105 protein-coding genes, 2 tRNA genes and 8 pseudogenes (2 of these 115 running past the window's edge) are annotated in these 113178 nt (G+C 66.7%); 58 read left to right on the top strand and 57 right to left on the bottom strand.

Annotation, left to right across the window (positions count from 1 at the left end; translation table 11 throughout):
- Together ACFQDH_RS01645 and ACFQDH_RS01640 are read right to left on the bottom strand one after the other, a co-directional pair.
- On the bottom strand, positions 1 to 1086 hold the 5' portion of the coding sequence (locus ACFQDH_RS01645; protein WP_382397851.1) for a bifunctional phosphatase PAP2/diacylglycerol kinase family protein. Its footprint begins 336 nt before the window's first position; 1086 of the gene's 1422 nt are visible here — the first part of the coding sequence; it begins with the start codon at positions 1084 to 1086; the stop codon falls past the left edge of the window.
- A complete protein-coding gene (locus ACFQDH_RS01640) occupies positions 1047 to 2858 on the bottom strand; it encodes a GTP-binding protein (protein ID WP_382397849.1) in 1812 nt (603 codons plus the stop codon). Before ACFQDH_RS01640 ends, ACFQDH_RS01645 begins: the two co-directional genes overlap by 40 nt.
- Before the next feature lie 198 nt (positions 2859 to 3056).
- On the opposite strand from ACFQDH_RS01640, the gene ACFQDH_RS01635 reads away from it, so the two are divergent.
- Both ACFQDH_RS01635 and ACFQDH_RS01630 read left to right on the top strand, forming a co-directional pair.
- Positions 3057 to 3380 (top strand): hypothetical protein, encoded by a 324-nt coding sequence (locus ACFQDH_RS01635; RefSeq protein ID WP_382397847.1) that lies wholly within the window; start codon positions 3057 to 3059, stop codon positions 3378 to 3380.
- Positions 3320 to 3724 (top strand): Pr6Pr family membrane protein, encoded by a 405-nt coding sequence (locus ACFQDH_RS01630; protein ID WP_382397845.1) that lies wholly within the window; start codon positions 3320 to 3322, stop codon positions 3722 to 3724. Before ACFQDH_RS01635 ends, ACFQDH_RS01630 begins: the two co-directional genes overlap by 61 nt.
- Before the next feature lie 233 nt (positions 3725 to 3957).
- On the opposite strand, the gene ACFQDH_RS01625 is transcribed toward ACFQDH_RS01630, so the two are convergent.
- From ACFQDH_RS01625 to ACFQDH_RS01615, 3 genes are all read right to left on the bottom strand, one after another.
- Positions 3958 to 4254: a hypothetical protein gene (locus ACFQDH_RS01625; RefSeq protein ID WP_382397843.1), complete on the bottom strand. Its 297-nt coding sequence runs from the start codon at positions 4252 to 4254 to the stop codon at positions 3958 to 3960.
- A 54-nt stretch (positions 4255 to 4308) separates the two neighbouring features.
- Positions 4309 to 5760 carry a glycosyltransferase family 39 protein gene (locus ACFQDH_RS01620; protein WP_382397841.1) on the bottom strand — a complete coding sequence of 484 codons (1452 nt, stop codon included), beginning with the start codon at positions 5758 to 5760 and terminating at the stop codon, positions 4309 to 4311.
- 133 nt (positions 5761 to 5893) lie between these two features.
- Positions 5894 to 6346, bottom strand: a complete 453-nt coding sequence (locus ACFQDH_RS01615; protein ID WP_382397839.1) for a pyridoxamine 5'-phosphate oxidase family protein — start codon at positions 6344 to 6346, stop codon at positions 5894 to 5896.
- 90 nt (positions 6347 to 6436) lie between these two features.
- Between ACFQDH_RS01615 and ACFQDH_RS01610 the strand changes: the two genes are divergently transcribed.
- Positions 6437 to 6862, top strand: coding sequence for a VOC family protein (locus tag ACFQDH_RS01610; RefSeq protein WP_382397837.1), 426 nt, complete (start codon positions 6437 to 6439; stop codon positions 6860 to 6862).
- A gap of 74 nt (positions 6863 to 6936) precedes the next feature.
- Positions 6937 to 7167 (top strand): type II toxin-antitoxin system Phd/YefM family antitoxin, encoded by a 231-nt coding sequence (locus tag ACFQDH_RS01605; RefSeq protein ID WP_382397835.1) that lies wholly within the window; start codon positions 6937 to 6939, stop codon positions 7165 to 7167.
- A 15-nt stretch (positions 7168 to 7182) separates the two neighbouring features.
- Here ACFQDH_RS01605 and ACFQDH_RS01600 read toward each other — a convergent pair whose 3' ends face one another.
- Positions 7183 to 7665 carry a hypothetical protein gene (locus ACFQDH_RS01600; RefSeq protein ID WP_382397833.1) on the bottom strand — a complete coding sequence of 161 codons (483 nt, stop codon included), beginning with the start codon at positions 7663 to 7665 and terminating at the stop codon, positions 7183 to 7185.
- 122 nt (positions 7666 to 7787) lie between these two features.
- Here ACFQDH_RS01600 and ACFQDH_RS01595 point away from each other — a divergent pair, with 122 nt between their 5' ends.
- Complete coding sequence (locus ACFQDH_RS01595; RefSeq protein ID WP_382397831.1) at positions 7788 to 8405, top strand: hypothetical protein; 618 nt, start codon at positions 7788 to 7790, stop codon at positions 8403 to 8405.
- A 55-nt stretch (positions 8406 to 8460) separates the two neighbouring features.
- Here ACFQDH_RS01595 and ACFQDH_RS01590 read toward each other — a convergent pair whose 3' ends face one another.
- Together ACFQDH_RS01590 and ACFQDH_RS01585 are read right to left on the bottom strand one after the other, a co-directional pair.
- Positions 8461 to 8940: an SRPBCC family protein gene (locus tag ACFQDH_RS01590; RefSeq protein ID WP_382397829.1), complete on the bottom strand. Its 480-nt coding sequence runs from the start codon at positions 8938 to 8940 to the stop codon at positions 8461 to 8463.
- A gap of 38 nt (positions 8941 to 8978) precedes the next feature.
- Complete coding sequence (locus ACFQDH_RS01585) at positions 8979 to 9584, bottom strand: TetR/AcrR family transcriptional regulator (RefSeq protein ID WP_382397827.1); 606 nt, start codon at positions 9582 to 9584, stop codon at positions 8979 to 8981.
- Between the two features lie 50 nt (positions 9585 to 9634).
- On the opposite strand from ACFQDH_RS01585, the gene ACFQDH_RS01580 reads away from it, so the two are divergent.
- Genes ACFQDH_RS01580 through ACFQDH_RS01570 form a run of 3 tightly spaced genes read left to right on the top strand, consistent with a single transcriptional unit; the run spans position 9635 to position 12632 of the window.
- Positions 9635 to 10282, top strand: a complete 648-nt coding sequence (locus ACFQDH_RS01580) for a UbiX family flavin prenyltransferase (RefSeq protein ID WP_382397825.1) — start codon at positions 9635 to 9637, stop codon at positions 10280 to 10282.
- On the top strand, positions 10279 to 11784 hold the full coding sequence (locus tag ACFQDH_RS01575) for a UbiD family decarboxylase (RefSeq protein ID WP_382397823.1): 1506 nt from the start codon (positions 10279 to 10281) through the stop codon (positions 11782 to 11784). The genes ACFQDH_RS01580 and ACFQDH_RS01575 overlap by 4 nt, the downstream gene beginning before the upstream one ends.
- Complete coding sequence (locus ACFQDH_RS01570) at positions 11781 to 12632, top strand: SDR family oxidoreductase (RefSeq protein ID WP_382397821.1); 852 nt, start codon at positions 11781 to 11783, stop codon at positions 12630 to 12632. Before ACFQDH_RS01575 ends, ACFQDH_RS01570 begins: the two co-directional genes overlap by 4 nt.
- Positions 12633 to 12636: 4 nt before the next feature.
- On the opposite strand, the gene ACFQDH_RS01565 is transcribed toward ACFQDH_RS01570, so the two are convergent.
- A complete protein-coding gene (locus tag ACFQDH_RS01565; protein WP_382397819.1) occupies positions 12637 to 13314 on the bottom strand; it encodes a phosphotransferase in 678 nt (225 codons plus the stop codon).
- Positions 13315 to 13385: 71 nt separating this feature from the next.
- A tRNA-Lys gene (locus ACFQDH_RS01560) sits at positions 13386 to 13461 on the bottom strand.
- Positions 13462 to 13673: 212 nt separating this feature from the next.
- On the opposite strand from ACFQDH_RS01560, the gene ACFQDH_RS01555 reads away from it, so the two are divergent.
- From ACFQDH_RS01555 to ACFQDH_RS01545, 3 genes and pseudogenes are all read left to right on the top strand, one after another.
- Positions 13674 to 14813 (top strand): alpha/beta hydrolase, encoded by a 1140-nt coding sequence (locus ACFQDH_RS01555; protein WP_382397817.1) that lies wholly within the window; start codon positions 13674 to 13676, stop codon positions 14811 to 14813.
- A 51-nt stretch (positions 14814 to 14864) separates the two neighbouring features.
- Positions 14865 to 17416: pseudogene (locus ACFQDH_RS01550) on the top strand (DEAD/DEAH box helicase).
- Positions 17417 to 17461: 45 nt separating this feature from the next.
- The gene (locus ACFQDH_RS01545; RefSeq protein ID WP_382397815.1) at positions 17462 to 18112 is read left to right on the top strand and encodes a hypothetical protein; all 651 of its coding nucleotides are present in this window, start codon (positions 17462 to 17464) and stop codon (positions 18110 to 18112) included.
- Between the two features lie 147 nt (positions 18113 to 18259).
- Here ACFQDH_RS01545 and ACFQDH_RS01540 read toward each other — a convergent pair whose 3' ends face one another.
- The 7 genes from ACFQDH_RS01540 to ACFQDH_RS01510 all read right to left on the bottom strand — a co-directional run bounded on the left by ACFQDH_RS01540 (position 18260) and on the right by ACFQDH_RS01510 (position 26207).
- Positions 18260 to 18544 (bottom strand): hypothetical protein, encoded by a 285-nt coding sequence (locus ACFQDH_RS01540; RefSeq protein ID WP_382397813.1) that lies wholly within the window; start codon positions 18542 to 18544, stop codon positions 18260 to 18262.
- Between the two features lie 191 nt (positions 18545 to 18735).
- Positions 18736 to 19512: a phosphate ABC transporter ATP-binding protein PstB gene (gene pstB / locus ACFQDH_RS01535; RefSeq protein WP_382397811.1), complete on the bottom strand. Its 777-nt coding sequence runs from the start codon at positions 19510 to 19512 to the stop codon at positions 18736 to 18738.
- A 24-nt stretch (positions 19513 to 19536) separates the two neighbouring features.
- On the bottom strand, positions 19537 to 20457 hold the full coding sequence (pstA, locus tag ACFQDH_RS01530; RefSeq protein ID WP_465253872.1) for a phosphate ABC transporter permease PstA: 921 nt from the start codon (positions 20455 to 20457) through the stop codon (positions 19537 to 19539).
- 8 nt (positions 20458 to 20465) lie between these two features.
- On the bottom strand, positions 20466 to 21473 hold the full coding sequence (gene pstC, locus ACFQDH_RS01525) for a phosphate ABC transporter permease subunit PstC (RefSeq protein ID WP_382397809.1): 1008 nt from the start codon (positions 21471 to 21473) through the stop codon (positions 20466 to 20468).
- Between the two features lie 218 nt (positions 21474 to 21691).
- Entirely contained in the window at positions 21692 to 22825 is a 1134-nt protein-coding gene (pstS, locus tag ACFQDH_RS01520) for a phosphate ABC transporter substrate-binding protein PstS (protein ID WP_382397807.1), read from the bottom strand.
- Between the two features lie 164 nt (positions 22826 to 22989).
- Positions 22990 to 23943 carry an NUDIX hydrolase gene (locus ACFQDH_RS01515; protein WP_382397805.1) on the bottom strand — a complete coding sequence of 318 codons (954 nt, stop codon included), beginning with the start codon at positions 23941 to 23943 and terminating at the stop codon, positions 22990 to 22992.
- On the bottom strand, positions 23940 to 26207 hold the full coding sequence (locus tag ACFQDH_RS01510) for an RNA degradosome polyphosphate kinase (RefSeq protein WP_382397803.1): 2268 nt from the start codon (positions 26205 to 26207) through the stop codon (positions 23940 to 23942). The genes ACFQDH_RS01515 and ACFQDH_RS01510 overlap by 4 nt, the downstream gene beginning before the upstream one ends.
- A gap of 380 nt (positions 26208 to 26587) precedes the next feature.
- Here ACFQDH_RS01510 and ACFQDH_RS01505 point away from each other — a divergent pair, with 380 nt between their 5' ends.
- A complete protein-coding gene (locus ACFQDH_RS01505; protein ID WP_382397801.1) occupies positions 26588 to 27046 on the top strand; it encodes a hypothetical protein in 459 nt (152 codons plus the stop codon).
- 1 nt (position 27047) lies between these two features.
- Here ACFQDH_RS01505 and mshD read toward each other — a convergent pair whose 3' ends face one another.
- From mshD to ACFQDH_RS01445, 12 genes are all read right to left on the bottom strand, one after another.
- The gene (gene mshD / locus ACFQDH_RS01500; protein WP_382397799.1) at positions 27048 to 27887 is read right to left on the bottom strand and encodes a mycothiol synthase; all 840 of its coding nucleotides are present in this window, start codon (positions 27885 to 27887) and stop codon (positions 27048 to 27050) included.
- A 278-nt stretch (positions 27888 to 28165) separates the two neighbouring features.
- A complete protein-coding gene (locus tag ACFQDH_RS01495) occupies positions 28166 to 29335 on the bottom strand; it encodes a hypothetical protein (protein ID WP_382397797.1) in 1170 nt (389 codons plus the stop codon).
- A gap of 1 nt (position 29336) precedes the next feature.
- The gene (locus ACFQDH_RS01490; RefSeq protein ID WP_382397795.1) at positions 29337 to 30779 is read right to left on the bottom strand and encodes a hypothetical protein; all 1443 of its coding nucleotides are present in this window, start codon (positions 30777 to 30779) and stop codon (positions 29337 to 29339) included.
- Complete coding sequence (locus ACFQDH_RS01485; RefSeq protein ID WP_382397793.1) at positions 30766 to 31680, bottom strand: type II secretion system F family protein; 915 nt, start codon at positions 31678 to 31680, stop codon at positions 30766 to 30768. Before ACFQDH_RS01485 ends, ACFQDH_RS01490 begins: the two co-directional genes overlap by 14 nt.
- A 1-nt stretch (position 31681) precedes the next feature.
- Positions 31682 to 33643 (bottom strand): VWA domain-containing protein, encoded by a 1962-nt coding sequence (locus ACFQDH_RS01480; RefSeq protein ID WP_382397791.1) that lies wholly within the window; start codon positions 33641 to 33643, stop codon positions 31682 to 31684.
- A complete protein-coding gene (locus ACFQDH_RS01475) occupies positions 33640 to 35013 on the bottom strand; it encodes a CpaF family protein (RefSeq protein ID WP_382397789.1) in 1374 nt (457 codons plus the stop codon). The genes ACFQDH_RS01480 and ACFQDH_RS01475 overlap by 4 nt, the downstream gene beginning before the upstream one ends.
- Positions 35010 to 36176, bottom strand: a complete 1167-nt coding sequence (locus tag ACFQDH_RS01470) for an AAA family ATPase (RefSeq protein ID WP_382397787.1) — start codon at positions 36174 to 36176, stop codon at positions 35010 to 35012. Before ACFQDH_RS01470 ends, ACFQDH_RS01475 begins: the two co-directional genes overlap by 4 nt.
- Positions 36173 to 36997, bottom strand: coding sequence for an RcpC/CpaB family pilus assembly protein (locus ACFQDH_RS01465; RefSeq protein WP_382397785.1), 825 nt, complete (start codon positions 36995 to 36997; stop codon positions 36173 to 36175). Before ACFQDH_RS01465 ends, ACFQDH_RS01470 begins: the two co-directional genes overlap by 4 nt.
- Positions 36998 to 37015: 18 nt before the next feature.
- Entirely contained in the window at positions 37016 to 38239 is a 1224-nt protein-coding gene (locus ACFQDH_RS01460) for a TadE/TadG family type IV pilus assembly protein (RefSeq protein WP_382397783.1), read from the bottom strand.
- Positions 38227 to 38652 carry a TadE/TadG family type IV pilus assembly protein gene (locus tag ACFQDH_RS01455; protein ID WP_382397781.1) on the bottom strand — a complete coding sequence of 142 codons (426 nt, stop codon included), beginning with the start codon at positions 38650 to 38652 and terminating at the stop codon, positions 38227 to 38229. Before ACFQDH_RS01455 ends, ACFQDH_RS01460 begins: the two co-directional genes overlap by 13 nt.
- A 96-nt stretch (positions 38653 to 38748) precedes the next feature.
- Positions 38749 to 38937: a Flp family type IVb pilin gene (locus tag ACFQDH_RS01450; protein WP_382397779.1), complete on the bottom strand. Its 189-nt coding sequence runs from the start codon at positions 38935 to 38937 to the stop codon at positions 38749 to 38751.
- Between the two features lie 72 nt (positions 38938 to 39009).
- A complete protein-coding gene (locus tag ACFQDH_RS01445) occupies positions 39010 to 39198 on the bottom strand; it encodes a Flp family type IVb pilin (RefSeq protein WP_382397777.1) in 189 nt (62 codons plus the stop codon).
- A gap of 280 nt (positions 39199 to 39478) precedes the next feature.
- Here ACFQDH_RS01445 and ACFQDH_RS01440 point away from each other — a divergent pair, with 280 nt between their 5' ends.
- Positions 39479 to 40141, top strand: coding sequence for a prepilin peptidase (locus tag ACFQDH_RS01440; protein ID WP_382397775.1), 663 nt, complete (start codon positions 39479 to 39481; stop codon positions 40139 to 40141).
- A 142-nt stretch (positions 40142 to 40283) separates the two neighbouring features.
- Here the strand turns inward: ACFQDH_RS01440 and ACFQDH_RS01435 are convergent, their stop codons facing one another.
- Positions 40284 to 40994, bottom strand: a complete 711-nt coding sequence (locus ACFQDH_RS01435; RefSeq protein WP_382397773.1) for a response regulator transcription factor — start codon at positions 40992 to 40994, stop codon at positions 40284 to 40286.
- A gap of 96 nt (positions 40995 to 41090) precedes the next feature.
- Here ACFQDH_RS01435 and ACFQDH_RS01430 point away from each other — a divergent pair, with 96 nt between their 5' ends.
- The gene (locus tag ACFQDH_RS01430; protein ID WP_382397771.1) at positions 41091 to 41330 is read left to right on the top strand and encodes a MoaD/ThiS family protein; all 240 of its coding nucleotides are present in this window, start codon (positions 41091 to 41093) and stop codon (positions 41328 to 41330) included.
- 16 nt (positions 41331 to 41346) lie between these two features.
- Positions 41347 to 42126 carry a hypothetical protein gene (locus tag ACFQDH_RS01425; RefSeq protein WP_382397769.1) on the top strand — a complete coding sequence of 260 codons (780 nt, stop codon included), beginning with the start codon at positions 41347 to 41349 and terminating at the stop codon, positions 42124 to 42126.
- Here ACFQDH_RS01425 and ACFQDH_RS01420 read toward each other — a convergent pair.
- Positions 42116 to 42622 (bottom strand): heme-binding beta-barrel domain-containing protein, encoded by a 507-nt coding sequence (locus tag ACFQDH_RS01420; protein WP_382397767.1) that lies wholly within the window; start codon positions 42620 to 42622, stop codon positions 42116 to 42118. The two genes, ACFQDH_RS01425 and ACFQDH_RS01420, sit on opposite strands and share 11 nt — an antisense overlap.
- A gap of 35 nt (positions 42623 to 42657) precedes the next feature.
- Positions 42658 to 43779, bottom strand: coding sequence for an LCP family protein (locus ACFQDH_RS01415; protein ID WP_382397765.1), 1122 nt, complete (start codon positions 43777 to 43779; stop codon positions 42658 to 42660).
- A 54-nt stretch (positions 43780 to 43833) separates the two neighbouring features.
- On the opposite strand from ACFQDH_RS01415, the gene ygfZ reads away from it, so the two are divergent.
- From ygfZ to ACFQDH_RS01375, 8 genes are all read left to right on the top strand, one after another.
- On the top strand, positions 43834 to 44880 hold the full coding sequence (gene ygfZ, locus ACFQDH_RS01410; RefSeq protein ID WP_382397763.1) for a CAF17-like 4Fe-4S cluster assembly/insertion protein YgfZ: 1047 nt from the start codon (positions 43834 to 43836) through the stop codon (positions 44878 to 44880).
- Between the two features lie 68 nt (positions 44881 to 44948).
- Positions 44949 to 45293 carry a helix-turn-helix domain-containing protein gene (locus tag ACFQDH_RS01405; RefSeq protein ID WP_382397761.1) on the top strand — a complete coding sequence of 115 codons (345 nt, stop codon included), beginning with the start codon at positions 44949 to 44951 and terminating at the stop codon, positions 45291 to 45293.
- Positions 45294 to 45358: 65 nt separating this feature from the next.
- Positions 45359 to 46084 carry a hypothetical protein gene (locus ACFQDH_RS01400; RefSeq protein ID WP_382397759.1) on the top strand — a complete coding sequence of 242 codons (726 nt, stop codon included), beginning with the start codon at positions 45359 to 45361 and terminating at the stop codon, positions 46082 to 46084.
- Positions 46085 to 46208: 124 nt separating this feature from the next.
- Entirely contained in the window at positions 46209 to 47180 is a 972-nt protein-coding gene (locus tag ACFQDH_RS01395; protein WP_382397757.1) for an asparaginase, read from the top strand.
- A 132-nt stretch (positions 47181 to 47312) separates the two neighbouring features.
- Positions 47313 to 47642 (top strand): DUF2516 family protein, encoded by a 330-nt coding sequence (locus ACFQDH_RS01390; protein ID WP_382397755.1) that lies wholly within the window; start codon positions 47313 to 47315, stop codon positions 47640 to 47642.
- A gap of 34 nt (positions 47643 to 47676) precedes the next feature.
- Positions 47677 to 48834, top strand: a complete 1158-nt coding sequence (gene manA, locus ACFQDH_RS01385; RefSeq protein WP_382397753.1) for a mannose-6-phosphate isomerase, class I — start codon at positions 47677 to 47679, stop codon at positions 48832 to 48834.
- 239 nt (positions 48835 to 49073) lie between these two features.
- Entirely contained in the window at positions 49074 to 49916 is an 843-nt protein-coding gene (locus ACFQDH_RS01380) for a CHAP domain-containing protein (protein ID WP_382397751.1), read from the top strand.
- A 28-nt stretch (positions 49917 to 49944) separates the two neighbouring features.
- Positions 49945 to 50796, top strand: coding sequence for a peptidase inhibitor family I36 protein (locus ACFQDH_RS01375; protein WP_382397749.1), 852 nt, complete (start codon positions 49945 to 49947; stop codon positions 50794 to 50796).
- A gap of 171 nt (positions 50797 to 50967) precedes the next feature.
- Here the strand turns inward: ACFQDH_RS01375 and ACFQDH_RS01370 are convergent, their stop codons facing one another.
- Positions 50968 to 54021 carry an AfsR/SARP family transcriptional regulator gene (locus tag ACFQDH_RS01370; RefSeq protein ID WP_382397747.1) on the bottom strand — a complete coding sequence of 1018 codons (3054 nt, stop codon included), beginning with the start codon at positions 54019 to 54021 and terminating at the stop codon, positions 50968 to 50970.
- A gap of 201 nt (positions 54022 to 54222) precedes the next feature.
- On the opposite strand from ACFQDH_RS01370, the gene mshA reads away from it, so the two are divergent.
- The 3 genes from mshA to ACFQDH_RS01355 all read left to right on the top strand — a co-directional run bounded on the left by mshA (position 54223) and on the right by ACFQDH_RS01355 (position 56839).
- Positions 54223 to 55500: a D-inositol-3-phosphate glycosyltransferase gene (gene mshA / locus ACFQDH_RS01365; protein ID WP_382404789.1), complete on the top strand. Its 1278-nt coding sequence runs from the start codon at positions 54223 to 54225 to the stop codon at positions 55498 to 55500.
- Positions 55501 to 55695: 195 nt separating this feature from the next.
- Positions 55696 to 56085 (top strand): YbjN domain-containing protein, encoded by a 390-nt coding sequence (locus ACFQDH_RS01360; RefSeq protein WP_382397745.1) that lies wholly within the window; start codon positions 55696 to 55698, stop codon positions 56083 to 56085.
- Between the two features lie 10 nt (positions 56086 to 56095).
- Positions 56096 to 56839 carry a phosphoglyceromutase gene (locus ACFQDH_RS01355; protein ID WP_382397743.1) on the top strand — a complete coding sequence of 248 codons (744 nt, stop codon included), beginning with the start codon at positions 56096 to 56098 and terminating at the stop codon, positions 56837 to 56839.
- Positions 56840 to 56843: 4 nt separating this feature from the next.
- Here ACFQDH_RS01355 and phoU read toward each other — a convergent pair whose 3' ends face one another.
- Positions 56844 to 57509 (bottom strand): phosphate signaling complex protein PhoU, encoded by a 666-nt coding sequence (gene phoU / locus ACFQDH_RS01350; RefSeq protein WP_382397741.1) that lies wholly within the window; start codon positions 57507 to 57509, stop codon positions 56844 to 56846.
- 348 nt (positions 57510 to 57857) lie between these two features.
- Between phoU and ACFQDH_RS01345 the strand changes: the two genes are divergently transcribed.
- Entirely contained in the window at positions 57858 to 59045 is a 1188-nt protein-coding gene (locus ACFQDH_RS01345; protein WP_382397739.1) for a sensor histidine kinase, read from the top strand.
- Complete coding sequence (locus ACFQDH_RS01340) at positions 59042 to 59725, top strand: winged helix-turn-helix domain-containing protein (RefSeq protein WP_382397737.1); 684 nt, start codon at positions 59042 to 59044, stop codon at positions 59723 to 59725. Before ACFQDH_RS01345 ends, ACFQDH_RS01340 begins: the two co-directional genes overlap by 4 nt.
- A gap of 92 nt (positions 59726 to 59817) precedes the next feature.
- Here the strand turns inward: ACFQDH_RS01340 and ACFQDH_RS01335 are convergent, their stop codons facing one another.
- Positions 59818 to 60378 (bottom strand): hypothetical protein, encoded by a 561-nt coding sequence (locus tag ACFQDH_RS01335; RefSeq protein WP_382397735.1) that lies wholly within the window; start codon positions 60376 to 60378, stop codon positions 59818 to 59820.
- 211 nt (positions 60379 to 60589) lie between these two features.
- On the opposite strand from ACFQDH_RS01335, the gene ACFQDH_RS01330 reads away from it, so the two are divergent.
- From ACFQDH_RS01330 to ispF, 3 genes and pseudogenes are all read left to right on the top strand, one after another.
- Positions 60590 to 61072 (top strand): CarD family transcriptional regulator, encoded by a 483-nt coding sequence (locus ACFQDH_RS01330; RefSeq protein WP_382397733.1) that lies wholly within the window; start codon positions 60590 to 60592, stop codon positions 61070 to 61072.
- A gap of 94 nt (positions 61073 to 61166) precedes the next feature.
- Entirely contained in the window at positions 61167 to 62462 is a 1296-nt protein-coding gene (gene ispD / locus ACFQDH_RS01325; RefSeq protein WP_382397731.1) for a 2-C-methyl-D-erythritol 4-phosphate cytidylyltransferase, read from the top strand.
- 8 nt (positions 62463 to 62470) lie between these two features.
- A pseudogene (gene ispF, locus ACFQDH_RS01320) lies at positions 62471 to 62940 on the top strand (2-C-methyl-D-erythritol 2,4-cyclodiphosphate synthase); the annotation flags it as partial.
- On the opposite strand, the gene ACFQDH_RS01315 reads toward ispF, so the two are convergent.
- Positions 62941 to 63264: a hypothetical protein gene (locus tag ACFQDH_RS01315; protein WP_382397729.1), complete on the bottom strand. Its 324-nt coding sequence runs from the start codon at positions 63262 to 63264 to the stop codon at positions 62941 to 62943.
- Positions 63243 to 63833: a hypothetical protein gene (locus tag ACFQDH_RS01310; protein WP_382404938.1), complete on the bottom strand. Its 591-nt coding sequence runs from the start codon at positions 63831 to 63833 to the stop codon at positions 63243 to 63245. Before ACFQDH_RS01310 ends, ACFQDH_RS01315 begins: the two co-directional genes overlap by 22 nt.
- Positions 63834 to 63956: 123 nt before the next feature.
- On the opposite strand from ACFQDH_RS01310, the gene ACFQDH_RS01305 reads away from it, so the two are divergent.
- The 4 genes and pseudogenes from ACFQDH_RS01305 (at position 63957) to ACFQDH_RS01290 (ending at position 67523) form a co-directional block, all read left to right on the top strand.
- Positions 63957 to 64595, top strand: a complete 639-nt coding sequence (locus ACFQDH_RS01305; protein WP_382404788.1) for an MBL fold metallo-hydrolase — start codon at positions 63957 to 63959, stop codon at positions 64593 to 64595.
- Between the two features lie 145 nt (positions 64596 to 64740).
- Positions 64741 to 66161: pseudogene (cysS, locus tag ACFQDH_RS01300) on the top strand (cysteine--tRNA ligase).
- Between the two features lies 1 nt (position 66162).
- Positions 66163 to 67119, top strand: a complete 957-nt coding sequence (rlmB, locus tag ACFQDH_RS01295; protein ID WP_382397727.1) for a 23S rRNA (guanosine(2251)-2'-O)-methyltransferase RlmB — start codon at positions 66163 to 66165, stop codon at positions 67117 to 67119.
- Between the two features lie 44 nt (positions 67120 to 67163).
- Positions 67164 to 67523 (top strand): TM2 domain-containing protein, encoded by a 360-nt coding sequence (locus tag ACFQDH_RS01290; RefSeq protein WP_382397725.1) that lies wholly within the window; start codon positions 67164 to 67166, stop codon positions 67521 to 67523.
- Here ACFQDH_RS01290 and ACFQDH_RS01285 read toward each other — a convergent pair whose 3' ends face one another.
- The 4 genes from ACFQDH_RS01285 to ACFQDH_RS01270 form a co-directional block, all read right to left on the bottom strand.
- The gene (locus tag ACFQDH_RS01285) at positions 67524 to 68765 is read right to left on the bottom strand and encodes a DUF4032 domain-containing protein (RefSeq protein WP_382397723.1); all 1242 of its coding nucleotides are present in this window, start codon (positions 68763 to 68765) and stop codon (positions 67524 to 67526) included.
- A 139-nt stretch (positions 68766 to 68904) separates the two neighbouring features.
- On the bottom strand, positions 68905 to 70020 hold the full coding sequence (locus tag ACFQDH_RS01280) for an ABC transporter ATP-binding protein (protein ID WP_382397721.1): 1116 nt from the start codon (positions 70018 to 70020) through the stop codon (positions 68905 to 68907).
- Positions 70021 to 70175: 155 nt separating this feature from the next.
- Positions 70176 to 70946: a trehalose-phosphatase gene (otsB, locus tag ACFQDH_RS01275; RefSeq protein ID WP_382397719.1), complete on the bottom strand. Its 771-nt coding sequence runs from the start codon at positions 70944 to 70946 to the stop codon at positions 70176 to 70178.
- The gene (locus tag ACFQDH_RS01270; RefSeq protein WP_382397717.1) at positions 70943 to 72352 is read right to left on the bottom strand and encodes an alpha,alpha-trehalose-phosphate synthase (UDP-forming); all 1410 of its coding nucleotides are present in this window, start codon (positions 72350 to 72352) and stop codon (positions 70943 to 70945) included. Before ACFQDH_RS01270 ends, otsB begins: the two co-directional genes overlap by 4 nt.
- A gap of 169 nt (positions 72353 to 72521) precedes the next feature.
- On the opposite strand from ACFQDH_RS01270, the gene ACFQDH_RS01265 reads away from it, so the two are divergent.
- The 6 genes and pseudogenes from ACFQDH_RS01265 to ACFQDH_RS01240 all read left to right on the top strand — a co-directional run bounded on the left by ACFQDH_RS01265 (position 72522) and on the right by ACFQDH_RS01240 (position 77264).
- The gene (locus tag ACFQDH_RS01265; RefSeq protein ID WP_382397715.1) at positions 72522 to 72947 is read left to right on the top strand and encodes a CBS domain-containing protein; all 426 of its coding nucleotides are present in this window, start codon (positions 72522 to 72524) and stop codon (positions 72945 to 72947) included.
- 75 nt (positions 72948 to 73022) lie between these two features.
- A complete protein-coding gene (locus ACFQDH_RS01260) occupies positions 73023 to 73982 on the top strand; it encodes a serine/threonine-protein kinase (RefSeq protein ID WP_382397713.1) in 960 nt (319 codons plus the stop codon).
- On the top strand, positions 73979 to 74779 hold the full coding sequence (locus ACFQDH_RS01255) for a hypothetical protein (RefSeq protein WP_382397711.1): 801 nt from the start codon (positions 73979 to 73981) through the stop codon (positions 74777 to 74779). Before ACFQDH_RS01260 ends, ACFQDH_RS01255 begins: the two co-directional genes overlap by 4 nt.
- A gap of 98 nt (positions 74780 to 74877) precedes the next feature.
- Positions 74878 to 75716 (top strand): annotated as a pseudogene (locus tag ACFQDH_RS01250) (threonine/serine exporter family protein); the annotation flags it as partial.
- Positions 75717 to 75851: 135 nt separating this feature from the next.
- Positions 75852 to 76346: a threonine/serine exporter family protein gene (locus ACFQDH_RS01245; RefSeq protein ID WP_382404786.1), complete on the top strand. Its 495-nt coding sequence runs from the start codon at positions 75852 to 75854 to the stop codon at positions 76344 to 76346.
- 171 nt (positions 76347 to 76517) lie between these two features.
- Positions 76518 to 77264, top strand: coding sequence for a transglycosylase family protein (locus ACFQDH_RS01240; protein WP_382397709.1), 747 nt, complete (start codon positions 76518 to 76520; stop codon positions 77262 to 77264).
- A gap of 136 nt (positions 77265 to 77400) precedes the next feature.
- Here the strand turns inward: ACFQDH_RS01240 and ACFQDH_RS01235 are convergent, their stop codons facing one another.
- From ACFQDH_RS01235 to prpC, 4 genes and pseudogenes are all read right to left on the bottom strand, one after another.
- A complete protein-coding gene (locus ACFQDH_RS01235) occupies positions 77401 to 78315 on the bottom strand; it encodes a methyltransferase domain-containing protein (RefSeq protein WP_382397707.1) in 915 nt (304 codons plus the stop codon).
- A 144-nt stretch (positions 78316 to 78459) separates the two neighbouring features.
- Positions 78460 to 79329, bottom strand: coding sequence for an isocitrate lyase/PEP mutase family protein (locus tag ACFQDH_RS01230; protein ID WP_382397705.1), 870 nt, complete (start codon positions 79327 to 79329; stop codon positions 78460 to 78462).
- Complete coding sequence (locus ACFQDH_RS01225; RefSeq protein ID WP_382397703.1) at positions 79329 to 80834, bottom strand: bifunctional 2-methylcitrate dehydratase/aconitate hydratase; 1506 nt, start codon at positions 80832 to 80834, stop codon at positions 79329 to 79331. The genes ACFQDH_RS01230 and ACFQDH_RS01225 overlap by 1 nt, the downstream gene beginning before the upstream one ends.
- Positions 80835 to 80975: 141 nt before the next feature.
- Positions 80976 to 82125, bottom strand: a pseudogene (gene prpC, locus ACFQDH_RS01220) (bifunctional 2-methylcitrate synthase/citrate synthase).
- Positions 82126 to 82255: 130 nt separating this feature from the next.
- Here prpC and ACFQDH_RS01215 point away from each other — a divergent pair.
- The 5 genes and pseudogenes from ACFQDH_RS01215 to ACFQDH_RS01195 all read left to right on the top strand — a co-directional run bounded on the left by ACFQDH_RS01215 (position 82256) and on the right by ACFQDH_RS01195 (position 86589).
- Positions 82256 to 83680 (top strand): helix-turn-helix domain-containing protein, encoded by a 1425-nt coding sequence (locus ACFQDH_RS01215; RefSeq protein WP_382397701.1) that lies wholly within the window; start codon positions 82256 to 82258, stop codon positions 83678 to 83680.
- 73 nt (positions 83681 to 83753) lie between these two features.
- A pseudogene (locus ACFQDH_RS01210) lies at positions 83754 to 84655 on the top strand (FAD-dependent oxidoreductase); the annotation flags it as partial.
- Between the two features lie 51 nt (positions 84656 to 84706).
- Positions 84707 to 85126: a hypothetical protein gene (locus ACFQDH_RS01205; protein WP_382404785.1), complete on the top strand. Its 420-nt coding sequence runs from the start codon at positions 84707 to 84709 to the stop codon at positions 85124 to 85126.
- Between the two features lie 43 nt (positions 85127 to 85169).
- Complete coding sequence (locus ACFQDH_RS01200) at positions 85170 to 85976, top strand: ArsR/SmtB family transcription factor (protein ID WP_382397699.1); 807 nt, start codon at positions 85170 to 85172, stop codon at positions 85974 to 85976.
- A gap of 67 nt (positions 85977 to 86043) precedes the next feature.
- Positions 86044 to 86589, top strand: coding sequence for a maleylpyruvate isomerase family mycothiol-dependent enzyme (locus tag ACFQDH_RS01195; RefSeq protein ID WP_382397697.1), 546 nt, complete (start codon positions 86044 to 86046; stop codon positions 86587 to 86589).
- On the opposite strand, the gene ACFQDH_RS01190 is transcribed toward ACFQDH_RS01195, so the two are convergent.
- The 3 genes from ACFQDH_RS01190 to ACFQDH_RS01180 all read right to left on the bottom strand — a co-directional run bounded on the left by ACFQDH_RS01190 (position 86568) and on the right by ACFQDH_RS01180 (position 90015).
- Complete coding sequence (locus tag ACFQDH_RS01190) at positions 86568 to 87536, bottom strand: peptidoglycan-binding protein (protein ID WP_382397695.1); 969 nt, start codon at positions 87534 to 87536, stop codon at positions 86568 to 86570. The genes ACFQDH_RS01195 and ACFQDH_RS01190 overlap by 22 nt on opposite strands.
- A 125-nt stretch (positions 87537 to 87661) precedes the next feature.
- Positions 87662 to 89788 (bottom strand): alkaline phosphatase family protein, encoded by a 2127-nt coding sequence (locus ACFQDH_RS01185; protein ID WP_382397693.1) that lies wholly within the window; start codon positions 89786 to 89788, stop codon positions 87662 to 87664.
- A gap of 154 nt (positions 89789 to 89942) precedes the next feature.
- A tRNA-Thr gene (locus tag ACFQDH_RS01180) sits at positions 89943 to 90015 on the bottom strand.
- A 118-nt stretch (positions 90016 to 90133) separates the two neighbouring features.
- Between ACFQDH_RS01180 and mgrA the strand changes: the two genes are divergently transcribed.
- The 5 genes from mgrA to ACFQDH_RS01155 all read left to right on the top strand — a co-directional run bounded on the left by mgrA (position 90134) and on the right by ACFQDH_RS01155 (position 96717).
- Positions 90134 to 91171 (top strand): L-glyceraldehyde 3-phosphate reductase, encoded by a 1038-nt coding sequence (mgrA, locus tag ACFQDH_RS01175; protein WP_382404784.1) that lies wholly within the window; start codon positions 90134 to 90136, stop codon positions 91169 to 91171.
- A gap of 184 nt (positions 91172 to 91355) precedes the next feature.
- Positions 91356 to 92762 (top strand): ABC transporter substrate-binding protein, encoded by a 1407-nt coding sequence (locus tag ACFQDH_RS01170; RefSeq protein WP_382397691.1) that lies wholly within the window; start codon positions 91356 to 91358, stop codon positions 92760 to 92762.
- Positions 92759 to 93730: a carbohydrate ABC transporter permease gene (locus tag ACFQDH_RS01165; RefSeq protein WP_382397689.1), complete on the top strand. Its 972-nt coding sequence runs from the start codon at positions 92759 to 92761 to the stop codon at positions 93728 to 93730. The genes ACFQDH_RS01170 and ACFQDH_RS01165 overlap by 4 nt, the downstream gene beginning before the upstream one ends.
- Complete coding sequence (locus ACFQDH_RS01160) at positions 93727 to 94623, top strand: carbohydrate ABC transporter permease (RefSeq protein WP_382397687.1); 897 nt, start codon at positions 93727 to 93729, stop codon at positions 94621 to 94623. Before ACFQDH_RS01165 ends, ACFQDH_RS01160 begins: the two co-directional genes overlap by 4 nt.
- 3 nt (positions 94624 to 94626) lie before the next feature.
- Complete coding sequence (locus tag ACFQDH_RS01155) at positions 94627 to 96717, top strand: alpha-galactosidase (protein WP_382397685.1); 2091 nt, start codon at positions 94627 to 94629, stop codon at positions 96715 to 96717.
- 75 nt (positions 96718 to 96792) lie between these two features.
- Here ACFQDH_RS01155 and ACFQDH_RS01150 read toward each other — a convergent pair whose 3' ends face one another.
- Complete coding sequence (locus tag ACFQDH_RS01150) at positions 96793 to 97557, bottom strand: SDR family NAD(P)-dependent oxidoreductase (protein WP_382397683.1); 765 nt, start codon at positions 97555 to 97557, stop codon at positions 96793 to 96795.
- Between the two features lie 107 nt (positions 97558 to 97664).
- Entirely contained in the window at positions 97665 to 98822 is a 1158-nt protein-coding gene (locus ACFQDH_RS01145; protein WP_382397681.1) for an acyl-CoA dehydrogenase family protein, read from the bottom strand.
- Positions 98823 to 98942: 120 nt separating this feature from the next.
- Between ACFQDH_RS01145 and ACFQDH_RS01140 the strand changes: the two genes are divergently transcribed.
- From ACFQDH_RS01140 to ACFQDH_RS01130, 3 genes are read left to right on the top strand one after another with little or no spacing between them, the layout of a single operon-like run.
- Positions 98943 to 101060 carry a DUF6421 family protein gene (locus tag ACFQDH_RS01140; RefSeq protein ID WP_382397679.1) on the top strand — a complete coding sequence of 706 codons (2118 nt, stop codon included), beginning with the start codon at positions 98943 to 98945 and terminating at the stop codon, positions 101058 to 101060.
- Positions 101057 to 101761, top strand: a complete 705-nt coding sequence (locus ACFQDH_RS01135) for an SDR family NAD(P)-dependent oxidoreductase (RefSeq protein ID WP_382397677.1) — start codon at positions 101057 to 101059, stop codon at positions 101759 to 101761. The genes ACFQDH_RS01140 and ACFQDH_RS01135 overlap by 4 nt, the downstream gene beginning before the upstream one ends.
- The gene (locus ACFQDH_RS01130; protein ID WP_382397675.1) at positions 101758 to 102828 is read left to right on the top strand and encodes a threonine aldolase family protein; all 1071 of its coding nucleotides are present in this window, start codon (positions 101758 to 101760) and stop codon (positions 102826 to 102828) included. The genes ACFQDH_RS01135 and ACFQDH_RS01130 overlap by 4 nt, the downstream gene beginning before the upstream one ends.
- Positions 102829 to 102944: 116 nt before the next feature.
- On the opposite strand, the gene ACFQDH_RS01125 is transcribed toward ACFQDH_RS01130, so the two are convergent.
- Together ACFQDH_RS01125 and ACFQDH_RS01120 are read right to left on the bottom strand one after the other, a co-directional pair.
- Positions 102945 to 103766 carry an SGNH/GDSL hydrolase family protein gene (locus ACFQDH_RS01125; RefSeq protein WP_382397673.1) on the bottom strand — a complete coding sequence of 274 codons (822 nt, stop codon included), beginning with the start codon at positions 103764 to 103766 and terminating at the stop codon, positions 102945 to 102947.
- Positions 103763 to 104436, bottom strand: a pseudogene (locus ACFQDH_RS01120) (uracil-DNA glycosylase). The gene ACFQDH_RS01125 and the pseudogene ACFQDH_RS01120 overlap by 4 nt, the downstream one beginning before the upstream one ends.
- Before the next feature lie 56 nt (positions 104437 to 104492).
- Here ACFQDH_RS01120 and ACFQDH_RS01115 point away from each other — a divergent pair.
- Together ACFQDH_RS01115 and ACFQDH_RS01110 are read left to right on the top strand one after the other, a co-directional pair.
- Positions 104493 to 105851, top strand: coding sequence for a pyridoxal phosphate-dependent decarboxylase family protein (locus tag ACFQDH_RS01115; protein WP_382397671.1), 1359 nt, complete (start codon positions 104493 to 104495; stop codon positions 105849 to 105851).
- Between the two features lie 131 nt (positions 105852 to 105982).
- Positions 105983 to 106276: a DUF3263 domain-containing protein gene (locus ACFQDH_RS01110; RefSeq protein WP_382397669.1), complete on the top strand. Its 294-nt coding sequence runs from the start codon at positions 105983 to 105985 to the stop codon at positions 106274 to 106276.
- A gap of 1 nt (position 106277) precedes the next feature.
- Here the strand turns inward: ACFQDH_RS01110 and ACFQDH_RS23900 are convergent.
- The 3 genes and pseudogenes from ACFQDH_RS23900 to ACFQDH_RS01090 form a co-directional block, all read right to left on the bottom strand.
- A pseudogene (locus ACFQDH_RS23900) lies at positions 106278 to 107499 on the bottom strand (acyl-CoA dehydrogenase family protein).
- Positions 107500 to 107506: 7 nt separating this feature from the next.
- On the bottom strand, positions 107507 to 108541 hold the full coding sequence (locus ACFQDH_RS01095) for a phosphotransferase family protein (protein ID WP_382397663.1): 1035 nt from the start codon (positions 108539 to 108541) through the stop codon (positions 107507 to 107509).
- The gene (locus tag ACFQDH_RS01090) at positions 108541 to 109287 is read right to left on the bottom strand and encodes an SDR family oxidoreductase (protein ID WP_382397661.1); all 747 of its coding nucleotides are present in this window, start codon (positions 109285 to 109287) and stop codon (positions 108541 to 108543) included. Before ACFQDH_RS01090 ends, ACFQDH_RS01095 begins: the two co-directional genes overlap by 1 nt.
- Before the next feature lie 95 nt (positions 109288 to 109382).
- On the opposite strand from ACFQDH_RS01090, the gene ACFQDH_RS01085 reads away from it, so the two are divergent.
- On the top strand, positions 109383 to 110504 hold the full coding sequence (locus tag ACFQDH_RS01085; RefSeq protein ID WP_382397659.1) for a CaiB/BaiF CoA transferase family protein: 1122 nt from the start codon (positions 109383 to 109385) through the stop codon (positions 110502 to 110504).
- A gap of 22 nt (positions 110505 to 110526) precedes the next feature.
- Here ACFQDH_RS01085 and ACFQDH_RS01080 read toward each other — a convergent pair whose 3' ends face one another.
- Complete coding sequence (locus tag ACFQDH_RS01080; RefSeq protein ID WP_382397657.1) at positions 110527 to 111426, bottom strand: LysR family transcriptional regulator; 900 nt, start codon at positions 111424 to 111426, stop codon at positions 110527 to 110529.
- 118 nt (positions 111427 to 111544) lie between these two features.
- Between ACFQDH_RS01080 and ACFQDH_RS01075 the strand changes: the two genes are divergently transcribed.
- Positions 111545 to 113035: an aminotransferase class I/II-fold pyridoxal phosphate-dependent enzyme gene (locus ACFQDH_RS01075; RefSeq protein WP_382404783.1), complete on the top strand. Its 1491-nt coding sequence runs from the start codon at positions 111545 to 111547 to the stop codon at positions 113033 to 113035.
- A gap of 3 nt (positions 113036 to 113038) precedes the next feature.
- On the opposite strand, the gene ACFQDH_RS01070 is transcribed toward ACFQDH_RS01075, so the two are convergent.
- Positions 113039 to 113178, bottom strand: partial view of a Gfo/Idh/MocA family protein gene (locus ACFQDH_RS01070; RefSeq protein WP_382397655.1) — the end only. It continues 1060 nt past the right edge of the window; only the last 140 of its 1200 coding nucleotides appear in the window; its start codon lies off the right edge, out of view; it ends in the stop codon at positions 113039 to 113041.

The following is a 113178-nucleotide window of genomic DNA, read 5'->3' as shown; positions in this document are numbered from 1 at the left end:
GCCGACGCGCTTCTCGTTCCGCTCACGCACCGCGACGAAGTCGGTGTAGACGCCCACGCTGGCGGTGTTGAGGAAGACCTTGTCGTTGAGATAGGCCAGGTCGACCTTGGCGGCGGTGCCCTGCTTCACCGCGATGATCGCGGCGCGCAGCGGATAGGTCCACGCGTCTTTCGCGAAATGGTTGAACGTGCCGGCTGGGAACACCGCGAGCGGCAGGTCCGCGTCACGTGCGGCTTGCGCCGCCGTACGCACCGTGCCGTCACCGCCGGCGACGCCGAGAACCTCTGCGCGAGAAGCGGATTCGCGCATCACCCCTTCGACGTCAGCGTCCTCCTCGAGCTCGACGATCTCCACATCGGGCAGCTCTTCGCGCACCTTGTCCAGCACGCGCTTGCCCTCGCCGCTGTGCGAGGCCGGGTTCACGACCAGCACCAGGCCTGACCCGGTCGGCTTCGCCTCCAGCTGTATGGCGTCAGGGCGCTGTATGACGGACGGTGGTTCCGCCGGCGGCACGACACGTCCGCCCACCCCGGCGACCGCGGTCCCGAGCAGCCAGCCGACCGCGACGTCGGACGGGTAGTGCGCCCCCGTCGAGATCCGCGAGAAACCGACCAGCGCGGCCAGTGCGCGCAACGGCACCGACAGCGCCGGCATCTCCAGGCCGACCGCGGCGGCGAAGGCCGCTGCGCTCGCGGCGTGCCCGCTCGGGAAGCTGGACGACGTCGGCAGCCGCCGGGACAGGCGCGTGACTGGCACGGAGGCGATCGATGGCCGAGGACGCCGATTGGTCCGTTTGGCAACCTGATTCGCGATCAAGCTGGTCGCTGCGATCGACGCGACCCCGCGCAGCGCAGCACGCTTGGCCCGCCGGTCACGGCTCAACCCCAACGCGCCAGCGATGCCGAACCACAAAACCGAGTGGTCGGCAACGTCGGTCAGCCGAGGCGTCACCGTGTCGAGGATTGGACTCCGGGCGGTGGCGATGCCCTCGAAGATCGAGACGTCGAGGTTGTCGACGTCCTGCATGATGCGCTTGAGCCGGTCGATCACGAAACTGTCCTGTCGCGGTGCGAGTGGTGCCGCCATACTCGCGCACCACCCGCACCGCGCCCAGGAGGTGGGCAGATCAGCGCGGGTGTGCCTTGACGTAGGCCGCCCAGTCGCCCGGGTCGACACCCACCCGCGGTGACTTCGGCGCGGCACCGCGGACCGCGCGGTGATGGTCCAGCCGGCTCTCCCACACCCTCGCCGCTGGTCAGGTCCGGCAGCCGCTGCTGCACGAAGTCCGTTACCCGCGTTGGTATGACGCCCTCGATGCGCGCGTCACGGTCATCGATCTCGGTGCGGGTCACGTCGGCTTCGCACCGGGCGAGCTCGCCGAGCATCGTCGGGACCTGCTCGGGCAGCAGGTCCAGAGTGAAGGCCTCGACCGGCTCGCACACCGTCGTGCCGGCCTGTCGCAACGCACGCATCAGCACAGCTCTGGTGAGCAACCGGAAGTCGCCGGCTGTGCTGGACATCGACTTGTCGAAACTCCCGTGCGCGTGGGATTGGCGCGCCCAATAGCCCGAATGCGTCATCGTGACAACGCAATCGGTCACCGGCCAGCCGCTCAGCCCCTGCCGCAGGGTGTCGTCGACGGACGACCGCACGGCGGTGAAGAACGCCGGCGGCATCGAACCCGCCTCGACCTCCAGCTCAAAGCTGACGCCGCTATCCACCGGCGCGGGGTCGACTCGAAGGCCAATGGTCGCCAGGTACGGGTTCGGCGGGGTCGCGATGATCTCCTGCGCCGATGCACTTCCGGTGACGCGCTCGATGCACATCACCGACAACGGGCGGAAGGTTGCCGTCACTCCGAACTCGTCCGCCAGGCGGGTGGCGATGACCTGCCGCTGCACTTCGCCGTGCAATGACAGCCGAGCCTCTGCACGCTCGTCGTCCTGGCGCAGGTTGATCAGCGGGTCCTGATCGGCCAACGTCGCCAACGCGGCCAGCAGCTGACCTCGTTGCGCCGGATTCGATGCGTCGACAACGGTTTCCAGTGTCGAAGGCCGCAGCGTGCTGACCTGCCGGGCACCGTCGACACCGATCCGGTCACCGACTCGCGGGTGGTCCAGACCGGTGAGAACACCGATGCCACCCGGCGTGAGCTCCTGCGTGCGCTCGCCGGTCGGGTCGCTGATCGCAGTGACCCGCGATCGCGTACCGAGCCGGTCGCGCACGTGAATCGTGCCGTCATGCACGCGGATCCACGCTCGACCGTCGCGCTCGACGGAGAAGACGGTCGCGGAGACGGGAGCCGCGGGGTCCCCGGAAGCAGGATGCATGCTGCGGATCTCGTCGACCAGTTCTTCGATGCCGTCACCGTTGCGAGCCGACCCGCGCAGCACACGAGTGCCCGGAGCCGGTTTCAGGCGGTGCGCGATCTCATCCATCACCCGCTCAGGGTCGGCTCCTGCGCGATCGATCTTGTTGATGAACAACGCCGTTGGCACCTGCAGCCGTTGCAGTGCGCGCATCAGGATGCGGGTCTGCGGCTGCACGCCTTCGACGGCAGAGATGACCAGAATGACCGCGTCGAGGATCCCGAGCGCGCGCTCGACCTCTGCGATGAAGTCCGGGTGTCCAGGAGTGTCAACGAGATTCACGCACAGGTCACCCGTGGTGAACGTGGCGACCGCTGTCTTGATGGTGATGCCACGCCGACGCTCCAGCTCTAGGGTGTCGGTCGCCGAGGTGCCGCGATCGACGCTGCCGAGGCTGTCGATGGCGCCTGCGTCGAAGAGCAGGCGCTCGGTCAGAGTGGTCTTACCGGCGTCGACGTGAGCGAGTATTCCGAGATTGATTGTTTTCAAGGGTCCTGTCCTTGGCCGCGGAGGAATGAATCGGTGCGGTGCAGGAAGGACGGCGCATTTGCGAGCTCCTCGAATCTCGGACAGGACTCCTTCAGTGCAGCAGACGCGACGGACCCGTGCAACGGAATTAACCCTGGTTGCAGCCGGTTTCCGCGCGCTGCGTGCCAGCGCCCGCTCGAACCCCTACCGTGAGGCCCTATGACGGTCGAGCAGCAGGTGCGTGGTCCGGGGGTCTCGACTCCAGTGCGGGTGCACGCCGTGCTGCGACTGCTCATGGCGATGTTGATCACCTTCACGGTGGTCGTGCAACTGGTCGAAGTGCTGACCCGTGCGGAGCCCGGGAAGGCCGGAAACTTCTTCAGCTACTTCACGATTGAGTCCAACATCATCGTCGCTGTGGTGTTCGCGGTGGCGGCCGTCATACAGCTGCGGGGACAGGGGAGCCGCGCTGGCTCGACCGCGTGCGGGGTGCCGCAACGGTCTACATCTCGATCACCGGCGTCGTCTACGCCTTGCTGCTGAGCAACGTCGACGTCAACACGCCGCTGCCGTGGGCGAACGTCGTGCTGCACTACATCGTGCCGATCGTCACGGTGATCGACTGGCTGCTCGACCTGCCCGAGCGCACGATCGGAGTCCGGCCGGCCCTCCTCTGGCTCGCGTATCCGATTGCCTACCTTGCCTATTCGCTGATCCGAGGGCCGATCGCCGACTGGTATCCCTACCCGTTCCTCGATCCGCGCCCACACGGCTACGGCTACGTCGCCGTGATGAGCGTGTGCGTCGCGATTGCGGCCGCAGTCTTCGTCGCGCTGGTCGCCGGCGCGACCCGGCTGCCGGGCCGCATGCTCCGGTGGCGCGACTGAGTGATACGACTCGACAACGATCGGACGTTGGCTTGGCTGCGACGGCACTGCCTGGTCGGCCCGTTGGGTGAGTCAGTCGTCGATGTCGTACGTCGTGTCATCCTGTCGGTGCACACGGCCGGCCTCTCGTGGGAGAAGGTGCGCTTCCAGCGACAGGCGGGTTTCAGCCTGGCGGACTGGGATCCGTGCCGTGCGACGATGCGGGACCTGCTCGAGTCCGGTCCGAAGACGCGTCAGGAGATCGCCGACCACCTTGCCGGCATACCTGCGAGGCCTACGTCCGCACCGCAGACCTGGATTCGATCACGTCGGCCGAACCCACGGAGCAGGTCCGGCTGCTGCCCGGCTTCGACCCGTGGCTGCTCGGTCCCGGCACCGCGGACACGAGACTCCTTGTCGCGCAACGGCGTTCGGTCGGCACGCGAGGGGCCAATCTCGTCATACGGGGCGGCGTGGTGTCGGGTGTATGGCGCAAGGAGCGCGACGAAGTCACGGTGTCGTGGTTCGAGGAAGTGGGACCCGCGCCGCACGCCGACCTCGGCGGAGGTGCAACGCCTGGCAGCGCTCCAGGACGTTGCACTGACTCAGTCGTAGTGCCTGAGTTTCGGCCACAGCGCCTTCCATGACGCGGTCGGGCCGGTGCAGACGCCGATCGGCAGATCGTTCCAGTCGTTCTTGATCTGATAGGGCGGGTTGTAGACGCTGAGTCGGCGGCAGCTGGCGAAATAGGGCCGCAACTGGTCGGCCGCGTCGACATACAGAACCGTCGTGTCGGCAGCGTCGCCCGGGCCCCAGGTCCAGAAGGCGTTGTGTCCCGAGATCGCCGGCGGCAGATTGTGTTTCGCGCCATACATCCTGAGTGCGCCGGCCTCGGCGAATGCCCCGGTGAAGATCGACGTCGGCGGGTGCCCCGCCCGCGTGAGCGATTTGTCCTGAGCTGCCACGGCGTCCGCCAGCTGTGGCCAGCCGACGCCGTCCGCGATGCTCGTCGCATTGGTGGCCGTGTGCAATTGCGCAACCGGCAGCACCGGCAGCACCGATGGCAAGAGGACGACGGTGCCGACGACAGCAAGGGCGCCGAGTGCCAATCGCCGACGACGGGGCCGTCGAGCCCTGCTGATCCTCCGCTCGGCCGACACAGCGCCGGCGGCGAGTAGAACAGGCAGGACCCCGTCGACGTAATAGACCTTCCCGGGGACCCAGGCCAATACGTAGACCAGGATGATCGAGGCAGCGACGGCGAGGAATCGCAGCTGCGTCGAACGCCAGAGCGCGACGAGCCCCGCGATGCCCACCACCGTCCCGAGCAGCCCGGCATAGAGAAACTGCAGGGGCAATCCAGCCAGGTAGTCGGCGGTCGAGGTGTTCTCCGCGTGTAGCGCGGACGCCATGGTCAGCTGGGGCCAGCCGTTCGCGAACTGCCACACCAGGTTTGGGAGCCAGATCAGCAGCGCGATGACCCCGCCGAACCACGGCCACCGACTGGCCAGGACGCCGCGGTGCGCCGAGGTCAGCGCGATCCCGATGACCAGGGTGGCCAGCAGGGTGAGGATCAGGTATTCATCGTTGATGCCGATCCCGGCGGCGATGCCGGCGCCAAGCCACCACCGTGGCCGGCTTCGCAGCAGCGCAGTTGCGACGCAGAGCGTCACGACCGTCCACGCGAGCAGGTCGTATGGCGTGGTGTTCCCAATGTGCATGGCGCCCAGGAGGATTGGCGTGATCGCGACCGCGAGTGCCGCGATCACCCGGGCGCCCCGACGACCGCCGAAGAGTGCCGCCAACCGCGCGCTCAGGACAATGACGATGCCACCCGCCAGCGCCGGCAGGATCCGGATCGCTGTCGGGTTCACCCCGAAGAGGTCGGTGGTGCGGGTGAGGAGCACCGCGAGAGGGGGCTGGTCGACATACCCGAAGGCGAGGTGGTGGCTCGCCACGAGGAAGTAGAGCTCGTCCTGCTGGAACCCGTAGCGGCCGCTGACCGCCAGCTCGAGCACGACGTAGCCGGCCGCGATCACCCAGACGGCGACCGGCACGCGGTCACCGTGACCTCGCGCCGGGTCTGTCCCGGACTCGTCGCTCGCATGCCCCCGGCTGGCTGACACAAGCCAACCATCCCACCGCATGCGTCGGGTGTCAGCCGAGATGACCCTTGAGGTTGGGGTGCACTCAGATCTCGACTGTCGTGTCGAACGCGTGGGTGGAGTGTGGACTGCCGCCGCGGACGAGGACGAAGCGGCGTCGTATGGCCGCGGCATACGCAACGAGCGGTCCGGCCGGCTCGAGGTCCTCGGTGCTCAGCTGCTTGCCGTCGGGTAGGCGGGAATTCAAGGCGATGACTGCGCCCCCGACCGCCTGCTCAGCCACCGGAGCGGCAATCGCCTCGAAGTATGCCGCCTCGGCGGATCCGACCGGGACGCTCGAGTCGAAGACCGTGATCGCGATCGCCGGGTGAGCGGCGATGTTGCGCGAGTGGCGGCTCTGCGGTGACGAGACCCAGCAGAGCCGATCGTCGTCAAGCATCGCGAAGAACACCGGTGTGGTCCATGGATTGCCTTCTGTGTCAACGGTGCCGAGCACCAGGTAGCGGTTGTTCGCGAGCACCGAGACGGCGTTGTTCATGAGAACGACCTTTCCACTCCCAGCGTCGGGGGACCAGTGCCGATGCCGCAACGGACACGCCCTGTCCGGAAGCGCTTCTAGCGTCAGGACGTGCTCGCAGCCGTCGAGCACTCCGCCACAAAAGGAGACACCGTGCAGCTTGCCGCCACCCGCATCGTCACCGACGACGTCGACACTCTGGTCAATTTCTACGAGAAGGTGACGGGCATCGACGCGCACCGATTGCACCCGCTGTTCGCCGAATTGCGCACCAACGCAGGCACTTTGGCGATCTCCAGCAGCCAAACCGTTCCGCTGCTCGGCGAGAACGCCGCAGAGGCGAAAGCCAACCGCTCGGTCGTCCTCGACTTCCAGGTCGATGACGTCGACGCGACATATGCCGCGCTCCAGCCAGTGGTGGACACCTTCGTCAACGAGCCGACGCTGATGCCGTGGGGCAACAAGTCGCTGCTGTTCCGTGACCCCGACGGCAACCTGATCAACTTCTTCACACCGGTCGGAGTGCCGACCCCATGAGCGGGGCAGGTGGCAAAGACGGTTGGATCAAAAGAACCGGCCGCGTCCGCCACCATCGGTGTCACTATCGAGGGATGAAGACGGTCACTGCCGCTGAGGCAAAAGCCACGCTGGACTCGCTGCTGTCCGTCGTCGCGACTGGCGAGACCGTGACGATCACCAGTCATGGTCGGCCGGTCGCGGTGTTGACGAAGGCGGAGGCTCCGACTCGCAAATTCGGGCAATTCGCCGGGGTCATCTCCATTCCTGACGACTTCGACGCACCGATGGCGGACGAGGACCTCGCGCTCTGGGGAGAGAGGTAGTGATCGAGCAGGTGGCTACCGGATGTCGGCGGTGCACGTATTGAAGACCGAGTTGTTCTTCGGGTTGAAGGTGCCGTCGACCGGGAACCACCACTCGACGCTGGTGTATGCCGCGCGCCCGTGCTTGGTGCAGCTTCCGAGTCCGAAAGCCTTGATCTTCGCGGTGGTGGGACGGCAGTAGGCGAACGGCCCGTTGGCTGGCGGACGGCAGGCTGTGCCGGTCCCGGTGGCGACCTTCCCGCCCCATGACGACCAGTGCACGTTCTTGATGTAGCTGGTTGGATCCCCGCCGAAGTCAACGGTTTTCGGGCGAGCGGTCCCAAGTCCGTGCGTGAAGCTGTGCGCCGAGCCAAGAGTCGGTGCGGTGGCCGTCGCCAGGTGCGCGATGCCGGTCATGTCGTGAGCCGCCGCGAGAGCCGACGGCCCAGCCGCGCCGATCGCACCGAGCGCGCAGACGGTGGTCAGAGTGGTTGCGATGACATATCCCCGAGTGTTCATGCCTGAAGGACTCCCGAATGCGGCACTGGGTTGGCCATCGCAAGATCACAGATCGATATCGGACCGCCGACCGAAGCGCCCACTCTCATCATTCATACATGAACCTACGAAAACGTAACGCCATGAATTCTCTACCCCGCATCGTCGCCGTGCCCGCGCTGCTCAGCCTCGCCCTCGTGGCAGGTTGCAACAACGGGTCATCGTCGGCATCGTCAAATACCGCCTCCGGAGCGTCGTCGAACGCTGCCGCCACAAGCAATTCGGGCGCCGCATCGGCTGGCGCCACTTCGTCGGGAACTGCGACCAACGCAGCGGCGAAGTGTCCGACCTCCAACACCCGATCCTTCGCGAAGACCAGGTTCGTCACGGACATCGGCCTGACCGTCGGCACCTTCCACCGCTGGATCTGGAAGCCCTACAAGGCGGGCACGTTCCAGAAGGGCGCCCACGGCCGAATCAAGGCCATCATCAAGGGTGTCGGAGTTTCCGCCCTCGACCTGAAACTGATGAACAACGCCAAGAAGAACGTCGAGGCGAACCCAACCCTGTGCAAGGTGCTCGCCGCACCCATCGAGAACGCAGTCGGAGCACTCGGCGGGCTCAAGGGCAAGATCACCAGCGGCGACCTCACCTCACTGACCAGCCTGGAGGGCACCCTGTCGGGGATCATGCACACCGGCAACAAGAACGGCCTGGGCATCACCGAGAGCACCGACCAGAGCAAGGCGTCCCAGGGCTGACGCCGGCCTGTCACGCCAACGCCGGGTTGCACGTGCAGCCCGGCGTGAGCTTTGCCTACTTCCGCACTCCGGACAGCACCGTTTCCCTGATCCCCTGCAGCGTGACGCGCATCCCCTCGCGCATAACCGCGGTGAAGGGCTCCTGCCCGCCCAGATAGGTGTCGGTCAGGCTCTTCGACAGATCGGAGATGCCGTCGGGGGCATCACGGCGCTGGGTCAGGATCACCGTGTCGCGGTCGGTCTTCTCGAGCCGGAAGGACCAGACCACCCAGTTCTCCTCGATTCGAAAGGCCATCTCATTGCCCGGCTCGAAGGTCACGACCTGGCCGTGCGTCCTCCAGGTCAGTTCCCCGTGTCGGTTCGCATTGGTGAACCGAACCCCTAACGCGAGATCGCCTTTCAGGAGGGTGGATTCAACCTGCGGGCTCCACTCGGCGAGCCGTCGTACGTCCTTGATCACCTCCCAGACCTCTTCCGGGGACGCTTCGATCTCGACGCTGTCCTCGAGTGTGGGTACGGGGTGCGCGGCTGCCATCTCAGTTTCCGTTCTGATCTGTCGAAAAGGCTTGAGTGTCAACGTCGTTCGATGAGGTCGCGAACGAGTTGGATGGACAGGTGCGGCGCATCGGCGGCCTCCGGATGAAGTCGGCGACGGACCGCCCAGCGGTCAAGTGTCCGCAGGGTGCCCAGGGTGAGCTCGACGAGGAGGTCGTCGGGCAGGTCGTCACGGACGGCGCCGACGCGACGGCCGTGCCGGACCGCTCGGCGGAGCCACTGCTCGACCTGCTCGCGCAGCTCTGCCAGCGACCCGTCGTCGTCGCTTGCCGGAGCATGGAACATCTCACCCAGGTACCCGGTCTCCGGGTGGCTCCGTGCCGTTTTCCCGAATGCCTCGACCAACTCCGCCATCGTGACCCAGAACTCGGCGCCGGAAACCTTCTCGATGTCCGGCACCCGAACCCCGTCGACCAGTCGCGCAGCCAGGGTGTGCACCACGTGATCGTGCAGCCGGCGCTTGTTGGCGAAGTAGTGGTAGAAGGAGCTTTTTCCCCAGCCCGCCTCGGTGATGACGTTGTTCAGGGAGGTCCCGGCATACCCCGCGGACGCGAAATCCCGGGCAGCGGTGCGGAGCAAGTCGTCCTCGCGTGAGCGATCAAGGGGCTGAGCTGGTCTGGCCATGGTGCTAGTCTAACCATTCGTGGACCGATCGGTACACGAATGGAGGAGTTGTGGAAGAAGTAAGGCCACCCGGGCGCCGCAGGCTCGTTGTCGGGATCAGCGGCGCAACCGGGATCGCGTATGGCGTGCAGGTGTTGCGCTTCGCACGCGCGGCGGATGTCGAAACGCACCTGGTGGTCACGTCCGCCGCCCAGCAGACGCGGGAGTACGAGACGGACCTGTCCGCCCGCGACCTACGGGCGATGGCCGACGTCACCTACAAGCCGTCCGATGTCGGAGCCGCCATCGCATCGGGCTCGTTCCGGGCCGACGGCATGATCGTGGCTCCGTGCTCAGTGCGCACGCTGTCCGCGATCGCGCACGGTCTGGGTGACAACGCCCTCACCCGAGCAGCCGACGTCACCTTGAAGGAACGACGGCGACTGGTCCTGCTGGTGCGCGAGACGCCGCTGACGCTGGCCCATCTGCGAGCCATGGCTGCCGTCTCCGAGATGGGCGGCGTGGTCATGCCACCCGTGCCGGCCTTCTATCTGCGCCCGCGAAGCGTGGAAGACATCGTCCGCCATACCGCCGCCCGCGCCCTCGACCTGCTCGACATCGACGTGCCGGGCACACCCCGCTGGGGCGACGACGCCGACGCCGCCGTTCCGACCCCACTGACAGCACTATCCAACTCAACCCGAAGGGCACACCGTTGAAGCACATCAAGAGTCTCCGCGAGTTCATCGACGAACTGAACGCCGTCGGCGAGATCCAGCAGATCGACACCGAAGTGGACTGGAATCTCGAGATCGGCGCCATCATTCGTCGCTCGTATGACGTACAGGCACCGGCGCCACTTTTCACCAACATCACCGATTATCAGGACACCGACTTCCGAGTCTTGGGTGCGCCCGGAGCGCTCAGCGGTCCGACCCACCGCTTCGCGCGGCTCGCCCTCGCGGTCGGCCTCCCGGCCGATGCGACCGGCCAGCAGATCGTGCAGACGTTGGCCGACGCCCGCGCGCGGCCCGGGATCCCGCCGGTCGAGATCCCCGCTGCCGAGGCACCCTGCAAGCAGAACATCGTGACCGGCGACGACATCGATCTGGAGGCCTTCCCCACCCCGTTCCTGCACGGCAATGACGGCGGCCGATACCTGCAGACCTACGGCATGAACATCGTGACGACGCCCGACGGGAAATGGACGAACTGGTCGATCAACCGGATGATGATCGCGGGCAAGGACACACTGGCCTGCCTGATCCCTGACCCGCAGCACCTCGGCATCGTCCGTTCCCAGTGGACCGAGATCGGTGAGCCGATGCCGATCGCGCTGGCGATCGGGGTCGAGCCCGGGCTGCCGCTCGTCGGCGGTATGCCGATCCCGGAAGGCGCCGACGAGAGCCACTATCTCGGCGCACTTTTCGGCGAAGGAATCGAGGTCGTCCGCGCCGAAACCGTCGATCTGCTCGTGCCCGCGACAGCGGAGATCGTGGTCGAGGGACACATCAGCATCGACGAAACGGTCACGGAAGGCCCGTTCAACGAGTTTCCCGGCTACAACGCGACGGATGCCTCCGCGAAGCAACTCTTCACGGTCTCGGCCATCACCTACCGCGATGCGGCGATCCTGCCCGCCGTCGCAGCCGGACCGCCCGTCGAGGAGGACCACACCATCATCGGCACCACCAGCGCCGCGGAGATCCTGCACCTCCTCCGGCAGGCCGGGCTGCCGGTGTCGTCGGCCTGGTACAACTTCGAGGCGGCCCTGCACTGGCTCTCAGTGGCCGTCCGGCAGGACTGGCACGAGACGACCGAGCTCGGCTCGCACGAACTGGTCCAGCAGATTGCCGAGGTCATTTTCGCCGGCAAGCCAGGCGTCAACGCCCCGAAGATCCTGGTCGTCGAGGACGACATCGACATCACCGACCTGGACCAGGTCGTATGGGCGTTCGCGACGCGATCCCACCCCGAAGTCGACCGCGGCGAGTTCCACTTCCCGACCTCGCCGAGCGACCAGCTCGCCGTCTACCTGTCGCCGGAGGAGCAGCACACCTTCCGGGCCGGCAAGGTGATCTACAACTGCCTGCTCGCCGACCTCTTCCCGGCAGGCCGGCGGCCCATCAAGGGCAGCTTCGAGAACGGCTGGCCACCCGAAATTCAGGAGAAGGTTCTGGCCGACTGGCACCGCTACGGCTTCCGGAAGGTGTCGGCATGAGGGTCCTGGTCGCCGGTTCCACCGGCTATTTGGGAAGTCACATCGTCAAAGAACTGAAGGCCCGCGGGCATTACGTGCGGGCACTCGTCCGCGACCCGGCTCGGTTGGAACCGATCCGCGCAGCCGTCGACGAAATGTTCACCGCGGACGCCACCGACCGAGAGGCGCTCGCGGGTTGCTGCGATGGCGTCGACGTCGTCGTCAGCGCCGTGGGGCTGGTCGGGAAAGCGGGTAAACAGACCTGCTGGGACGTGGACTTCGGGGCAAACCGGAACCTCCTGGAGGAAGCCGGGCGGGCCGGAGTCGGCAAGTTCGTTTACATCTCGGTGGTGCGCGCACCCGCCCTCGAGAAGCTGCAGCTCGTCCGCGCGAAGCGCGCGTTCGAAGAAGAGCTTCGCAACTCTCGTATGGCGCACACGATCTTGCTGCCGAACGGCTACTTCTCCGACTTCGACGAATACCTCGACATGGCCCGTAAGGGCCGGGTATACGTCTTCGGCGACGGCAGCTTGCGGATCAATCCCATCGCCGGTGCCGATGTCGCTGCGGCAACAGTCGATGCCCTCACCCTTGACGCCGACGAGATCGAGTTGGGTGGCCCTGAGGTCCTCACGCACGAGCAGATCGCACGGGATGCGTTCGACGCGTTGAACGTGCCGCCGCGCATCACGCACATCCCGGTATGGATCGTCACGTTCGGTCTGGTGCTCATGCGCCTGTTGACCCCACTGCGCATGCACGGTGTCATCGAGTTTCCGATGACAGTCCTCACCCACGATGTGATCTCGCCGCCGGTCGGTGAACGGCGGCTCGCCGACCACTATCGACAGGAAGCAAAAGCGAACTGAGCGATCAGGATTCGGGGTCGCGACCGGTCTCGCGGGCGACCAGCCGACGCATTCGCGCGACCTCTTCGGGTTGCATGTTGCGATCCTGGATGCGGTGCGCGAATACGGCGTGCAACTGCTCGCGGGCAGATGCACGGTCGGCCGCGGCGATGAAGGCTGCTGCAAATGCGCGCTGCGCGGCAACGAGCACCCGACTGCTCTCGACCGGTCGCGCGCACGCCAGCAGCAGCCAGGTGTCGGCGACGTCTGCGGCAGCCGTGCCTCCCGCAGCGTTCGTCCAGTCGATGACCACCGGGCCGGACGGAGCGAGGATCACGTTGTCCGGGTGCAGGTCCAGGTGCATCAGATCGGTGCCCGGTCCGAGCGGTTGCCAGAGTCCCGGCGGTGCGGTGATGGCACCGAGCCGGGCGTGCAACTCGGCGAGCTGCCGCGCGTACCGCCGTAGCCGCCACGGCGCTCGCTGCAGCGCGTCGAGCATGGAGCTGCCCTCGATGCGTTCCAGCACCAAGTCGGGACCGTCCGCGTCATACACCGCGGGCACGGGATAGCCCGCCCGCGCCACGTGCTGCATGATTTCCGCCTCTTTGGCGGTGTCCAGTCCTGGGATGCGGTAGCGGCGGAGCACTCGACCCGGACCGGCGTCGAAGACATCAGCGGCCCGGCCGCTCGCGATGAGTTCCACGGAGAGATTCTCTCAACGGGCGCGTCGTCTCGCTCCGCATTTTCGGAGCGCGCGACCGATGGTGATGGTGATGGTGGGCCCTGCGGGGCTCGAACCCGCAACCTACGGATTAAAAGTCCGCAGCTCTACCAATTGAGCTAAAGGCCCTGGTACTTGCGCCCGTAAGAGTAGTCAAAGCCGCTGCGCAGCGTCACATCGACCCGTGGACACTCAGTTGGCGACAGTCGCGAATATCCGGTGCGACGGCTGTGCGCGGCAGGGCACAATGGGGCGCGGTGGCTGGTTCATCGGGGGCCGCGCCAGGGGACTGCAGCATCGGGGGATGACGTATGGCGCCGAACGGCGTGGGGACCGTGATCGTGACATGGGTGTTGGCCGCGTCGGCATTCGCAGCGGTGCTCGTGTGCTGGCCGCGTCTCGCCCGTTGCGGCTTGCGCGCGGTGCTCGGCCGGGCGGCCACCCAGGCCACCGCGATGGTGCTGGTGCTGATCGCCGTGGCGGCAACTCTGAACTCCGAAAACGGTTGGTATGCCGACTGGTCCGACCTGCGCAGCTCGCTCGTCGGCGCTGACTCTCAGCACGGCGGTCCCATGACGTATGGCGCGGACCCGGTCCAGCCGGCGCTGTCGCCGAAGGCGATCGTCGCTGACTCGCAGGCGCAGCACCGGTTCCGGCGCCACCGGTCGCACTGGGAGGCGGGCCTGCGGCATCGGCATCGCGATCACGGCGAATACACCAGCGTCACGTTGCCCGGCCCGACCGGGCGGGACGTCACGATGGAAGTGTGGCTGCCGGCGGCATACAACGACCCGGCGCAGCGGAACCGGACCTTTCCGGTGATCGAGGCCTTCCACGGCGTGCCGGGCACGCCCGACGACTTCCATCGCCCTGTGCACCTCGGCGCCATGATCAGCAGACTGGTCGAACGCCACCAGCTGGCAGCCGCCATCGTGATTGCCCCGACCTACTTGCCACACGGCGTCGACACCGAATGCGTAGACGCCCCAGGCATGCCCATGCTGACCTGGCTGACCCGCGACGTGCCCCGGTGGGTCGTGCAGCATCTACGGGCGCGGCCCGATCGTGGGTCGTGGACCACCCTCGGCTTCAGCGCGGGCGGCTACTGCGCGGCGTTGTCGGCGATGCACCGCCCGCAGCAATTCGGATCGATGATCGTGCTGGGCGGCTACTTCCGACCGATCTTCGGGCGGTGGCACCCGTTCGGTGGCCGGGTGCCCGCGTGCTACGACCTGATGCGACGGGAGAAGTCGAACCCACCGCCGGTCGCAGCCTGGGTACAGGTGGCGCTGCAAGATCCGGTGTCCGGCCGTCCGAGCGAGCGCTTCGCGCAGCAGGCCAGGGCACCGATGTCGGTGACCACTGTCGTATGGCGGCGCGTCGGCCACCGGATGAGTGTGTGGATCCAGGCGATGCCGCTCGCGCTTCAGTGGTTGGGCGCCACCCGGGCCGGCTTCCGGCCATCGGCAACGGGGGAGTGATCCTCGCCGGTGGTCCGGGGCCGCCGACTCACCTGGGACACTGGCCGCACCATGAATCTCTACGACCGCCTGCCCGAAACCGATGACCCGGACGAGACATATGCGCGATTCGTGGCCTGGGCGGGGAGCGCAACCTCACGCTCTACCCACACCAGGAGGAGGCGATCATCGAGGTCCTTGCCGGCGCGAACGTCATCCTCGCGACACCCACCGGGTCGGGGAAGTCCCTGGTCGCGACGGCCGCGGAGTTCGCAGCGCTCGCCGGCGACCGGGTCAGCTTCTACACCGCACCGATCAAGGCCCTGGTGTCGGAGAAGTTCTTCGCGCTGTGCGAGACGTTCGGCGCCGACAACGTGGGCATGCTGACCGGCGACGCCTCCGTCAATGCCGACGCCCCGATCATCTGCTGCACCGCGGAGGTGCTGGCCAACATCGCCCTGCGCGAGGGACGCACCGCCGACGTCGGCATGGTGATCATGGACGAATTTCACTTCTACTCCGAGCCGGAGCGCGGCTGGGCGTGGCAGGTACCGCTGCTCGAGCTGCCACAGGCCCAATTCCTGCTGATGTCAGCGACATTGGGCGACGTGACGATCTTCGAGGAGGAGCTGACCAAGCGCACCGGCCGCCCGACCGCCACCGTCGCGCAGGCCGAACGCCCCGTGCCGCTCAGCTTCCGCTGGGCGATGACGCCACTGCACGAGACGATCGAGGAGCTGCTCTACGCCAAGGAAGCGCCGGCGTATGTCGTGCACTTCACCCAGGCCGCCGCTCTCGAGCAGGCCCAGGCGTTGATGAGCATCAACATGCTCAGCAAGACCGACAAGGAACGCATCGCCGAGGTCATCGCGAACTTCCGTTTCTCCGCCGGTTTCGGCAAGACCCTGAATCGGTTGGTGCGCCACGGGATCGGCGTCCATCACGCCGGGATGCTGCCCAAATACCGGCGCCTGGTCGAGACCCTCGCGCAGGACGGGCTGCTGAAGGTGATCTGCGGCACCGACACGCTCGGCGTCGGCATCAACGTGCCGATCCGGACCGTCATCTTCACCGGGCTGACCAAGTTCGACGGCACCCGGCAGCGCCTCCTCAAGGCGCGGGAGTTCCACCAGATCGCGGGCCGCGCCGGACGGGCCGGCTTCGACACCAGCGGCACCGTCGTCGTCCAAGCACCGGAGTACCAGATCGAGAACGCCCGCGCGCTCGCGAAGGCGGGCGACGACCCCAAGAAGCTGCGGAAGGTGCAGCGCAAGAAGCCGGCCGAGGGGTTCGTCAACTACACGGAGGATACCTTCGAGCGGTTGATGCAGGCCGACCCCGAGCCGCTGCAGTCGCGCATGCGGATCACTCACTCGATGCTGCTCAATCTCATTGCGCGAGAAGGCGATCCGTATGCCGCGGTGCGTGACCTGGTCCGCGACAACCACGAAGACCCACGCCGCCGCAGGCGACTGGCGCGCCGGGCGATCACCCTCACCCGCGAGCTCCTGACAGCAGGAGTCGTCGAACGCCTGCCGGAGCCGCTGCCCAACGGCCGCGGGCTGCAGCTGATCACCGACCTGCAGGACGGCTTCGCTCTCAACCAGCCGCTGTCGCCCTTCGCGCTCGCGGCGTTGGACGTGCTGCCCGATGCCGACGACCCGGCCACCGACCAGCTGGCCCACGCCCTGGACGTGGTCTCGGTCATCGAGTCGATCCTGGAGGACCCGCGCCCGATCCTGATGGCGCAGAGGCGCAAGGCGCGTGGCGAAGCCGTCGCGCAGATGAAGGCCGACGGCATCGAGTATGACGAGCGCATGGAGCTGCTGGAGGACATCACCTGGGCACAGCCGCTCGCCGAGTTGCTGGACGCAGCGTTCGAGACCTACCGCACCGCGCAGCCGTGGGTCGGCGAGCAGGCGCTGTCGCCGAAGTCCGTGGTTCGTGAGATGTACGAAAACGCCTGGAGCTTCGGCGATCTCGTGCGCTACTACGAGATCGCTCGCTCGGAGGGCATCGTGCTGCGCTACCTCAGCGATGCCTACCGGACCCTGCGGCAGACGGTGCCCGACAGCGCCAAGACCGACGAGCTCTCCGACCTGATCGAGTGGCTCGGCGAAGTGATCCGGCAGACCGACTCCAGCCTGCTGGACGAGTGGGAGGAGCTGGTCAACCCCGCGCTGCACGAAGAACGCGAAGCGGCGCTGGTCCACCAGCCGCGGTCGATCACCACGGGCAAGGCGTTCCCGATCCAGATCCGCCGCGGGATGTTCCACCGGCTCGAGCTGGCCGCCCGCCGGGACGTGGCCGCGCTGGCCGCGCTGGAGCGTTCCGTCGCTGCGTCGACCGAGCCCGCCACGGAGATCGTGATGGACGAATCCGCCTGGCACGACGACCTTTCGACTTACTTCGACGAGCACGACGAGATGCTGACGGATGCGGACGCGCGTGGCCCGGCATACCTTCGCATTGAGCGGGGCAAGGAGAAGTGGGAGATTCGCCAGGTGGTCCACGACCCGGCCGGCGACGGCGACTGGGGCATCGACGCCGAGGTCAATCTCGCGGCCAGCGATGAAGCCGGCCAGGCGGTCATCGTGGTCCTCGGTCTCAACCGGCTGGATTGACGCCGATCGCCTACCGTGGATGGGCAACGACAGAGGGAGCCAGGTATGACGGACGACGGCGGCAGCCAGCCGCGACAACCGAGGCGGCCGAAGATGTTCGCCCCCGGAGAGCTCGACGCGCAGGCATCCGGCGGGGTCGATCCCGCCGAGGTGTCGGAGATCGCCCACGAGACGGCGGCCGTGCTGGTCGGGACCGGTCGCGCGACCGACGATCCTGAGCTGACTCGCCGGCTGGTGAGCCTGGTCGACGAGCTCGGTATGGCGACCGTCGCCGAGTTGTGGGCCGGACGCCCGGCGGTCAGTCTGCCGGGTGCGTTGTGGCGGCTCTACGCCATACACGAGTCGGTGCGTCGTGATGCGGCGGGCGCGGCGGCCGACTACGAGACTGGCCGGCTGCGCGCCGGCGTCCAGCACGCCATCGCCGGTGCCGCGGAGCCGCCGTCACCGGAGGCGTTGCGTGCGCTGGTGGACGCCATACTCACTGGTGTTTTCGATGGAGATCTCGCGGTCGCGCTGGAGCGCGCTGCGGCGTTCTGCCGGATCATCTCGATCGGCCGCGCCTACCGGGCCGACACCCACGACGGGCTTGACGAGGACGCCGCCGCAGCCGCCACTCGGAGCGCTGCGGCGCTGCTGGACACGGCACAGGACCTGGAGCGAGCGGCCGCGGCGTGGCGGGCCGATTCGCTGACCTGAGAGTTGGTGCGCCGGACCGGGAGCGCCTCACGGCGCATGGCCGCTCGGAGCGGCTATTTTTGGGACCCGGGGCTGCCGCGGTCCGACGCACCATGAAGCCTAACGGCGCCGGCGGCGAGGTTGTTCCAGCCCAGCGGGACGGATTTGTCAGCGGTGGTCGGTGGCGCCGAGCATGACCTTGCCCTTGCCGCTGCATTCTGCGCGATGACCGCGGGCGTCCTCGCGGGCCTTGTCCCGCGAGCGCCGGGCCCGGCCGGTCCAGTCACAGCTCTTGCAGTAGCCGAACGCGAAACTGCCGTCTTCCCTTGTGAGCTCGTCATCGAGCGGGACCAGCGGTGTGGTGCTGCGGTGACCGTGGGAGTCGGCGACCTTGAGGGTGTTGCCCTTACGGCCCCGGAACCGCGGCCGGCGGTTGTCCTTGTCTTTCACCACCAGTAAATGATGCAGGAACGCCGAGCGAACTGCACGCGTGGGGCAGGTGAACGCCAGCCCTTGGTTCGCTCATCGACCGAGAGGAGTATCGAACGACCGAGGGGAGTACGGATCTAGGTCGAATCCGTACTCCCCTCGGTCAGGGGGTGCTCCTCTCGGTCATTGGGGGAGAGAAGCCGGTCCAGCCCAACTCAGCCGAAGCGACCGGAGATGTAGTCCTCGGTGGCCTTCTTGGTCGGGTTGTTGAAGATCTGCTGCGTGTCATCCATCTCGATCAGGTTGCCCGGCTTGCCGGTGGCCTCGAGGTTGAAGAACGCCGTCCGGTCCGAGACGCGCGCGGCCTGCTGCATGTTGTGCGTGACGATGACGATGGTGAACTGCTCCTTGAGCTCGGTCACCAGGTCCTCGATGGCCAGCGTCGAGATCGGGTCGAGCGCGGAGCACGGCTCGTCCATCAGCAGCACCTGCGGCTCGACGGCGATCGCGCGTGCGATGCACAGGCGCTGCTGCTGGCCACCGGACAGGCTGGCGCCGGGCTTGCTCAGCCGGTCCTTGACCTCGTTCCAGAGGTTCGCGCCGACCAGCGACTCCTCGACCTTCTGGTCGAGCACCTTCTTGTTCTTGACGCCGTTGAGTCGCAGCCCGGCCACCACGTTGTCGCGGATCGACATGGTGGGGAAGGGGTTCGGCCGCTGGAAGACCATGCCGACCGTGCGGCGCACTGCGACCGGGTCGACCGAGGCGGCATACAGATCCTCGTCGTCGAGCATGACCTTGCCCTCGACCCGGCCGCCCGGCGTGACTTCGTGCATCCGGTTGAGCGTGCGCAGGAAGGTCGACTTGCCGCAGCCGGACGGACCGATGAAGGCCGTCACCGAGCGCGGCTCGACGGTCATCGTGACGCCTTCGACCGCCTTGAAGTCGCCGTAGAAGACGCTGAGGTCCTTGACGTCGATTCGCTTACCCATGAAGTGTTTTCCTAGTTGTCGAGGTCAGCTCTTGACCTTCGTGAAATGACCGATGACACGGCCGATCACGTTGATCACGAGAACGAGCAGGATCAGGGTGCAGGCCGCACCCCAGACCCGGTCGGCGCTGACCGAGTCGCCGGCCATGTTCGGCAGGTTGGTGTTGATCAGTGTCGGGAGGGCGGCGAGGTTGCCCGAGAAGAGATTCTGGTTCAGGAACTGCGAATACTGAGCCAGGATCAGCAGCGGCGCCGTCTCACCGGCGACCCGCGCGAAGCCGAGCAGCGAGCCGGTCACGATGCCCGAGAACGACGTCGGCAGCACGACGCTGACGATCGTCTTCCACTTCGGCACGCCCAGTGCGTATGACGCCTCGCGCAACTCGTTCGGGACGAGTTTCAGCATCTCTTCGGTGGAACGACATACAACGGGCACCATCAGCAACACGAGCGCCAGCGACGAGCAGAAGCCGTTCAACTTCCAGCCGAAGAAGGTCACCCAGACCGCGTAGATGAACAGGCCGGCCACGATCGACGGCACACCCGAGAGGATGTCGACCATGAAGCTGATGGCTTTTGCGACCTTGCCCCGGCTGTACTCCACCAGGTAGATCGCGGTCATGACGGCGATCGGGATGGCGATCACCGAGGTGCCGAGCGCGATCATCAGTGTGCCGATGATCGCGTGGCGCGCACCGCGCACGTTGTGGTCGAAGCCTGGTGCGCCGACGCCGGACTGGTCCTTCTGCCACCAGGTGACGTCCAGCATCGTGCTCAGGCCCTTGGACAGCACGGTCCACAGGATCCAGGCCAGCGGCAGCAGGGCGATCACGAAGGCTGCCCAGATCACGACCGTGGCGAGACTGTTTTTCGCCGCTCGTATGCCGGACCGGCCGTGGTTCAGACCACCGAGGTCACCGGCATCGGCCGGCGCAATGTCCTTCACGTCCATAGTCATTCGGAGAATGCCCTCCTACGCTCGATGACCACTCGGGCCAAGGCGTTCACCAGGAACGTCAGCACGAAGAGCACCAACCCGGCTGCGATGTAAGCGCCCGTGCCGACACCGGGGGTGAACTCGGCGGCACTGTTGGCGATCTTGGAGGCGAAGGTGTCGCCGCCGTTGAAGAGCGACGTGGTCCACTTCGTGCCGTTCGGGAGCGAGGACAGGATGTAGAGAACCGCAACGGTCTCGCCGAGGGCACGACCCAGGCCCAGCATGGTTGCGCTGATGATGCCGGGCTTACCGAACGGGAGCACCGCGGTGCGGATCATCTCCCACTTGGTCGCGCCGAGCGCGAGTGCCGCCTCGCGGTGCGCTGCGGGCGCCTGCGCGAAGACTTCTCGGGTCAGTGCGGTGACGATCGGCAGAACCATGATCGCCAGCACGACACCGACCAGGAAGATCGTCGTGCCGCCGCCCACGCCGCCGACCTTGCCGAAGAGCGGGAACCACCCGAGGTGGTCGGAGACCCAGTTCTGCAGCGGTTCGTATTTCGGCGCGACGATGAAGTAGCCCCACAGGCCGTAGACGATCGACGGCACGGCAGCGAGCAGGTCGATCAGTGCGGCGGCCGGCCCGGCCAGCCATTTCGGCGAGTAGTGCGTGAGGAAGAGAGCGATCGCAATGGAGAACGGAACGGCGATCACCAACGCGACGACCGAGGTCGCCACGGTCGTCCACAGCATCTGCAGGATGCCGAATCGCTTCTCCGAGACCTGCCACTCGCGGCTGGTCAGGAAGTTGACCTTGTCCTGACCGATCGCCGGAATCGCCTGGAAGAGCAGGAAGAGTGCGATCAGCACCACGATGGCGATGATCAGCAGTCCGCTACCAGTGGCTGCGCCTCCGAAGATGCGGTCGCCGAGGCGGCCCGTCTTGGCGTTGTCGCTGTGCAGCGGCGGTCGCCCGTCCGGGTCGGGCAACTCGTCGCCGAGCGACGCGCCTGTCGATGAACTCATTCGGTCTCCATGAACTGCGCGGCGTGGAGCAAGGTGCCGGCGCGATGGTGCGGTATGGCGGATGGTGCTGACGCACGCCTGCGGGGGCGTCGCTCATCACGACACCCCCGCAAGCCTGTCATGAAGGTTAGGACCCGTTGGTGTCGCAAGTCGCGAGCTCCTTGCAACGCCAACGGATCCTCAGCCTCCTGTGCATATGGTGATCAACTTCCGAGTCGTCAGCTGATCGAGTTGATCGATTCGACAACCTTGGCCTGGATCGGTGCCGGCAGCGGTGCTGCGCCGACGCCGGTCAGCTGCTTCTGGAAGTCGGCCGAAGCCATGTAGGTCAGGAACGCCTTGATGTCCTTGGCCTTGGTGGCGTCCGAGTACTTCGAGCAGACGATCTCGTAGGTGACCAGGATGATCGGGTAGGCACCCGCGGCCTTGGTCTTGTAGTCGATCTTCAGCGACAGGTCCTTGCCGGTGCCGATGACCTTGGCGGCCTCGACGGCCTTGCCGGCGGAGTCGGCGGTCAGCGCAACACCGTCAACGGTGGCCATGTTCAGCTTGTTCTGGATCGAGTAACCCCACTCGACGTAGCCGATGCCACCGTCGGTCGCCTTGATGGCGCTCGCGACGCCAGCGGTCTTGGCCTTGCCCTGGCCGACCGAACCCTTCCAGGTCTTGTCGTGCTTGTTGGGCCAGTCCGTCGGGTCGACGGTGTTCATGTAGTTGGTGAAGTTGTCGGTGGTGCCCGAGGAGTCAGAGCGGAAGAACACCGAGATCTTCGTGCTGGGCAGCGTCACGCCCTTGTTGGCGGCGGCGATGGCCGGGTCGTTCCAGGTGGTGATCTTGCCGGCGAAGATCTTGGCGATCAGCTGCGGCGTGAGGTTGAGCTTGCCGACACCCTTGACGTTGTAGGAGACCGCGATCGGACCGGTCACCATCGGGATGTCGAGTGCGTCCGAGCTGCAGGCGGCCTTGGCCTTGGCCGGCTCGCCCTTGTCGGGGTTGAGGGCCGAGTCGGAGCCGGCGAAGTCGACCTGCTTGGCGATGAACTTGGTGACGCCGGCGCCGGAGCCGGTGCCGTTGTAGGACACCTTCGCGCCGTTGCACTTGCTCTGGTAGCTCGAGATCGCCTGGGTGATCGCGTTCTGCTGCGCGGTGGAACCCTCCGCGGAGAGGCTGCCGGAGAAGCAGTCGCTGGCAGCGGCTGCGTTGCTGCCGGTCGCTCCGGCGGAGGAGCCGGTCGAGGAGTTGCCACCGGCCGAGCTGCTGGAGTCGGAGTTGGAGGCGCTGCCACAGGCCGAGAGCGCGAGCGCTGCTGCGACGGCCAGGCCGGAAGCGCGACCAATGCGGGTGATCTTCAAGAGAACTGCCTTCCACACAATGAAGTCGTCGGACCGGCCACGTCAGCCGGTCAACGCTGAAGGTAGGGAAGCCGGGTGACGTGTTACCACCCCAGTGGTGAACGGCGGGTGAACGCGTCACGTCGCCTTGATGAGGGTCCGGCGGGTGGCAGGTCAGCAAACGGTCAGGAAGGCGTATGGCGCTCGACGCTCATCACCCGCGCGGAGCCACCGCGGCCGGCGATCTGGCAGACCAGCGCTTCACCCTTGGCCATACCGTCCTCAGCAGCGACTGCCAGGATCTCGTGGAACTCGCTGTCCGGCTCGGTCGTCTTGCGCAGCACCTTCAGCACCGACGGCAGCAGCGGACGGTGGGTGCACAGCGCGGCCGGCTCGCCGCGCTTCAGCAGGCTCTTGAGATGGCGGGTCGAGCGGTCCGGGTCCTGCTCGAAGGTCTCTTCGGACAGTCCGTCCTTGGTGCGCAGCCGGATGCCGGCGGCGGCGGCATACGGCTGGACGGTGGTGAAGCAACGCGTCGACGGTGAGGTGATCACCCGCTCGATGCCGTATGCCGCCAGCAAGGGCACGAGGGAACGCGCCTGGACCCGCCCGTCGTTGTCCAGCGGCCGCAGCGGATCCGGCTCGTCCCACTGCTTGCGGGGGACGGACTCGGCGTGCCGGATCACGGCCAGCGGCCAGGTCTGTAGCGTCCCGGCGCGGTCGGCGTCGACGACGGCCTGCAGTTGCAGCGCGTCCCGCACGTAGCTGAGCCGCAGCTGCGCCTGCGCGGGCGTGAGCCACGCGACCTCGTCGATCTCGTTCTCCAGCTCGCCGCTGCCGCTCATCACTTCGGCGGCCCAGTAGCGGATCTCCTTGAGCGTGCCGCGCTGCATCGAGTAGACGGACCGGGGCAGTGGTATGCCGAGCCGTGGCCGAAACCCGGTCTCCTCCAACACTTCTCGTGCCGCCGCTTCGACCCAGGTCTCGCCGGGGTCGAGCTTGCCCTTGGCCCAGGACCAGTCGTCATACTTCGGCCGGTGCACCATGGCGACCTGCAACTGGTCGTCCTGGCGGCGCCAGAGCAGGGCGCCCGCGGCGGCGACCGTGCCGGTCCGCAGTGTGGCGGTGTGCGTCGTCACCGCCGGCGAGCCTTCCGCTTGCGCTTGGCATAGGTGGCGACCAGGTCGGCCTGCAGGTCGCGCAACGGATTGCCCTCGGCGTCCAGGTGATGTCGCTCCCACCGGGCGTCGCCGTGCAGGTGCCACGAGGAGGTGTCGTCCGACATACCTTCATCGAGCAGGGCACCCAGCGTCTCGATGTGCTTGGGGTCGGTGATGCGGACCAGCGCCTCGACGCGTCGGTCGAGGTTGCGGTGCATCATGTCGGCGCTGCCGATGTAGACGATGTCGTCCTCGCCCTCGATCACGAAGCGGAAGACCCGCGAGTGCTCCAGGAAGCGACCCAGGATGGACCGGACCCGGATGTTCTCCGACAGTCCTTCGACACCGGGCCGCATGGAGCAGATACCGCGGACCCAGATGTCGACGTCGGCGCCGGCCATCGAGGCGCGGTAGCAGGCGTCGATGATCTCCTCATCGACCAGCGAGTTGACCTTGATCTGCAGGCGAGCCTGCTTGCCGTCGAGTGCGGCTTCGGTCACCCGCTGGATCTTCTCCAGCAACCCGGTGCGCACCGAGCGCGGGGCGACCAGGAGACGCTTGAACTTGCTTCGTGGCGCCATACCCGAGAGTTGGTTGAAGAGGCGGGACAGGTCCTCGCCGACCTCACGGTCGCAGGTGAGCAGGCCCAGATCCTCATAGAGGCGAGCGGTTTTCGGGTTGTAGTTGCCGGTGCCGACGTGCGCGTAGCGCTGCATCTCGCCGTTCTCCTCGCGCACCACCAGGCACAGCTTGGCGTGCGTCTTGAGGCCGACCATGCCGTAGACGACGTGCACCCCGGCGCGCTCGAGCTTGCGCGCCCAGGTGATGTTGTTCTCCTCGTCGAAGCGGGCCTTGATCTCGACGACGGCGAGCACCTGCTTGCCCGACTCGGCGGCCTCGATCAACGAGTCGATGATCGGGGAGTCACCGCTGGTGCGGTAGAGCGTCTGCTTGATCGCCAGCACGTGCGGGTCGTTGGCGGCCTGCTCGATGAAGGCCACCACCGACGTGGAGAACGAGTCGTAGGGGTGATGCAGGAGTATGTCGCCCGACCGCATCGCGGCCATCACGTCGGACTGGGCGGACCGCTCGACCGGGGCCAGGTCGGGGTGCGGCTTGGCCAGGAACGGCGGCCAGCGCAACTCCGAACGGTCAAGATCGGCAAGGGTATTGAGGCCACGCAGGTCCAACGGCTCGGGCAGCCGGTAGACCTCGTCATCGCGCACGTTGAGCTCGCGGACCAACAGGTCCATGACGTGGTCGTCCATCTCGTCGGCGACCTCGAGCCGCACCGGTGGGCCGAAGCGGCGCCGGGTCAGTTCCTTTTCCAGTGCGGTCAAAAGGTTTTCGGCGTCGTCCTCCTCGACCTCGAGGTCCTCGTTGCGGGTGACGCGGAAGGTGAAGTGCTCGCGCACCTCCATGCCGGGGAAGAGGTATTGCAGGTGCTCGGCCATGACATCCTCGATGGCGACGAACCGTGCGTCATACAGCTTGTCCTCGTCCTCGCCGGGCGGCAGGGCCATCAGCCGCGGCAGCAGCGGCGGCACCTTGACCCGGGCGAAGTGCTCCCTGGTGGTCTTGGGGTTGATCAGCACGACCGCGAGGTTGAGCGAGAGGCCGGAGATGTAGGGGAAGGGGTGCGCCGGGTCGACCGCCAGCGGTGTCAGCACCGGGTAGACCTGGTTGCGGAAGAGCTTGTTGAGGTAGGCGCGGTCGGCGTCGGTCCAGTCGCCCGGGCGCACGATCCGGATGCCGACGTCGGCCAGTGCCGGGCGGATGTGCCGCTGGAACATCTTGGCGTGCACGTTCATCAGCTCGTGCGCGGCGTTGCTGATCTCGTCGAGCACCTCGCGCGGCTCCAGCCCGGAAGCGGACCGCACGGCGAGCCCGGTGGCGATGCGGCGCTTGAGGCCGGCGACCCGGACCATGAAGAATTCGTCCAGGTTGCTGGCGAAGATCGCCAGGAAACGGGCCCGCTCCAGCAGCGGCACCAGCGGGTCGCCGGCCAGCTGCAGCACTCGCTCGTTGAACTGCAGCCAGGAGATCTCCCGGTCCAGGAACCGGTCATCCGGCAGCTCCTCGTGGACGGTCTCGTCGAGCTCCGGAGCGACCCTGATGAAGCGGCCGTTGTCGCCGCGCGAACGCTGCGCCGCGCGGGTCTGCAAGCGCACCAACGACGCATCGCTGGCAGCAGTCTGCGTCGCCGGGTCCTCGGCAGCGTCAATGGTCGGCTCGGAGTCCATGCGCACATCTTCCCAAATCCGGCGTCGCCGCGCAGGAACCGGCTCGCAAACTTCAAATGGCATACCGAGGTGGCCGAGTAGCGGTGAGGTACGAGCCGCGTCTCGAGGTCCCGGCTCCCTGTGCTCACCTTGATGGCGCCGGCTACGCCGCCGTGCCGGTCTCACTCCGTTCGCTCCGCTAACGCTCCGCTCACTGCATAGGCCCGGCCCGACGACGCACCAGACGCCCGTTGGACCTCACCTGATCGTGCGCAGCCCGTAAGCCAAGGTGGCCGAGCATCGTCCTGAGGAGCCTGACCCCAACCGCTGGTATGTCGCAGAAGGCGCCTCGGTTCGGGGATAACGCTGCGCCGAGCATGTCCGGTGGGCGACGATTCAGCATGAGCGCGAACTTCGTCGACAAGACCCTGATCGACCTACTTCTCACCGCCGCACGCAAGTGGCCCGATGGAAACCAACCATGGTTCTACTACTGGTGCCGGGACGGCAGCCACCCTGTGACCGACGAGTCCGCGGACGCCATCGGCAGGATGCTGTGGAGCGCGAACTGGGACGCGACCGAGGCATGGGCGTACGAGGACGGTGCGGTGGAGTCGCCGGCGTTGACCTATAGATACGAGGAGCTGCCGGGCGTGCCCGACCCGCTCGTGGTCCTCCGGGCGATTTCGTACTACGGCTATCAGACGGCGGGCGACGAGATCGAGGAGTGGTTGCTGTCCGAGCCCAGCGCATTCCTCGATCGTCTCGCGCACACTGCGTGGCAGAAGCTACCCGGAATGACGGACGTGCCGTGGGGGTTCGACGACACACATCGCGACATCTTCCTCACGAGGTCATGACTCACTCTGTCGCAAGGGCATACATGACATCAACACCCGTGCGCCCAAACCCCAACCGCCGGTATGTCGCAACAGCCGCATCGTTGTCACCCTCGACATACAGGTCAATATGCCGGACCCCTCGAGACCGCAGATGCGCCAGCCCGAGCGCAGTGACGACCTTGCCGAGCCCGTGCCCCTGGTGCCCGGGGTCGACCGCCACGACGTAGACCTCACCCTCGTCCGCGCCGGGTTCGACCTTGGTCCAGTGCGACGCCGCGAGCTCGCCAGTGGCGTCGTCGAAGATCAGGATCAGCCCGGCGGGGTCCCACCACGGCTCCGCCATCCGTTCGTCGAGATCCTGCCGAGTCATTCGTCCCTGTTCGGGATGGTGCACGAACGCTCGCGCATTGAGGTCCAGCCAGGCTTCCTCATCACCGGCCGCGAACGACCGAACGCTGAATTCTGCTGGCACCGTGGGATTTTCGATCGTCGGTGCCGCGTCGACCTCCCGGCTCATCTGCCACAGGTTGCGTACCACGTGCAGGCCCGTCGACGCTGCGAGCGCCTGCGCGCCCGGCAGATCGCCGTGCGCCCAGAAGCGCGCGTCGGGCCGCTGCTCGAGCACCGCCTGCACGATGCTGCTGCCGAAGCCGTGCCGCCGGTGGTCAGGGTCGACGACCAGTTCGACGGCGCCGTCGTCGGCGACATACGCGCCCGCGGTCACGACGCCGTCGATGCTGACCACATGCTGCGGCTCCGTATGCCGCAGCACAAGCCGGGTCTGCTCAGACAAGGGCGCAACTCCGTCGTATGACGCAGCGCGGTCGGCAATGGCCAGAAGTTCCTCTGCAGCAGTCACCACGCCATCGTGAGGCATTCGTGCGACGGTTCGCTCGCAAGGGGTGCAGATCATCAACTCTCCCGGTGTCCGGGCCGTCCTGGGCGGAGGCCGGACGGCCGGGCAGGGAAGTGACGACAAGCACGCGCTGTTGCGTTCCCGTGCGCAGCGTCGATCCGGCTTTGGGATTCCAACGGCCACCGAATCGTGCAGCAGTCCCTTCAGGGCTCACGGCATGTAGGGATGTTGACCGATCACCATGAAGTACTTGATGTAAACGAACTGTAGACAAAGCCCGATCACACAAGCCAGCACGATGTTGACCAGTCTGACTTCTCGCCGGATGAGTCCCTCACCTCCTGCAGCGAGCATCGCAAGAGGGGGCACAGCAACAGATAGCGAAAGATCCCGCCAGTCACGGGTGTCGCAACAAGCAAGAAAACGGGGTATGCGGCGAGCCAGGTCCGCACCTCGACACCCCAGCCGTCGGTCCATCGACTGCACGCAATCAGAATGAACAAGGTGGCCAGGCAAGCCACAAACAGCAAGCCTGGCCAGCCGAGGTACTGGTACATATCGGAGAACCAGCCGATGGTCGTACCGGCTGAGATGCTGGTCCGCGCCGACGCCCCCGTCGGCGCAGGTGCTAGAAGCGCCGCAAGGGCTGACCACAACCACACGCCAACGATCGAGACAGCCGCGATGAGCGCGAGTCCGACCCCTTCGCGCCGGTTGAGAGGATCGCGCTCCCGGGCCCGCCATCGCGTCACCAGCACCGTCAGCGCGACCACAGCGATCGGCACGGTGATCAAACGGGTGAAGGCGAGCGCAGTCAGCGGAAGTAGCGTCCATGCATACGACCGACGCCGGATCATCAGCAGGGTGCTGAGCAGAAGCACGAACCCTAATGCCTCGCTATAGGCCGCCTGAAGTAGCGGCGCCGAGATGAAGCAGGAACTCAGAGCGACGGCACTCACGGCGAGGAACCGGCCCGCTGCCTTGTCCACGAGGCAATAGAGAAGCACCATCGCGAGAGCGCCGAGACACAGGTTCAGGATGCTTGCGGCCACTGCGAAGGACCAGCCAGTCAGATCCATCAGACCGTGAGTCAGGAGCGGAAAGAGCGGCGGGAAGGCCCACGCCCAGGAGGTGTTCACGGCACCAACGGTTGCGACTGCGTGCGTGTGGTAACCGTCCGTAGAGATGAATTGATACCACTGGCCATCCCAATTGGTGATGACTGACCAGTAGCCAGGGTCTGCCGACTTGTTCACGAATCCAAACATGCCCGGATGGGTTCCCGACCCAACAGGAACCTGGAATCGAGACGCATACTCGATGACCAGCGCATCAAACATCCGCACGATCGCAAAGATGGCGATTGGCACAAGTGCCGAGAACGTCCACCGTGGCCACTCGCGGCGGCTCGTAAAGACTGGGCTGCTGGGTTCTACTGCCACATCTGTCATGTCAATGCTTCCCTTCTCTCGGACGGGCGGGCGGCTCGAAGACATGCAAGTTCGATACGACGGCGACTTGGCTCCAGCCTGCTTCTCGCACCTGACTGACGTATTCGTTATCGACGACGATCAAGCCCACGCGCGGCGTCGACGGGATCGACCCGTGGTCCACGAAGGCGAGGTACTGTCTCTGAACGTCGCGTGGAAAGGCATCGATGGGGTTGCTCGCCCAGACGCGGATCCCAGCCTGTGCGAAAGTCTCCGCGACGGGGGCGAGGGTGAGCACGGTTCGTCCCGCCGCCAATTTCTGCACTGCCGGAACTGCGGCTGCGCCATCGGCATTCACGGCTGACCCGCGAGTTGTCAGTTGCCAGCCGATCCCTGCCAGAAGCATTGCCACAGCGGCTGCCGCCGGAATGAACGGAAAGCGCTGTCGTGGCACGTAATCCGCGCTCGACCTCCCACGCGCTGCAAGGGGTAGGAGGAACAACAGCAGCCAGATGCTGTTCCGGGACGCGACAAGCGTGGCCACCGCCATTCCGACGACGGCGACAACTTCCCAACGGCGGGGATGGCTGCGTGACCACATGGCGACGAGTCCGGCGGACGCCCCGAGCATGATGAGGTCGAAGGGCCGGTGGACGCTGGTGGGGGCCCAGAGGCCCGCGCCCTGTCGCGCCGCTTCATTCCCCAGCACACCCCGGTAATAGTCAACCGTGTGCCACCCTGCACTCGTCGCGAGGAGCACGGCAGCGAACGCGGACGATCCGACCAGTGTTCGCCGCCGCAGCGGACCACCGACGCAGACCAGGTGGACCGCCAACAGTGCGCAACCGACCAGCACACCGCCGTGCAGATTGCCCCAGAGGCAGAGCAACGGGACGGTGAGCCACAATCGTCGCGACGGACGATCCGCGTTCTGCAGCAACAGCACGACGAGGACGGCATAGGGCAGGAAACTCAGCGACGGCATCCGCGCGATGGCGAAGGTGGTGGCACCACCAAAGACGACCAGGACTAGCGCGGTGCTCGCTCGGGATTCTCGCTGATGAGCTTGCCCGTGAGCCAGCAGGACACCAAGTGCGGCGGTCACCAATGTGAGGTGCAGGACCAGCAACGACGACGAGCCGAGCGAGTGCACGGCAGAGAGCACGACTTCACCGAGTGCCAAAGGGTTGGCCCAGCCGCGAGAAGGTGCGGCGGCGAACGGAACCGACTGCGGTATGCCGAGACCCGCGCGGATGTGATCGCCCATGGCCACACCCCAGAACAGATCGGCGCCCTGCGTGGCCAGCGCCGACAGCATGACGACCAAGCCGGCGAGCACGAACCAAGCTGCACCGGGTAGATGCCTGCCGAGCGTGTTGCGGGTCACCAGGTCATTCGTTGCCGTGTGCGCGGAAGAAATCAGCAGGTCGGCGTCGAGCTGCCCCGCCGTATCAGTGGGCGGCATGCGAGAACATCTCGAAGATGCGGATGGCGCCGGGGCCGATGACCACCACCATGAGGGCTGGGAAGAGACACAGGATCAGTGGGAAGAGGATCTTCACCGTGACCTTCTGTGCCTGCGCCTCGGCCTTCTGCCGACGAGCCAATCGCATGGCGTTGGTCTGCTCGCGCAACACCGATGCGAGTGGAATGCCCATCTTGTCGGCTTGGGCGATCGCCGTCACGAAGCTCTTCACCTCCGCGAGACTGACCCGCTCACCGAGTCCGCGGAATGCCTCGCTCCGCGAGGTGCCGATCTGGATCTCCGCTGTCATCCGGGCCAATTCTCCGGCGATGGGGCCCTGCACGTTCCGGGCCACTTCCTGCAGTGCCGCGTCGAAGCCCTGTCCGGCTTCGACACAGATCGTTAGCATGTCGAGCATCTCGGCGAATCCGCGCATGACCTGCTCCTGGCGGTGCAGCGCCACGTTGTAGAGGAGGAGGTCGGGTAGAAAGAAGAGCAGGGCGCCGAGCAGCAGCGCACAGAACACCCCTTGCAGGCTGATGCCGCCGCCGAGCATCAGCCCGAGCATTGCCCCGAGGATGCCGCACAGACCTTTGGCGCCCAGCAAGCGTTCCACCGTCCAGGGGACCGGATGACCGGCTCGATCCAGGTTCCGCGCCAGACGGGTGATGACCGACGACGTGGTGAGCTTGCGTGTGGTGTGGGCCGTCAGCTCGAGCAGCCGGTCGACCAGGCTCGCGGCCTGGGAGTCCGTGCTCGGTGCGGCGCCGACACCGCCCCCGTTGATCAGAGCCAGCGACTTCGACACGGTCTGGGCGTCATCGGATGAACGTGCTAGCAGAAAAGCGGCGACCAGGATTGCCACCGCAATGAGCCCGGCGCCGGCATAAACGATGCCCATTTCATACCTCGATCTGCACGGTCTTGCGCATCCAGATGATGCCGATCACCATCAGCACGCAGGTGCCGATGAGCATCACCACTCCGATGCCTGTGGTCCACAACAGGGCGATGTAGTCGTAGTTCACGAACATCATGTAGAGGAACAAGCAGATCGGCAGCGCGATAAGGATCGCGGCCGAGAGGCGTCCCTCGGCGGACAACGCCGCGACTTGGCCCCGCAGCCCCTCGCGCTCCCGCAGCGTGTGCGCGGTGGTGTCGAGTGTCTCGGCGAGGTTGCCGCCGACCTGCCGCTGGATATTGATCGCCATCACCGCCATGTGCAGGGATTCAGTGCCCATCCGGGCGGAGACCTCGTCGAGGGCGTCGGCGATGTCCGAACCGATCCGCACCTGCGCCAGCGCCCGCGAGAGTTCCTTCGCCGCCGGTTCCGCAGCATCGCGGGTCACGCCCTCGAGCGCCTGCGGCAGCCCGAACCCGCTGCGCAGGCTGGTGGCAACGAGGGTCAGCAATTGCGGAAGCTGCTTCTCGAAGGCAGCGGCGCGACGAGAGGCCTTGAAGCGCAAGAAGCCGGTCGGCAGGGCGAAACCAACGACGGAACCGAGCAGCACGCCGACAAGAGGGGCATCACCGAGAAGGAGGACACCGGCACCGGCGGCGAGGACGACAGCCAGCACTCGCAGGACGAGCCACTCACCGGCGCGGAGCGGCAGGTCGGCACGCTGGATCAACTGCATCGTCCGGGCAGTCGAGCCGCGCTTGCTCATGACGCGCTCGCCGAACGCGACGAAGGCCTCGCGAGTCGCGGACGGCCCTCGTTCCTGCACCTTCTTGCCCTGACGGGAGGCGGCCTCCAGGTAGGACTGGATGGTCGCGATGCGGCGCTCGCGTTGCGAGTGCCGCGACGGCGTCACCAGGATGTAGGTGAAGAGGAAGACGCCGATCGCGAGCAGCGCTCCGCCACCCCACAGCGCCCAGGACGGCGCGGCCGTGCTGGCTGCTGGGGATGCGGGCGAGGGCGTGGGCTCCGGGCGAGCAGTGGCTGAGAGCGCCGCACTGCTGGGCGGGAGCGCCCCGAATGTCGCCTGCTGCGAGACGACGAAGGGCCTCCCGGCGACGGTGGCTCTGATGATCAGCTGATGACGGCCTGCGAGGAAAAGGGCGGGCCGGAGGGTGAACTGCGACTGGGAGCTGAGCGCCTGGGCCGACGAGCGGAAGGCGCCCGCCACGCCGGCAGTGTCGTTGGCCAGGACATCGGACCCGCCGCCCGCCGCAGCGAACAGCGCAAGGGCCCGTTCCGCGCCCTTGTCCCGGTTCTTGAACCGCACGACGTCGACTCGGATCCCCTGCGACTTCAGCGCTGCAGTCACTGCCGCGAGGTCCCTGGCCGGCCGCTTGCTCTCGGTATCCGCTCCATCACTGAGCAGCACGATGCTCCGGTCCCCGGCCGTGCCCAACACCTGGGCCGCCTTCTGCACCGCACCGTAGAGCGCAGTGTTACCGCCGGCGGTGAGTCCGTCGACGGCCTTCTGCACTGCCGACCTGTTGGTCGTGGGCTGGAGAACGAGAGCGGGGGACGATGCGAAGCGCAGCACGCCGACCTTCACATCGGACGGCACTTCCTTCAGATAGACGGCGGTCGCCTGCCGCACGGTCTGCATTCCATTGCTGCCCATCGAGCCGCTGGTGTCGATCACGAGCAGGGCTGTGCGCTGCAGGTGGCTGGTGCCCTGAACGGTGATGGGCACCGGCTTGCCGTCGACGGTCGCGGTGACCGACTTCGCGTCGACCTGCATCACCTGCTTGGCCCGGAAGGTCAGCACTCCCTGGTAGGTGCCGTGCGCCGCCTTGAGATCGCCGATCGTCACCGTGGGGTTGGTGTCGGCGCGGGATGGCGTAATCCACCCCAGGGTGATCAGCGCAGTGAGGACAGCGACCAGCACTGCCCTCGAACAAGGCCTCACAATCTCACCTGAGCGAACAGCTGAATGGGCACCTCAATGCCGTGGTCGGACAACTCCTGGACGAGTTTGGGCCGTATGCCGGTCGGCGCGAGCTGCCCACGGAAGCGACCCATTTCGTCCCGCCCAGCCGCATAGTCGAAGGTGAAGAGGTCCTGGAGCGTGATGATCCCTGACTCCATCCCGACAACCTCGGTGATCGCGACGATCCGCCTGCTGCCGTCCTTGAGGCGGGTTTGCTGGACGATCAGGTCGACAGCGCTGGAGACCTGCTCTCGAATGGCTCGCACCGGTAGATCGACCCCCGCCATCAGCACCATGGTCTCCAGGCGGGACAGCGAGTCGCGCGGGCTGTTGGCGTGGACCGTGGTCAGTGACCCGTCGTGGCCGGTGTTCATGGCTTGCAGCATGTCCAGCGCCGCGCCGTCCCGCACCTCGCCGACGACGATGCGGTCGGGCCGCATGCGCAACGAGTTGCGGACCAGCTCACGGATGGCGATCTGGCCGCGACCCTCGATGTTGGGCGGCCTGGCCTCCATGCGCAGCACGTGATCCTGGTGCAACTGCAACTCGGCCGCATCCTCGATGGTGACGATCCGCTCGTCCTCGGGCACGAATCCACTGAGCACGTTGAGGGTGGTGGTCTTGCCGGAGCCGGTGCCGCCGGAGATCACGATGTTGCGCCGACCGAGGACGCACATGCGCAAGAAGTCCCGCACCGCCTCGGTCATCGTGCCGAAACCGATCAGGTCACTGTCGCTGAAGGGATCGGCGGCGAACTTGCGGATCGTGAGTATCGCCCCGTCCAGGGCGATCGGCGCCACGACTGCGTTGACGCGGGAGCCGTCCGGAAGTCGCGCATCGACCATCGGGCTGGACTCGTCGACGCGTCGGCCCACTCGGGAGACGATCTTGTCGATCGTCCGGCGCAGATGGGCGTCGTCGCTGAAGCTCGCGTCCGTCGGGTGGATCCTTCCACCGCGCTCCACGAAGATGTCCGATGGTCCGTTGACCATGATCTCGGTGATGTCCGGGTCGCGGAGATATGGCTCCAAAGGACCGTGCCCGAGGATGTCGTCGGAGATCTCCTGGGCGATCCTCGTCCGATCGGCATGCGACAGGGGTGTCTGTTCGGCGTCGATGACGCTCTGCAGCGTCGCCCGCACCTGCGCGGCCAGTTCGGCTTCGGGCAGGTTCGGGTCGTACAGCCTCGGACCGAGCCGCTCCATCAGCGCTTGGTGGACGCGGTCCTTCACGGGCGCGAACACGTCGCGGGTACGCCGGCGCCGTGCCCCTGGCAAGGGAGCCGGATCCGGGGGCGCACCGGTCTGCGCCTGCCGAGCTAGGTCGATGCGAGCTGCGAGATTGGTCATTTGCTCCTCCTCAGCCGTTGGATGCGCCGGCCGCCGGCGCGCGTCGGCTCCTCACCGAAGTGCGGCCGCACCTTGTGGTCCACGAACTCACGGAGCGCAACGGCGAACGGGTCCTTCACCTCATCGACCGCAAGCACGACGCCGCGGTTGGCCGCCGCCGGGACGCTCAGCGCATTGGGCAGGCCCAGACTGATCGGGTAGTGCAGCGCGGTTTCGACGTCCTTGGCCGTGAGGCCCACCTTCAGATCCGCGCGGTTGAGTACCAGCAGCCGGTTCTGTTGCGGTGCGCCGAGGGTGTCGAGCGTGTTGATCGCCAGGCGCAGGTTCTTCACTGCCGGGATGTCGAGCGTGGACACCAGCACGAGTAGATCGCTCAGATCGAAAGCGCCCAGCACGTGCTCGGGCATCGACGGTGGCATGTCGAGGATGACGTAGTCGTACTGCGTGCGCGCGAGCCGGATCACCTCGCTCACCAGGTCAGCCGGCACCCGGTCCGCATCGGCCGGGTCGTGCGGTGCGACGAGCACGTCGACCCCGGTCGCCGCGTGCTTCGCGACGACGGAGGCCAGACCCTGGGAGTCGAGATGACCCGTCATCGCAACCAGGTCCATGATCGAGGTGGTCGGGGGCAGCTGTAGGCAGATCCCGACGTCGCCGAACATCAGGTCCAGATCGATCAGCAACGTCTTGGCGCCCGAGGTGGCCAAGTAAGCAGCCGTGTTCACTGCGATGGTGGTTTTGCCGACGCCGCCCTTCGCCGAGAACACGGTGACGACATGCCCCGCCGTGCCCTGTTCTCCGGGGGCAGTTCCGAGCTGTGCGCTCAGCGACTCGCTGCGTCGCACGGCTTCGACGAGCGCTCCCTGGTCGTCGGCCTGGACCACGTCACGCACGCCGCTGCGCAAGGCTTGGGCGAGGACGGCGACCTCGAGCCGGTGTCGCAACATCAGCACTCCCGCGCCGGGGCTCTCGACCCGCAACTGCTCGGCCAGCTCGTACGCGCTCTCGGCCGGGACTTCGGGTCCGATCACCACCAGATGGTGACCGTTGGCGCTGATCTCCCGTGGGACAGCTGCTCCGTGTGCAACCACCGTGACGTCGTCACCCAGCGCCATTCCGTAGGTGTCGAGTGCCCCGCGGGCGGGGTTCCAGAGGACGGTCATTTCACACCGCCCATGACCGATTTGCCGCCGAAGACGTTGCCGTCATCAGCCTCGCCGCTCGGGCTGACCTTGGTGCCCGACCCGAGCAGTCCGGCGTACAGCGTGTAGTCGTTGACCGCGTGCACCAGCCGAACCGACTCGGTGGGGCTGACCGCCACGGTGACCAGATAGGCCGTTGCATTGTTGTTGGAGTTGCCGGTGGAGTCACTGCCCTTGGCGTTCGAGGCGGAGTTCCCGTTGCTCGGGTTCTGCAGCGGTTTGGTGCCGAAGGCGATCACCTCGACATCCGCCAGCACCACGTGGGTCCCCGTCAGACCAAGTTGGTTGAACGCCTTGTCTTCCTCGCTGACACCGAGTCGCTTGATGCTGTGCGTCGCGTAGATGACGATGTGCGACCCGGGAGTGATGAACTGGCCGACGCGTTGCGGATCGGTCAGCTGGACGGCGATGGCGACCTTGCCGTTCGGCACCCCGATCGCCTTCTGGCTGACCGGGCTGGTACCGAAACGCGCGGACATCACGAATTCGCCGGGCTGTATGTCGGTGGTCGCGACCAGCGACTGGTTGGTCGCGTCAACCGCGTCGAGCACGCCCGCCGGTCGGCCGCTCTGGGCCACCTTCGTCGCGGCGATCAGTCCCTGGCTCTGTGCCTGCTCCAGCGAGGTGCCGGCCGGGACGAGCTTCTTGACGACGAAGGCGGTGACTGGATGCTGCGACTCGACGGCTCGGGCATCGGCGCCGTGCACGTAACTGAAGACGAGCCCGAAGCCGACGAGGGCCAGGACGAGCGCGAGGACGACTGCGACGATCCTACGTTTCATGGGTCAGTGCTTTCTGTGTCAGCCGGCGGGAACGACGACGTTGGCGCCCAGGCTCTGACCACCGGGATTGATGGTGGCTGAGTTGACGGGCAGGAGGGAGGAGACGAACCAGCCCCACACGTAGGTGGTGGATGGTGTGCAGCTGCCGGTGCAGACGCCGGTCGGCTCGTTGTAGACCGAGCTGGTCTTCTTCGGCTGGGCGCTCGGTACGTTGTCGTATCCGGCGAGGTAGAAGGCAGCGACCCCGATGATGTGGTACTGGGCACCGTTGCCGGTCCCTGTGGTGTAGTCGAAGACCGGGACGTTGGCCACCGTGCCGAGATACTTCGACAGAACACCCTGGCAGGGCACACTCCCGCCGGGGTTGGACTGAGCCATGTCCCCCGTGCCGATGGTGACGTTGCAGTTGGGGTTCGTCGTCGAGTCCGGCTGGAGCCAGGAGAAGCCACCGTTGGGCTGGTTGGCGCACAGGTTGCTGCTCGTGGCGTGGGCGAAGATCCCGGTGACCAAATTGGTGGGGGTCGTGACTTCCGGCGGGGGAGCAGACCCGGACCCGGCAGCTACGGTGTACGGCGGCGCGGTCGCGTACTTGGCGCCGGAGCTGGTGGCATTGTTCCAGTCACACGCGCCCATGGTGATCGGGAGAGTCGGCCCCGTGCTGCCGGCCGGGCCCCAGGCGGCGCGTGAACAGGTCCGCTGGGTCGAGCCTTGGCTCGACCCAGCCAACAGTTGACCGAAGTAGTACGGCAGGATGGTGCCGCCGTTCTTCATCGCAGTCTGCGTGGTGACCTCGACATACGAGACCTTGCTCGGGGCGACGGTGAGCGGCCACGGCTGGCAGTTGCTCAGGGCCGCGGCGTCCGCCGTCGCCGGGTTGTTGGGGCAGGGCGGCAGGCTCGTCGTGCCCGTGTAGTTCGCGATGCACGTCCGGTTGTCGCCGAGGATGCTCATCGACTGATCCGTAACGTTTGCGTTCTGTGCCGCCAGTTGCCGGAGGGAGTCGGTCACACTGCACGGCTGACCTGGCGAGGACGGCTTGGCACAGGCCGCCGCCAGGGCCAGCGAGGTCGCATCAGCGCCGTTCTGCAGCTCGGCCCGGTTGTAGGTGATATTGCCGATGTCGACAGTGAGGGCCAGCATCCCGATGGCCACGAACATCACCAGTGTCGCGGTGAGCACCGCAATCGCGCCGCGTTCGCCACTCGCTCGGCGCCCGGTGAGCAGCCGAGTCAGCCGCCGCATTGCATCGTCGCTTTCCCAGAGAGAGTGGTCGGCAGCGAGTTGCTCGCACCGGGAATGAGGCTGAGGGCTGGTCCCAGAAGCACCCATTCGAACTTCGGATTCGTCACTGTGACGGTGACGGAACTCGGCAGCGGTCCCGGCGATGCTGGACACGGGTTGGTGATGCTGACGCCCAACGCGGAGTTGCCGCCGGCGGCGGCGATCGCGCGGGTGGACGTGTTGGCGCTGGTGCTGGAATACATGGCCGACCGGGCGCCTTCGCGGGCGGCGTTGGTGAGCATCACCTCGGTGAAGAAGGCTCGGCCGAAGTCGACCATGCCTCCGGTGAGCACCAGGAAGATCGGCAGCACGATCGCGAACTCCACGAGCGATGCCCCGCGTTCACGGTGCGTGCCTGTCTTGGTGGTTCGCATGCTGCCTCCCTTCAGATCTCAATGGATGTGTAGCGGTCACACCGGCGGCTGGTGTCCGCCCTCGAGCCGAGCAAGTTGTGCACCCGCAAACGCGGCTCAGAATGGGCTGGGATAGCCGGTGAAAAGGTGACTCACTGCAGTGCCGAAAAGCTGTACTGCGGTAAAGGCCACCAGCGCGATGAGCGCGAGAAGCAGTGCGTACTCGGCCATGGTGGCGCCGGACTCCGCCCGGGCGACAAGCTGTTGTGAACAGCGCCTCCGCAGCGCGTCGAATGTGTCGAACACGATGACCTCCTCGAGCCGGTGTCGCCCCGGGATCGGCCCACAAGTGAACCGATCCCGGAACCGGTGACTGGATCAGAGCTTGCCGCTGACCGTGCCGAACAGAGAAGCGATGTCGGTTCCCAACGTGGCGGCGGCCACGGCGACGACAACGGCGATGAGCGCCACGATCAGGCCGTACTCCACCATGGTGGCGCCGCGGTCCTTCTTGCCCTGAACGGCGTCGACGAGGCGGGACTGCAGGGTGATGAGTGTCTTGGACATGGGGGATCTCCTTCCGGGCGGGCATTCTTCAATGCCCCCGGGGCATGGGTGATGAATGAAAGGTGAATTCGAAAGACGAAGAGTCCGTCGGTGACGGGCCCCCTTGGGAACTTGATCCGGTAACGAGTGGTGCATGACGACCCGCGTTGTGTTACGTATCCCTGGAACCGAACTGCAAGCTGTGGATCAAGTGACCTGAAGGTAGCGCTCAAAGTAAAGTTCCGTCTAGGCTTTTCCAAAAGTTTCTTCAAGAGTTGGTAAAGAACCGGAGTGTTGCAAGATGTCGACGTACGGTGCCCTGTTGCCGGTATTGGCCGTCGGCGCGCTCGCCGGCCTGCTGTTGCGGACCCGGCTGAGTGCCTTCGGGCATCGCCGGCCGGAGGAGCGCGGCCTGCCGATCCGGCGTACCGGCTGGGTCATCCCGGCGACCGCACTGCTGAGTGTTTTCCTCTGGGTCGCCGTGCGGCAGAACCAGCCCGTCCTGGTCGCAATGATCTTCGTGCTCGCCGGGTGGATCATGATCGCGCTGGCATTCATCGATCTCGACGTCCACCGGCTGCCCGATGCGATCCAATTGCCGAGTTATCCAATCCTGTTGGCATTGCTCGTAATTGGCGCGATCGCCACCGGTGGTTGGAGCGCGGTCGCTCGTGCCGTCATCGCCGGAATCGTCCTCTTCGCGTTCTACTTCCTGCTGCTGTTGCTGCCGTCCGGGTTCGGTTTCGGCGACGTCAAACTCGCCGGTCTGCTCGGCATGCTGCTCGGCTGGTTGGGCTGGTCGTCCGTCGTCCGCGCGACGTTCGCGACCTTCATCATCGGCGGTCTCGTCGCGGTCGGCGTGATGTTCGTTCGCGACCATGGGCGGAAGGACGAATTCGCTTACGGACCAAGCATGTTGGCCGGTGCCGTCGTCGCGATCGTGCTGTCCGCACTGTCGAGTTGAGCGGACCTCGAGACGCTCCTTCGTCGCTCCTCGGCCAGCTCGGGTGACGCGACCTCGAGACGCTTCTTCGTCGCTCCTCGGCCAGCTCGGGTGACGCGACCTCGAGACGGTCGCTCGTTCCTCACGACCTCCTCGGCCCGCTTTAGTCGACGAGCGTGGGATCGGAGTCCGGTTGGAGAGAGCCGGCAGCGCCGACGAAGCGATAGCCGACGTTGCGGATCGTCCCGATCAGCGACTCGTGTTCGGGGCCGAGCTTGGCGCGCAAGCGGCGGATGTGTACGTCGACAGTGCGGGTGCCGCCGAAATAGTCGTAACCCCAGACCTCTTGGAGCAATTGAGCCCGCGTGAACACCCGGCCCTGATGGGCTGCCAGGTGCTTCAGCAGCTCGAACTCCTTGTAGGTCAGGTCCAGCGGCTGACCGTGGATCTTGGCGGCATACGACTCCTCGTCGACGATCAGGCCGCCGGCGGTGATGCGCGTCGGCGCCTCCTCCTGCTCCTCGGTGACCTTGCTGATCGCGAAGCGCAGCCGGGCGTCGACCTCGGCGGGGCCGGCGCTGTCCAGGATCACGTCGTCGATCTGCCACTCGCCGGTCAGGGCCGCCATGCCGCCCTCGGTGAAGACTGCAAGAAGTGGAGCCGACAGTCCGCTGGTGCGCAGCACCCGGCTCAGGCCACGGGCGCCGGCCAGGTCACGGCGGGCGTCCAGCAGCACCAGATCACACTCGGGTGGATCGACGAGTGCCTGTGGTTGTGGGGCGAGGATGCGGACCCGATGGCTCAGCAGACCCAGCGCCGGCAGCACCTCCACACTGGCGCCGGGCGCGTCGGTCAGCAGCAACAGGCGGGCCATACCTTGCAAGAATACTGGTCAACAGGTCGCGAAACCCCTCAACGGGCGCCGCGGTGACCAGCGACACACGACGTAGCTCGTGGTCTGGAGGAGCGAATGCACGAGGTGACGGTCCGCTATTGGGCGGCTGCGCAGGCCGCAGCGGGCACCCACGAGGAGCGGCTGACCGCAGCCGACCTGGGGCAGTTGCGCGACGCGGCACTGCACGCGCACCCCGGTCTGGCGCAGGTGCTGCAGGTCGCGTCGTTCCTGCTCGACGGACGCCGCATCGACGGCTCCGCAGCGCTGCCCGCGGAGTCGATTGTCGAGGTGCTCCCGCCATTCGCCGGTGGGTGATGGGAGGATGCCGGTCGTGCCAGGAGCCAAACTGACCGAATCACCCACGTCCCGTATCGCCACGAGTTCGCTCGCGCTGAGCGGTGGCGTCGTGACGGCCGCCCTCGTGATCCTGGGTGCGTATGCCGGGCACGACGTCTCGGCATACGCGGTGCTCGCGGCCGGACTCGCGCTCGCCTGGGGCTGGCCGCTGCTGCTCGGACTGCCGCGTCCCACCGGCATCAGCCTGGTGCTTGCCGCGGCCGTCGTCGGTATGGCGGGAGTCGTCGTCTTCTCCGGTGCTGACGACGGGATGCAGGCACTCAGCCTCGTCCTCGCGATCGCCCTGGTGCTGGCCTTCCTGCACCAACTGATGCGCACCGACGGCCGCGACGCACTCGTGGTCTCGCTCGCCGGCTGCTCCCTCGGCCTCGCGGTGCTGGCCAGCGGCATGTTCTGCGCGGGGACTGCGCCATACGACCAGGGTGATGCGGCCGTGGCGGTCGCGATCGGCGCCGCGGTGCTCGGTCTGCTGGTCGACACCGTCCTGCCGGCCAAGCACGCGGTCGAATGGTCGCTGCCGGCGAGCGTGCTGATCGGGGTGTTGCTCGGCCTGGTAGTCGGACTGGCCGGCGACCGCGCACTCGGCGCCCTGCTGCTCACCGGTCTGCTCGCCGGTTTCGTCGGCGCCGCGGTCCGGCGGGTGCTGCGAATGCTGGACACCGACGACCCGGCAGGCCGGCTGACCTACGGCATCGCGGCCGTGCTGAGCACCGGCGTGCTCAGCTACGCCGCCCAGTGGTTGATCAATCGGTAGCTGGGGCGCGCGTCAGTTGCGCTGAGGCGTAGGACTGGAGGGGCTGGCCGAGGGCCGCGATGTCCGTCGCCCACATCAGGCCGCCCTGGACGTAGCCGTAGAGGCGGTGCGCTGCGGAATACTCCCGCGCGTCCGGGCTGCGCAGCACACCGTCGGTGCGCAACTCCGCCTTGGCCGGCTCGGTCTTGCCGTAGTAGAGCTCGGTCACGCCGGTCGGGTGTGACAGCAGCAGCTCCACCTCGCCCTCGGGCAGCGGCCGCCAGAAGCCGAGCTCGGTCTCGAACGGCTCGCCGCGGCTGCCGTCCTCGCCGACCACCCAGCTGCGCGTCTCCCAGCGCAGGAACGGGCGGCCGTCATGCGTGCAGCTGATCTCCTGCTCGAAGTTGACCGTCGGCAGCTCGGGATAACCGGCCACGCCGGTGCCCTCCCACTGCCCGAGGAGCCAGGCGAGCGGCGCGAGATCGGGATGCATGGACGTGTCGAGTTCGATGGGCACGACACGATCGTAACGAGCCGCAGCGGCGAACGCCCTTACTGAATCACGTTCTTTCCGTTGGTGTAGCCGGCCATCTTGTCGTGGTAGAGCGCCTGCCCCAGCTTCTTCATCTGCGGCACGTTGACCACGTCGATGGACCCAGCGACCGGGTTGTTGGCGAAGCCGGTGAACGGTGCCGTGAAGTAGGTGATGTCGCGCGAGCGCATGTTGCGCATGTCCAGCGCGAGGTTGCGGATGTCGCCGGCCGACGTGTTGGCATCGACCTCGGTGTACTTGGTCAGGTCCGTGACCGTGTTGGTCAGCTTCACCGGGTTGAGCAGCGTGCCGGCCGAGAGCGTCTTGCGCACCACGGCGCTGATCCAGGCCTGCTGGTCGCGGCCGCGGTCGATGTCGCCCTCGGCCAGCTGGTGGCGCTCGCGGACGAAACCGAGGGCCTGGGCGCCGTTCATCGTGTTGTAGCCCTGGTGGAAGCGGCCGTAGCCGGCCTCGGTGAACGGTTGCGCCACGTAGACGTTCACGCCGCCGAGGTCGTTGGTCAGGTCGGCGAAACCCTTGAAGTCGATGATTGCGTAGCGGTTGATGGTGACGCCGCCGAGCAGGTCCGACAGCGTCTGGGCGAGCAGGGCCGGGCCGCCATACGCGAACGCGGCGTTGATCTTGTTCTTGCCGTGGCCAGGGATCGCCACGTAGAGGTCACGCGGGAAGTGGATGATCTGGACCGACTTGCGGCCCGCGCTGATGTGCACCAGCTGTATGACGTCAGCGCGCCCGCCCGCCCGGACATCGTTGACCGTGCCGGAGCGGGTGTCGCTGCCGAGCAACAGGATGTTCTGCGAATTGCCAGCATCCACAGCGGGTTTCACCGTCGAGCTGGGCAGCGCCTGGCCGTGGGTGATGTTCGAGCTGAGCACGTGATTGAGGTAGAGCGCGAACCCGACGAACGCCAGCACCACCACCAGGAACATCGACAACAAGGTCAGCAGGGTGACCTTCAGCCAGCTGGCCTTCTTGCCACGGCGTCTGCGCCCACGGCGGGTGGCCGCTGCGGCATACCCGCCCGAATTGTCGCCGGTCGGCTGCTCGGCCGTCGAGTCCGCTTCATGCGGGGACTCCTGGTCGTTGCCGGGCAGCACGTCATCACGGTTGTCCCCACTCATGCGGGAAGTCTAAGGTCCCGCCGGGCGAGTTTGGCGGCGAAGTACGCTGGAACGGTGACGACGGCAGCTGTGGAGAGTCCTTTACTGGCACACCCAGGCGCGGTCCAGGCCGACGGTCCCGACGCCGGTGTGGCCGCACACTACGGAGATCCCTTGCGAGAGCAGCGATTGCTCGAGCAGGGCTTGGCCGTGGTCGACCTGTCGCACCGCGGTGTCGTCACGGTCGCCGGCCCCGACCGGCTCAGCTGGTTGCATTCGATGACGACCCAGGCGCTGACGGGCCTGGCGCCATACACCTCGGCCGAGTCGCTGGTGCTCAGCCCGCACGGACACATCGAACACGACCTGCACCTGGTCGACGACGGCCAGACCACCTGGATCACCGTCGAGCCGCGCACCGCGCCCGCGCTGGTCGAGTGGCTCAACTCGATGCGCTTCATGCTCCGTGTCGAGGTCACCGACGTCACCGTCGCGTATGCCGTGCTCGGCGAACCCATCGGCACTGAGTCGCTGCCCGCCGAGCGTGAGACCCGCGGCGTCATCGCCTGGCGGGACCCGTGGCCCTCGATGGGCGCGGACACTGCGTCATACAGCGAGGTGGCGGAGCACCCGGCCGCCGGACGCGCCTGGCGCGAGCTGATCGTGCCGCGCGAGCAATTGATCGAAGAGGTCGGCGACCGGCACCTGGCCGGCATTTGGGCCGCCGAGGCCGAGCGGGTCAACGCGTGGCGGCCGCGGGTCGGCAAGGAGACCGATCACCGCACCATCCCGCACGAGCTGGACTGGCTCCGCACGGCCGTGCACCTGCACAAGGGTTGCTACCGCGGGCAGGAGACCATCGCTCGCGTGCACAACCTCGGCAAGCCGCCCCGGCGACTGGTCTTCCTGCACCTGGACGGCTCCGAGCACGTCCTGCCCGATGAGGGCGCCGAGCTGGTCAAGGCCCCGGGGGAGCGGCCGGTCGGGCGGATCACGACGGTCGCCCGGCATGCCGAGGACGGACCGATCGCGCTCGCGGTCGTCAAGCGCAACACCCCGCTTGACATACAGCTGTATGCCGGGCCGATCGCCGCAGCCCAGACGGAGATCGTCGCGCCCTAAGGCGGTGTGACCCGACTCACGCTTGCCCTGGCTTGCAATTTGCTAACTGTAGTTAGCATACTTGGGACATGAGCCCGAACCCGGTGACCGACCTTGGCGCCTACCTCAAGGACCAGCGCCAGCAGGCGCAGCTGTCCCTGCGGCAGGTCGCCGATCGCGCCGGGATCTCCAACCCTTACCTGTCGCAGATCGAGCGCGGCCTGAAGCGGCCGAGTGCGGAGATTCTGCAGGCGATTGCCAAGGGCTTGGCCATCTCGGCCGAGCAGATCTACGTGCACGCCGGCATTCTCGACGCTCTGCCCGAGGGTGGCACTCCGATCGACACCCGACAGGTCATCAAGAACGACCCCAGGCTCACCGACAAACAGCGCAAGGCGTTGATCGACGTCTACGACTCGTATGTCGGCGACTGACCACTGACCGAACCACCGCGGCGAACGTCGCGGACCCGCAAACCCCGAAAGAAAGGCAGAAGATTATGCCCACCAAGAGCACCTTCGAGTCCCCGTTCTACGCTCTGATCGGCGCGGCCGACGCTGCCGTCGAGACCGTCCGCAACTCCGTGGACTCCGCGACCGAGAGCGCCCTGTCGCTGCGCGACGAGCTCTCCCCGGAGAACGTTCAGGAGCGAATCCAGAACACTGTCAACGACGTTCGCGACCAGATCTTCGCCATCCCGTCGCTGGCCACCGAGCGCTACGAGCTCGTTGCCGGCAACGTCGAGCGTGCGTATGACGACTTCGCCAAGACCTACCTCGACTACGCCCAGCGTGGCGTCGAGGTGACCCGTGGCGCGACCGAGCAGGGCCGCGCCGTCGTGTCCGCCGCTCGTGCGAACGCTTCCGAGACCGGCGACAGCACCATCTCCGCCGTCTTCGGTGTCCGCAAGGAAGCCGCCAAGGGCGTCGAGCGCCTGGCCGGCCTGGTCGGCCGCAACGCTGATGCCGTCGAGGCCGAGGCCGAGACCGTCGTGCGCAGCAACGCCGCCAAGCAGGGCGCGAAGCGTCCGAGCCGCAGCTCGGTCGCCAAGAAGGCCACCACTCGCAAGACCGCCGCCAAGAAGCCGGTCGCGAAGAAGGCTCCGGCCAAGAAGACGGCCGCCAAGAAGGCTCCGGCCACGAAGGCGACCACCGTCAAGGCGACCCCGGCGAAGACCACCGCTGCTGTCCCGACCCTCCCGGTCGAGACCGCCGACAAGGCCTGAAGCGATCAGCTGCCACTGATCTGGCAGTGATCAGAAGAGCCCCGCACACCGTCAGGTGTGCGGGGCTCTTCTCGTTCCGCGACCCGGCGGGCGTGGCAGCGCGATACCGCTCTATCGTCGCTTCGTGGCTTCCTCTCTCAGCGCTCTGTCCGACGCCCCGGTCCTCGTCCATGTGGAACGCGGCGGCTTCATCGAGTCGGTCCATCGCGGCATCGCGGTGATCACGACGCCGGACGGAGACATCGACTTCGCCGTCGGCGACGCGACCGCACCGTGCTTCCCGCGGTCCTCGAACAAGCCGATGCAGACGCTGGCCATGCTGCGCAGCGGCCTGAAGCTGGCCGACCCCAGGCTCGTTGCGCTCTCCAGTGCCAGCCACTCCGGTGAGGACTTCCACCTCGCGGGCGTGCTCGAGATCCTCTCCGGCGCCGGGCTCAGCGAGGCGGATCTGCAGAACACCCCCGACCTGCCGTCCGACGAGCAGGCGCGCAACGAATGGCTGCGCGCCGGCAACGGCCCGACGTCGATCACCCAGAACTGCTCGGGCAAGCACGCCGGCATGCTGGCGACCTGCGCCGCGAACGGCTGGGACACCGCCACCTACCGCGAACCGAAGCACCCGCTGCAGCAGGCGATGGCCGAGACCATCAGCGACATCGCGCACGAGCAGATCGCTGCGGTCGCGATCGACGGCTGCGGCGCACCGGTGATGGCGATCTCCCCGGTCGGCCTCGCGCGGGCGTTCGGCGCGATCGCCGCCGCACAACCCGGCAGCCACGAGGCAACGGTCCGCGACGGCATTCGCGCACATCCCGAATACCTGGGCGGCACCCGCCGCGACGTGACCGCGCTGATCCGCGGCGTCGACGGGCTGATCGCCAAGGACGGCGCCGAAGCGGTGTATGCCGTGGGCCTGTCCGACGGCCGCGGTCTCGTCGTCAAGATCGCCGACGGCGGCCAGCGCGCCCGGCCGGTCGTCATGGCGCAGTTGTTGCGTCGTGCCGGTGTCACTGGTTCGGCGGTCGACGAGCTGGGCCGGGCCGATGTGCTCGGGCATGGCGAGCCGGTCGGTGCCATTACCTCAGTACGTTTCTAACCACACGAAACGCACACGGTTGCCGGGTTAGGGTGGCTCCATGGAAGTTTATTCTGAACAAGCACAGCGAGCTTGGGCTGCGTTGGCATGGCGGCAGCTTGCTGACGCTCTTGCCGACGCAGAATAAGCCTCATGGGAAGTCTGGTGCATCTGCAGGAGACCGTCGCGCTCGTGCTCGGCGTCGCGCTCTTCGCGATGCAATTGTTCGCGCTCGTCGACTGCATCCGGCAGCGCTCCGACGCGTTCACCGCAGCGGGCAAGCGCACCAAGACGCTGTGGTTGGCGATCACCGGCGTCGCGGCCGCGTTGGGACTCCTGTCGATCACCGGACCGCTGAGCATCTTCGAGATCGCGGCTGTCGTCGGTGCCGGTGTCTACCTCGCCGACGTCCGACCTGCGCTGCAGCAGGTCACCGGCAAGGCACGCGGCAACAACAGCAGCGGCCCCTACGGCCGTTGGTGAACGGACCGCGACGGCCGTGATCGAGGAGACGAGTGTGACCACGCCGTCACGGGTGATCGGGAAGCTGCGGCCGCAGATCAAGGTATCCGCCTGGGGTTCGCGGACCGTGCTGGCCGAGCTCACCGGACGACCCTCACCCGCCGAGCAACCCGAGGCCGAGCTCTGGATGGGCGCCCACGAGGCCGCCCCGTCCGGGATCGCCGACACCACTCTCGACCGGTTGATCGCACGTGACCCGGTGGCCGCACTCGGGCCGCGGGTGGCCGCGCACTTCGGCGGCCGGTTCCCATTCCTGCTGAAGATCCTGGCGCCGCAGACCATGCTGTCGATCCAGGTGCACCCCGACGCCGAGCAGGCGGTAGACGCCGCACCGGGCACCTACATCGACCAGTGGCCCAAGCCTGAATCTCTAGTAGCGGTAACGCAGTTCGAGATCTTCGCCGGCCTGCGTTCGTATGACGACATCCACCGCCTGGTCGAGTCGCTGGGCGTGCCGGCGCTGTCCGCGAAGGTCGCGGAAGTTGCCGGCGGCCCCGAGCCGGTGACGAACCTGCTGGTCAACGTGCTCCGGGCGCCCTCCGACGAGCAGCATGTCCTGGTGCGTGCGGTCATCGCGGCGTGCGGGCAGAAGCTGCGGGGACCGGATGCCGCGGCATACGACGCAGTGCTGCGCGCGGCCGAGCAGTTCCCCGGTGACATCGGCGCGGTGGTGCTGCTGCTGATGGTGCACCGTGTCCTCGAACCAGGCGACTACATCTTCGTGCCCGCCGGTGTCCTGCACGCCTATGTCCGCGGCACCTGCGTCGAGCTACTGGCCAACTCCGACAACATCGTGCGTGCCGGTCTCACACCGAAGCCGCTCAACGTCGACGAGTTGTTGCGCATCGTCAACACCAACCGCGAAATGGTGCCCGAGCGCCCGACGCCTGGACGGGTGCACTCGTTCCCGGTGGACGTGCCGCACTTCCAGTTGCATGTCGTCGAGCCCGGTGAGGACGCCATACAGCTGCCTGGCGTCGACCGTCCCCGGATCGCGCTGTCGTTGCACGGGTCGGTCGTAATCCGTTGCGGTGACACCGATCTCGAGCTCGCGCCGGGGGAGTCGTGCTTCCTGGGCGCCGACGAGTGCGCCGCCACCGTGTCCGGCCGCGGCACGCTCTACCTCGCGACTTCGGGCCTCGCCAACTCCTGACCGGGTCTCGATACACCCCCCGCTCCGGCACCCCACCAAGTTTCTCCCCCGCTCCGCTCCTCCGAATACTTCGTGGGGACCCCGCCTGCGCTCCTCCGGCACTCGACCCGCTTTTGTTCGCAGCGGCCGCTGCGAAGTGACCGCAGCGGATTCGCAGTGGCTGTCAGCACAGTGATCCCTGTTCCGCTCGTCCAGCCTTAGTCAGGGAGATGGTCACGATGGTCAGCACAAGTTCTCGGATGAACCGCACCGCAGCTCTGGTCGGTGTATCAGCAATGGTCGCGGGTGCGGCCTTCACCATGTCGATGCCGACCGCGCATGCGGCGACGGCGCGTAACGGGGTGTGTGAGTCGGGGGAGTTCTGCCTCTACTACAACTCCGGTGAGGCCGGTTCGGTGTCGGACTTCAGCACGTCGATCTCGGATTACGGTGCGACACAACCGAGTTGCTATGACTTCAAGGGTGCCGGCGCAGGCAAGGGCTTGTGTGTGAAGAACCATGCGGCGTCGGTCTGGAACCGCACGTCGAAGACGGTGTACGTCTACTACAACAGCGGGTATGCCGGTACGAAGCAGGCGATCGGCGCCGGCGTGAAGGTCAATCTGATCGCGGCGTTGAAGAACAACAACGCCGGCCACCACATCGGAGCCATCTCCACCGGGACGGCTCAGACGCCGGTCAACGACTACAAAGCTCACCTCAGCCAGACCTACGGCTTCGCGTACGCGAATTGCACTGCGTTCGCGGCATACCGGGTCAATACGCGGGACCACCGTGCATTCAAGGAGGGTTACGGCGGCGTGCATTGGGGCAACGCGAATCAGTGGTATGCCGCGGCAAAGAGGGTCGGCATCAAAGTCGATCGGGTGCCCAAGGTCGGCGCCATCGCGGTCAACACCGTGCACCACACCAGCACCGACGGCGTGCTCCGTGGCCATGTTGCCTACATCAACAAGGTCTACGCGAACGGGTCGTTCGACGTCGAGGAATACAACTGGAACGTGCACCACGGGTACGGCACGCGCCACATCGCCGCTCTGAACAGCGCCGACGGCGGCTTCCAGTACGCGATCCACTTCTGAGCCGACACGACTGAGAGGACGAAAGATCATGGAAATCAACGGTTTTCGAAGCAGTCGCCGCCGAGCGGCCACCGTCATACTCGCTGGTGCAGTTGTTGCAGCCGGCTCCGGTGCATTGTTCGCAGCTCCGGCGCATGCGGCGACGGCGCGCAACGGGGTGTGTGAGTCGGGGGAGTTCTGCCTCTACTACAACTCCGGTGAAGCGGGTTCGGTGTCGGACTTCAGCACGTCGATCTCGGATTACGGTGCGACACAACCGAGTTGCTATGACTTCAAGGGTGCCGGCGCAGGCAAGGGCTTGTGTGTGAAGAACCATGCGGCGTCGGTCTGGAACCGCACGTCGAAGACGGTGTACGTCTACTACAACAGCGGGTATGCCGGCACGAAGCAGGCGATCGGCGCCGGCGTGAAGGTCAATCTGATCGCGGCGTTGAAGAACAACAACGCCGGGCATCACATCGGTCCCATCTCCGGCACGGTGACCGGCGCGACGGTGCTCGCCCGGGCGAAGGTCTGGGTCGACGCCGGCGTTCCCTACAGCCAGACGCACTACTACCAGGGCTACCGGGAGGACTGCTCGGGCTTCGTGTCGATGGCCTGGGGGCTGGCCAAGCCCGGCACGACGACGAACGTGATGCCGAACTACGGCAGCTACATCAGCAAGTCCGCGTTGCGGACCGGTGACGTGTTGCTCAACTCCAACGCCGGCAGCCAGGGTCACGTCGTGATCTTCCAGAAATGGGCCAACACGGCGCACACGTCCTACTGGGCGTACGAGGAGAGCGGCAGTCACGGGGCGGTGCACCGCATCAACCCCTACCCGTACTACTCCGGTTACGGAACGTTCAAGCCGTTCCACTACAGCAAGCTGGCGTCATAAGAGAAGTCAGCCCGGTCTTGGATCGGGGTCCCCGCGAAGTATCGGAGCTCCCGGGGTCCCTGCGAAGTAGCGAGCGCCCGCGAGCACTTCGTGGGGTGGGGCGAAGGAGCGGAGAACTTCGTGGGGTGATTCGGGTGGCGTTCGGTCTCGCAGTGATCGCGCGCCACCCGGTCACAATGTCGCAGGGTCCGCGACGTCCTCCACCTGCCGACCGAAGGCCTTGTCGAACTCCTCGCGGGCGGCCAGGTCCGCGGACGCCCGGGCGGCGCGTTCCTGCCGGCGCAACTCACCGGCGGCCGCATGCTGGCCCTGCTTGGACAGCACGACCGACAGGTCGTGCATAGCGGCCGCAACGCTGAGCGGCCGGTCCAGCGCGGTGCATTCCTCGATGCTCTCCCGCAGTTCTTCCTCGGCTTCGTCGAGTCGGCCGATCGCTGCCAGGGCTCGGGCCCTGGTACGGCGAGCGCGGGCGGCCAGGAACAGGTCCTGGGAGTCGACCGCGCGGCGCCATACGATCTCCGACTCGTGCAGTGCGTCCTCGTCCCGGCCGAGTTGGTAGCTCATCTCGGAGCGCGCATCCAGTGCGTAGGACAGCAGGTGTTGCTCGCCGAGGTCCTGCAGCAGCGTCGTCACCTCGCTGAGCAACACGTTGACCGACCCGAGGTGGTGCTGGCGCCAGGTGACCCGCGCCAGCTCGATCGTCGCTGTTGCGTAGGCGATTCGGTCGCCGTCGGTGGCGAGCAGCTCCCGGGCGCGCATCAGCTCGTGGTCGGCGGCCTCGAGTTCGTCGTAGTCGTTGTGCATCACCCCGCGAACGGTGCTCGCCCAACCGGCGTATGTCGGGTCGCTGGAACCAGTCAGCAGACCCTCGGCACGTGTCAGTGCGGCCTCGACCAGCTGCCGGCGACCGAGCGACAACGCGGCCTGCGCGGTCACGATGTCAGCGGCGGCTGCCGCCCGATTGGCGCCCAGCAGGGTGAGCGCCTTGCGGGCGGCGCCGGCGGCGGACAGCGCCTCACGGGACTCCGAACGCAAGTCCTGCCGGTGCCAGGCCTCGGCGAGTTGCAGCAGGGCGCGGCCGAGTTGCTGGTCCGAGGACGCCGAGTCCAGGCGCTCGCGCACGGTCGAGGCGACGCCCAGCCAGCTGCCATGACCGGCGAAGGTGTGCTGCGCGTTGGCCGCCGCCACGAGGAGGCGCCACGACAGCTCGGGTACCGAGTCCGCGACCTCCTCGGCGATGGTCAGCATCGCCCGTCCGTCGGCACGGAAGAAGGCCCGCGCGACAGCGACGTCGGCGGTCGGCTGCACAGGGGCCTGGTCGTCCGGCATCGGTGGCGCAGCAGGGACGAACCTGCGGTGGAACGAGTTGTGGAAGCTGCTGGCTCGGCGCAACAGGTCGCGGCCGAGGTCGGTGATCGCCTCGTGCTGGGTCGCGTCGTCGATCGGGTGCTGCGCCCGCGCGAACTGTGCGACCAGGCTGTGCAGTCGGTAGATCGTCCGCTCGTTGTCGCGCTCGACCGGCTCGATCAGGTTGGTGGCCAGCAGTGTCTCGACGAGGTCGTCGCCGTCGTCCTCGTCGTGCAGGATCGTGCCCGGCATCCAGCCGCTGATGCCGCTGAGCGGCAGGTGCGCGATCAGTGCGATCGCGCGCTGCTCGTCCTCGGTGCGACGCTCCCAGACCATCTGCACGCTCTTGCGCAGGCCGTCCAGCGCGTCGCGGCTGCCGGCGGGAGTGAACAGCAACCGCTGCGCCATCGGACCGAACTGCCGGTCCGGCCGATGTGCGAGACGACCGGCAACCAGGCGTATGGCGAGGGGGAGCCGCCCCGTCGCAGTGAGTAGGGCGGTCGCCCCCTCGGGGTCCGCTGCCACTCGATCGTCGCCGATCAGCCGGCCCAGCAATGCCCGCGCATCGTCGATCTCCAATGACCGCAACCGAATTGACGACCAGTCCTCGACCTCCATGTCGATGCCGCGGGAGGTGACGACCGCCAGCGAACCCGCGGAGACCGGCAGGACCTGCTCCAGGCACTCGGCGACCGGGGGAGTGATCTCCGGCAGGTTGTCGATCACGATCACGACCCTGCGCTCCTCCAGGATCGACCGGAAGAGGCCGGTTCGTGCGGTGACGTCCTCGGGTATGGCGCGCGTCCGGACGCCGAGCAGTCGGAGGAACGAGCCGAGGATGCCTGAGACGTCCAGGCCATCGGTGTTGCCCAGATCGGCATACAGGGTGCCGTCGGGGAAGGCGTCCTGTACCTCACGCGTGGCGCGAATGGCCAGGGCGCTCTTGCCGACGCCGGTCAGGCCGGTGATGGTGACCACGACCGCCTCGGCCGTCGCGCGCTTCGCGGCCTGGTGGATGTAGGTGGTTTCGTAGTCGCGGCCGACGAAGTGTGACGGGTCGCGAGGCAAAGTGCGTGGCACCGGCAACTGGGAGACGGCGGTCAGGGTGGACGGGGTGAACGTGGGGTCGGGGGCTTCCGTCGGTGGTGCGGTGGGCGGCGGTTCCGGAACGGCTTCGTGCGGCTCGGCTTCCACTGTTACCGCCTCGGACGAAGCCTCGGCCGCCTGGACCCCGTTGAGTACGTCCTGGTGGGCGACGCGTAACACTTCGGACGGCGCGACGCCGAGCTCCTGGTCCAGGCGGTGGTAAATGTCCCGGTAGACGCGCAGCGCTTCTTCCTGGCGTCCGGTTCGGGCCAGGACCCGCATCAGCTGCGCGGCGAAGGTCTCATGGAACGGCTGCTCCTGCACCAACGCCGTCAATCGCGTTGTCAATCCACGTAATTCGCCGAGTTGTAGGGCGAGTTCGTTGCATTCCTCGATCACGTTGAGGCGCTCGCCGGCCAGGGTTTCCTGCGCGAGGTGGACGTCATCGGTGCTCGGGATGTTCTGCAGCGGCGGGCCGCTGAAGAGCTGGACCGCCATACTCAGGCGACTCCAGCGATCGGCGGCATCGCCCTCGCCGGCGGTCAGCTCGTGCCACTCGTCGCAGTCCGAACGCACGTCGTCCGCCAGCCGGTAGCCGGTCTTGGTGGTTTCGATGAGCGACCGCTCGCGGCCCTTGCGGCGCAGGCCGGACACGAGCGCCTGTACCCGGTTTCGTGCCGAGGAGGGTGGATCGTCGCCCCAGATCCAGGGCACCAGAGATTCTGCCGAAACGGACCCGCCGTCCGGGCACATGGCGACCCGAGCGAGCAGCGAGCGTTCCAACTGGCTCAACGGCAACTGTGTGGAGCCGCAAAGCAGCTCTACATGACCCAGGACCCGAAGACGGGCGCAGTCCCCTGGAGTACGCATGTTCCTCACGGTAATGCGGCGAAACAGGTCGGTGGAGGTTCCGTAACCGGCGGATTTACCCGGTGGGACACTGGAACGGTGACGACACCTTCCGAGCAGCCGTGTCCGGTGCGCCGTGTCGCGATGATCAGCGTGCACACCTCCCCGCTGGACCAGCCCGGCACCGGCGATGCGGGCGGCCTCAACGTCTACGTCGTCGAGACCGCGAAGCGGCTGGGCCGGCAGGGGATCGAGGTCGAGATATTCACCCGGCGGACATCTGCGGCGCTCGCCGAGACCGTCGAGCTCAGCCCCGGCGTGCTCGTGCGACACATCGACGCCGGTCCCTACGAAGGTCTGGCGAAGGACGACCTGCCCGGCCAGCTGTGCGCGTTCGCAGCAGGTGTGATGGGCCACGTGGCGCGCAGCCCGGAGGGCCACTACGACCTGGTGCACTCCCACTACTGGCTCAGCGGTCAGGTGGGCTGGCTGGCTGCCGACCGGTGGGACGTCCCGCTGGTGCACACGATGCACACGATGGCCCGGGTCAAGAACGCCTCGCTCGCGCAGGACGACCGGCCCGAGCCGAGCGGGCGCGAGATCGGTGAGGAGCAAGTCGTGCGCGCCGCGAGCCTGCTCGTCGCCAACACACCACGTGAGGCGAGCCAACTCGTCGACCTGTATGACGCAAACCCCGACCTGGTCGAAATCGTCTCTCCCGGTGTGGATTTGGAGACCTTCACGCCGGGAGACATGTCGGCCGCCCGATCCGCCGTATGCCTGCCGCAGGATGCGCAGGTCGTGCTCTTCGTCGGCCGGATCCAGCCGCTGAAGGCGCCCGACGTCCTGCTGCGCGCGGTGGCGAAACTCCTCGAGCGCGATCCCGCTCGGCGGCAGAAGCTCGTCGTGGCAGTGCTCGGCGGCCCGAGTGGCACCGGTCTGGAGAAGCCGCGCGGCCTGCAGCAGCTGGCACGCGAGCTGGGCATCGCCGACGTCGTTCAGTTCGCCCCGCCGGTGAGTCGGGTCGGCCTCGCGCAGTGGTACCGAGCGGCGGATGTGCTTGCGGTGCCTTCGTATTCGGAGTCGTTCGGCCTCGTGGCGCTGGAGGCAGAGGCCTGCGGCACCCCGGTCGTCGCAGCCGACGTCGGCGGCCTGCCGGACGCAGTCGGCGATACCGGCCGCCTGGTGAGCGGCCATGACGCCGACGACTGGGCCACTGCACTGGGCAACCTGCTCGATGACGACGTCGCCCGAAAAGAGCTCTCCGGTAAGGCGATCGAGCACGCAGCTCGCTTCAGCTGGGACACCACCAGCGACCAGCTGTTGCACGTCTACCGGCACGCGTGCCGATCCGCGGTCGAGGAGAGCCCTGACCTTTCGATGGTCGACTTCGCTGGTATCCCGACCGCACCCATCCCGTGACACCACCAAGGTGGTCGAGCGGGCCGCTAGGCGAGGCCGTATCGAGACCCGTTCGCATCCGATGAGAGGCCATGAGATGACCGTCATCCAGCAGACCATCGAGGACTACCTCGCGGAAACCGAGCTGGAGTGGGAGCTCGGTGCGCGTGACGGCGAGTTCGTCGTGTCACTTCCGGGGAGCGGAAGCTGAAGACCGTGGTGTCCCTGCTCATCGGTGAAAGTGCCCTGACTGCAACGGCTTTCGTCATACGACATCCGGACGAGAACCAGGCGGAGTTCTATCAGTACCTGCTGCGACGCAACCTGCGGCGGCCCGGCATCGCCTACGCGACCGACGAGCATGGCGACGTCTTCGTCGTGTCCCGCACGCCGGTCGCGGCGGTCGACGCGGCATACCTCGACACCCTTTTTGGGATCGTGCTCGAAGCTGCCGACGAGATCTTCAACGAGCTGCTGGTGCTCGGATTCCGCACCTCGATGCAGAAGGAATGGGACTGGCGGATCAGCCGCGGCGAGTCGACTCGCAACCTGGACGCGTTCCGTCACCTTTTGGACCACAGAGACGACACTTCGACGCCTTCGTAAGATGGCGCCCATGACTTACACCCTGGTCCTGCTTCGTCACGGCGAGTCCGACTGGAACGCCAAGAATCTCTTCACCGGCTGGGTCGACGTCCCGCTCAGCGACAAGGGCCGCGCCGAGGCGAAACACGGTGGTGAGCTCATCGCCGAGGGCGGCCTGCTGCCCGACGTGGTGCACACTTCGCTGCTGCGGCGCGCGATCTCGACCGCCGCGATCTCGCTGGACACCGCTGACCGCCACTGGATCCCGGTGCGCCGCAGCTGGCGCCTCAACGAACGCCACTACGGCGCCCTGCAGGGCAAGGACAAGAAGGCCACGCTGGCGGAGTTCGGCGAGGAGCAGTTCATGACCTGGCGGCGTTCGTTCGACGTGCCGCCGCCGGCGATCGAAGCGGGCAGCGAGTTCAGCCAGGACGCCGACCCTCGGTATGCCGATCTCGGTGACGAGCTGCCGGCGACCGAATGCCTCAAGGACGTCATCGCCCGCTTCGTGCCCTACTGGGAGCAGGCGATCGTGCCGGACCTCAAGGACGGCAAGACCGTCCTCGTCGCGGCGCACGGCAACTCGCTGCGCGCGCTGGTCAAGCACCTGGACGGCATCAGCGACGACGACATCGTCGGGCTCAACATCCCGACCGGTCAGCCGCTGGTCTACCGGCTCGACGAGGACCTGAAGCCCACCGTGGCCGGCGGCGAATACCTCGACCCGGTGGCCGCCAAGGCCGCCGCCGAAGCCGTCGCCAACCAGGGGCGGTAAGGACTCAGCGCTGCAGGCCTTCGTCCTGGGTGCCGTAGCGGCCGGTGACGAGATAGACGATGCGGTCCGCGACAGCGACCGCGTGGTCGCCGAAGCGCTCGTAGTAGCGGCTGATCAGCGTGGTGTCGACGGCCGCCTCCGTGCCGTGCTCCCAGCTCTGGTCCAGCAACTCACCGAAGACCTTGCGGTGCAACTCGTCCATCCGGTCGTCGATCGACTCGATCTCGACGGCGCCGTGGACGTCCTTGTTCGCGATCGCACTGCCGGTCGCCGTGACGAGTTGCTCTGCCACCTCGGCCATCTCGCGGATGGTGTTGCGCAGTTGGTCCGGAACGGCGCAGTCGGGGTAACGGCGTCGTGCCGCCTTGGCGACGTGGCGCGCCAGGTCGCCCATCCGCTCGATGTCGCTGGCCATGTGCATGGCAGTGACGACCATGCGCAGGTCGGTGGCCACCGGCTGCTGGCGGGCCAGCAGGTCGACGGCGCGGTCGTCCACCTCGCGCCGCAGCGCGTCGATGTCGTCGTCGGCGGCGATCACGCTCTCGGCGGTGGTCAGGTCGGTCTCCAGCAGAGCCGTGGTCGCCCGCCGCATGGCGGCACCGACCATGGTGGTCATCTCGACGAGGTCGTCGGAGACCTTGTCGAGGTCGTCGTGGAAAGCGTCGCGCATCTGAAACTTCGATCCTTCGTAGGTGGAGCGCCGGCTGGGCACCGGTCGGCATTGCTCTTGAGTAGTGAATCAGACCACTGCACAAGCGCGCATGGCGTCATACGGCCGTCCCACGGTCGTGGTAGGTCCGTCCATGGTGGACCTTGGCAGGGATCGGTGAACGCGGTGGGACTCGCAGGTGAACGGTCGGTACACACCCGGCATACGGCGCCTCTGAGGTGAAAACCCGGTGTCGCGGGTGCGTACATTGGTCGCCGTGAGGCTTGTTCTGCGCCGGCAAGAGCGTCAGCAACCTGCCGCCATGCCAACGCAGCCCAAGCTCCCTGTCCTTGTTCAGAAGGAAGTTCCTTGATCGTCGCAATTGTCGCCGGAGTGGTGGCGTTGATCGCCGGCTTCGCCGTCGGCTGGCTGCTGCGTGGCCGGGGAGCCCGCGTCGCGGCGGGTTCGGACGCAGGGCCTGATCGCCCCGTGTCCCCGCTGGCGCCCGCGGCGAGCGACGTCCTGGACGCGTTGCGCTCGGTGATCATCGTGATGAACGCCTCCGACAAGGTGGTGCGCTCCAGCCCCAGCGCCGGCGCTCTCGGACTGGTGCGCAACACCGAGCTGTCGCACGCCCGACTGCTGGACCTGGTGCGCGAGGTGCGCCGCGACGGCGAGAGCCGAGAGGTCGAACTCGAAGTGGCCAGAGGGCCGCTCGGCAGCGCACAGCTCACGCTCGACGTTCGGGTCGCGCGCCTTCGCGCCCAGCACGTCCTGCTCCTCATCGAGGATCGCACTCACGCGCGACGCGTCGAGGAGATCCGCCGCGACTTCGTCGTCAACGTCTCGCACGAGCTGAAGACGCCGGTGAGCGGCCTGACGTTGCTTGCCGAGGCGATGGACGAAGCCCGCGACGACAGTGCGGCCGTGCATCGTTTCGCGGCGCGGATGCAGATCGAGACGAGCCGCCTGGCGCGACTCGTGCAGGAGATCGTCGACCTCTCCCGGCTGCAGGGCGACACCGCACTGGACGAGCCCGTCCTGGTCGACGTGCGCGCCTGTGCGCGGGAGGCCGTCGGACACATCCAGCTACTGGCCGCCGACAAGGGCATCGTCATCTTGACCACGTTGGGCGACCCGACCGTCCCGGCCGAGGTGTATGGCGACGCCAACCTGATCACGACGGCGCTGCGCAACCTGGTGGAGAACGCCGTCAACTACTCCGGTGACGACACCCGGGTCAGCGTGACCGTTCAGCCCGGCACCGACTTCGTGGCGGTGGTGGTCAAGGACCAGGGGACCGGCATACCGCCCGCCGAGTTGGACCGCATCTTCGAGCGGTTCTACCGGGTCGACGCCGCCCGGTCGCGGCGCACCGGCGGCACCGGGCTCGGCCTGGCGATCGTCAAGCACGTCACTTCGAACCACGGCGGGGAGGTCACCGTCTGGTCCGAACCGGGCCAGGGGTCGACCTTCACCGTCCGACTGCCGGCGGCCCGCCCTGTGCCGCCGGATAGCCCCGTCATACCTGGAAAGATACGGAAGGTCACCACATGACGCGCATCCTCGTGGTCGAGGACGAAGTTTCCATCTCCGACCCCCTCACCTACCTGCTCGGCAAGGAGGGTTACGAAGTGGCGCTGGCCGAAACCGGCCCCGACGCCCTGTTGGAGTTCGATCGCAGCGGCGCCGACCTGGTGCTGCTGGACCTGATGCTGCCGGGCATGTCAGGTGTCGACGTATGTCGCGTGCTGCGGCAGAAGTCGAACGTCGCGGTCATCATGCTCACGGCGAAGGACGACGAGGTCGACAAGGTCGTCGGCCTCGAGCTCGGCGCGGACGACTACATCACCAAGCCGTACTCCTCGCGTGAGTTGCTGGCCCGGGTCAAGGCGGTGCTGCGGCGTGGCCAGGAGGCCGAGGAACTGCTGCCCGCAACGCTGCAGGGCGGGCCGGTCCGGATGGACGTCGAGCGCCATACAGTGGTGGTCTCGGGTGAGTCGATCTCGTTGCCGCTGAAGGAATTCGAGCTGCTGGAGCTGCTGCTGCGCAACACCGGGCGCGTGCTGACCCGGTCGCAGCTGATCGACCGCATCTGGGGCAGCGACTACGTCGGTGACACCAAGACGCTGGACGTGCACATCAAGAGGTTGCGCGCCAAGATCGAGAGCGACCCGGGCAGCCCGCAGCACATCCAGACGGTGCGCGGGCTGGGCTACAAGTTCGACACCGCCTGACCAGGGCGGGACAAGCGAAGGCCGCTGACGGACGTACCGTCAGCGGCCTTCGCACTGCTCAGGATCGCCCGGGAAGACGGGCGATCGCCGGATCAGGCCGGCGGCTCTTCGGTCTGAGTGTTGGGCGGCGGCGTGAAGGTGGGGTGGTCGGGCGAGGCCGAACCGTAGGGGTATTGGTCGAGCAGCACCGGCACCTGTATGTCGGTGGCGCCGGACTTCACGGTCGAGAAGGTGACCTTCTGCGATGAGCCCGGCTGGGCGGCGACAGAAGGCACTGACACCGGCGACACGGTGGCCTTGTCATCGGCAGTCTGCTTGCCGTCGAGCCGGACCGCGGTCGCGGCGGGGACGGTGATCGTGGTGGTCTGCTTGCCGGCGGTGACGGTGAGCTTGATGGGTGACTGACCGTTGTTGACCGCCAGGCCCTGCATCTGGCCGACGTCGCCCTTGGCGCCAGTCACGATCAGGACGTTCTGCAGCTGCAGGGAGCCCATCGTCGCGCTGGTCCCGTCGGCCGCCTCGTAGCTCTTGGTGGTCTGGGCCGGCGAGAGGTACATGCAGCCGCTCAGCGTCGTCGCAGCCGCCGCCAGGGTCACCGCCCCGAGGGCCGGCCGGGACACCGAATTCAAGTGGGAAGGCAGTCGTCGCGTCACACGCGGAAGCCTAGCGGTCCCGAGCCGGCGGTTTCGACCGGGCAGGACTCTCCGGATGTCGCGCCATTACAACTCGCGCGCGCGGAGCACGCCCTCAGCGGGTTGTCAAGGTGTTGTTTCGGGCCGGTGGAGGGGCCCTGACCTGCGGAAACGTTTATGTGACGTGCACAACTCGTGATATTCTGGAGGTCGCGAAAGGGGAAAACAACACATGGTTTTCAAGGTCGGCGAGACGGTCGTTTACCCGCATCACGGAGCGGCTCTCATCGAAGAGATCAATGTCCGCAAGATCAAGGGAGAGGACAAGCAGTACCTCGTTCTCAAGGTTGCTCAGGGCGACCTCAAGATCGAAGTCCCGGCCGAAAACTGCGACCTGGTAGGTGTGCGTGACGTCGTCAGCAAAGACGGCCTCCTCCGCGTCTTCGAGGTGCTGCGTGCCGAGCACACCGAGGAGCCGACCAACTGGTCCCGCCGTTACAAGGCAAACCTCGAGAAGCTCGCATCCGGTGACGTGCTGAAGGTGTCCGAGGTCGTTCGCGACCTGTGGCGCCGTGACCAGGACCGCGGCCTGTCCGCCGGCGAGAAGCGCATGCTGGCCAAGGCACGCCAGATCCTGGTGTCCGAGCTGGCGCTCGCCGAGCACACCAACGAGGACAAGGCCGAGGCCACCCTCGACGAGGTGCTCGCCTCCTGAGTTCCTGCCCATGAGCTCGGGGTCCCCGCGAAGTATCGGAGGAGCGCAGCGGGGGAGAACTTCGAGGGGTATCAGCGCCCACGACTCTTCTGTCGTGGGCGTTGTCGTCGTGGCAGCCGGAATGGGTGTGCGCCTGGGCGCCGGTATGCCGAAGGCGCTCGTCCGCGTCGGTGGTCGCACGCTCGTCGAGCACGCCGTCGCGCGGGCACAAAGCTGGTTGAGTAGTTCCGACGGCACGGCGAGGGACGAGCCGAGCCGTCGGAACGTATCGAAACCCGCCGTCGTCGTGGTCGCCCCTGCGACGCACCTGGCCGAGTTCGAAGCGCTGTTGCCGGAGGTGTGCGTCATACCCGGTGGCGCGGAGCGCACCGACTCCGTGGCGGCCGGTCTGGCGGCGTTGCCGGCCGACGTCGAAATCGTGCTGGTGCATGACGCGGCTCGTGCCCTGGCGCCGTCGTCGCTCTTCGATGCCGTAGCCGATGCGGTCGCAGCAGGCGCGGACGCAGTCGTGCCCGGCCTTCCGGTGACCGACACCGTCAAGCAGGTCGACGCGGCTGGCTCTGTTGTGCAGACCCTGGACCGCTCGTCGTTGCGCGCCGTGCAGACGCCACAGGGGTTTCGGCGATCGGCCCTAGAAGCAGCCCACGCACGTGTCGGCGCAGCGACCGACGACGCGGCGCTGATCGAGCGGGCCGGCGGCACGGTGCAGGTCATCGACGGCGACCCGCTCGCGATGAAGATCACCCTGCCGCCCGACATCGACGCCGCCGAACGACTCCTTGCTGCTGGCGGGTTGAGTAGGTCGGGGGAGTCACCTCAAGCTGGTCGAGTGCCGGAGGAGCGCAGCGGGGGAGGTGTATCGAGACCAAGCGGCGCCCCGCGCCCCACCCTGATCATCCTCGGCGGCCTTCCGGGCGTCGGCAAAACTACCCTGGCGCGGGCGCTGGCCCGGCGAATTCCGTTGGCACACATACGCGTCGACACCATCGAGGCGACCATGGTGCACAGCGGGCTGGCCGACAAGATCACCGGCCCCGAGGGGTATGCCGTGGCGTTCCGCGTCGCGGCCGACCAACTCGCCCTCGGCATGTCCGTCGTGGCCGACACGGTCAACCCGATGCCGGAGACGCGCGGCTGGTGGCGTGACGTAGCCGCCCAACACGACGCACGTGTGGTCGAGGTCGAACTCACCTGCTCCGACCAGTCGCAGCACGAGTCGCGTGTCGGTGAGCGGGTGTCCGACATACCCGGGCTGAGGGTGCCGACCTGGCAGGAGGTGCTCGACCGCGAATACCATCCGTGGGCGCCGGACCTGCGTCTCGACACCGCGACGAGCAGCCCGGATGAGCTTGCCGACACCGTGATCGGCTGGATGAGGAGTCACCAATGATGCTTCCGCGCACCGGGATCGGTGTCGACGTCCATGCGTATGCCGACGACGACCGACCGCTGTGGCTGGCCGGGCTGGAGTGGCCGGGGAGCGCGGCGTCGAGGGACACAGCGACGGTGACGTCGCGGCCCACGCCATGTGCGATGCGCTCTTCTCGGCGGCTGGCCTCGGTGACCTGGGCGCGCACTTCGGTGTCGACCGGCCAGAGCTGGCCGGCGCGTCCGGTGTCCGGCTCCTTGATGCGGCCCAAAAAGTGCTCATCAACAACGGTTTCCAGATCGGCAACGTCGCGGTCCAGGTCATCGCCAACCGGCCGAAGATCGGCAAACGCCGCGCAGAGGCGCAGGCCGCGCTCTCGGAAGCCCTTGGTGGAGTGCCGGTTTCGGTTGCCGGCACCACCACCGAAGGCCTCGGCCTCACCGGTCGCGGCGAGGGCGTCGCGGCCATCGCGACAGCTCTCGTCATAGCCGTCGCTTGATCAGAGCGGCGGCATGGTGCCGTGGTGAATGCTGCGTATGACGTGCGGGGTGGTTGAGCGATACGGGATCGCGCTTGATTCGTAGATGAGTTGCAGGCGCCCGTTCGCGTAGGCGAGACCTTCAGAACGCGGCGGGCAGACGATTTTGCGGCCGATCCGCCAGTCGGCGTTGTAGCGCGTATGACGCGGCCAGACGACCAGGTTGCTGTCCTGCCGACCCCAGGACTTCGACCAGACGATCCGGTTGCCGACGACCGCGACACCCTGCACCTGCGATGGTGTCGTCACCGCCTCGCGGCGGGTCAACCAGCCGCCGTTCGCCACGGAATAGCGGTACATCGTGGAGCGGCGGTACTCGTCGCAGGTGCCGACCCAGACGTTCTCCCCTGGCCGAACGCGTAGGAAGCCTTGCTCTTGATGTCGGCGATGTGATCGGCGTGGATCAGGGTTCCGCTCGGCTTGCTGAGCCTGGAGATCGGGTAGCGGAGCAATCGGCCGTCCATCGCCACCCAGAAGTAGTGGTTCGTCGTGGCGAGGCCACCGGCGTGCCGCTTGGTGTTGAGGATCAGCGTCTTGATCGGCTTGAGGGTCGCACGGTGCAGGATCACGATCCGGCTGTTGGCCCGCTTCTTCCAGTCGTCGCCTTCGTACCGTGAGTCGTAGTAGCTGATGATCAGCAGGTCACGTCCCCAGTTGGTCAGACCCTGCGCCGCCCAGTGGGTGTCGTGCATCGGGAAGCCACGGGGTCCGAGGTCGAAGTAGCGGTAGTACTCCGCGTACTTCGCCGGGTGCGCTGCTGCGAGCGAGGGCTCTGCTGTCAGTGCTGTTGCGGTGGTCGCGGCTACCGCGGCCAGGCCGCCGCCGAGCAGGGTACGTCTGGTCAGACCAGTCATCGTGAGTTCCTTCTCCCAGGGGCCACGCATCCGCCGTGGCACATTGTTCTGTCGACGGCGCCGGGACGGCGCGGGTTCCCGGGTGGTGCGTCGTTAGGCTGCTCGGAACGTCCAACGAGAGGAATCCCGGTGAGCGACATACGGATCGACAAAGTGGTCACCTCAGGCACCTTCAGCCTCGACGGCGGCACCTGGGATGTCGACAACAACGTCTGGGTGATCGGTGACGATGCCGAGTGCGTGGTGATCGATGCGGCCCACGACGCGGCAGCCATCAACGAAGCGATCGCCGGCCGGCGCCTCACGCACATCCTGTGCACGCACGGGCACGACGACCACATCGACGCGGTGGGCGACCTGGTCGGGCTGCATCCGAAGGCGCAGGTGCTGATCCACGACGCCGACCGGATGCTCTGGGACCGCGAGATCAGCCAGCCGCCGGACGGTGCGCTGGCCGACGGGCAGGGGATCGCGGTCGGCAGCACGGAGCTGAAGGTGCTGCACACGCCGGGGCATTCGCCGGGTGCGTGCTGCTTCCTGCTCGCGAGCGAAGGCGTGCTCTTCAGCGGCGACACGCTCTTCCAGGGCGGTCCGGGAGCGACTGGGCGATCGTTCAGCGACTTCGACACCATCGTCGACTCGATCCGCGAGAGGTTGCTCACCCTGCCGCCCGAGACCGTCGTACACACCGGCCACGGCGACGACACGTCGATCGGCGCCGAAGCACCGCACCTGCAGGAGTGGATCGACCGGGGCGAGTGACGGTCTCGATACGGCGCTCGTACCTCACGCCACCCTTCGATACGCCCGCTCGTGCCTCACGGGCTACTCAGGACGACGCTCGACCCGCGCCGAGCGAGTGAGTCGAGTGGCGGGGCGAGGGCTCGCGGGCCGTTAAACTCGGCGGGTGACTTTGCAGATCTTCGACACCGCCACCGGAACCCAGCGGCCTTTCGAGCCACTGCGCGAGGGACACGTCGGCATCTACATCTGCGGGCTCACCACGCAGGGGCTCCGCACATCGGCCATGTGCGCTTCGCTGTCGCCTTCGACATCCTGCGCCGCTGGCTCACCACGGGCCACGGGTATGACGTGACGCTCGTGCGCAACGTGACCGACATCGACGACAAGATCCTGACCAAATCCGCCGAGGCCGACGTTCCCTGGAACCAGTGGTCCTACGACTTCGAGCGCGCCACCAACGACGCCCTCGACCTGCTGGGAGTGCTGCGACCGAGCTACGAGCCGCGCGCCACCGGGCATGTCACCGACATGGTCGACCTGATCCGGATGCTCATCGACAAGGGCCACGCCTACCCGGCGGAGGACGGCTCCGGTGACGTCTACTTCGACGTCAAGTCCTGGCCGGAGTATGGCGAGCTGACCCGCCAGCGCATTGACGACATGGAGCCCGCCGCCGACGCCGACCCGCGCGGCAAGCGGGACCCTCGCGACTTCGCCCTTTGGAAGGGCACCAAGGCCGGCGAGCCGGCAAGCGCGTCGTGGCCGACACCCTGGGGCGAGGGGCGTCCCGGCTGGCACCTGGAGTGCTCCGCGATGGTGCGCCGCTGGCTGGGCGACACCTTCGACATACACGGCGGCGGCATCGACCTGCGCTTCCCGCACCACGAGAACGAACAAGCCCAATCCCGTGCTGCCGGACTGGGTTTCGCCCGCTACTGGATGCACAACGGCTGGGTGACCATCTCCGGCGAGAAGATGAGCAAATCGCTCGGCAACAGCCTTGCGGTGCTCGAGCTGACCAAGACCGTACGCCCGCTGGTGCTGCGTTACTACCTGAGCGCGGTGCACTACCGCTCGACGATCGAATACCAGGCCGGCTCGCTCGACGAGGCCGCTGCCGCTGTCGACCGGATCGAGGGTTTCCTGGACCGCGCGTTGCCGGACGGTGTCGCCGAGTCTGGCGCCATACCAACGGCATTCACGGAGGCGATGGATGACGACCTCAACGTCTCCGGCGCGCTCGCGGTGGTCTTCGACCTGATCCGCGAGGGCAACATCGCCCTCGACGACGGCGACAACGACCGAGCCGCGGAGATAGCCGGCCAAGTCGTCGCGATGACCGAAGTGCTGGGCGTCAATCCGCTTGCAGCGCAGTGGAATTCCGGCGACGACGGCGCGACCTCGGAGGCGCTCGCTGCCCTGGTCGAGGCATTGATCGAAGCACGTGCGCGCGCCCGCAAGGAGCGCGACTTTGGGACAGCGGACCAGATCCGTGACCAGCTGACTACCGCCGGCATCACCGTGGAGGACGGGCCGGATGGCGCCCGCTGGACGGTCACCGGCAAACCGACGAAGGACGACTGACGTGCCTGGAAATTCAAGCCGCCGCGGAGCGATCCGCAAGGGCAACTCCCGCAAGGGCCCGCTGGTGGGCACCGGCGGCCACAAGCGGCGTTCGCTGGAGGGCAAGGGCCCGACCCCGAAGGCCGGCGACCGCCCAAATCACAAGGCTTACAAGGCAGCTCAGAAGTCGGATGGCGGCAAGCAGGCCGCTACCAGGCGGCCGCAGCGCTCCACCAAGCAGTCGGGCGAGCTGATCGTCGGCCGCAACTCGGTCCTGGAGGCGCTGCGCGTCGGCATACCCGCGACCGCCCTGTACGTCGCCGGGCGCATCGACTCCGACGACCGCGTCAAGGAGTCGCTGAAGCTCGCCGCCGACCGGGAGCTCCCGATCATGGAGGCTCAGCGGACCGAGCTCGACCGGATGGCCGACGGCACCCCGCACCAGGGGCTGGCGTTGCAGGTCCCGGCATACGACTACGCGCACCCGGACGACCTGATCAACCCCGAGGCGCCGGGCACCCAGCTGGTCGTGGCGCTGGACGGCATCACCGACCCGCGCAACCTCGGCGCGATCTTGCGGTCCGTCGCGGCCTTCGGCGGGCACGGCGTGATCGTCCCCGAGCGTCGTTCGGCAGGTATGACGGCCGCCGCCTGGAAGACTTCGGCCGGTGCTGCGGCGCGCGTCCCGGTCGCGTTGGCCGGCAACCTGACCCGGACCCTGAACGACTTCCGTAAGGCCGGCTTCTTCGTCGTCGGCCTCGACATGGACGGCGATGTCGAACTGCCCGGCCTGGAGCTGGCGACCGAGCCGCTGGTCATCGTCGTGGGCTCGGAGGGCAAGGGCCTGTCCCGGTTGGTGAGCGAGACGTGCGACCAGATCGTGTCGGTGCCGATGAGCTCGGCGGTCGAGTCGCTGAACGCCGGCATCGCCGCATCGGTGACGCTCTACGAAGTGGCCCGACTGCGCGCGCAGGCCTGACTCGAACCAGTCCCTGTTGCTGGCGTGAGCCGCGCGCCCGCTTGATGGAACCAGCCGAGATCCCGTGTGGTCTGACGTATGGTTTCGGGCCCTACTCGCAACTCGCGCAGATGGCTGCGGCCGGTGCGATCAAGGGCGAGACCCCGGTCCGGGACGCAAGCACGGGCGCAGTGCTCCAGGCCAAGCAGCTCCCGGGGATCTTCTCCAGCAAGGACTGGATGACCGCGGTGCTGTTGTCGTTCTTCCTCGGCGGGCTCGGTGTCGACCGGTTTTACCTCGGCCATATCGGCCTCGGCGTCCTGAAGCTCGTCACGCTCGGTGCATGTGGCATCTGGTCCCTCATCGACTTCATCATGCTGCTGATGCACAAGATCAACGACTCCGAGGGCAAGCCGCTGGCATAGTCAGCGGTCGGCGCGGACCGGCATCTCCTCGGTGTCGACACCGACGACGGTGCTGTCGTCCGGTTTGGCCGGGAGCACCGTCGCGATGTAGTCGCGGGCGGCCTCCTCGATCGGGAAGTCGCGGTGCGCGGCCTCCGACATGTACCACCGGTGCTCGAGCACTTCGTGGAACAGCTCCGCCGGCTCGATCTTGCGGCGCATCTCCGGCGGCGCGGTACGGGTGACGGGCTCGTAGATCTGCATCAGCCAGTCGTGCGCGACCTGCTCCTCGTCGTCGTTCTGCCGGTCGTTGGCGGCCCGGTATGAGTCCAGGTCGTTGAGCAACCGACGCGCCTGGTTGTCCTCGACGTCGAGCCCGGCCAGCCGCAGCAGGCGGCGTGAATGATGGCCGGCATCAACGATTTTCGGCTGGATCTGGATCGTTGCCCCGTCGAAGTCCGTCGTGATGTCGAGCTCCCCGACGTCGAAGCCGAGCGAGTTGAGCTGCCGGATCCGCTCATCGACCCGCCAGCGCTCGCCGACGTCGAATCGCTCGATCGCGGTGAGTTCCTTCCACAGGATCTGATAGCGCTCGATGATGCGGTCGGACACCTCGACCGGGTCGTACTCATCACCGAGGAAGCCGCCGGCCTGCAGGTCCATCAGCTCACCGGCAATGTTGACACGGGCGATGTCCAGGTCGTGCTCCCGCTGTCCGTCGGTCAGCTTGTCGTGCAACTCGCCGGTCTCGGCGTCCACCAGGTATGCCGCGAACTCGCCGGCGCTGCGCTTGAAGAGCGTGTTGGACAACGAGACGTCACCCCACCAGAATCCGATCAGGTGCAGGCGCACCAGTAGCACCGCGAGAGCATCGATCAACCGTGTGGCGGTCTCGGGCCGCAGGCTCTGGCTCAGCATCGCGCGGTAGGGCAGCGAGAACTGCAGGTGCCGGGTGAGCAGGCACGCATCCAGCGGCTCGCCACCCTTGGTGAGACGGCCGCGGACCACTCCGATCGGCTCCACGACGGGCTGACCGAGTCGCCGCAGCATGCGCAGCATGTTGTATTCGCGTACTGCGATGTCGGCCTTGATCTCCTTGATCGCGACGACACGCCCCTCGAGGCGCACGAATCGTACGACGTGCCGGGAGAGGCCCCGCGGCAGCGCGGCGAGTTGCTCTTCCGGCCACTCCTCCAGCGGCTGTCGCCACGGGAGGTCGAGCAGCGCGGGCCAGGGACGGGCCGTGGTCATATCGAGTGCCACGACCCCATTGTGCCCTTACCCCGCCGAGAGGCTCAGATACATACCGAGAGGCTCGGTAATCTCACCCGTATTTCGGGGATCTACTGAGCCTCTCAGTGCTTTGCTGAGCCTCTCGGCGAAGGTATGCCGCCGTGCCTTGTCAGGACTCGATGCGCTCGCCGGTCTTGGGGTGGAAGAGGTGCAGGTGGTCGCCCTCGCCCTTGGGCGCGAAGTGGATGGTCTGCCCCTTGTCGGGCACCTGGCGGCCATCGACGCGGGCGACGATCTGCTTCTCGTTGTCCGCACCGCCGAGCTGCTTCTCGCCCGGCTGCTCGCCGATCGTGGTGCGGCCGTAAATGTAGGCGTCGGCGCCGAGCTCCTCGACGACGTCGACCTCCACCGGGATGCCGCCTTCGGTGGTGGGCACGAGGTCTTCGGGGCGGATTCCGACAGTGACCGTGGTCTCCGCCTTCGCCAGTGTTGCGCGGTCCACCGGGTGGACGAGCGAACCGAGCTTGACGCCTGCGTCGGTGACCGGCACCTCGAGCAGGTTCATCGCCGGCGAGCCGATGAATCCGGCAACGAAGACGTTGTTGGGGTGGTCGTACATGCGGCGCGGGGTGTCCAGCTGCTGCAGGACGCCGTCCTTGAGGACTGCGACGCGGTCGCCCATCGTCATGGCCTCGACCTGGTCGTGCGTCACGTAGACGGTGGTGACGCCCAATCGCCTTTGCAGAGAAGCGATTTGGGTGCGGGTCTGCACACGCAGCTTGGCATCCAGGTTGGACAGCGGCTCATCCATCAGGAAGACCTGAGGGGATCGGACGATCGCGCGACCCATCGCGACCCGCTGCCGCTGACCACCGGACAGCGCCTTCGGCTTGCGGTCCAGGTAGCCCTCGAGGTCGAGGATCTTGGCGGCTTCCTCGACGCGACTGCGGATCTCGGTCTTGGCGACGCCGGCGATCTTCAGCGCGAAGCCCATGTTGTCGGCAACCGACATGTGCGGGTAGAGCGCGTAGTTCTGGAAGACCATGGCGACGTCGCGGTCCTTGGGGGACAGGTTGGTGACGTCGCGGTCCCCGATCAGGATTCGGCCCTCGTTGACTTCCTCGAGGCCGGCGAGCATGCGCAGCGCGGTGGACTTACCAGAACCGGAGGGGCCGACGAGGACGAGGAACTCGCCGTCCTGAATGTCGATGTTCAGCTTGTCCACCGATGCGGTGTCAGCCCCGGGATAGACACGGGTGGCGCTGTCATAAGTGACTGTGGCCATGGTGATGCAACTCCTTCACCGGCAGGAACGTGCCGGACGATCCGTTGTGAATGGATGCGACGCCTGTCCCGCACTACACGGGTGTGACGCCAGCCACACTCTAACCGCATGCCAGAGATGACGGGTGGGTATGCCGGAACCGAATCGACGGCCGCTCAGACTCGGCGGGCCACGCGCAGCGTCTCGAACACCGGCACGACATCGGCCGGACCGTCGATCCGGAAGGACGCGGCCGTGTTGCCGTCACCGACCTTGATCGTGACGCTGCCCGGGCGGCCGGCCAGCGCTTCGAACGCGCGCTCGTCGGTGACGTCGTCGCCGAGGTAGAGGCTCGCGCTTGTGCCGAATTCCGTTGCCAATGCGAGCAATGCACTGCCCTTGGTGATCGGCAGTGCGCTCAGCTCGACGATCTGCTTGCCGTTCATCACGTCGACACCCGGTATGTCGATCGCGAGGGCCGCTCGGCTCGCCGCCGCAGCGATCTCGGACGGGACCCTGCGGGTGTGCAGCACCACCCCGGCCGGCTTGCGCTCGATGCGGGTCGGCGGGTGGGCAGCCGCGACGGCCTCCAACGCACGGGTCGCCTCGGCCAGCCGTTGCCGTGCTGCGTCGTCGAACGTGAGGTCCAGTGGGAGCTGACGGTCCGGCTCCGCTCCGTGCGAGCCCACCAGCACGATGGCATCATCGCCGGTCACGCCACTGAGAGCCTGTAGCGCCGCCAAGTGCCGACCCGACACGATGGCGACGAAAACTCCCGGCAGCGTGGCGAGTTCGCGCAGCAGCTCCATCGACCCGGCAACGGGTCGTGACGTTGACGGATCCTCGACCAGCGGTGCGAGCACACCGTCGAAATCGGTGGCGACCAGGATCGGATCGGTCGCGGCGAAGGCGGCGAGTGCCTTGCCCAGCTTCGGATCGAGGGTCACGGCTGCCTCGGTGCGACCGCGAGGTTGCTGAGGAAGCGCTCCGCCCAGCGCTGCACGTCGTGCCGCAGCACCTGGCGGTGCAATGCCCGCATGCGCCGCCTGCGCTCCTCCGCCGGCGCCTCGAGCGCGCGCGTAATGGTCCGTTTGGTGCGTGCGATGTCGTGCGGGTTGCAGAGGTATGCCTGCTTGAGTTCGTTTGCCGCACCAGTAAATTCGCTCAGCACCAGAGCTCCGGTGTCGTCATGCGCGGCGACGTATTCCTTCGCGACCAGGTTCATCCCGTCTCGCAGGGGAGTGACCAGCATGACGTCGGCCGCCACGAACAACGCCGCCATCTCCTCGCGTGGGAAGGACCGGTGCAGGTAGGTGACCGCCGGCGCGCCGAAACTGGAGTGCTCACCGTTGATCCGGCCGACGGTCTGCTCGACCTCGCTCTTGATGTGCTGATAGGCCTGCAGCCGCTCACGACTCGGTGTCGCGACCTGGATGAACTTGGTGCGGGCGCCGTCCAATGTGCCCTCGCGGTACATCTCCTCCAGTGACTTGAGCCGGTGCCGGATGCCCTTGGTGTAGTCGAGCCGGTCCACGCCGAGCAGCAGCTTCTCGGGGTTTCCGAGCTGCTCGCGGATCTCCCTCGCACGTGCTCGCACCGCCGGAGTTGCGGCCAGCCGTGCCATCCCGCGACTGTCGATCGAGATCGGCACCGCCGCGGCGCGGCATACCTGCCCGTCGGCGGTCTGGACGAGGTCCGCGCGGACCTCGACATCATCGTCACCGAGCAGCTGCCGACATGCCCGAAGGAAGTTCTGTGCGTCCGTACGACGTTGGAAACCAAGGAAATCCGCGCCCAAGAGGCCGTGCAGCAAGGTGTCGCGCGCCGGCAGTTGCATGAACAGCTCGACCGGTGGGAAGGGGATGTGGTTGAACCAGCCGATGCGCACGTCGGGCCGTAACTCGCGCAGGTATCGCGGCATCAGCTGCAGCTGGTAGTCGTGTATCCAGACCGTGGCGTTCTCGGCCGCGAGCTCGGCAGCGACCTCCGCGAAGCGCCGGTTGACCTTCTCGTATGCCGCCTGCCACCGCCGCCGGAACGTTGGCGGCACGATCACGTCGTGGTAGAGCGGCCACAGCGACCCGTTGCTGAAACCCTCGTAGTAGTCGGTGATTTCGTCGGCGCTGAGCGCGATGGGGTGCAGCCACATGTCGTCCTGCTCGAACGGCGCAGGCGCCTTCCCGGGCACGCCCGACCAGCCGATCCAGGCGCCGTCGCGGCCGCTCATCACTGATTCCATCGCGGTCACCAGACCGCCCGGGCTGCGGCGCCATACGGATCGATTGCCCTCACGGACGCGGTCCACCGGCAAGCGGTTGGCGGCTATCACCAGATCGAACTTGTCCTGCGGCAACGGACACAACCCCTCGGATCGGGTGCGGCACAACGGATGTTGTAGGCCGCGAAACCGTCGCCCTCACTGTATGACGCAAGGGTCTTCCTCCTCGGCGGTACAAGCCCGAGCGACCCGCCGCGTCGGCCCGATCATGGCCACGACGGCGTCGAGGGCGTTACCGTGGATCATGCGCATCCAAGAGCTGCTCAAGGGCAAGGGATCGGACGTCGTGACGATCACCTCCGAGACGACGATCGGCGAGTTCGTGCAGATCCTCGCCGACCATCGCATCGGTGCTGCGGTGGTGGTCGACGACGGAGCGATCACCGGCATCATCAGCGAACGCGACGTAGTGCGTGCATTGCCTGGTGGGGTCGAGGGCCTGCTCGGACGACCGGTGTCCACTCTGATGACCAGTGTGGTCATCACCTGCGCGCCCGGCGACGAAGTGAGTTCGTTGGCCGCGTCGATGACCGAGCATCGGTTTCGTCACCTGCCGGTCGTGCAGGACGACAAACTGGTCGGCATCGTCAGCATCGGCGACATCGTCAAATTCCGGCTGGAGGAGCTGCAGGGCGAGCGCGATCAGCTGGAGTCCTACATAACCTCTTAAATCTGGCTGACGTGGTTTTCGCCACGTCGTGAAGCGTGCGCGGCGTCCCGTTCGTTGTCGCATACCGTGGGCTCTATGACTGCAGACCGTCGCTCGGACTCCGGCGCGTCCGGCGTGGCTGGTACGCACCGGCTGCCGGTGATCCAGGGCGCCGACGACAGCGACCAGCGGGCCGATCAGGACCGGATCGGCGATTACGAGCTGATCCGCAAGATCGGCGAGGGCGGCATGGGCGTCGTCTACAAGGCGCTCGACGCCGACGGCCAGGCGGTTGCCGTGAAGGTTCTGCGGGCACACATCGCGCACGACCGCGGCGCTCGCGAGCGGCTGCGACGCGAGGTCAGCACCCTGGTGCGGGTGAAGTCTCCCCACGTCGCGCCCTTCCTGGACGCCGACGTGGATGGCGACAACCCTTACCTGGTCACCAGTTTCGTGCCGGGAGCCTCGCTCGACGAAGTGGTCGAGGACGACGGACCGTTCGGCGCAGCGCGGCTGGCTCGGCTCGGCCGCGGCCTCGCGGATGCGCTGGGCGCCATACACAAGGCGGGCATCGTGCACCGCGATCTCAAACCGGGCAACGTGCTGATGGTCGGAGACGACCCGGTGCTGATCGATTTCGGCATCGCGCACGTCGCCGACGACTCGCGCCTCACCTCGACCGGCCTGGTCATGGGCACGCCCGGCTACCTGTCTCCGGAGATCGTCGAGGGCGACGAGGTCAGCGAGGCCACCGACTGGTGGGGCTGGGCCGCCACCCTCGCGTATGCCGCCAGCGGTCGCGCGCCGTTCGGCCGCGGTCCGATGCCGGTGGTCCTGGACCGCGTATGCCGCGGCGAGTACGACCTCAGCGGCGTCGATCCGCGACTGCGCCCGCTTCTCGAGGCCGCGCTCGACCCCGACGCGACCCGTCGCCCTGCAGCGGGGGAGGTGCTGGCCGCGCTCGACATCTTCGCGGGTGGCGGCGACACGGGTGAGATCCCGGTGCTCGCGCAGCGTCGCCCCCGGTCGATCGCGCCGACCGGCGCAAGCCGGTGACACAGCAACTGGCCGGCGGCACTGCGCCCGACACCGAGCGATTCGATCGTCCCGTCGCGGGACCGACCCGACCCGACCCGACCGAGCGACTGGATGCCGCACCGGGCGGTCACGTGGTGCGCCCCGCTGACCACTCCGAGCGGCCGGTCCCGTCGATGGCGCCCGGACGGTTCGTGCCGCCGCCCGACCCGCGCATCGGCCAGTCCGCACGCACCGGCACCCTGACCGCAGTCGTGGCCGCGCTCGCCGGCATCAGTGCCGTGCTGCCGACGGTCGGCATCACGCTGCTGGTGCTCTGGGCCGTTGCCGCTCGCTGGTCTGACAAGACGATCACTTCGATGGTGCTGCGTCGCTACAGCTCCGGACCGCGCAAATCCGACACCTTCGTCGCGGCCGTCACGTCACCGTGGCACGGCGTGGTCGCAGCTCTGGCGACGCTGCTGACGGTGTTGATCCCGGCATTCGTCGGCGGCTGTACCGCGGCGGCCGTCGCACTGATCTATTCGATGGCCGAGAACGACTCGGTCTATCTCGGCAGGCCGCTTCCAGTTGCCATCGGGGTGCTCATCGGTGCCCTGGTGATGTGGTGGGGCCCGGGCGGCATACCGCTGCGACGCGGTTCGCGCAGCATCGTGCGCGGTGTCGTGCGCGGCCAGCCGCTGACCCGGATCATCATCGGGCTGTGCATCGTGATTGCCGTGCTGGGAGCCGTCTTCGCGCTCACCCACCTCTCATCCGGCGCGTCGTGGTGGCCGATCCCGAGCAGCTCGAGCCTGAAGCTACAGCTCGGCAATTAAGCCGATATCAGCCCACGCTCAGCTGACACATACCGCGCGCCGGGCGACCGTCCTACGCTGAGCGAGTGGACGAGGTTCAGGACACCGACCCGGGCGGCATGCCCGTCTCCGGTCGCATGCGATTTCTGCAGGGCGAGCCGGTCACCGAACCGATGCCGATCGCGGACAGCCTGCGGCACACGCCATACAGGGACCCGCGCACGATGGAGGCGCCCGAGCAGGAGGCGACCGTCCGTGGTGCGCTCGAGCTGGCGGTGCGCGTCGGCGAGTTGTTGCTGCGCTGCGGCGCCGGCACGCGTGATGTGGAGGCGGCAGTCGTCGCGGTTGCCGCAGCAGCCGGCTTGCGCCGCCTCGAGGTCGACATCACCAACCAGTCCCTGCTCGTGCAGGCACCTACTCCTGCGGGTGTGCCGGTCACCCTGCTGCGCGTGGTCCGCTCCAACACCAAGGATTTCGCCCGGCTGACCGCGGTGCACCGGCTGGTCGAGGAGTTGGTGGCCGGCGGCATCGATGACGTCGACGCCGCGACCCGCAAGCTACGGCGGATCCAGCGCAGCGCACGGCTCTACCCACGCTGGTTGATCTCCTCGGGTATGCCGGGCTGGCCGGCTCCGTGTGCGCGATTCTCGGCGGTCACACGATGGCCATCGTCGTGTCGATCCTCTCCGCACTGCTCGTCGACCGGATCGGCCGATGGCTGGGCAAGCGTGCCGTGCCCTCCTTCTATTCGGCAGCTGCCGGCAGTGCCGTTTCGGTGATGCTCGCCTGGCTGGGCTACTTGGTGGGGATCCACGGATGGCTCGGGCTGCACATGCCCCCAACGGATTTCGCGTATGCCGTCGCGGCAGGCATCGTCGTGCTGCTGCCCGGCCGCGCGATGGCGTCTGCCGTCGAGGATGCGATCACCGGCTACCCGGTCACCGGCGCGGGCCGACTGCTCACCGTCTTTCTCGCCACCGCCGGGATCATCGTTGGCGTTGCCGCCGGTCTGTCGTTCACTCTGCGCCTGGACAAGGCATTGGACCTGGAGCTCACCGCGCCCAAGGCACTGTCCTTCGGTTCCGCGCCGGCTGTGCTCTGGTTGCGGGTGATCTGTGGGGCGATCGGCGCCACTTGCAGTGCGGTGACCGCACGGGTGTTGCCGCGGCACCTGCTGCCGGCGGGCCTGCTCGGAGCAGTCGGCCTGTTCCTGTCCGGCGGATTGTCGAGCTCGCTCGGCCTGGGCGGTTTCCGGCTCGGCGCGACCACGTCGCTCGCGGTGGCGGCAATCTCCATCGGCGTCCTCGGTCGCCTGATCGGCCTACGGCTCGGTGCTCCCGCGCTCGTCCTCGTCGTGCCCGCGGTGTCCCCGCTGTTGCCCGGATTGCGCATCTTCCGTGGCATGTATGACGCAGTGACCGGCAGCATCGTCGGCACATCGGTCGCCACGCAGGGTGAAGCAGTCAGCACGCTGATGGGCGCAGCTGCGGTGGCGCTGGCGATCAGCACCGGCGTGGTGATGGGCGACGTGATGTCGGCGCCCCTGGACCGGCAGGCGTTGCACCGCCGGCGGGTCCGGCGACGCTAAATCAGTTGAATTACACGTTTGTAATTTTACCTTCTTTTTCGGCGTGTCGCCTTGAATTCTGGACTTGAACCTCACTCGCACCTTGTGTCACATGCGTCATTCCCGTAACGTTCGGGGCGCTTCAAGGCACCGATCCCGGCGCGAGTCGGGTCGTCAGGAAAGGACATCACCTTGCCGTACACACCGCGTCACAAGACGGATCGACCGTCTGTCGCCGGCCGACGCGCCATGGGCGCCGTGATGGCCTCGGCCACCACCGTCGGCGCCGGTCTGGCCGCTGCCGCGCACGCCAAGGCGGACACTCCCTGGAACGTTTGGGACCGCGTCGCCACCTGCGAGTCGGGTAACAACTGGTCGATCGACACCGGCAACAGCTTCTACGGAGGCCTGCAGTTCACCACGTCGACCTGGCAGGCGTTCGGCGGCACCAAGTTCGCCTCGAGCGCTCAGTACGCGACACGGGACCAGCAGATCTACGTCGCCCAGGCGACGTTGCGGGTGCAGGGCCCCGGCGCTTGGCCGGTCTGCTCCAAGAAGGGCGGCCTCACCCGCGCCAACGGGCTCGCCGTCAGGGTCGACGTCGGTGGCTCCACACCGGCGCCCAAGCCCACCCCGCAGCCCACTCCGCCGTCGCGCGGCAACCACCGGGCGCTGGTGCTCGACGGCATCGTCGGTCCGCTGACCACAGCCTCGACGCAGCACTGGCTCGGCATACGGCAGGACGGCGCCGACCACTTCACCCGCAGCACGGTGATCGCCTTGCAGGCGCGACTCGGTGTCTACCGGGACGGTGTCATTGGCCCCATCACCACCCGCGCGTTGCAGCGCTACGTCGGCGCCACCCAGGACGGTGCCGCGAACCTGAATGGCCGCACTGTCGTCGCCCTGCAGAGCTACCTGAACTCCAAGGGCATGTAAGCCACCCACGAAGTTCTCCCCGCTGCATCAACCCACAGGGGCTCAACGCATTGACCGGCATACCAATACCTTGAGCGGCGTACCGAATCCACTGGATTCGGTACGCCGCTCAATGCGGAAGTATGCCGGTCAATCGCTACTTCTTCGGTGGCTCGGGCTCGGCGGGAGCCTGCTCGTGCGAGCCGAAGTAGTCGGCGACGTGTTCCATGGTCTGGGCCGACTTGCTGAAGATGACGTATCGCTTGCGTACGCCCGTCGCGCCGTCCGTGGATCGGAAGTCGAGGTGGAAGCCGAGCGACTTGGCGATCAGCCGTAGCGATTGCGGCGTGTAGTAGGCAGTGTGGTCCGGGTAGTAGATGTAGCGCTGTCTGGTGAGGTCTCCGCCGTCGTAGATGTCGGTCCCGCACACCACGAGACCGTCGCGGTCGACCAGTCTGAGCAATTTGGTGAAGTCGCTCCAGGGGTCACGGAAGTGCTCGATCACCTCGGAGGCGAGCACGACCTGGAAGTGCCGCGAGGTGCGTACGTTCGCGTCGACGAAATCACCGTCATCGCGCAGCTTCATGATGTCCCCGATGGCTACCTGGCCGACGCCGGGCAGCTTTGCGATGTGGTGGTTGTCGAGGCTTCGGCCGGCGCCATACACCAGCACGTCCACACTGTCGCGGTTGAGAATTTCGATCGCCATTCTCGCCATGTGGAACTCGCGGCCCTTCCGGGTTGCGCTGCCCGCCCGGGTCCCGCCCGGAAGACTTTCGAAGTCCTTGACATCGAGAAAGTTGCTCTGGGCAGTCTTCAGGCATCGGATGAAGCCACAGCCGTTGCAGATTACTGCCGGAAAGGTGAGGCTCTTGTCCGCGGCGTTGGTGAGGGTGCGGTGCTGGAGGCCCGACCCGCCGCAGATCAGGCAGCGTTCGCGTTGCCGCCGACCTACTCCGCGGCGAACGGCAGCGACATAGCGAGGTCGCGACGCCGGGTCCAGCAGACCCCGCGCGATCCGCTTGGAACGAATGCTTCCGGTTCTCAGTTGTGTCGTGAACGATATCGCCATTCCCTGACGCTAACAGGCCGCTCGTCGACTTCCCGGCATACGAAAGAAGCGGCTGCGTGCGTCATGCACGCAGCCACCCTTCCTCTCGCCCGACGAGCGGTCAGTCACCCGATATCGGGTGAGAGCAGAACCGAGCCAGTCGGCTCAGCTGCTGTAGCGGTCGTTCAGAGCGTCCCAGGTGGGCTTGTCCACCAGGCGCTGCCGCTCGGCGAATCCGACGACGAGGTTGTCGTCCTCGGTGATCTGCCCGGTGTCGCGCAGCGCGGTCAGCGCGTTCTGCATGCCGAAGACCGCACCCTGCAGTGCGGCATTTGCATAGAGCACGATGCCGTAGCCGGCCTCGGCCAGCTCGGACGCCGACACCATCGGCGTCTTGCCGCCGATGACCAGGTTCGCCAGCAGCGGCTGCTCGACCATGCCCGGCAGGCTCAGCACCTGCTCGCGGTCGGTCAGTGCCTCGACGAAGAGGATGTCGGCGCCTGCTTCACCGAATGCGCGGGCCCGCTCCACCGCGGCCTCGAAGCCGTCGACGGCGGCCGCGTCGGTGCGGGCCATGATCAGCAGGTTTTCGTCGCGGCGAGCATCGACGGCGGCCTTGATCTTGTTGACGGCCTCGTCTGTGCCGATGACCGACTTGCCCTCGAAGTGGCCGCAGCGCTTCGGGCTGACCTGGTCCTCGAACTGGATGCAGTCCGCGCCGGCACGCTCGAGCACGCGGACGGTATGACGCACGTTCAGCGCGTTGCCGAAGCCGGTATCGGCGTCGACGAGCAGCGGCAGGTCTACGGCGTCGCGGATGCGCGCGGTGTGGTCGGCGATCTCGGCCAAACCCATGAAGCCCTGGTCCGGCAGACCGAGCGACATGTTCGTGACACCGGCACCCGTGACGTATGACGCCCGGTAGCCCAAGTCCTGAATCACCTTGGCGGACAACGCATTGAACGCTCCTGGGACGACCACGCCGGCACGTTCCTGCACCAGCGACTTCAACTGCTGCTTGGTGGAGGGCTGCATTACTTCTCCTTCGGTCCGAAGTCGTTGTCGGCGGTCACGAAGAGGTCGACATACTCGTTGACCGGGGTAGCCGCGAACTTGGCCTGGTCGAGCGACACCTCGGCGAGCTCGTGCTGCCGGGTCTCGTCGAAGCGACGGGCCAGGTTGCGGCGGAACTTCTCCTCCAACAACGGCAGGCCCTCCTCGCGGCGGCGGCGGTGCCCGATCGGGTACTCCACGACGACCTCATCGAGGGTGGTGCCGTCGGTGAACTTCACGGTGAGCGCGTTGGCGATGCTGCGCTTCTCCGGGTCGTGATAATCCTTGGTGAACTGCGGGTCCTCGACACAGTGAATCTTGGCGCGCAGTGTGTCGATCCGCGGGTCGGCGGCGACGTTGTCCTCATAGTCGGCTGCGGTCAGCCGGCCGAAGATGAGCGGCACGGCGACCATGTACTGGATGCAGTGGTCGCGGTCGGCCGGGCCGGTCAGCGGACCCTGCTTGTCGATGATCCGGATGCACGCCTCATGGGTGCGGATGGTGACCTCGTCGATGTCCTCGACCTTCTTGCCGGCGGCCTCGACCTGGTCGCGCAGCGTGTGTGCCGCCTCGACGGCGGTCTGGCTGTGGAACTCCGCCGGGTAGCTGATCTTGAAGAGGACGTTCTCGGCGACATACGAGCCGTAGGTCCGCTGGAAGGTGAAGGGCTTGCCGCCGAAGCTGACGTCGTAGAAGCCCCAGGTCGGTGCGGTCAGCACGGTCGGGTAGCCCATCTCGCCGGTCTGCGCGATCAGGGCCAGCTTCACCGCGCGGCTGCACGCGTCACCGGCCGCCCAGCTCTTGCGGCTGCCCGCGTTGGGCGCGTGGCGGTAGGTGCGCAGCGACTGGCCGTCGACGAACGCCAGCGACACGGCCGCCAACGTTTGCTCGCGGGTGAGCCCGAGCAGCGTCGACACCACGGCAGTGCTGGCAACCTTCACCAGGATGACGTGGTCCAAACCGACTGCGTTGAAAGAGTTTTCGAGCGCGATGACGCCCTGGATCTCGTGCGCCTTCACGATGCCCTCGATGACCGCCTGCATGGTCAGCGGTTGCTCGCCGCGGACAACGCGCTCGCGGGAGATCCAGTCGGCGACGGTGAGTATGGCGCCCGAGTTGTCGCTCGGGTGGCCCCACTCGGCGGCCAGCCAGGTGTCGTTGAAGTCGAGCCAGCGGACCAGTGCGCCGTTGTCGAAGGCGGCCTGCACCGGGTCGAGCACGTAGTTGGTGCCGATGACGCGTGCGCCGTTGGGCACCTCGGTGCCCGGCACGATCGGGCCGAGCAGCTTTGTCGCTGCTGGGTATTCGAGTGCTTCGAGGCCGCAGCCGAGCGCGTCGATCAGGATGTTGCGTGCGGTGGTCAGCGCCAGGTCGGAGTCGATCTGGTAGTCGCGGACGTAGTCGACGATATCGACGAGCACGTCGTCCCACGCCCGGCCGCCGGTCGCGGATTTCGTTGTGGTGGTGTCGGTTTCACTGCTGGACAAGGTATGTCGCCAATCGTGTCGGAGCGGGTGAGGTAGAGAGGGGGTTGAGTAGGAGCGAGGAACGAGCGACGTATCGAAACCGTCCCGGGTCTCGATACGGGCTCGCCTAGCGGCTCGCCCTACTCGACCAGCTTGGAGGGGTTACTTTCGCTGTGCGAGCGGGACGAACTTCTGGTCCTCCGGACCGATGTAGTTGGCGCTCGGCCGGATGATCTTGTTGTCGGCACGCTGCTCGAGCACGTGCGCGGCCCAGCCGGTGGTGCGGGAGATGACGAACAGGGGGTGAACATGTCGGTGGGCACGCCCAGGGCGCGGTAGCTGACGGCGCTGAACCAGTCGAGGTTCGGGAACATCTTCTTGGCGTCGGCCATGACCGACTCGATGCGCTCGGCGACCGCGAAGAGCTGCTCGTCGCCGGTGCCTGCGCTGAGGTTCTGCGCGACCTTCTTGATGATCTTGTTGCGCGGGTCGGAGATCGTGTAGACGGGGTGGCCGAAGCCGATCACGACCTCCTTGTTGGCAACCCGCTCGCGGATGTCGGCCTCGGCCTCGTCCGGGTTTGCGTAGCGCTGCTGGATGTTCAGTGCGACCTCGTTGGCGCCACCATGCTTCGGGCCGCGCAGCGCCCCGATCGCTCCGGTGATCGCGGAGTACATGTCCGACCCGGTGCCGGCGATGACCCGACCGGTGAAGGTGGAGGCGTTGAACTCGTGCTCGGCATACAAATTGAGCGAGATGTTCATCGCGTGGACCTGCTCGTCGGACGGTTCGGTGCCGTGCAACAGGTGCAGGAAGTGGCCGCCGATCGAGTCGTCGTCGGTCTCGACGTCGATGCGCTTGCCGCTGTGCGTCCAGTGGTACCAGTAGAGGAGCATCGAGCCGAGCGACGCGATCAGCCGGTCGGCGATGTCGCGGGCGTCGGCGTCGTTGTGGTCGTCCTTCTCCGGCAGCGTGCAGCCGAGCACCGAGACACCGGTGCGCATGACGTCCATCGGGTGGCTCGCGGCCGGCAGCGCTTCCAGCGCCTGCCGGACGGCGAGGGGAGGGCGCGCTTGGCCTTCAGCTGCGCCTTGTAGGTGTCGAGCTGGGCCTGCGTCGGGAGGACACCGTGGATGAGGAGATGAGCGACCTCCTCAAAGCTGCAGTTCTCGGCCAGGTCGAAAATGTCGTAGCCGCGGTAGGACAGGTCGTTGCCGTGCTGGCCGACGGTGCACAGCGCGGTGTTGCCCGCCGGCACCCCGGACAATGCAACAGACTTCTTGGGCTTTGGTTTGACGGCCGCTTCAGCCATGACGACTCCTTGTCGTGATCAAGTGTTCTTTACAAGATAAGCAACCGAGAGTGTCTACTGATACCCGCACTGCCATGCGAAGTTCGGACAGTTTCTCGACCTGGCTTGTGAAGTTTGTAAAGATGTGCGCATGGCCACAGCTGAGTATGCCGGATTCGTCGTCCGGCGCGCACGGGTGGATGCCGGACTCAGCGGTGCGGCGCTGGCGCGGAAGATCTCGATCTCGCCGAGCTATCTGAGCCAGATCGAGCACAACAACCGGGTGCTGACGTCCCAGTTGCGGGCGCGGATCGCCGAAGTCCTCGGCATCGACGCCCAGCGGTTGACGGTCGAGCCGGAGGCACGTACAGCCGCGGCGCTCGTCGATTCTTTTGCGGAGCACGCGGAGTTGCGTGCGCTGTCGGTCGCGGAGGTTCGTTTCGTTGCGGATCAGCTGCCGGGTGTCGCGGCTGCGCTGCTCGACCTGTCTGCAGGGCGGCGTGCCGACCGGGAGCGCATCGACTCTCTGGAGGCTCGGTTGGGCGGTGACCGCGAGGATCTGCTCGGACCGCCGATGCCTTACGAAGCCGTGCGCGACTTCTTCTCGGTCCATCACAACTACTTCGACGGGCTTGACCGACAAGCGGAGGCGTTGGTCGCACAGCTCGGCATACAGCCTCGTGGTCGGTATGACGCACTGCGAAACCACCTGACAGCACTTGAGATCGAGGTCGCCGAGGCGTCGCGGTCGGAGGTCGGCGGGCAGCGTCGTTACGACCCGCAGACGCGCACTTTGCGGGTGGCCCGGGAGCTGCGTCCGTCGCAGAAGGCGTTCCAGCTGGGTAGCCAGCTCGCGTTGACAGTCGCGCCGGACCTGATCGACGAGATCGTCGAGACCGCGCCGTTCCGTGATGTGGTGACCACCCGACTGGCGCGGATAGGCCTGGCGAACTACTTTGCCGGTGCGATCCTGTTGCCGTATGGCGAGTTCCTGGCGGCCGCCCGGCGCGTACGTTACGACATCGAGCAACTCGCCGAGGAGTTCGACGTCGGCTTCGAGACGGTCTGCCATCGGCTCAATACCCTGCAACGGCCCGGGGATTCGGGGATTCCGTTCGCGTTCGTGCGGGTGGATCGGGCGGGCAACCTCTCCAAGCGGCAGTCGGCGACGCCGTTTCATTTCTCCCGCAGCGGCGGCACCTGCCCGCTGTGGACCGTGTATGACGCGTTCAGTCGTCCCGGCCAGGTGCTGCGGCAGATCGCCGAGATGCCCGACGGTCGCGCGTATCTCTGGATCGCCCGGACGGTGAGCAGCGGAGGGTCCGGATTCCGTTCTGCGCACAAGACTTTCGCAATAGGTCTCGGCTGCGACCTGGGTTACGCGGATCAGACGGTCTACTCCGCCGGTCTGGATCTGGAGGACCGGACGTTGCGTGCCCAGATCGGGATGGGCTGCAAGGTCTGCGAACGTCCGGCATGCCCGCAGCGGGCCTTCCCGTTCGCCGGGCGGACCTTGCAGATCGACGAGAACCGCGGGCAGCTCTACCCCTACATGCACGAGTCCGACCAGGACTGATGCGCCGAGGTCGATCGCGTCGGCCACTCCCACCACTGTCATCCCCGCGTGAGGTGCGGGATCATGGTGTCGCATGAGTAGCACTACGCCCGAGACCACAGTGGACATCGTCGTGCTCGGTATGGGGCCGGGTGGTGAGTCGGCCGCGGAACGCCTTGCCGCCAGCGGACTTTCGGTGATCGGCATCGACGCGAACCTCGTTGGCGGGGAGTGCCCCTACTACGGCTGCATCCCGTCCAAGATGATGATTCGCGCGGCGGACAGCGTGGCCGAGGCGGGTCGCGTGGAGCAACTGGCCGGGTCGAGCAGAGTCGAGCCGAGCTTCTCCCCAGTGGCGACTCGGATCCGGGACGAGGCGACCGACAACTGGGATGACCGGGTCGCCGTCGAGCGGTTCGAGAAGGCCGGCGGCACGTTCGTCCGAGGGCGCGGCACGGTCACCGGGCCGCGCACGGTTCAGGTGGGCGATCGGTCATTCACCGCAAGCCGGGCGCTGATCGTCAACACTGGCACCGATCCCGCCATACCGCCGATCCCAGGACTGTCGGAGACTCCTACTGGACCAACCGGGAGGTCGTGCGGATCACCGAAGCGCCCGAGTCCTTGATTGTGCTGGGCGGCGGTGCGATTGGCGCCGAAATCGCCCAGGCACTAGCGCGATTCGGCACCCGCGTCGCCATCGTCGAGATGGCGCCACGGCTGCTTCCGCTGGACGAGCCGGAGGCCGGACGGCTGCTCGCCGAGGTGTTCGCCCGTGAGGGCATCGCGGTGCACACCGGCACCGGGGCGACAGGGGTTCGTCATACCTACGACGCCTTCACCGTCGAGACAGGCGCCGAGTCGCTCGCCGCCGAGCGGCTTCTCGTCGCGACCGGCCGGCGCATCGACCTGGCCGGCCTCGGCCTCGGCAGCATCGGCGTCGACACGACGCAACGGTTCGTCGATCCGGACGAATACCTTCGGATCGCCGACGGGGTCTACGCGATCGGCGACATCACCGGCAAGGGCGGCTTCACACACATCTCGATGTATCAAGCCGGGATCGTCACCGACCATATCCTCGGCCGCGAGCCCGCACCCGCCGAATATCACGCGGTGCCGCGGGTCACCTTCACCGACCCGGAGATCGGCGCTGTCGGACTGACTGAGGAGCAGGCCGAACAGCGAGGAATCCGAACGGTTTCCAGCCTCAGCCTGGCGTCCAGCTCGACCCGCGGCTGGATCCACAAAGCGGGCAACGACGGCTTCGTCAAGCTGGTCGCCGACGCCGATCGCGGGACTCTGGTCGGCGCCACCTCGGCCGGCCCGTATGGCGGAGAGGTCCTGTCCATCCTCACTCTTGCCGTGCACGAACGCACGCCACTCGCGCGTCTGCGCTCGATGATCTACGCCTACCCGACCTTCCATCGCGGCATCGAGGACGCACTTGCTCAGCTGAAGGTGTGACTGCCAGTTGACTTATGCAGGTAAATGCCTGCATATTGGAGGGGTGACCGAACCGGACCAGGAAGCAGTGTTCAAAGCGCTGGCGGACCCCACCCGCCGGCTGCTGCTGGACCGGCTGCGTCATACCGACGGACAGACGCTGGGCGACCTGTCCGCCGACGTGGGTATGGCGCGCCAGTCGGTCACCCAGCACCTTGACCTGCTGGTCAAGGCACACCTGGTCACCGTCGTGCGCCGCGGTCGGGAGCGACTGCACTACCTCAACCCGGCGCCCATCCATCAGATCCGGGACCGCTGGATCTCGGCATTCGACCGACCGCGACTCGACGCGCTCGGCGCCATCCGACGAAACGCTGAGGAGCTCGCCATGAGCGAAACCGCAACAACCACAACGGTTCCGACCTACGTCTATGTCACCTACATCCGTGCCTCCGTAGACCAGGTGTGGCAGGCACTCACCGACGCCGACCTGACCGCGGCCTACTGGGCACACCGCAACGTCTCCGACTGGGAGACCGGCTCGACGTGGGAGCACCAACGCCTGGACGGCTCGGGGAACGACATCGAAGGCCGGGTGCTCGAGGTTGACCGGCTGCGCCGCCTGGCGATCACCTTCGAGGACCCCACGGGCGAAAAGCTGGAGCAACCCTCCGTGGTCACCTTCGAACTGGAGCCCGGCGACGAACTGGTCCGGCTCACCGTGACGCACGAGCACCTGCCGTCGATGGGCATGTATGGCGGGATCTCTCGCGGTTGGCCGGCGGTGCTGGCAAATCTGAAGTCGCTGCTGGAGACCGGCAAGCCGCTGCCGATCGAGGTGTGGGATCTGATGCCTGTGGAGCAGTCATGAGCGAGCGCAGCGAGCGACCAAACGGGCTCAGGACGAATGCCGAGACCCGAGGAACGAGGGGATCGGCATGAGTGCTCCGACGCGCGAGCTCGCCCTCGCGGAGCGGGCGATGAATCATTTGACCCACGTGGTGGATTCGCTGGTTGCCACCGACCTAGACCGCCCCACTCCATGTCCGGATTGGACCGTGCGGGAGCTGCTGGCGCACGTTGCCGGCACGGCGGCAGCGCTCGCCGACTTTGCCCGCACCGGCCGGCGACAGCTGCCGGACAAGCTCGTCCCGCTGGCGGACCCGACCCGGGAAGCCGTTGCGTCGATCGCAGGCACCCGCGCGGCACTGCTGGACGACTCCGGTGATCCAGATGTCGTGCGTGGTGCAGCGGGTGACGTTGCGATCGAATTCACCACGCACGCCTGGGATCTCGTCCCGGGGCAAGCCATCCCGGAAGACCTGGCAACCGACGTACTTGCCCTTGTCAGCCCGTTAATGAACGACGAACTGCGACAAGAGTTCTTCGCGGCGCAGGCCGATGTCGGCCCAGGAGCGACCGCGAGCGACAAGCTCGTGGCGTTCCTGGGCCGAGACCCGGCTCAGCCGACGAACTGGAAGTGATAGCTCTCGCCGTCCGTGCCGTAGGTGAACGGACTCGCGAACCCCCAGCGGTGGGCATTGGCCGACAGCCACTTCTGACCGACGCCGCCCCAGCCGAACTCCTCGCCGGGCTGGTCTGTCTCGCGGAAGTCGACCGCCAGTCCATAGCCGTGGTTCGAGGTGCCAGGGTAAGCGGCGCGCGGGCTGCCGAATTTGTTGTACCAGTACCACTGTTCGTCAATGTCTCGGTACGTCAGGTCGATCGCTGCGTAGTGGCCGAAGGCAGCTTTGTAGCTGGCCTCCAGGGCCTTCAGGTAGGGCTGGTCATCGCAGTTCAGGTAGCGCTGCGTTTTGGGTGTGTAGTCCGGGTCGAACGTGTCGGGGGAGTTGTAGGAGGTGGATACCTTGCACAGGCTGCTCGTCGAGAGTCTGCCGTTGATCGACGAGGGGTTGGAGGTGGTGGTCTCCAGGGTGCCCTTGTGGACATAGCCACGGCTGGTGTGCAGCCACGGCCCGGTGCCGATGCGAGTGCCGGTCACCTTGGCATGCGGCCCGTAGCTACCGACGATGCTGTATGTCAGGCCTGGCCCGGAGCGGATGTTGGCCTTGGAGCCGGCGGCCCCGGAGTCGGCCATCACGTAACCGGTGATCGTCGTGCAGCCGGGGAATCCGCCCAGCAGGTCCCAGGTCATCGGGCCGACTATGCCGTCGGCGACCAAACCGCGCGTCGTCTGGAAGGCCTTGACCTTGGCCAGTGTCCCGCTTCCGAAATATCCGTCGACGGTGAGGCCACCGAGCCGACTCTGCAAGGTCTTCACCAGGTCATGACGCGAGGCGCCGTACTTCAGGGTGACGACACTGCACGTCGTGGTGGCCGCGCGGGCGGTGCTCACCGTCGGGCTCAGCCCGTTGAGAGTGAGCACCACCGCGCCGGCCAACGCCAGCGACGCGGCCCTCTTCTTCATCATGAACGACGACCTCGTGACAGGTGTGAACGCTGTTACTTCGAATCCGAATCACAGTAGAGCAGGACACAAGCTAGTGGTTCGTTCGGTCGCTCCTGATGTTGCCGGGTGGGCCGCATCGCCAGGAGTCAGCGGATCCCGGCTGATCGGGCTTCGAGCCGCTTCACCTCCGACGTCAGGCGGCTGACCTTGCCGACCGCCTGCGCACCGTGACCCTCGGTCGCGCCAAGTATGACGGCAGCCAACTGCTGGCCCGTGGCATCACGGACGGATCCGATTGCACTCAAGGCGTCTTCGGTCCTGGTGTACTGCGCATCTCCTGGGCTGTTGCTCTTGATGGCAGCGGTCGACGCCTTCAGCGTGTGCATCGCGAAGGTGCCGGTCGGCGCGACCAGTTGCTTGTATGCCGCCTCCGCTGCGGTCAGCTGCGACCGGTGGTTGCGGGCCGCAGGTGACAGCGCCGAGTCGGCGATGATCGGCAGGACCGGCACTCCGTCGACCTGGTAGCGGTCCTGTAGGCCGGTGAGGAGCAGCACGGTCGGGCGCATGTCGACTTGGTCGGTGAAGGTGCCGTCCGTGCCGCGTGCCGAGATGCCGGGGCCGACATACCCCGCCCAGATGTCCTGCATGTCCGGCCAGTAGCTGCCGTGGTTCCAGGCGTATCCGGAGCTGGTGTAGACGCACGGTCGGTTGCAATTCGCTTGTCCGCCACCGACATACGAGTCCTCACCGGAGAAAGCGGTGAGGGTGGGTGTACGCGCGGGGTCGGCGCTGACGAAGTGCAGGATGCGTTGCTCGACCGAGTCCGCGATGTCGTAGGCCACCGGCTCGTTCGCGCCCGTGTAGGGGTTGGTGAGGGTCAGCGCGCCAAGGTCACGCCCGAAGGTGCGGGTCAGCGCCGCGGTCCGATCCGGGTTGCCGTTCAGCCAGATAGCCGGCGCAGGGTCGGAGTGTATGGCGAACGGCGTGGTGTTCCCGCGCTGCGTCGCAAGCAGGCCGGGGAGGTTCACATTGACCTCGGAGCTTGTCGCGTAGTTGCAGTAATTGCCATTGGTGCCAGTGCAATTCGCAGGTGTCGGTGCACTGCCGGCGAAGTGGTCGCCCTCGTCGGTGGTGAAGGTGAACAGCGTGTTCTGCGCCGTCATACCGTCCTTGGCGAGCCGGTCGAAGAAGGCCTGGAAGGCGGTGTTGTATGCCGCGAGCTGTTGCTCGTAGGTCTGCTGTCCCGGCCCGAGGTCACCGGTCTGCGCCGCGGTGTGATCGCCGTGCACGTCGGAGATGTAGAGGTTGACGGCCTGCACACCGTGCTCCAGCAGCTGGGCGGTGTAGCCGAGGGAGTTGTTCGCGGTCTCCGAGTCGAAGCCGGGGAATCCGGGGTTGCCCTTGCTGTCCGCGATGACCGAGCCATCGGTCGCCTTGACCGGACCGTCCGGGCTGATCTGCGGCTGGATCTGGGCGCCGCCGAAGAGCGCCTTGTAGCCGCTGTAGCCACCGGGTTCGTCGGGCAGCGCGTCCTGCTGACCGGACGCACAGAGCGCGGCACCCTTGGCGCAGTGGACCGCGAGCCCGACCAGGTCGGCTTGCGCCTTGGTCGGATCGGCCTTGGCTTCAGCCGCCTGTGGCGAGTTCGCGCCGAAGACCGTCGTGACATCGCTGCCGGTGTTCTCCAGGACGGTGTTGGGGCTGCCCACCTCGCCGACGTTGCAGCCGGCCTCGGTGAACGGCGTCCACGGTGCCGGCACGTTGACGCTCTGCGCCGGGGCGGGCGCCGTGCGTGACGGCAGGTAGTCGAGGTTGTAGCGGTTGGTGGTGGCGCCGCTGAAGGTCGACAGCTTGTCGGTCCAATAGGAGAAGGACGAGTACCCGGTCGGCGTGCCCGTCGCGTCATACAAGTCACCGCTGTTGGACTGGGTGATCGCGTTGCGGTCGGGATAGAGCCCCGTCGCGTTCGAGATCATGTTGGTGCCGGTGTGCACCAGGTCGTCGTGGGTGTTGGTCATCACGACGCCCTGACTCTTCATGAAGTTCAGCAGGGCCGGCATCTGCTCGAGGTCGCTCGCGACGTTCGGGTTGTCGCGGGTGAGGTGCACGTTGTCGAAGTCGATCTGGACGACATGCTTGATTCCGTTCGCCAACTGGCAATCGGACGACGGGGACGGGGCATGGTGTTGACCAGGGGCGGCAGCCAAGGCCGGCGACGTGCCGCCGACACACAGAGCTGCTGCTGCGAGGGCACCGAAAAGCGTTCTACGCATTTGATGACTCCTTCGAGCGTCCTGTCCCGACAGTGGAACAGCGACGTTCGATCATCCACCCGGAGGGAAACCTGTGGTGGCGTTCAGAACCTGAGCGTTTCCTGATATTTGTCGCGGTCGGGACGCAGGCATACAGCCCTCAGAACGGATACGGAGCCGGTGACAGGAGTCGAACCCGCGACATCTTCATTACAAGTGAAGCGCTCTACCAACTGAGCTACACCGGCGTGCCGCGGGACGGGCCCGCGAGCGGCCCAATGCTACCCATGGGTGCGGCGGTCCCACGAATCCAGCCACAACCAAGCCGTCAATCGGCATGGTGCTGCGAGGATGTATGGCGTGACGATGCATGCAGACGACTATCAAGCAGACCGTGGCCGCTACGACTCGATGACCTACCGGCGTTGTGGCACAAGCGGATTGGACCTTCCCGCCCTCTCACTCGGGCTCTGGCACAACTTCGGCGACGACGTGCCGCTGGACAGGCAACGCGCGATCCTGCGACGTGCCTTCGACCGGGGCGTGACGCACTTCGACCTGGCGAACAACTACGGCCCGCCATACGGCTCGGCGGAGCGCAACTTCGGCGCGATCTTCGCCCAGGACTTCAAGCGCTACCGCGACGAACTCATTCTGTCGACCAAGGCCGGCTACGACATGTGGCCCGGTCCCTACGGGCAGGGTGGCGGCTCGCGGAAGTACCTGCTCGCCTCGCTGGACCAGTCGTTGCAGCGGATGGGTGTCGACTACGTCGACATCTTCTACAGCCACCGCTTCGACGACACGACACCACTGGAGGAGACCCTCGGCGCACTCGACACCGCGGTCCGGCAGGGCAAGGCGCTGTATGTCGGGATCTCGTCATACAGCGGTCCACGGACGGCAGAGGCAGTGCGGATCCTGCGCGAAATGGGGACGCCGCTGTTGATCCACCAGCCGTCATACTCGATGCTCAACCGCTGGGTCGAAGAGGACCTGCTCGACACCCTCGGCATGAACGGCGTTGGCTGCATTGCCTTTTCGCCGCTTGCTCAGGGGATGCTGACGTCGAAGTACCTCAAGGGTGTCCCCGAGGGTTCGCGTGCGACCCAAGGGAAGTCGCTGGACCCGAAGATGCTGACCGAGTCGACAGTGAAGCACCTGCAGGCGCTCAACCGGATGGCCAAGAAGCGTGGTCAGACGCTGGCGCAGTTCGCGCTCTCGTGGGTGCTGCGCGACCAGCGCGTCACGTCCGTCCTCGTCGGCGCGTCCAGCGTCGAGCAACTCGAGGACAGCCTCGGGGCGTTGGACAACCTGGACTTCACCGACGACGAGCTGAAGAAGATCGACCGGCACGCCATTGATGCCGGCATCAATCTTTGGGCGAAATCTTCCGACAGCTGAGCACCTCCGGATATTCAGGCCCCGCCTCGGCGGGGCCTGAATGCTGTCCGTGGGTATCGCCAAATCCCTTGACACCCAAATGTTGGAGTGCTTGCATTCGATTGGTCGATCTTGAACGAATTTGTTTGATTTTCTCGGCCATCCAACGAGATTGGCAGCGATGCCGCGCACTGGGAGGCCAACCATGGTCGAGTCAAGATCCACCCATTCCACCCCGGACTCCGGGGCTCAGGGCATTGCCCGACGTCTCGGGCTCGGCGCCCCGGTCACCCGCCGGCGCGCGCTGACCGGCGCGGCCGCGATAGCCGGCGCTGGCTTCCTCAGCGCGTGTGGGACCAAGGGCAGCGGTGGCGGTTCGAGCAGCACCGGGACCTCGAGCGCCGGAGGCTCCCAGAAGCCGGTCGGGGGCAACTCGGTGTCGTTCGGGTCGAACTATTCAGACCCCGCGCCGAAGCAGGCGTTCGCGTCGCTCATCTCTGCTGCGGAGAAGAACACCGGTGTCAAGGTGTCGATCAACAGCGTCGACCACAACACCTTCCAGAACAACATCAACTCCTACCTGCAGGGCACCCCGAACGACCTGTTCACCTGGTTCGCGGGCTATCGGCTGCAGACCTTCGCGTCCAAGGGGCTGATCACCCAGATCGACGACGTCTGGGACAAGATCGGCTCCGGCTTCCCCGACGCGATCAAGGCACTGTCCAAGGGTGCGGACGGGCACTACTACCTCGTGCCGATCTACAACTACCCGTGGGTCGTCTTCCAGAACATGACGGTGTTCAACAAGCACGGATACGAGGTCCCCAAGAACTGGGACGCGCTGATCACCCTGTGTAAGAAGATCAAGGGTGACGGGCTTATCCCGTTCGCGTTCGGGCAGAAGGACGGCTGGCCCGCCCTCGGAACCTTCGACATCCTCAACCTGCGCATCAATGGCTACGACTTCCACATGCAGCTGTGCCAGCACAAGGTGCCGTGGACCGACTCGCGCCTGACCGCAGTCTTCGACCACTGGCGCGAACTGATGCCCTACTGCCAGACCGGCGCCACGGGCCGCATCTGGCAGGACGCGGCCAAGACCCTGGAGACCGGCAAGGCCGCCATGATGTTCCAGGGCACCAACCAGGTCGCCGCCCAGTATGTCGCCGACAAGGCCGACCTGAAGGCGCTGGACTTCTTCGTCTACCCCGAGATCAACGCCCAATGGGGCCAGGACTACATGGACGCACCGGCGGACGGGTTCTGCATCTCGGCCAAGGCCAAGAACGTCACTGCGTCCAAGAAGCTGCTGGAGTACATCGGGACCGGAGAAGCCGAGGCGTCATACCTGAAGTACGACCAGTGGGACGTCGCGGTCGCCAGCGGCGCGACCGTGCCCAGTTACAACGCGATCCAGAAGAAGTCCGTCGAGGTCATCGGCAAGTGCAAGTCGGTGGCGCAGTTCCTCGACCGTGACAGCGACGGCGGCTTTGCCGACAACACCGTGGCCGCAGCGTTCGACCAATTCATCAACAACCCGACCGCCGGTGAAGCGCAGTCCATCATGAAGAGTCTGGAGGCCCAAGCAAAGACGGTCTTCAAGACCTCATGACCGCACATCAGGTGAGCACGCCACCGGCGGCGTCGAAACCGCCGGGGCGTGCGAACCGCAAGCGCCGGCGAATTCGCTCATTCTCCCGGCGCGACAAGCTGCTGATGCTCTTCATGCTCGGCATACCGCTGCTCGCGGATCTGCTGTTCATCTGGCTGCCGGCGATCGCGACGGTCGGTCTGTCGTTCGCCACCTGGGACAACCTCGGCGGCTTCAGCTCGATCAAGGGCAATGGGCTCGACAACTACAAATTCGCAGCGCAGACCGACCCGCAGTTCTGGCCTGCCGTCGAACACAACGTCATCTGGCTGTTGGTCTTCGTCTGCATCGCGACCCCGCTGGGGATGTTCTTCGCGGTCCTGATCGACCGCAACATCAAGGGCAGTCGGATCTACCAGAGCGTTCTCTTCCTGCCGGTGATGCTGTCCCTGGCGCTGATCGGCATCATCTGGGAACTGATCTACTCGCAGAATTTCGGCCTGCTCAATTCGGCGCTCGGCCGAACCGGCGACAGCAACGCGATCGACTGGCTGGGCAACCCGCACCTGAACCTCTGGGCGGTGCTGGTCGAGGCCAGCTGGCGGCAAGCAGGTTACGTGATGGTGCTCTATCTGGCCGGCCTGAAGGCCGTCGATCCGACTCTGCGAGAAGCAGCTTCGCTCGACGGCGCCAACGCGTGGACGACGTTCTGGAAGGTGATCTTCCCGGTGCTGCGTCCGATCAACGTCGTCGTGCTGGTGATCACCGTGATCGAGTCGTTGCGGGCTTACGACCTGGTGTACATCACCTCGAAGGGTGCTGTGCTGCCCGGATTGGAACTGCTCTCGATGCTGGTCACCGAGTGGATCATGGGTCAGACCCAGCGCATCGGTTACGGGTCGGCGCTCGCCACTGTTCTGCTGCTCGTCTCCCTCGTGCCGATCTGCATCTTCCTGTGGAACAACTTCCGCAAGGAGGAGGCCCGATGACTGCTGAAAGCCTGCCCGTGACCGCGGCGTCACGACGGTTCCAGAAGGGCCGGTTCTTCGCGACGGCGTTCATGATTCTGATGACGGTCTTGTGGATCCTGCCGATCCTCGCCGCCATCTATGTGGCGTTGCGGCCGGTGTCGAGCACCGCGAAATACGGCTACGCCTCCCTGCCCCACGGGGGACTGACTTTCAGCAATTTCAGCTCCGCCTGGTCGCAGGGCAACATGGCCCACTACTTCCTCAACACGCTCTACATCGTGGTGCCTGCCGTGATCGTCGCGTTGTTGCTGGCGTCCATGGTGGCGTTCGTCCTGTCGCGGTTGCGGACCTGGTGGAGCATCGCGTTGCTGATCCTCTTCACCGCCGGCAACCTGCTCCCGCCGCAGGCCATCATCACCCCGCTCTACTGGATCTACACCCAGCTGGTGGTGCCGGGCTGGGTGAGTTCCTCGGGGACTCTCTACAACACCTACCTCGGTCTGATCATCATCAACGTCACCTTCCAGCTCGGCTTCTGTGTCTTCGTGCTCCGCAACTTCATGCAGGCGATTCCGGAGGAGATGTATGAAGCCGCGCGCGTGGACGGCGCCGGATTGTTCACCCAGTGGTGGCGGCTCACGCTGCCGATGTGCCGACCGGCCCTCGGTGCGCTGGGCACCTTGCTGACGATCTGGATCTACAACGACTTCTTCTGGGCAACCGTGCTGATGAGTTCCGGCAGTGAGCGCCCGATCACCTCGGCGCTCAACGATCTGCAGGGCCAGTTCGTCAGCAACCAGAACCAGATCGCTGCGGCTGCACTGCTTGCCGCGATCCCGACCCTGATCGTTTTCCTGGTGCTGCAACGGCAGTTCATCGCCGGGCTCTCGCTCGGCTCCAGCAAGGGCTGACCGGTGCGTTTTCCCGCCCGCGCCGGCACCACGCTCGGCATGGACGTGCCGGCGGTCGGCGAGCCGCTGCCGTCGGTCGGCTACGTGGCGCAGCTGCCCGACGAACCGGCCGGCGACCTGTATGACGCCCGCCCGGGCTGCCCGCTGCTCGTCGAGCAGTGGCGCGGCAACGTGGTCCGGCCAGGGATCGTCGGGCACGGGGTCGTCGCGGGGCCTGACGGGCTCGGCGCCGGCCGGTCCTGGACGACGAAGTTCATCGTCGACCGCGTGGTGCGCAGTGACGACCGGCTCGAGTTCGGTGCAGTCGACGAGAGTTCCGGACTGGGATTCACCTGTGAGGTCGAGGCGCTCGCGGGTGGCGCCATCCGGATCCGTCATACGCTGACCAACCGCGCCGCCGGTGTCTATCTCCTGGACGAATTGTCGGTCAGTGTGCCGATCCCGGACGACCACACTGAGCTGCTCGAATTCACCGGCCGACACGGCGGGGAACGGGTCCCGCAGCGCCACCCGATTGTCGACGGGGTCTCGCTGCACGAGTCGCGGGCCGGCAAGCCCGGCTGCGAGTCGGCGACGATATTGGTTGCCGGGACCCCCGGCTTCGGTTTCGCGCACGGTCGGGTCGTCGGTATGACGGTGGCGTGGAGCGGCAACACGCGGCTCGGCGCCGCCCGCGGAGCCCAAGGACCGGCGTTCCTGCTCGGCGGGGAGCTTCTGCAACCCGGCGAGATCGCGTTGGGCATGGGCGAAAGCTACACGACCCCATGGGTTTTCGTGATCGCTGCAGAGGACGGGCTCGATGGCCTCGCGCATGCACTGCACACCTGGCAGCGCACGCTGCCGACCCACCCGGGTCCGCAGCCGGCGACGCTGAATGTGTGGGAGGCGGTCTATTTCGACCACCGGCAGGACAAGCTGGAGGAGTTGGCGCGGCTCGCCGCGCGGGTCGGCATGGAGCGCTTCGTCCTCGACGACGGCTGGTTCCACCTGCGACGCAATGATCATGCAGGCCTGGGGGACTGGTGGGTCGACCCGGATGTCTGGCCGGACGGCTTGCAGCCGTTGGCCGACACAGTGCACGGACTCGGTATGGCGTTCGGCCTCTGGTTCGAGCCGGAGATGATCAACCCCGACTCAGGCCTCTTTCGAGCACACCCGGAGTGGGTCCTGCAGCCTGCCGGCCGACTGCCGCTCGAGCAGCGTAACCAGCAGGTTCTCGACCTGACTCACGACGCGGCGTGGACGACCGTGCGGGACCAGCTGGATGCCGTATTGACTGCGACACCAGTCGATTTCGTCAAGTGGGATCACAATCGGGACCTACTCGAGGCTGGCAGCACCGCCCGCGAGGGCGCACCCGCGTTCCACGACCAGACTGAGGCGTATCTGCGGTTGCTCGACGACCTGCGACAGCGCCATCCGCAGATCGCCTGGGAGTCCTGCGCGAGCGGCGGCGGACGGATCGACCTCGGCACGATCGAGCACGTGCAGCGCTTCTGGACCTCAGACATGACCGATGCGTTGGCGCGTCAGCGGATCCAGCGCTGGACCGGGCAACTTGTCGCACCGGAATACCTGGGCGCGCACATCTCGGCGCCGACTTCGCACCAGACCGGCCGCACCCTTGGACTTGACTTTCGTGCTGGCACAGCGCTTTTCGGGTCCTTCGGCATCGAGTGGGACCTGACCGGTGCCAGCGAAGCGGACCTGGACCGCATCGCCGAGTGGACGCAGATCTACCGGTCGCACCGTGCGCTGCTGCAGGGCGGCCGGACCTTCCGTTGCGACCTGCCGGACCCGACGGCCCATGGCTATGGGGTCGTTGCTGAAGACGGCAGTGAAGCCATCGTGGCACTCGCGCAACTCGACGAGAGTGCCTCGAATCGCGGGAACACGCTTCGGATTCCGGGCCTGCAGCCGCAGACTCGTTATCGCGTCGTGTGGCTCGGGCCCGTCGCCGAGTCGGCAACCGGACCACTCGGTGACCAGACGATCAGCGGTGCCGCGCTCGCGACCTCGGGCTTGTGGTTACCCCGCCAGCGCCCGGAAACGGTCAGCATCCTGCACATGGGGTGTTCTAACCGAGAGGAGTAGCCAACGACCGAGGGGAGTACGAAAACACCTCGATTCCGTACTCCGCTCAGTCAGTTGGTACTCCTCTCGGTCAATTCACCGAGGGGGCATCCGGAGTGCTCCGTCGAGGCGGATGACCTCGCCGTTGAGCATCTGGTTGTCGACGATGTGCGCAACGAGCGAGGCGTATTCGTCCGGGCGGCCGAGGCGCGAGGGATGCGGGACCTGCGCTTCGAGCGTCGACTTCACGTCGTTCGGCAGGCCGGCGAGCATCGGCGTCTCGAAAGTGCCGGGGGCGATGGTCATCACCCGTATTCCCTTGTCGGCCAAGTCCCGTGCTGCGGTCAGCGTCAGTCCGACGATGCCCGCTTTGGAGGACGCGTATGCCGCCTGGCCGATCTGGCCGTCATACGCAGCAACCGACGCGGTCATGGTGATGACGCCGCGGTCGCCGTCGAGGGGCTCGTTGCCGACCATCTGCTCGGCGGCCAGGCGCAGCACGTTGAAGGTGCCGATCAGATTGATCTGCACGACCTTGGCGAATGCTTCGAGGGGCAGCACGCCGCGCTTGCTGATGACTCGGCCGGGCGTCGCGACGCCTGCGCAGTTGACGACGATCCGCAACGTGCCCAGGGCGGCCGCTGCGTCGACGGCAGCCTTGACCTGCTCCTCGTCGGTGACATCGGCCGCGACGAATTGTGCTCTCTCGCCGAGGGATTCGGCAACGTCGGCGCCCTTGGAGCTCGGGAGGTCCAGCAGGACGACGGCGGCGCCATCGGCATACAGCTTGCGTGCTGTCGCCTCGCCGAGGCCCGAGCCTGCCCCGGTGACCAGTGCGACGGTGGTGGAGTCGATCTTCATTGTGAGGTGCCCTTTCCGTGAAGTTCATTCAAAACAGGCTCAGGAGGCTCGTAACCCGCTGGCGTTGCAGGGAGCTAGCGATCAGCAACGCCAACGGAGAATGAGCCTCATTGGGTGACTTCACGCAGCAGCTGCCGTGAGATCACCAGTCGTTGGATCTGGTTGGTGCCCTCGAAGATCTGGGTCACCTTCGCCTCGCGCATGAAGCGTTCGGCCGGGAAGTCTGTCGTGTAGCCGGCACCGCCGAGCACTTGCACGGCGTCGGTCGTCACCCGCATCGCGGCGTCGGTGGCGATCAGCTTGGCGACGGCGGCCTGCTTGGAGAACGGTCGCCCCGCATCCTTCAGCCGAGCCGCGTGCAGGTAGGTCGCCCGGGCGGAAGTCGTAGCAGCTTCCATGTCCGCCAGTAGGAACGCGAGCCCCTCGAACTTCGAGATCGACTGCCCGAACTGCTTGCGCTCCACGGCGTATGACGTGGCGAGATCCAACGCGGCCTGCGCCAAACCCGTTGCGGCCGCAGCAATGCCGAGGCGTCCGGCGTCGAGTGCGGCCAGCGCGATCGCCATTCCTTGCCCGCGCTCGCCAATCATCCGACCCGCATCGACGGCGACCTTGTCGAAGTGCACCTCGGCGACCGGGTCGCCGGCAAGGCCCATCTTGCGTTCGGGGACGCCGAAGCTGAGGCCGGCCGCGTCAGCCGGCACGATGAAGCACGAGATGCCCTTGCCACCAGTGTCATCCGTGCGCGCGAAGGCCGTGTAGTAGTCGGCATGCGCCGCGTGCGAGATCCAGCTCTTGGTGCCGCTGAGGGTGGCGCTGCCGTCCGCGCCGAGGGTGGCGCGCGTGCGCATCGACGCGATGTCCGAGCCCGCTTCGCGCTCGGAAAGGCAGTAACCGCCGAGGGTTTCGCCACTGAGCATGTCCGGCAGCAAGGCCCGGCGTTGTTCATCCGTGCCGAAGTGTTCGACCGGGTATGCCGTCAGGGAGTGCACCGAGACGCCGATGGCGATGCTCATCCACGCCATCGCGAGCTCCTCGACGACCTGCAGGTAGATCTCGTAGGGCTGCTCGCCGCCGCCGAATTCCTCGGGGTAGGCCAGCGACAACAGGCCGGCCCGGCCGAGCGTGCGGAAGACATCGCGAGGCGGCGCAGCGGTGCGCTCCACCTCGTCAACGATTGGGGTCAGCTCGCGTGCGGCGATCTCGCGGGTGAGCTCGATCAGGTCCGCCGCATCAGCCGTGGGAAGGATGCGATCGACCGGCATGCCTTGGAGCGTAATGCGCGTCACATTGACTGGGTCAACTGGGTTGGAAACCGCAAGTCTTCCTGTCTAGAATCGAGATGACAAGAGAATCTCCTATAGATGACGAAGGATGTGACTGAAATGAGCGTCTTCCCGAAGGTGGTCGTGGAGCAGGCCCACAGCAGCGCCTGGGCGTTGACCAGGGCGACCGCGGCAATGATGAACCCGGCGAACCCGGCCGACTCCTCGCTGGAGAAGGCTGCCGACACGCTGCGGGGTCGCGGCTTCGACGTGGTCGGTCACGAGTCCGGTCCGTTGGTCGCCGAGGCGCTCGCAGGTGCCGACGTGCTCGTCATCGATCACCCCGCGGCCAAGGAGGCCGAGAAGACCACTGGTGATCTGCCTCCAGTGCTGGAGGCTGGGGAGATCGACACCGTCGTCGAGTTCGTCGAGCAGGGCGGCGGCCTGGTGGTCCTCGCCGAGTGCGACCAGGACGTCTACGGCAACAACCTCAACGAGTTGCTCGCCCGCTTCGGTCTGCACGTCCCCAGCACCACCGTGCACGAGACGGCCGAGGGCGGCCGCCGCTTCCACGAGAACGCCACCTGGGTGCTCGCCGACATCGAAGGCGGGCTCGGCCAGGGACTGCTCGCCGGGGTCGACGAGTTGTGCTTCTATCGCGCCGGCGTCATCGACGTCTCGGGCGCACCCGAGGCGAAGGTGCTCGCGCGGACCAGCGCGTCGGCATACCCCGCCCGCCAGCCACTGGCCGTTGCACTCCCGTATGGCGCGGGGCGCGTCGTCGTGCTGGCCGACTCCGACATCGTGGGCGATGACTCCATCGATGAGCTGGACCACCGCCGCTTCTGGACCAACCTGGTCACCTGGGCGAGTGCCGCACGCAAACAGGCCGGCACGGTCACCTCGATCGGCTCCGGTGTCGACCGCAGCCCCGAGTGGCTGGCGCTCAAGGCCGCTGTCGAAGAGCTGCGGCTGATGCAGGCGAAGGACGGCTCCATCGAGGACGCGGGCAAGCACGCTCGGGCTGCTGAGCTCGTCGAGACCATGAAGACCGAAATCGCAGCGCTGGCACCGCGATTCCCGCACGACGCCGACTACCTGGCGCAGCTGCCTAGCGACCTGGCGAAGTGGGTCGACAGCGGTTTCGTCGAGCCCGACTTCCTGGACTCACTGATGAAGTTCCGCCCCGACTTGTCCCGCGCGGACGGCATCGAGCATCTCGTCGTCTTCCCGATGTACACCCAGAACGGCAACCTGGACCGCGTCTTCGAGGCGCTGCTGATCTCCGTGCAGTGGCCGGACTGGCTGGCCGAGCTGGAGCAGACCTACTACAACAAGATGTTCCTCGCGGTCAACTTCATCGACTTCACGCCCGGCTACGACACCAACTCGGCAGTGCTCTTCCCGGAAACCGTTGCGGTGCGCGAGGTTCCGAAGTTCAGCTGGGGTGCGATCTTCTGCGACCGGGAGGGTGCCCGCTTCCGCCGGGTTGTGTCCGCGGCGTCCGAGCTGTTGTCGCTGCAACTCCCGCCGGATGGCGAGCGGCTCGTAGCCTCACAGGAACTGGTGCAGTCGACGTTCGCGATGTGGGACATGATCCACGACCGCACGCACAGCCACGGCGACCTGCCCTTCGATCCCTTCATGATCAAGCAGCGGATGCCGTTCTGGATGTACGCGCTCGAGGAGTTGCGCTGTGATCTCAACACCTTCCGGCAGGCGGTCAAGCTGGAGGCCGAGGACCAGCCATACGCCCGATTCGTCCAGCTGGCAATCCTTTTCGACCGGCTCTTCCGTTTCCCGATCACCGGTGACCGCCACCGCAACTACGACGGTCTGGGTGGACAGCTGATGTTCGGCTACCTGCACAAGCACGACGCGCTGCGCTGGACCGACAACAAGCTGTCCTTCGACTGGCGGCGGGTGCCCGAGGTCATCGTGCAGTTGTGCGACGAGGTCGAGGTGCTCTACCGCAGCGGCATCGACCGGTCGCGCGTCGGACACTGGCTGGCCGCGCACGAGTTCGTCGCGACGTATGTCGTGCCCAACCCCGGGTCGACCTGGGCCAAGGGCGCCGAGGCACTGCCTTTCGACGGCACGAAGACCAAGGCCCTGAACGACCTTGTGCTCGATGACGAGTTCCCGCTCAACGTCTTCTACGAGGCGCTGCGTAAGCAGATGGCGTCGGTGATCGCCTCCACCTCCGGCATCACCGCGTCCACGGCTGATGCCGCATGAGCGCCACTGATCTCACAGGATCCGTCATCGTCGTCGCCGGCGCCGCCGGAGATCAAGGCAAGCCGACCGCTGCGGCGTTCGCCGCGGCGGGCGCCACGGTGATCGCGGCCGGTCGCAACGCAGACCGGCTCGCCGACGTCGTCGCGCTCGACCCAGAGCGCATCGTCGCCTCGGTCGTGGACCTCTCGGACGACACTGCGACCAAGGAGTGGGCGCAGGCGCTGGTCACCGAGCACGGCCGCGTCGACGGTTTGATGCATCTGGTCGGTGGCTGGCGCGGCGGCAAGGGCATCGTCGAAGGTGACCTGGCCGACTGGGACGTGTTGGAGGCCAGTCTGATTCGCACGCTGCAGCACGCGACGAGGGCGCTGCACGACCCGATCCTGGCGTCCCCGCACGGCCGGATCGCGATCATCTCGTCGACCGGCCTGGACAAGCCGCGGGCGACGAACGCGGCATACCTGACCGCGAAGGCCGGCGCGGAGATGTGGCTGCGCGCAGTTGCCGACTCCTACAAGGAGTCCGACGCTGCGGCGTCCATCGGGCGGATCATGGCGCTGGTGACGCCGCAGATGCAGGCCGAGAAGCCCGACGGATACAAGAAATTCACCTTGGTCGACGATATCGCCGACTGGCTGGTCGGCCTCTACGCGCGGCCCGCCGCTGAGGTCAACGGCGCGATTGAGACGATTACCCGGTGAGCGACACCCAGACTTTCCCCAAGCCCCTGCACGATCCGAGCGTTCGTGGATTCGCCAGTGACAACTACTCCGGGGTCCACCCGGAGATCCTGGCGGCGATCGTCCGCGCGAACGGCGGGCACCAGGTCTCGTATGGCGAGGACGTCTACACCGAGCACTTGCAGGAAGTCTTCGCGCAGCACTTCGGTCCCGGTGTGGAAGCGTTCCCCGTCTTCAACGGCACTGGCGCGAATCTCGTTGCGTTGCAGTCGGTCACGAAGCGTTGGGAGGCAGTGATCTGCACCAGCACGGCGCACATCCATGTCGACGAGTGTGCAGCGCCGGAGCGGATGGGCGGACTGAAGCTGATGGTCGTCCCGACGCGGGACGGCAAGCTCACGCCGGAGCTGATCGCGACCGTGTCGCTCGGACGGGGTGACGAGCACCACGCACAGCCGCGGGTCGTGTCGATCACGCAGACGACCGAGCTGGGCACGGCATACACCGTTGACGAGATCCGGGCGATCGTCGAGCACGCACATGCGAACGACATGGTGCTGCACGTCGACGGCTCCCGGTTGTCGAATGCCGCTGCCAGTCTTGGGGTTTCGTTCCAGGAGATGATCACCGACACCGGTGTCGACATCGTGTCCTTCGGCGGCACCAAGAACGGCCTGATGGTCGGTGAAGCAGTGCTGGTGCTCACCCCGGACGTCGTCGACGGCATGAAGTTCCTGCGCAAGCAGTCGATGCAACTGGCCTCGAAGATGCGCTTCGTCTCCGCCCAGCTGATCGCGTTGCTGTCCGACGACCTCTACCTGCGCAACGCCGGGCACGCCAACGCCATGGCGCAGCGGCTGGTCGAGGGTGTGCGCGGCTTGCCGGGTCTGAGCGTGCCGCTGCCCGTGCAGGCCAACGGCGTCTTCCCGATCCTGCCGACCGAGGTGTCGGAGCGGCTGATGGAGAAGTTCCGGTTCTACTTCTGGGACGAGGCCACCGGCCAGGTCCGCTGGATGTGCTCGTTCGACACCACAGAGGCCGACGTCGACGCCTTCATCGCGGCAGTCCGCGCGGAGCTCACTGCCTGAACCTCCTCGCCGAGAGGACACCAAACACACTGACAGGACACGAAAAGGCGGCCGATCAGCGGCCTTTTTCGTGTCCTGTCGATCAGTTCGTGTCCTCTCGGCGAGGGGAGGGGCGGTCAGTTGTCGATCGGCGTGAGCTCGTCGACCGAAACCGTCTGCAGCTCAGGCCTTTTCGCGGCGCGGTTGTCGCCGGAGCTCTCGTGCTTGATCCGTCGCTCCACCCACGGTGCGAGATGGGTGCGAGCCCAGGCGGCGTGCGCCTGCGCGGACTCAAAGCGGGAGAGCGGCGGCGCGGGTGCCAGCGGCACGGTCCAGTCGCGCTCGCCCTCGCGTAGGCCGAGCGTCCACGCCGCCTGCTCGGCGACCCGCTGATGCCCGAGCGTCGACAGGTGCAACCGGTCCGGACCCCACATGCGCACGTCGCGCAACGCACGCAGGGTCCACGTGTCGAGGACGAACGCACCGTGTCGCTGCGCGATGCCCCACACATTCAGGCTGTGTATGGCGACCCGGCGCCCGATCACCTTCAGGAAGGGCGCCCAGGTCGGATCACAACTGGTGGCCATCAGCACATCGGCGCCGGTTGCTCGGATGCGTTCGACGGCGCCTTCCAGCTCGTCGGCCAACGCGTCGAGATCGGCCTTCGGGCGCAGGCAGTCGTTGCCACCGGCGACGATGCTGACCAGATCGGGCTGCAACTCCAACGCCGCATCGGTCTGCGGACCGCTGACGTCGGCGAGCAGCTTGCCGCGAATGGCGAGGTTCGCGTAGCCGAATGTGGTTGATGTTGTTGCATTTTCGGCGGCAAATGCGGCGGCCAGCCGATCGGCCCAGCCGGCATACGTCCCCGGCTCGGTGGTGGACTCGTCCACCATTCCCTCGGTGAACGAGTCGCCGATGGCGACATAGCGCTGCCAGCGACGCGGCTGAGGGCTCACGGCAAACTCCAATCGATCGGGTCGGCACCTTGGTCGGTGAGCAACTTATTGGCCTGACTGAACGGCCGGGAGCCGAAGAAGCCCCGGTACGCCGACAGCGGCGATGGGTGCGCACTCGTCACGAACGGCACCTGGCCGAGATGGCTGCCGAGCGCCCGTGCCTTGCTGCCCCAGAGGATCGCGACCAGTGGCCCGCCACGCGTCACCAGCCCGGCGATCGCAGCGGCGGTGACGTGCTCCCAGCCGATGTCGTGATGGCTGTTGCTGTCGCCGGGACGCACCGTGAGCACTCGGTTGAGCAGCAGCACCCCTGGTCCACCCACGGCGAGAGGTCACCGTTGCTCGGCGGTGGGCAGCCGATGTCGCTGGTCAGTTCCTGGTAGATGTTGCGCAGGCTCGCCGGCACCGGGCGCTCGGGCGACACCGAGAACGACAATCCGACGGCGTCGCCCGGTGTCGGGTAGGGATCCTGGCCGACGATGAGGACGCGCACGTCGTCCAGAGGTCGCTCGAATGCGCGCAACACCTTGTCGCCGCTGGGTAGGTAGCCGCGGCCGGCAGCGATCTCCGCGCGGAGGAATTCGCCGCACTCGGACACCTTGTCGGCCACCGGTTCCAGGACCGGCAACCAGGACTCATGGACCAGCTCGTCGAGGGGTCGGACCGTCATACCGACAACCTAACCGGACGGAGCGAGAGGGCCGGCTCGGCCCATAGACTCTGCGGGTGCACCGTTTTACCGAAGACACCGCAGACCTGGGCCGGGCGATCCTGAAGTATGCCGCCGAGCGGCTCTCGTTGGATCCCGTACCCCTGGACTTCAGCCGAACCGTCGAGGAGCTGGACGCCGTTGCCGGCGAAGCGATCTCGGCTGATGGCATCGGTGGCCAGGCGGCGCTCCGGCTCTTCGAGGACGAGCTCGCGCTGGCCTGTCTGTCGATCGACCACCCGCGATACCTGTCGTTCATCCCGTGCGCACCCACCCGTGAGGCGGCGATGTTCGACCTCGTGGTCGGTGCATCGTCCATCTACGCCGGCTCCTGGCTCGAAGGCGCCGGCGCGGTGTATGCCGAGAACCAGGCGCTGCGCTGGATCGCGGATCTCGCCGGACTGCCCGAGGGAGCCGGCGGCGGATTCGTCCAGGGCGGGACGATCGGCAACCTCTCGGCCCTGGTCGCTGCTCGTGCGACGGCGCGAGCGAACGCCGCGCGAACTCGCGACGACGCGAGGCCGTTCCGAGTGGCGGCGACCGCCGGATCGCACTCGTCGATCGCGTCCGCGTGCGAGGTCATGGATGCCGAGCTGATGCCGGTGCCGCTCGACGACCAACTGCGGTTGACCGGCGACGCGCTGCGCGAGGTGCTGCTGCGGGAAGGCCCCGAGACGTTCTTCGCGGTCGTCGCGACGGCCGGCACCACGAACCTCGGCGTGATCGACGACCTGGAGTCGGTGGCCGCCGTGTGCAAGGAGTTCGGCATCTGGTTCCACGTCGATGGCGCGTATGGCGGGGCCGGTCTCGCCGCGCCGAGCGTTCGCGACCGCTACAAGGGCGTCGAGCAGTGCGACTCGTTCATTGTCGACCCGCACAAGTGGCTCTTCGCCCCGTTCGACTGCTGCGCCCTGCTCTACCGCGAGCCGTCGCTGGCGCGGGCCGCGCACACGCAGCACGCGTCATACCTCGATGTCCTGAACGAAACGCCCGACTGGAACCCGACGGACTACTCGATCGGGCTGACTCGCCGGGCGCGCGGCCTGCCCTTCTGGTTCTCACTCGTCGCCAACGGCACTGATGCCTACACGGCGGCCATCGAGCAGACGCTCGAGGTTGCGCGGTTCGCTGCCGCGCAGATCAACGAGCGGCCCTACGTCGAGTTGGTTCGTGAGCCGGACCTGTCCGTGGTGGCGTTCCGTCGGGTCGGGTGGACCCCGCGGGATTATCAGCAATGGTCTGACGGGTTGCTGCAGCGCCAGGAGGCGTTCGTCGTGCCGAGCTCACACGCCGGCGAGACCATCGCGCGGTTCGCGATCGTCAACCCGAACACCACCACCGATGACATCGCTGCGATCCTCGACTCGATGGCGTAGATCTCACTTCGGTAACTCCAGTCACACGCGTCACGACATGCCGCGCCGGGTGCTTGCCGGAATGACATCGATGTGATTTACCGCCTATCATCGTGAACGGACATCGGCTCACGAGTGAAAGGACCGCATCCATGAGCGCAGCGGAGCAGCAGGTGATGCCGTCGACTGACGGCGAACTGAGCGAGCGTGACGCAGCGATCCTGGCGTTCGAGCGCAACTGGTGGAAACTCCAGGGCGCGAAGGAGCAGGCGATCCGCGAGACGTTCAACATGAGTTCTACCCGCTACTACCAGGTGCTCAACGCCACCATCGACACTCCCGCCGCGCTCCGCTACGACCCGATGCTGGTCAAGCGGCTGCAGCGGCTGCGGGCCGGCCGGATGCGCCAGCGCACCGCACGGCGCCTCGGCTTCGACACCGAGTGAGCTAGCCCCGGGCTTCGGCCTGACGTCGTAGCTCGTTGCGGGCCAGCGACGCCTTGTGCACCTCGTCCGGGCCGTCGGCGAAGCGCAGCGTGCGGATCCCGGCATACGCACGAGCGAGCGGGAAGTCCTGGGAGAGGCCGCCTGCGCCATACACCTGGATCGCCTTGTCGAGGATCCACTGCACCGTCTCGGGCGTCGCGATCTTGATCGCCTGGATCTCCGTGTGAGCGCCCTTGTTGCCGACCGTGTCCATCAGCCAGGCGGTCTTGAGCACCAGGAGCCGTAACTGCTCGATACGCACCCGCGACTGCGCAATCCAATCGCGTATGACGCCCTGCTCCGACAGCGGCTTGCCGAAGGCGACGCGCGCTTCAGCCCGGGCACACATCAGCTCGATCGCCTTCTCTGCCAAGCCGATCGACCGCATGCAGTGATGGATGCGCCCGGGGCCGAGACGTGCCTGGGCGATCGCGAAGCCCTGTCCCTCACCGGCGATGAGGTTGCTCGCCGGGACACGGACGTCGTGGAATTCCAGCTCGGCGTGGCCGCCGTGGTCGTGGTCGTCATACCCGAAGACCTCCATGCCACGCTTCACAACAAGACCGGGGTGTCCCGCGGCACCAGGATCTGCGACTGCTGGCGGTGCCGCTCGGCGCTCGGGTCGGTCTTGCCCATGACGATGAAGATCTTCGCGTCCGGGTTCATCGCACCGGTGATCCACCACTTGCGGCCGTTGAGGACGTACTCGTCGCCGTCGCGCTCGATGCGGGTGGCGATATTGGTGGCATCCGAGGAGGCAACGTCGGGCTCGGTCATCGCGAACGACGAGCGAATCTCCCCGCGTAGCAACGGTTTCAGCCATTGCTCCTGCTGCTCGGGAGTGCCGAATTCGTTCAACACTTCCATGTTGCCGGTGTCGGGCGCCGAGCAGTTGAGGGCGGCCGGCGCGAGGAAGGAGCGTCCGGTGATCTCCGCGAGCGGGGCGTACTGCAGGTTGGTCAGCCCGGCACCGTTGTCGCCGGGCAGGAAGAGATTCCACAGGCCCTGCGACTTGGCCTTGTCCCGCAGTTCGTGCAGCACCGGCATCCGACTCCACGCCCAGGGTCCTCGGACTCGGCCAGTTGCTGCTCGAAGGCCGGCTCGGCCGGGGTCACCTCGTCATCGAGGAACTTGCGGACGCGCTGTTGTAGGTCCGTTGTCTGTGCGTCGAACTCGAAATCCATTGCTGCGTCAGCCCTTCGGTACGGCGTGATAGTTGCGTATGACGGCAAGCCCGGCAGCCAGCAGCGGCTCTGTCGAGGCTCCGATGTCCTCGAATCCGGCGCCGACCGTCTGCCCGTGCTGATATCTGAAGTAGATGCCCTCCAGGATGGCGGCGAGTTTGTAGTAGGCGAGTGCCTCGTGGAACGCCAAATGACTGACGTCACGGCCGGACCGCTCGCTGTAGCGCTGCACGATGTCGGCGCGCGTCGGATGCCCGGTTGCGCGGGACACAGTAGACACGGCACCGGGCGCGACGTCGGCGAGTGCCTGGTAGACGAGCATCAGCGCCACGTCGGCGAGTGGATCGCCCAATGTGGCCATTTCCCAGTCGAGTACGGCGGCCACGTGGTCCGCGTCGTCGATCAGGGTGTTGTCCATGCGGTAGTCACCGTGCACGATCGTCGCACCGCTGGACTCGGGTATGGCGGTGGCGAGTCGCTGGTGCAGCTCTTCCTCGCCGGCCAGCTCGCGCGACTTCGAGGCCTCCATCTGACGGCGCCAGCGGTGGACCTGGCGTTCCAGATAGCCGTCCGGCTTCCCGAAGTCGGACAAGCCGACGTCATCCGGTCGCACGGCGTGCAGCTCGACCAACGTGTCGGTCACGGCATCCGCGGTCGCCCGAACCCGCTGTGGGCCAAGTAGATTCAGCTCCTCGGCGGTCCGATAGGGGGTGCCGGTCACCCGCTCCATCACGTAGAACGGGGCGCCGATCACGTCGGTGTCGGTGCTTGCGGCATACATCCGGGGGACGGGGACGGGGGTCTCGGCCAGTGCCGCCATGACCCGGTGTTCGCGGGTCATGTCGTGGGCGGTGGCGAGCACGTGGCCGAGGGGAGGGCGGCGGACGACGACCTCGCGCGTTCCATCGGAGACGACGTAGGTGAGGTTCGACTTGCCGCCGACAACCATCTCCGCGTGCAGTCGGCCGTCGAGCAATCCGGGCGTGGCGTCGGCCAGAAACCGTTGCAAAGCCTGCAGATCCAGGCCCGGCAGGTCGGCCATCAGATGCCCCCTGCGAGCAGCACTCCGCCGTCGACGGTCAGGGTCTGCCCGGTCATCCAGCCGGCGTCATCGGAGAGCAGGAACGCCACGACGCTCCCGATGTCGTCCGGAACGCCCAACCGCTTCAGTGCGTATGGCGCCGCGACCTTCTCCTCGCGTCCTTCGTAGAGGGCCTTGGCGAAGTCGGTCTTCACGATCGCCGGTGCGACGGCGTTGACGCGGGTTTTCGGGCCGAGCTCGAAGGCGAGCTCCTCGGTCAGGTGGATGAGCGCGGCCTTGCTGACGCCATACATCGCTATGCCGGGTGCGGGTCGCAACCCGGCGATGGACGCGATGTTGACGATCGCGCCACCGTGCTCACCCAGCCACGCTGCGCGCGCCTTCTGCACCCACGACAACGCGGCAATCACGTTGACATCCATGATCTTTCGCGCAACACCCGGATCGATGTCCATCAGCGGACCGTAGGCCGGATTGATCCCGGTGTTGTTGACCAGGAGGTCGACGCTGCCGAAGGTGTCGAGCGCCTTCGTGATCACCGCGTCCTGGTGATCGGGGTCATCAGCACGGCCAGCGACATACGTGGCGCGCTCGCCCAGGTTCTTGGTCGCCGCCGCGAGAGTCTCCTCCTTGCGGGCCGTGATGACGACGTTCGCGCCCTCGGTGATCAGGCGTTCGGCGATCGCGTAGCCGATACCTCGGCTGGCGCCCGTGACGATCGCGGTCTTCCCAGAAATGCCGTTCATCTGCGGCTGACTCCTCATGTTCGGTGGCCTGCCGCACTACAGTAAGTGCTAAGCAAGCGCTTAGTCACGGAAGTGGATTCTGAACTGGAGGCGTCATGCCCGGTCCATTGGACGGCGTACGCGTCGTGGAGCTCGCGGCGATCGGCCCGGCGCCGTTCGCGGGAATGCTGCTGGCCGATCTGGGTGCCGACGTGATCAACGTCGGACGGCTCGGCAACGACGGGGGTATGACGGCCGCGGCGCATCGCGTGCTGCTGCGCGGCCGGCGGTTCGTGCATCTCGATCTCCGGCATCCCGCCGGTGTCGAAGTGGTGGAGGATCTCGTGCGGGGCGCGGACGTGCTCACCGAAGGTTTCCGTCCGGGCGTCGCCGAGCGGCTCGGCCTCGGTCCGGACGACCTGCGCGCGGTGAACCCACGACTGGTCTACGGCCGGATGACCGGCTGGGGCCAGGACGGACCGCGTGCTGGGGACGCCGGGCACGATCTGGGCTACCTGGCGCTGTCCGGTGCACTCGCTCCCTCGGTCGGGGACGGTGGCCGGCCAGTCGCGCCGCTGAACATGCTCGGCGACTTCGGCGGTGGCGGAATGCTTTTGGCCGTAGGGGTGCTCAGCGCATTGTTCTCGGCACAGCAGACGGGGGAGGGTCAGGTTGTCGATGCGTCGATCCTCGACGGCACCGCGCTGCTGACCGCCATGCACCAGTCGATGCTGGCGTCCGGGATGTGGCAGCAGCCGCCCGGCGGCAACCTCTTCGACGGAGGTGCGCCGTTTTATCGGGTTTATCGGACCGCCGACGACAAGTGGCTGTCGGTCGCCGCGGTCGAGCCGAAGTTCTACGCGACCCTGCTCGACGGTCTCGGTGTCGACGCCGACCCCGCGGAGCAATACGACCAGGTGCACTGGCCGGAGTTGCGCGTCACCTTCGCGACCCGCATCACCTCGCGCATGCGTGACGAGTGGGTCGAGACCTTCACCGGCCGAGACGCCTGTGTGGTGCCGGTGCTCGACCCCGACGAAGCCGCGGCTGATCCACACGTCATCGCCCGGGGGTGTATGTCGACCACGGCGGCATACGACATCCGGCGCCTGCGCCGCGCTTCAGCGAGACGCCGACCGAGCTGCCGGAAGCGTCACCGGAGGACGAAACCGCTGGCGTGCTGGGCGAATTCGGCTACACGCACGCCGACATACGACGCTTGGCAGATGCGGGCGTGATCGCTGCGGACGCGCTCGAGGGTCACAGCTGATCCAGCGACGTATGCCGCGCAAGGATCTCGCCGAGTCGGAGTGACGCGGGCGTGGGCCGGTCGGCCGGCGTGACATAGGCGATGCGGCGGGCGCCCAGTGGCTGCTGGACACGGACGGCGGCCACGGCGAAGCGCGGATCGATCGACGCGCTGGAGATCAGCGCGAGCCCGAGCTCACCGGCGACCAGGCCGTGCACCATCGTGTAGTCATCGGTGCGGGTCAGGGTGCGCGGATGGAAACCTGCGGCGGCGGCGAGACGTACCAGCTGCCGCTCGGCGGCGCCCGCACGGTCGCGGCTGCGGATCCACGGCTGAGACGCCAACTCGGCGAAATCCACGCTCTGATCGGCCAATTCGCTCCCCGCAGCGGTGATGACGGTCAGCGGTTCGATGTCCAACTCCTGTCGCGTGAGCTCGGGATGATCCAGTGCCGGATCGCCCTCGAGGTCGTAGACCAGGGCCGCGTGCAATTCACCGGCACGCACCTTTCCGGCCAAGGACGTCGGCTCGCCTTCTTCGATTTCGAGGAAAACCGGTGTCGCAGCGCTCAATTGGTTCAGGGCCTCCGGCAGCAACCTGGAGCCGGCCGACGAGAAGGTGCCGATGCGGAGGGTGACTGCGCCGGCCTCGCGTGCGTCGTCCACTTTCCGAGTGGCCAGCTCAAGTCGGCCGAGGACGTCGTCCACGTCGTCGGCAAACATCGCGCCGAGCGCGGTCAGGGTCGCTCCACGCGGCCCACGGTTCACCAAGCGCGCTCCGAGATGGCGTTCGAGCGCATCGAGATGGTGCGTGACCGTCGGCACGCTGAGGCGAAGTTCAGCGGCCGCTCGGGACAACGACCCGCCCTCGCGAACGGCGTGCAGAACGGCGAACTGGCGCAGGTCCAACATGCAGACACTGTATGACGCTGAACCTAACAGTTCGAAGCTTCTCTTGCGGTCGGATGCCGACCATGCTGGGAGCCGTGACCGTCGACATCCTGCCTGTGAATCTGCCCGACCCGGATGAATCGGTCTCGGATGTGGACGACGGCCAGGGGCGGCGCCATACGCGCAGTCGCTGCAGGCGATGGCCGACATCGACTGGCTTCCGCTGCACGTGCCGGGTCACCAGTCGGGCCGGGACCGCAGCCCGGTGTCGCCGATCTTCGGCGACCGGGTGATGCGGATGGACCTCCCGATGTCGATGGCCAGCGTCGACCAGGAGACGTGGAACCTGCGCGGTGACGCAACGACCACCCCGATGGCCCGGTCGTTGCGGCTGGCCGCGCAGGCGTGGGGCGCCTCGCGAGTCTGGTGGCTCACGAACGGAGCGTCCGGCGCCAACCACGTCGCTTGTATGGCGGCACGCTTCCTCGGTCCCGAACTGGTCGTGCAGCGCAGCGTCCACTCCAGTGTCATCGACGGCCTGATGATGGCCGGACTGACGCCGCATTTCGTTGCCCCGTCGATGGATTCGGAGCTCGGAGCAGCACACGGCGTCACGGCCGAGTCGGTCCGCGAGGCGTTGCGCAGGCGGCCGGCCAGCAGCGCGGTCTACGTGGTGAGCCCGAGCTATTTCGGAGCAGTCGCCGACATCGCGGGACTCGCCGCCGCGGCGCACGAGCACGGAGTACCGCTCATCGTCGACGAAGCCTGGGGATCGCACTTCGGATTCCATCCCGGCCTACCGTCCAATGCGGTGCGCGAGGGCGCGGATCTCGTCATCAGCAGCACGCACAAGACTGCCGGATCCCTCACCCAGTCGGCGATGCTGCAACTGGGCCACTCAGAGCAGGCGAAGCAGCTGGAGCCGGCGGTCGAGCGAGCGCACCGGGCCTTCCAATCGACGAGTTCGAGTGCGCTGTTGATGATGTCGCTGGACGAGACACGTCGCCACCTCGCGGTCGAAGGAAAGGCTGAGATCGGGCGCACGCTCACGGCGGCCGAGGCCATCCGGGCCGGGGTACGGCGCGGCGGCAGATTCGCGGAGGTGTCGGAGCGGGTGCGCCGTTCGCCGGGCGCCGTGGACCTGGATCCACTGAAGATCGTCATCCACACGAGCGTGGGCGGCATCGGCGGCCGCGAGGCCCAGCACCTGCTGCTGCGCGATCATCGAGTGGCTGTTGAGATGTCCACCCACTCCACCATCGTGCTGCTCCTGGGGGCCATCGCGGAGCCGGACGTCGATCGCTTCCTGGGCGCGCTGCATCAGTTGCCGCGTGTCCGCAGCACACCGGATCCGGCGCCGGAGTTGTCGATCCCCGCACGTCGCATCGGGATTCGCGAAGCCTTCTTTCATCCGTACGAAGAGGTTTCGGCATCGGAGGCGGTCGGTCGGGTCTCGGCAGACGCGTTGGCGGCATACCCACCCGGCATACCGAATGTGCTGCCTGGTGAGGTTCTCACCGCTGGGACGGTTCACTACTTGCGTGCGACCGCCGCCACTGCCGCCGGTTACGTGCGCGGCGCGGTCGACAGTCGGCTCGACCACTTCCGCGTGCTCGGTGGCCGAGGCTGAGCGTCAGCCGCGGATTTGGTTGCGCTCGAAGTAGGCCCGGACTTCTGCATCGACCTCGGGGACGTGCACGGGCCGGCTGCCGGAGCGGATCGACTCGGCGCCCGCAACGCCCGCGGCGACGGAGTCCCGTGCGGACAGGGGAG

The sequence above is a fragment of the Flexivirga alba genome (assembly GCF_042661025.1).
In the GTDB taxonomy this organism is placed as follows: domain Bacteria; phylum Actinomycetota; class Actinomycetes; order Actinomycetales; family Dermatophilaceae; genus Flexivirga; species Flexivirga alba.
Note: the sequence above shows the minus strand (reverse complement) of the source record. Positions and strands in the feature narration are given on the sequence as shown.

Excerpts from the sequence above, each read along its gene's own strand:
- ACFQDH_RS01635 (WP_382397847.1), top strand. The coding sequence starts at position 3,057 with ATGACGGTCGAGCAGCAGGTGCGTGGTCCGGGGGTCTCGACTCCAGTG.
- ACFQDH_RS01615 (WP_382397839.1), bottom strand. The coding sequence starts at position 6,346 with ATGAACAACGCCGTCTCGGTGCTCGCGAACAACCGCTACCTGGTGCTC.
- ACFQDH_RS01605 (WP_382397835.1), top strand. The coding sequence starts at position 6,937 with ATGAAGACGGTCACTGCCGCTGAGGCAAAAGCCACGCTGGACTCGCTG.
- ACFQDH_RS01600 (WP_382397833.1), bottom strand. The coding sequence starts at position 7,665 with ATGAACACTCGGGGATATGTCATCGCAACCACTCTGACCACCGTCTGC.
- ACFQDH_RS01595 (WP_382397831.1), top strand. The coding sequence starts at position 7,788 with ATGAATTCTCTACCCCGCATCGTCGCCGTGCCCGCGCTGCTCAGCCTC.
- ACFQDH_RS01590 (WP_382397829.1), bottom strand. The coding sequence starts at position 8,940 with ATGGCAGCCGCGCACCCCGTACCCACACTCGAGGACAGCGTCGAGATC.
- ACFQDH_RS01585 (WP_382397827.1), bottom strand. The coding sequence starts at position 9,584 with ATGGCCAGACCAGCTCAGCCCCTTGATCGCTCACGCGAGGACGACTTG.
- ACFQDH_RS01570 (WP_382397821.1), top strand. The coding sequence starts at position 11,781 with ATGAGGGTCCTGGTCGCCGGTTCCACCGGCTATTTGGGAAGTCACATC.
- ACFQDH_RS01545 (WP_382397815.1), top strand. The coding sequence starts at position 17,462 with ATGACGGACGACGGCGGCAGCCAGCCGCGACAACCGAGGCGGCCGAAG.
- pstB (WP_382397811.1), bottom strand. The coding sequence starts at position 19,512 with ATGGGTAAGCGAATCGACGTCAAGGACCTCAGCGTCTTCTACGGCGAC.
- pstC (WP_382397809.1), bottom strand. The coding sequence starts at position 21,473 with ATGAGTTCATCGACAGGCGCGTCGCTCGGCGACGAGTTGCCCGACCCG.
- ACFQDH_RS01510 (WP_382397803.1), bottom strand. The coding sequence starts at position 26,207 with ATGGACTCCGAGCCGACCATTGACGCTGCCGAGGACCCGGCGACGCAG.
- ACFQDH_RS01505 (WP_382397801.1), top strand. The coding sequence starts at position 26,588 with ATGAGCGCGAACTTCGTCGACAAGACCCTGATCGACCTACTTCTCACC.
- ACFQDH_RS01495 (WP_382397797.1), bottom strand. The coding sequence starts at position 29,335 with ATGACAGATGTGGCAGTAGAACCCAGCAGCCCAGTCTTTACGAGCCGC.
- ACFQDH_RS01490 (WP_382397795.1), bottom strand. The coding sequence starts at position 30,779 with ATGCCGCCCACTGATACGGCGGGGCAGCTCGACGCCGACCTGCTGATT.
- ACFQDH_RS01485 (WP_382397793.1), bottom strand. The coding sequence starts at position 31,680 with ATGGGCATCGTTTATGCCGGCGCCGGGCTCATTGCGGTGGCAATCCTG.
- ACFQDH_RS01475 (WP_382397789.1), bottom strand. The coding sequence starts at position 35,013 with ATGACCAATCTCGCAGCTCGCATCGACCTAGCTCGGCAGGCGCAGACC.
- ACFQDH_RS01470 (WP_382397787.1), bottom strand. The coding sequence starts at position 36,176 with ATGACCGTCCTCTGGAACCCCGCCCGCGGGGCACTCGACACCTACGGA.
- ACFQDH_RS01465 (WP_382397785.1), bottom strand. The coding sequence starts at position 36,997 with ATGAAACGTAGGATCGTCGCAGTCGTCCTCGCGCTCGTCCTGGCCCTC.
- ACFQDH_RS01460 (WP_382397783.1), bottom strand. The coding sequence starts at position 38,239 with ATGCGGCGGCTGACTCGGCTGCTCACCGGGCGCCGAGCGAGTGGCGAA.
- ACFQDH_RS01455 (WP_382397781.1), bottom strand. The coding sequence starts at position 38,652 with ATGCGAACCACCAAGACAGGCACGCACCGTGAACGCGGGGCATCGCTC.
- ACFQDH_RS01445 (WP_382397777.1), bottom strand. The coding sequence starts at position 39,198 with ATGTCCAAGACACTCATCACCCTGCAGTCCCGCCTCGTCGACGCCGTT.
- ACFQDH_RS01440 (WP_382397775.1), top strand. The coding sequence starts at position 39,479 with ATGTCGACGTACGGTGCCCTGTTGCCGGTATTGGCCGTCGGCGCGCTC.
- ACFQDH_RS01435 (WP_382397773.1), bottom strand. The coding sequence starts at position 40,994 with ATGGCCCGCCTGTTGCTGCTGACCGACGCGCCCGGCGCCAGTGTGGAG.
- ACFQDH_RS01430 (WP_382397771.1), top strand. The coding sequence starts at position 41,091 with ATGCACGAGGTGACGGTCCGCTATTGGGCGGCTGCGCAGGCCGCAGCG.
- ACFQDH_RS01415 (WP_382397765.1), bottom strand. The coding sequence starts at position 43,779 with ATGAGTGGGGACAACCGTGATGACGTGCTGCCCGGCAACGACCAGGAG.
- ACFQDH_RS01405 (WP_382397761.1), top strand. The coding sequence starts at position 44,949 with ATGAGCCCGAACCCGGTGACCGACCTTGGCGCCTACCTCAAGGACCAG.
- ACFQDH_RS01400 (WP_382397759.1), top strand. The coding sequence starts at position 45,359 with ATGCCCACCAAGAGCACCTTCGAGTCCCCGTTCTACGCTCTGATCGGC.
- ACFQDH_RS01390 (WP_382397755.1), top strand. The coding sequence starts at position 47,313 with ATGGGAAGTCTGGTGCATCTGCAGGAGACCGTCGCGCTCGTGCTCGGC.
- ACFQDH_RS01380 (WP_382397751.1), top strand. The coding sequence starts at position 49,074 with ATGAACCGCACCGCAGCTCTGGTCGGTGTATCAGCAATGGTCGCGGGT.
- ACFQDH_RS01375 (WP_382397749.1), top strand. The coding sequence starts at position 49,945 with ATGGAAATCAACGGTTTTCGAAGCAGTCGCCGCCGAGCGGCCACCGTC.
- mshA (WP_382404789.1), top strand. The coding sequence starts at position 54,223 with ATGATCAGCGTGCACACCTCCCCGCTGGACCAGCCCGGCACCGGCGAT.
- ACFQDH_RS01355 (WP_382397743.1), top strand. The coding sequence starts at position 56,096 with ATGACTTACACCCTGGTCCTGCTTCGTCACGGCGAGTCCGACTGGAAC.
- phoU (WP_382397741.1), bottom strand. The coding sequence starts at position 57,509 with ATGCGCGACGCTTTCCACGACGACCTCGACAAGGTCTCCGACGACCTC.
- ACFQDH_RS01340 (WP_382397737.1), top strand. The coding sequence starts at position 59,042 with ATGACGCGCATCCTCGTGGTCGAGGACGAAGTTTCCATCTCCGACCCC.
- ACFQDH_RS01330 (WP_382397733.1), top strand. The coding sequence starts at position 60,590 with ATGGTTTTCAAGGTCGGCGAGACGGTCGTTTACCCGCATCACGGAGCG.
- ACFQDH_RS01310 (WP_382404938.1), bottom strand. The coding sequence starts at position 63,833 with ATGACTGGTCTGACCAGACGTACCCTGCTCGGCGGCGGCCTGGCCGCG.
- ACFQDH_RS01290 (WP_382397725.1), top strand. The coding sequence starts at position 67,164 with ATGGAACCAGCCGAGATCCCGTGTGGTCTGACGTATGGTTTCGGGCCC.
- ACFQDH_RS01280 (WP_382397721.1), bottom strand. The coding sequence starts at position 70,020 with ATGGCCACAGTCACTTATGACAGCGCCACCCGTGTCTATCCCGGGGCT.
- ACFQDH_RS01265 (WP_382397715.1), top strand. The coding sequence starts at position 72,522 with ATGCGCATCCAAGAGCTGCTCAAGGGCAAGGGATCGGACGTCGTGACG.
- ACFQDH_RS01260 (WP_382397713.1), top strand. The coding sequence starts at position 73,023 with ATGACTGCAGACCGTCGCTCGGACTCCGGCGCGTCCGGCGTGGCTGGT.
- ACFQDH_RS01235 (WP_382397707.1), bottom strand. The coding sequence starts at position 78,315 with ATGGCGATATCGTTCACGACACAACTGAGAACCGGAAGCATTCGTTCC.
- ACFQDH_RS01230 (WP_382397705.1), bottom strand. The coding sequence starts at position 79,329 with ATGCAGCCCTCCACCAAGCAGCAGTTGAAGTCGCTGGTGCAGGAACGT.
- ACFQDH_RS01215 (WP_382397701.1), top strand. The coding sequence starts at position 82,256 with ATGGCCACAGCTGAGTATGCCGGATTCGTCGTCCGGCGCGCACGGGTG.
- ACFQDH_RS01205 (WP_382404785.1), top strand. The coding sequence starts at position 84,707 with ATGTATCAAGCCGGGATCGTCACCGACCATATCCTCGGCCGCGAGCCC.
- ACFQDH_RS01195 (WP_382397697.1), top strand. The coding sequence starts at position 86,044 with ATGAGTGCTCCGACGCGCGAGCTCGCCCTCGCGGAGCGGGCGATGAAT.
- ACFQDH_RS01190 (WP_382397695.1), bottom strand. The coding sequence starts at position 87,536 with ATGATGAAGAAGAGGGCCGCGTCGCTGGCGTTGGCCGGCGCGGTGGTG.
- ACFQDH_RS01185 (WP_382397693.1), bottom strand. The coding sequence starts at position 89,788 with ATGCGTAGAACGCTTTTCGGTGCCCTCGCAGCAGCAGCTCTGTGTGTC.
- mgrA (WP_382404784.1), top strand. The coding sequence starts at position 90,134 with ATGCATGCAGACGACTATCAAGCAGACCGTGGCCGCTACGACTCGATG.
- ACFQDH_RS01170 (WP_382397691.1), top strand. The coding sequence starts at position 91,356 with ATGGTCGAGTCAAGATCCACCCATTCCACCCCGGACTCCGGGGCTCAG.
- ACFQDH_RS01165 (WP_382397689.1), top strand. The coding sequence starts at position 92,759 with ATGACCGCACATCAGGTGAGCACGCCACCGGCGGCGTCGAAACCGCCG.
- ACFQDH_RS01160 (WP_382397687.1), top strand. The coding sequence starts at position 93,727 with ATGACTGCTGAAAGCCTGCCCGTGACCGCGGCGTCACGACGGTTCCAG.
- ACFQDH_RS01150 (WP_382397683.1), bottom strand. The coding sequence starts at position 97,557 with ATGAAGATCGACTCCACCACCGTCGCACTGGTCACCGGGGCAGGCTCG.
- ACFQDH_RS01145 (WP_382397681.1), bottom strand. The coding sequence starts at position 98,822 with ATGCCGGTCGATCGCATCCTTCCCACGGCTGATGCGGCGGACCTGATC.
- ACFQDH_RS01140 (WP_382397679.1), top strand. The coding sequence starts at position 98,943 with ATGAGCGTCTTCCCGAAGGTGGTCGTGGAGCAGGCCCACAGCAGCGCC.
- ACFQDH_RS01135 (WP_382397677.1), top strand. The coding sequence starts at position 101,057 with ATGAGCGCCACTGATCTCACAGGATCCGTCATCGTCGTCGCCGGCGCC.
- ACFQDH_RS01110 (WP_382397669.1), top strand. The coding sequence starts at position 105,983 with ATGAGCGCAGCGGAGCAGCAGGTGATGCCGTCGACTGACGGCGAACTG.
- ACFQDH_RS01095 (WP_382397663.1), bottom strand. The coding sequence starts at position 108,541 with ATGGCCGACCTGCCGGGCCTGGATCTGCAGGCTTTGCAACGGTTTCTG.
- ACFQDH_RS01090 (WP_382397661.1), bottom strand. The coding sequence starts at position 109,287 with ATGAACGGCATTTCTGGGAAGACCGCGATCGTCACGGGCGCCAGCCGA.
- ACFQDH_RS01085 (WP_382397659.1), top strand. The coding sequence starts at position 109,383 with ATGCCCGGTCCATTGGACGGCGTACGCGTCGTGGAGCTCGCGGCGATC.
- ACFQDH_RS01080 (WP_382397657.1), bottom strand. The coding sequence starts at position 111,426 with ATGTTGGACCTGCGCCAGTTCGCCGTTCTGCACGCCGTTCGCGAGGGC.